Here is a 115343-nt window from a genome sequence, read left to right on the forward strand (position 1 = left end):
TGTGCCGGGTCGCGGTGATGGTGTGGGCGTCCTCGCCGGTCAGGCCGACGGCGAGCGGTCCGTGCTGGTTGAGCAGGCCGACCAGCTCGCGCTGCACCTGGCCCGCGAGCACCATCCGTACGACGTCCATGGCGTCCTCGGTGGTGACGCGCAGGCCCGCCTTGAACTCGCTGACGATGCCGTGCCGGTCGAGGGCGGCGCTGATCTGGGGGCCGCCGCCGTGCACGACGACGGGCCTGAGGCCGGCGTGGTGCAGGAAGACGACGTCCTGGGCGAACGCGGCCTTCAGCTCCTCGTCGACCATGGCGTTGCCGCCGAACTTGATGACGACGGTCTTGCCGTGGTGCCGGGTGAGCCAGGGCAGCGCTTCGATGAGGATCTGGGCCTTGGGCAGGGCGGTGTGTTTCCGCGTCGTGGTCATGAGGAGTAGGCGCTGTTCTCGTGGACGTAGTCGGCGGTCAGGTCGTTGGTCCAGATCGTCGCGGTCTCGGAGCCGGCGGCGAGGTCGGCGGTGATGCACACCTCGCGGTAGCGCATGTCGACCAGGTCGCGGTCCTCGCCGACGGAGCCGTTCTTGCACACCCAGACGCCGTTGATGGCGACGTTGAGCCGGTCCGGCTCGAAGACGGCGCCGGTGGTGCCGATCGCGGAGAGCACCCGGCCCCAGTTGGGGTCCTCGCCGTGGATCGCGCACTTGAGGAGGTTGTTGCGGGCGATGGAGCGGCCGACCTCGACGGCGTCCGCCTCGCTGGCCGCGTTGATCACCTCGACCTTGATGTCCTTGCTGGCGCCCTCGGCGTCGCCGATCAGCTGCCGGCCGAGGTCGTCGCAGACCTGCCGGACGGCCTCGGCGAACGCGTCGTACTCCGGGGTGATGCCGCAGGCACCGGAGGCGAGCAGCAGCACGGTGTCGTTGGTGGACATGCAGCCGTCGGAGTCGACGCGGTCGAAGGTGACCTTGGTGGCGGCGCGCAGGGCGCGGTCCAGGGTCGCGCTGTCGAGGTCGGCGTCGGTGGTGAGGACGACGAGCATGGTGGCGAGGCCGGGCGCGAGCATGCCGGCGCCCTTGGCCATGCCGCCGACGGTCCAGCCGTCCCGGGTCACCACGGAGGTCTTGTGGACGGTGTCGGTCGTCTTGATCGCGATGGCGGCCTTCTCACCGCCGTGCGGGCTGAGCTGGGCGACGGCCTTGTCCACGCCGGGCAGCAGCTTGTCCATCGGCAGCAGCACGCCGATCAGGCCGGTGGAGCAGACGGCGACCTGGCCGGGGGCGTGGCCGCCGGTGCGGTCGTGGCCCGCGGCGTTGAGCGCCTCGGCGACCTTCTCGGCGGTGGCGTGGGTGTCCTGGAAGCCCTGGGGGCCCGTACAGGCGTTGGCACCGCCGGAGTTGAGGACGACCGCGGTCAGCTCGCCGCCCTTGAGGACCTGCTCGGACCACAGCACCGGCGCGGCCTTCACGCGGTTGGAGGTGAAGACGCCGGCGGCGGCGCGGCGGGGCCCGTCGTTGACCACGAGGGCCAGGTCGGGATTGCCGTTCTCCTTGATCCCGGCGGCGATGCCCGCCGCCGTGAATCCCTTGGCTGCCGTCACACTCACGGCGCGACTCCGATCGTCGTAAGGCCGGTGGTCTCGTCGAGACCCAGGGCGATGTTCATGCTCTGGACGGCACCGCCCGCGGTGCCCTTGGTGAGGTTGTCGATGGCGCTGATCGCGATGATGCGGTCCACGGCCTCGTCGTACGCGACCTGCACCTGAACGGCGTTGGAACCGTGGACGGACGCCGTCGCCGGCCACTGGCCCTCGGGCAGCAGCCGGACGAACGTCTCGTCGGCGTAGGCCTTCTCGTAGGCGGCCCGCAGGGACTCGGCCGTGACGCCGGGCTTCGCCGAGGCGCTGCACGTGGCGAGGATGCCGCGGGGCATCGGGGCGAGGGTCGGGGTGAAGGAGACCGCGATCCGCTCCCCCGCGACGCCGCTGAGGTTCTGGATCATCTCGGGGGTGTGCCGGTGGCCGCCGCCGACGCCGTACGGCGACATCGAGCCCATGACCTCGCTGCCGAGCAGGTGCGGCTTGGGGGCCTTGCCCGCGCCGGAGGTGCCGGACGCGGCGACGATCACGGCCTCGGGCTCGGCGAGTCCGGCCGCGTACGCCGGGAACAGGGCGAGGGTGACGGCGGTGGGGTAGCAACCGGGCACCGCGATGCGCTTGGACCCCTCCAGCGCGGCGCGGGCACCCGGAAGTTCGGGGAGGCCGTAGGGCCAGGTGCCGGCGTGCGGGGAACCGTAGAACCGCTCCCAGTCGGCGGGGTCCCGCAGCCGGAAGTCGGCGCCCATGTCGACCACGAGGACGTCGGGGCCGAGCCGCTCGGCGACGGCGGCGGACTGTCCGTGCGGCAGCGCCAGGAAGACCACGTCGTGCCCGGCGAGCGTCTCGGGCGTGGTCTCGGTCAGGACCCGGTCGGCCAACGGCGGCAGATGCGGCTGCAGCGCGCCGAGCCGCTGGCCGGCGTTGGAGTTTCCGGTCAGGGCACCGATCTCGACCTCGGGGTGCGCGAGGAGCAGGCGCAGCACTTCTCCGCCCGCGTACCCGCTCGCTCCGGCCACCGCCGCACGTACCGCCATGTCCATCCTCCTCGTGATGGCATGACTATACGTATCGTTGCAGTTTTATGCAATCACTCCGGTGAAGGCCCTCGCCCCGGCCGGCCTTCCGGGCGGTTTCCCGCGCCCGTGGATCGTCCCCACGCGGGTCGCCGGTGAACCGCCGACCCACCCCCCTGCGCCGCGCGGTGAACTCCCTGGCGCCCTTCCTCGCCTCGCCCGCCGGCCGGTATCGGCGAGGGCCTCGCCCACTTCCCGAAGGAGGCGGCCGCTCGCGGGCTGGTCACCGACCCGGGCGAGCTTCTACGTCTACAACACCCCGGCCGAGATGGACGCGCCGGCGGACGGGGCCAGGGCGGCCCAGCGGTACTTCGGTCGCTGAGCCGCACCCGCTTGACCTTGAGTGCGCTCCAACTCCTAGCGTTGCGGCCATGAGCAACGCACAGAGCACCACCCGCGACGAGCGCTTCGCCCACGGCCTCGAGGTCCTGAAGAAGGTCGACGGGGAGGCCGGGCAGCGGGTCGTCGACTCCCTCGCCGACATCAGCCCCGAGCTGGGCCACCAGGTCGTCGCCTGGGCCTTCGGCGAGATCTACGACCGCCCCGGACTCGCCCCGCGCGACCGCCAGTTGGTCACCTTGGGCATGCTGACCGCACTCGGCGGCTGCGAGGCCCAGCTGGACGTGCATGTGAACGCGGCCCTGAACGTGGGCCTCACGCCGGAGGAGATCACGGAGGCGCTGGTGCACTCCGCCGTCTACTGCGGCCTGCCGAAGGCGCTGAACGCCACCTTCGCCGCGAAGAAGGTCTTCGCCGAGCGCGGGCTGCTGCCGCTCGGGCAGCAGCCCGCGCGGGAGGCTGCTTCCGCCTGATCCGGAGGAACGTGACGGAGTTCGCCGGGAAGGTGGGGGTGAACCTGTCGGCGACCCCGGTGAAGGTGGACGTGACCGGCGCGACGGCCGTCGCCGTCTCGCTGTCGACCCCGTCCGGGGCGGCGGCCGGCGTGGTCACCCCGGCCCTGGACGACACCTTGGCGCCGCCGAGGCCGATGGTCGTACGGGCCGCCGAGGACTGGTCGTTGACGACCTTGACGATCAGCTCGCCGGTCCTCGCGTCCCGGGTGACGACCTGGCGGAACGGCTCGGCCGGTCTCGACGGAGCCGGGCCCGGAGATCAGCGTGGACTTGCCGCCGTCCACGGCCATGGTGTTCTGGGCGGTGGTGTCGGTCTGGACGTACTGGCCGTCCTGGACGCTCCAGCTGCCGGTGCCGGTGCGGGTCCACTTCGAGGCGTCACCGGAGAAGTCGTCGCCGGAGAAGTCGTCGCCGGAGAAGTCGTCGCCGAGCAGGGTCGAGCCGTCGGCGGCGGCGACCTTCACGTCGCCGTAGGCGGCGCTGGTGTTCCAGGTGGACAGGCCGACGGCGCCGGTGATGGGGCCGCCGGCGTTCGGCGTGGTGGTGGCCGCGCTCGGCACCACCCGGTCGCCGACGTCGTTCATGAACAGCTGGGCTCGCGCTTGTAGGTGTCGCGGGGGAGGAGGGAGACCACGTCGAGGGCAGCGGCGGCGCTGGAGCCGACGGTGAGCCGGCCGGTGCTGCCGGTACGGGTCGCGGTGAAGCCGGCGCGGTATCGCGCCCAGCCGTCCTTCCGCCCCTTGATCCGCCGGCCGGCGGCGAGGGTGCCGCCCGCGTCCTGGAGGCTGACGGTGAGCGTGGTGCCGGCGTCGGGGCGGGCCCAGACCGAGAAGTCGTCCTGCCGGCCGTCCTGGACGGCGATGCCGGTGTTGTAGCCGGAGCTGGTGACCGACGAACCGGCGCCCAGCGAGAGATCGGCGCGGTTGCGGTCGTCGAGACGGCCGGAGTCGTCGCGGACCCGGGTGCTGCCCGAGACCGTCCAGGCGGTCAGCGGGGTGTACGACGCGTTGTCGGCGGTGGAGTACTCGAAGGACCGGTTCTGCACCGGCTCGGCGTACAGACCGCCGTCGGCGGCGCGGTTGACGTCCTCGAAGGCACTGTTGTGAGCACGTCAAAGCAGCGGACGGGGTGAGCCGTAAGCTCGACACATGCACGCACCGCCGCCGTACTGGCCGATCGCCGACGTCCTGGCCCATCTGGCCGGGCGCTGGCACGTCGAGCGGAGCGTGCGGGACCTGACGAGCGGGGAGGAAGGGCAATTCCGCGGGGCGACCCTCTTCAGCCCGCTGGACGGCGGCGGGCTGCTGCACGAGGAGTCCGGCGACTTCACCTGGCGGGGCGTGACCCGGCCCGCGACCCGGACCCTGCGCTTCCTGCCGGGCGCCGCCCCGGGCACGGCGGACGTGCGGTTCGCCGACGGGCGGCCCTTCCACCCGCTGGACCTCAGCACCGGGCGGTACGTCGCCGACCACCCGTGCGCGGCCGACCTCTACCGAGGCGAGTTCACCGTCCGGAACGCCGGCCACTGGCGCACGGTGTGGCGGGTCGGCGGCCCCGTGAAGGACCTGCTGCTGACCACCGACTACACGCGCGAGAGCTGAACACGACCCGCCCGGGGGGGACTTCGTCAGCCGAAGTAGTGGAGCATCCACCGCTCGGGACGGTCCAGCGGCTGGAAGCCCACCTTCTGGTACACCCCGTGCGCGTCCTCGGTGGCGAGCAGGATCCGGCGCACACCGTACGGCTCGATGTGCGCGCGGATGCGGCCGACGAACGCCGTGCCGATCCCCTTGCCGCGCGCCGACGGGTCGACGTACACGTCCGCGAGCCAAGCGAACAGCGCGTGATCGGTGACCACGCGCGCGTACGCCACCTGCGCCCCCGAGGCCCGCTCGTACACCCCGAAGTTCAGCGAACCCGCCATCGCCCGCTCATGCCGCTCGCGCGGCCGGTCGAGCGCCCAGTAGGTGTCGGTCGACAGCCAGCGGTGGACGCGGTCGACGTCGACGCGGGCGGTGTCGGCGGAGAACTCGTAGCCGTCGGGGAGTTCGGGTAGATCGCTCACAAGCCGATGTTCGCAGAACTGTCAGTGGCACCTGACATGATTTTCGCCATGGACGAGATCACCACGGCCGCCGACCACGGCTGGCTCAAGGAGCGGCACAAGGACCTCCTGGAGGCCTACTGCCTCACGCTGGTGCGGGACATGACGCCTGGTCAGCTGCTCCGGGAGCTCGGCGCGCAGCCGGACGGGCGGGTGACCGGCGTGGCCGGGCTCGCCGAGCCGTCGTACGACGCGTGGGACGAGTACGAGGACGAGAAACTGCTGGTCGGCGTCGCGGCGGTCGGGAACTGGACGGTGATGGTCGAGTACAACGGGTTCGTCGGCAGCACCGCGCCGGTCATGCTGCCGATATCCCGGGGGCGTACGGTCGTCTCCCACTTCCGCAACGTCAACGCGGTCGACCACTTCCACTGGTTCGAGGACGGCACCGAGCGCCTGCACTTCGAGCCGCTCTTCCCGGCCCAGCGGGACGGCAGCGACCCGGACGCCCTGCTCACCGAGATGCGCGAGGCCGGGTTCGATCTGCGCCCCGGCGACGAGCGGGACTTCGCCCTGCACACCGAGGCCGCCTTCGCGCTCGCCGAGCGCATCACCGGAGTGCGGCTGACACCCGAACTGTTCGCGTCGCTGGAACTGGACTGCGCGCTGGTGACGCTGCCCTAGAGCACCTCGTCACAGGCCGCCCGCAGCCGCCGTACGCCCTCCGCGATCTCGCCGGTGCCGGCGACCGCCGCGAAGCTCAGCCTCAGGTGGGCCGCGGGGGGTTCGGCGCTGAAGTAGGGGCGGCCCGGGGTGAGGGCGACGCCCGCGCGGAGGGCGGCCGCGGTGAGGGCGGACTCGTCGGTGCCGTCGGGCAGGCGCAGCCAGAGGTGGTAGCCGCCGGAAGGGATGTGCGGCAGGGCGAGTTCGGGCAGGCGCGAGGCCAGCGCCGCCGTCATCGCGTCCCTGCGCTCCTTCAACGCGGCCGAGATCGCCCTCAGATGGCGGGGCCAGGCCGGGGAGCCGACCAGTTCCAGGGCCGCCTCCTGCAGCGGCCGGGGGACGAAGAAGCTGTCCACGACCTGGATGGCGCGCAGCCGTTCCAGCACCGGCCCGTGCGCGGCCAGGGCGCTCACCCGGAAGCTGGGCGAAGTCGCCTTGGTCAGCGAGCCGACGTGCACGACGACGCCGTCCGGGTCGTCGGCGGCCAGTGGGCGGGGCAGGGGGCCGGCGTCGGCGTGCACCAGGCGCCGCACGAAGTCGTCCTCGACGACGAACGCGCCCGCCTCGCGGGCGATGCGCAGCACCTCGGCGCGCCGGCCGGGGGCCAGCACGGCGCCGGTGGGGTTCTGGAACAGCGGCTGGCACACGAACACCCGGGCGCCGCTGGCCCGGAAGGCGTCGGCGAGCAGCTGGGGGCGCACCCCGTCGGGGTCCACGGGCACCGGCACCGGGCGCAGTCCGGCCGCGCGGGCGAGGGCCAGCATGCCCGGGTAGGTCGGCGACTCCACGAGCACGGGGGCGCCGGGCGGGGCGAGCGCGCGCAGGGCGGTGGCCAGTGCGGACTGCCCGCCGGCCGCGATCAGCACCTCCGCCGCGGTGACGGCCCCGCCGATCCCGCGTGCGAACCACTCCCGCAGCTCCGCCAGCCCCTCCAGCGGCGGCCGCCCCCACGCGCCGGGCCGCCGTCCCGCCCGCGCCAGGGCCGCCGCCATGGCGCGCTCGGGCTGCAGGGACGGGTGCAGATAGCCGCCGTTGAACTCCAGCACGCCGGGCGGCGGCGCGGCCAGCGAGACGGTGACCCCGGAGGCGTCCACCGTGCGCGGTACGAGTTCGGCGGCGCCGTCGGCGCTCAGCGCGACCTCCTGCCAGGAGGTGTCCCCGGCCGGGGTCCCGGCCGTGCGGGGCCGCGCGCGGAAGGCACCGGCTCCGGGTCGGGTGACCACCAGTCCCTCGGCGGCCAGCTGGGCCAGGGCCCGCGAGACGGTGACCGGGCTCACCCGGAACCGCTCGACCAGGGCCCGGCTCGACGGGAGCTTTCCGCCCGGAGAGTAGCGCTCAAGGTCTCGCCGTAGCTGTTCTGCCAGTTCACTCACGCTGCTACGCTGGTGCATGAAGACACAGAGTAGCGCTACTGCACCGACCTCGATAGCGGTCACCGCTCCGCGCGAGCGGCGCGGCCTCGGTACCGCCCTGGCCTTCCTCGGCGTCGCCTCCTTCTCGCTCACCTTCCCGGCCACCGCCTGGGGCCTTCAGGGCTTCGGCCCGTGGTCGCTGGTGGCCGCGCGCTGTGTCCTCGCGGCGCTCGTCGCGGGCGGCTGTCTGCTCGTGCTGCGGGTACCGCTGCCGGAGCGACGGCACCTGCCCGGCCTCGCCGTCGTCGGCGCCGGGGTCGTGCTGGGCTTCCCGATGCTGACCACGCTCGCCCTTCAGACCTCCACCACCGCGCACGCCGCCGTCGTGGTCGGGCTGCTGCCGCTGACCACGGCCGTGTTCTCGGCGCTGCGCACGGGCAGCCGCCCCTCGCGCCGCTTCTGGCTCGCCGCGCTCGCGGGCGCCGCGGCCGTGGTCGCCTTCACCCTCGCCCAGAGCGGCGGCGCGCTCACGGCCGCCGACGGCTTCCTCTTCGGGGCGCTGCTGGTGTGCGCCGCCGGATACACGGAGGGCGGCCGGCTGGCCCGGGTGATGCCGGGCTGGCAGGTCATCGGCTGGGCGCTGGTGCTGTGCGCGCCGCTGGCCGTCCCGGGCGCCGCGGTGGCGCTGGCGTACGAGCCGGTGCACCTGACCTTCCACGGGATCGCCGGTCTGCTCTGGGTGGCTCTGGGCTCGCAGTTCCTCGGTCTGGTCGTCTGGTACCGGGGCATGGCGGCCATCGGCATCCCGCGGGCCAGCCAGTTGCAGTTGGCCCAGCCGCTGCTCACACTGGTGTGGTCGGCGCTGCTGCTGGGCGAGCACTTCACGACGGCCGCTCCCGTGACCGCCGTGGCCGTGCTCGTGTGCATCGCCGTCACTCAGCGGTCGTGAGCGTGAGGAGGGCCCGACATGCGCGCTTCCAAGGGCGACAAGCTGGTGCAGCACGGCAGGGTGGTCGGCCAGCACGACCAGGAGTCCGAAGTCGTCGAAGTGATGGGCGACAAGGGCGAACCGCCCTACCGGGTGCGGTTCCCGGACGGACATGAGGCGATCATGTCGCCGGGGCCGGACTGCCAGGTCAAGCACCAGGACAGGCAACAGCAGTGACTCACCGCGGTGGTTTCGCCGGTCGCCCGTAGTGATCGGCGACCACGCGCGCCATCGCACCGATCGGGTCCGCCGCCATGTCCTTGGCGGCGAAGAAGACGTGCCCGCGCACCTGCGGGCAGCGTGCGGCGAGCGTGAGGTGCCGGGACAGCTCGACGGGGTCCTGCCAGGCCGGGGGCTGTCCGGCGGCTCCGGCCTTGTACAGGGCCTCGCCGATGTACAGCCGTGTCGCCGTGCCCTGCGCGACCGACGCCCACCAGTCGACCAGCTTCGCGTAGTCGGCGGCGGCGAAGCCGATGTTCCAGTAGATCTGCGGGACGATGTAGTCGATCCAGTGCTCGCGCACCCAGCGGCGGGTGTCCGCGTAGAGATCGTCGTACGTCTGCACGCCCGCCCGGGTGTCGGAGCCCCGGGAGTCGGTCGAGGCGTTGCGCCACACCGCGAAGGGGCTGATCCCGAACCGGGTGCCGGGCCGGACGCGCCGGATGCCGGCCGCCGTCTCCCGCACCAGCTTGTCGATGTTGTCCCGCCGCCACGCGGCCCGGCTGCCGAATTCGCCGCCGTAGCGGTCGTAGGCCGCGTCGTCGTCGAAGGTCTGCCCGGCGACCGGGTACGGGTAGAAGTAGTCGTCGAAGTGGACGGCGTCGACCGGGTACTTCGCGACCGCGTCGAGCATGGCCCGCCGGACGAAGGCGCGGACCTCGGGCAGGCCGGGGTTGTAGTAGAGCTTCCCGCCGTAGGTCACCACCCAGTCGGGGTGCCGGCGGGCCGGGTGCGTGGGGGCGAGCCGGCCGCGGTCGGACTGGAGCGAGATCCGGTACGGGTTGAACCAGGCGTGCAGCTCCAGCCCCCGGCCGTGGGCCTCGGCGACGGCGGTGCCGAGCGGGTCCCAGCCCGGGTCCCGGCCCTGGGTCCCGGTGAGGTACTCCGACCAGGGCTCGTACGGGGACGGCCACAGCGCGTCGGCGGTCGGCCGCACCTGGAGCAGCACGGTGTTGAGCCGGTCCCGCACCGCCTTGTCGAGGTAGGCGACCAGCTCCCTGCGCTGCTCGTCGGCCGGCAGGCCGGGCCGGGAGGGCCAGTCCCCGTTGCTGACGGTCGCCAGCCACACACCCCGCATCTCGGCCCTCCCCCGCGGCCGGCCCCCCGGCTGCTCCCCGGCGCGCGGCAGGGCCGCCGCACCGGGCGCCCCGGCCAGGGTCGACAGCGCCGCCAGCGCGAAGGCCCGCCGCGACAACCGCCCCATCCCAGACCCCCATACACTCCGGATCCGTCCCGTCACGGATCGTCCCGCGCTCCAGGATGTCTCTACCCGGGCGATCGATCATCGATACTTGGCGGTAACGTGCACGATCGGAGCAGGCGCCGAAACCCGGTGGTCCTGCCAGTGCCGTAGATCAGCGAAGGGGTCGATGTGACGGGCATCCCAGCGGGAGACATCGCACGCGTCGGAGTCGTGGGCTGCGGCCAGATGGGCGCGGGCATCGCCGAGGTGTGCGCCCGCGCCGGACTGGACGTGAAGGTCGCCGAGACCACCGGCGAGGCTCTGGAGATCGGCCGCACCCGGCTGCACAACTCCCTGGCCAAGGCCGCCGAGCGCGGCAAGATCAGCGAGGCGGAGCTGGACGCCACGCAGGCGCGGCTGAGCTTCACCACGGATCTCGGCGAGTTCGCCGACCGCGACCTCGTCATCGAGGCCGTGGTGGAGAGCGAGCCGGTGAAGACGGAGATCTTCCAGGTGCTCGACCAGGTGGTGACCCGCCCGGACGCCATCCTGGCCTCCAACACCTCCTCGATCCCGCTGGTGAAGCTGGCGGTCGCCACCTCCCGCCCGGACCATGTGGTCGGCATCCACTTCTTCAACCCGGCCCCGGTGCAGAAGCTGGTCGAGCTGATCCCCGCGCTGACCACCTCCGAGGGCACCCTCAGCCGCGCCCAGCTCTTCGCCGAGAAGGTGCTCGGCAAGCACGCCATCCGTGCCCAGGACCGCTCCGGCTTCGTGGTCAACGCGCTGCTCGTGCCGTACCTGCTCTCCGCGATCCGGATGTTCGAGTCGGGCATCGCCAGCCGCGAGGACATCGACAACGGCATGGAGATGGGCTGCGCCCACCCGATGGGCCCGCTGAAGCTGTCCGACCTGATCGGCCTGGACACGATCGTGTCCATCGCCAACTCGATGTACGCCGAGTACAAGGAGCCCCTGTACGCCGCTCCCCCGCTGCTGCAGCGCATGGTCGAGGCGGGACGGCTGGGCCGGAAGACCGGCTCGGGGTTCTACACGTACTAGCGAGTGCGGCGACGCCGCCAAGTGGCGCTGTTCCAGGGCGAGTTCACCCGGACCAGCACCCACGGCGGCGCTGCCGCGGGGTGACTCTCTCGGCGCCCGCCAGGTCCTTATCCGCGCATCCTCGCCCAGCTCATGTGGACTGCACGGGGACACGGCCTGGTGAGCGGCATCGGCCGACATCAAACCGGCCCTGACCTGGGACTTTGTGTCTTTCCAAGCTGTCAGGGCCTTTCCCGCTTACTCAGCGGAAAATCCCTGGAAAGTCCCTGGGACAGAGCTGAAAGTCCCTGAAAAGTCCCTGGTTCAGAGCGGGCCGTCCAGCGCTTGCGAGTCCCCGCACGGGTGTCGCGGGTAGCCGGGTTCGAACCCGGGACCTGGGCATTACGAGGGCCTGCAAGATCGTGACGTGTACTGCCGGGCGATCACGCAAGGTCCTGTTTCGCATGGTCAAAACCTTTGAACCTCGCGGCATGACGCCAGATCCAACGGGTGCTGCCCTGCCCCCTCACGCATCGCTCACGCGGCATCCACCTCCACCGCTGTCCGCCGAGGGCCGCCCTTCACGCTCGAGGCCGGCTACGAGCAGCGTGGCCTCGCAGGTGCACGTGGTGCCGCACAACGCCTCCCTTCGATCGTCACAGCCCGCCGGCATGGTGCTGCATGTCGCAGGCCGACCCATATGCCAGCCTCTGCGAGGACCGAGCGACGACGATCTGCCCCCCAGGGGCCTCGCAACCCAGATCGGTGCCGACTTCTGATGACGCAACGGGCCCATATGCGTAGGGTGGGCAGTGAGTTCGGACATGACGCTCCTGGGGGTAGCTATGGCTGTCGAGATCGTGGACCTCATCGAGCAGACAGGCCCGTATCTGTCGGCCGCCATGGCTGCGTACGGAGGTGCTGTGCTCTCGCGCGTAGAAAATGCTGCAGCAGATGCGACGGCTTCGACGGGGCGACGAATTCTCCGGGCTGTGTGGCATCGCGGGGACGAGCGAGAGCAATCAGCCTTGGAAGCTGCGATTCAAGACGTAGCCTCGGCACCACATGACAGCGATGCCTCAGCAGCGCTACGACAGCAGATCAAACGAGCCTTGCGTAGTGATGCTGAATTGATGCAACAGATCGCAGAACTAGTCTCAGAGGCGGGGGTTCCCCGCGTGACGGTAACTGCCAGCGGTGAGCGTTCTATCGCCGCACAACACCTGAATGGTGTTGCGATAACCGGCGATGTCCAGAAGTGAAGGTCTGAACGCACCTTGAGTGTCACAGATGATGACTCATTGGAGTCGAGTAGGACGGTCGCACGCGGGAATCGTTCGGTCGCTGCTCAGTACATATTCGGAACTGTAATCACAGGCGACGGTGCACAAGTCACAGTGTTGCCTACTGGCGCAATCCCCTCTCCTCGCGAGTACCCTCCGCCCCGCAGCCTATCAAACCTGCCGGGCCCCACGACCCACCTGTTCGGCCGAGAGCCAGAGTTGCGAGAGTTACATCAAGCGCTGGTTACCGACGCTGCTGCAGCACCCATCAAGGCTCACGTTATCCACGGGATGGGCGGTGTAGGAAAGACCACGTTGGCCCTGCACTACGCACACCGACACTTGCAATCTGGATACTATTCGGCGACATGGTGGATTTCCGCCGAGAAACCCGAGCGAATTGATGAATCCCTTGCAAATCTAGCTGTAGCCATTCACCCCCATTTGACAAACATTTCATTTGAATCTCAGGTGTCATGGGCTGTGGCCTGGCTTCAATGCCATGATGGATGGCTGCTGGTCTTCGATAACGCAGAAAACGCCGCCGACTTGCGACCATATCTGGGCAAGCTCACCGGCGGCCACCATTTGATCACTAGTCGACGAGCCTCAGGTTGGTACAAGGTTTCACCCCACTCCTCCCTAGATACCCTTGATTCACAGGCTGCGGTTGAACTGCTTCACGCCCTGGTCATCCCAGGGCGGAAACCCACTGCGGAACAACAGCAAGCAGCGGCCGTCCTGGCTTCAGAATTGGGATACCTCCCCCTGGCATTGGAGCAAGCCGGCGCATACATAAGTCAGACGAGCACGAACTACGTCGACTACCACGCCGCTTTGCCAGTACTGCTCGATCACGCTGCGGAAGGAATAGACCCGCAACGCACGATTGCCCGCATCTGGACTCTTGCGGTTGACACCATCACGGCCCGCAATTCGCTGGCCATCAACGTCCTGAGTATCCTCGCCTGGTACTCACCCAACATCTTCCCACGACGCAGGCTATCCAAAGCACTACAACCGCTCACTAAGAATCCTGAGGAGATTAACCACGCACTCGGATTGCTGAGCTCCTACAATTTGATCACCCTGACAGAGTTTAGCATTTCCGCCCACCAGCTCTTACTCGCCGTACTGCGGATTGATGATGAAAAACAATCCCGCAGCTACCCCGAGGAAAAGGGCGACACAATCCCAATCGGGAAGCAGCTTGCAGAATCCATCATGCTCAGATGCCTCCCGTCGCAGGGAGCAGAAAATGAAGAGCGTCAACATTGGGATGGCCTACTGCCCCACATCTATGCACTGGCGAGCTCTACACCTCCACAGCTCATCTCGGAGACCCTCCGCGACGTTTGCATTTTGACTGTAAGGCAGCTTGAAAGCCGCGGAATCTGGGCGGGTCAGGTTCCCCTACGCGAACTAATCCTTACTCACCGTCAAGAAACTCTGGGACACCATCACCCTGACACCCTTGCCAGTCACGCACGACTAGCTGACGCGTGCAAGAATTCGGGTGACTACGAGCGCTCCATCTCACTTTACGAGGAGCTATTAATTGCCCGCAAACAGCACTTCAGCGAGGACGAGATTGCCACCCTTTACGATCGTCACAATCTGGCATTAGCCCATGCGGCAGCGGGCGATACGTTTGACGCCATCAAACTGCTAATGGAAACACTTAAGCAAGCCCAGCATATACTTGGACATGAACACTCAGACACCCTTACCATCCGCAGAAACCTTGTTTCCATATACGTTGAGACAGGCGACTTTGAGCTTTCAATCCCTCTTCTAAAGAAGGAATGCGAGCGAGCCCTAGTCGTAAATGGATTGGAGCACAGCGATACGCTTTCACTCCTGAATCAACTCGCTCGCACCTATTCAGTGACAGGCGACTTCCTGCAAGCGATTGACATGCACCGTGCGATCCTTGGCGTCCGCAAGCAAATGCTCGGCGAGGATCACGTGGACACCCTTAACAGTCGTTACAATCTAGCCGACACCTATCTCTCAGCGGGCGATTGGGAGGCTGCACTTCCGCTATTTGAGGACACCTTCGGTAAATCGCATGCCATCCTCGGAGCCACCCATCCACAAACTGCTATCATCAGAGAGAAGCTAAATGTCGTTCGTCGGCGGATGGGTGAGTCATAACCTTTCTACACCTCCAGTTCACCAATCAACTGGTTGACCTCGCTCAATTGCGCATCAAGTCAGTGCCCGACCACGTTGCCCGGAGTACATGCTTCCCGAGGCGAATTTCAAACTCGTTCACGCTGCCCCCTTGGGTGTTTGATTCGCGATGACCAGAGTGCACAAGGTCGCCTAAAATGATCCGGTCGCCGCCTGCTTCCAGCCGTCCAACGAGACCTGAGGCCCGTTGGTGAGATACCGCCGAAGTGCGCTCTGGCCATGGTGTCCACGAACTCCTCCGGGATGGATCCTAAGGCTCCCCTCCTACTGTGGAGACCTTGACCGGAGGGATAGTTGGAGTCATGGCATCCAAGAAGCGCCTCTACGATGCGGAGTTCCGCGAGGGGGCGGTACGGATCGTGACGGAGACCGGGAAGCCGATCCCGGAGGTGGCCGCGGATCTGGGTATCCACCCCGGGACCTTGCACAGTTGGGTGTCGCGGGCGAGGCGTAACGGGTCGCCGTCGTCGGACCGGCCGGTGGCCGAGCCGCCGGGTGGCCGTCTGCGGGAGAGTGAAGGCGCCGAGCTGGAGCGGCTACGGGCCGAGGCGAGGGACAAGGACAAGCGCATCCGCAAACTGGAGATGGAGCTTCCCAATCAGGATGTCAAGCCGCGGTGGTGACACCCTCGCCGAGGGACTGCCCGCATAGATCGTCTCCACGCTGCGAGGGGATGGACAGGACGCATCCGGCGCGGAGGGGTCATTACTTCGACTACGGTAAGGGCGCGTAGGTGACGGAGTCAGGCAAGGAGTGCTGAGCGGTGGACGCGTTCAAGGTGCACAGGCGGCTCATAGATGACTACCGCTCGTTCACCACCAGCGCCGTCGACATCCGTGACCCGAAGATCGCCGAACACGTCCAACGGGAACAGGCCAAGGGTCGGCAGTGGCCGGATCCGTGGTTGTCCCTGACTCCCATGTTCGCGCCTGGCGACACGGTCGAGGAGCTGGCGGATCCCTCCTCCGCGGTCTTGCATCCGGACGCAGCGACGATCTTCCGTCGGCGTACACCGGAGAATGCCGAGGGCACCTCGCTGCTCCTTCATCGGCACCAGCGGGACGCTATCGATCTCGCCCAGCAGGGCAAGAGCTACGTCCTGACGACCGGCACCGGATCTGGCAAGAGCATGGGCTACATCATGCCCATCGTGAATCATGTGCTGCGGAATCCCGAGCCGCAACAGACCACTGCGATCATCGTCTACCCGATGAACGCGCTGGCCAACAGCCAGGTCGAGGAGCTGAAGCGCTACCTGGATGCCGGAGCTGCGGCTGGCGCCCGCCAGGTGACTCATGCTCTGTACACCGGGCAGGAGTCGCAAGAGCGCCGGGACGAGATCCTTCAGCGCATCAAGCCGGACATCCTGCTGACCAACTTCGTCATGCTGGAACTGATGCTCACTCGTCCCGAGGAGCGCAGGCGGCTGCTGGCACTGCTCGGCGGCTTGAAGTTCCTCGTTCTCGACGAACTGCATACCTATCGGGGCCGGCAGGGCGCCGATGTGGCCCTCTTGGTGCGCCGGCTCAAGCAGGCAGCCGGCGCCTCGGACCTCCAGTTGATTGGGACCTCTGCCACGATGGCCAGTGGCACCCTACGCAACCAGCAGAAAGAGGTCGCGGCGCTCGCCACCCGGATCTTCGGCACCCCGCTGGGACCCGATCAAGTCATCGTCGAGACGCTGACTCGGGCCACTCCCGAACGAGATCTCGACAAGGCGGATCTGACCAGCGTCGTCGACGGTGAGACACCGCCCGAGTCCTACGCAGACTTCCTTGCGCACCCATTCGCCGCCTGGCTCGAGGAAACGTTCGGACTCACCAGGGACGAAAGCGACCCCGACCGGCTGGTCCGCCGGAAGCCGACCACGGTGCGCGCTGCCGCCCAGCGGCTCGCAGTAGCTACCGAAAGGCCTCGCGCGCTCTGCGAGGAAGCCATCCAGCGGTGGTTGCAGTCCGGTACTGCTCTCGGAGACCTTGCTACCGGTCGCAAGGCCCTGGCCTTCCGGCTGCACCAGTTCCTCTCCAAGGGGGACACGGTGTACGCCAGTCTGGAGGGCCCCGACGAGAGATTCTTGACCACCAATTACCAGGTAATGGTGCCGGGGGATCAGCACAAGGTGCTGGTTCCGCTGTCGTTCTGTCGGGAATGCGGCCAGGACTACGCCGTGGTCGCACGCTGGTCCAAGGACGGGGATACCCGCTACACCGGTCGTCGCGAGAGCGAGGTGGACGGCGGCCAGGCCGAGGAGGGCTATCTGCTCTTCGCCCGCTGGAACGACGACGTGGCCTGGCCGACCGAGGCGAAGGCACAACGGGAGCGTCTTCCGGATTCCTGGCTGGAGGAGGACGATCGCCACGGTACTCGGGTGCGATCCAGTCGTCGCAAGTCACTCCCACAGCCGGTGTATGTAGCGCCGGACGGACTGCAGGTTCAGCAGGGGGACTCCGACGGGCGACGGGCGACTTTCCTACCGGGGCGCTTCCGGTTCTGCCTGCGCTGTGGTGTCAGTCACGAGTCGGCCCGTCAGAACGATTTCGGCAAGCTCGCCTCTCTTGACGCTGAAGGCCGCTCCAGTGCGGCCACGATCATGGCGACCAGCATCCTGCGGAGCCTTCGGTCTGCCGAGGTAGACCTCACCGAGCCTGAGCGCAAGCTGCTCACCTTCGTGGACAACCGGCAGGACGCCAGCTTGCAAGCCGGCCACTTCACCGACTTCGTCATGGTGTCACTGACCCGCGCCGCGTTGTACCAGGCGATGGAGGACGCGGACAAGGAAGGCACCGAGATCACCCATGAGAACCTCGCCGCCAAGGTCGCCCAGGCGCTGGGGTTGCAGTTCCATGACTATGCGCGCGGTACCCGGCCGCAGATGCGCCAGCGCAGGGATGCGGAGCGGGCGCTACGGCACGTGATGGAATACCGGGTCTTCCAAGACCTGATGTGGGGCTGGCGGGTGACCATGCCCAACCTAGAGCAGACCGGTCTGCTGCGGCTGGAGTACATGTCGCTGGACGAGCTCGCCGCAGATGACGAGTGCTGGACGTCGGCGACCGAGGTGTCGGCCGGGATGCCCACCGACCGGTGGGCGGCGGCCTCAGCAGAGCTCGCCGGGCTCACGGCACAAGATCGTTCGGTCATCGCCGAGACACTGCTGAATCTGATGCGCCGGTACCTCGCAGTACAGGCGGCGTGCCTGACCGATGAGGGCCACGAGCAGACGATGACGCTCTGTGCCAACCGGCTCAAGGAGCCGTGGGCTCTTCCTGTGAACGACCAGCGGCCCAATCCGGGTATTGCCTGGGCGGGTCGGCAGAGCGGTCGTTACCGGGGAAGGCTGGACTGGTTCGTCTCGGCCCGCGGCGGGTACGGCCTGTGGCTGCGCAAGTTCTTCCCCCAGCTGGACACTGGGCAGCGGCAGGACGTCATCCGTCGCTTGTTCGTCGCGCTTGAGGAAGCTGAACTCGTCAAGTGTGTCGGCGAGGAGCAAGGGCTCCGCGGGTATCGAATCGATGCCGGCTCGTTGATCTGGCGCAAGGGAGAAGGAGAGGAGCCCGCTCCCGATCCAACTCGCCGGAATACCAAGGATGGTGGCCGGGTCAATCCGTACTTCCGCGATTTCTACCGCCAGACGGCCCGCGAGCTTGCAGGGCTCTATGCACGCGAACACACAGCGCAGGTTATTGCGGAAGATCGACGCAAGCGCGAGGAGGCGTTCCGCAAGGGTGAGTTGAAACTGATGTACTGCTCGCCGACGATGGAGCTCGGTGTGGACATCGCCGACCTGTCTACGGTGGCGATGCGTAACGTCCCACCGTCCCCGGCCAACTATGCGCAGCGCAGCGGCCGGGCGGGGCGGGCAGGGCAGGCGTCGCTGGCGGTCACCTACTGCGCCACCGGCAACAGTCATGACCAGTACTACTTTCGGCGCTCCTCGCAGATGGTGGCTGGCAAGGTGGAGCCGCCGCGATTGGACTTGGGCAACGAAGAACTGATCCGTGCCCACATCCACGCGGTGTGGCTGGGCGCGACCTCGGACTCCTTGGGACGCACGCTCACTTCGCTGGTGGACACCGACGATCCCACGCTGCCGATCAAGCCCGATATCTGGGAGCAGCTGTGCTCAGCGGAGGCGCGCGAGCGGGCGCTCGTCCTTGGCCAGCAGCTGATCGATTCAGTCGGGAATGAAGTCTACGAGGCGCTGTGGTACCGAAGCGATTGGGTGCAGCGGGTAGTGGACCGTGCCCCCGACGAGTTCGACGCGGCCCTGGGACGCTGGCGCGAGATGTACGCGACGGCGTTGCTGGACCAGACGGCGCAGCTGGCTGCGACCAACGACCCTAACGCCACTGCCCGCGCTCGCCGGGTCGCCAAGTCCAGGCTGGATGAGCTGATCCAGCAGCTGTCACTGCTGCGGAACGACGCCAGCGATCACTACCAGAGCGACTTTTATCCGTACCGCTACTTCGCCGCGCAAGGCTTCCTGCCCGGGTACGCATTCCCCAGGCTGCCGCTGGCCGCGTACATTCCCGGAGTCCGCGGGTCGGTGCGCAACCGCGACGACGGGGATTACGTGCACCGGCCCCGGTTCCTTGCGATCACGGAGTTCGGCCCGCGTGCCTTGATCTACCACGAGGGCTACCGGTACGAGGTGCATCGCATCCAGCTGCCCACCACATCCTCACCGGAGGCGCGGGTCCAGACCGAGGAAGCCCGTACCTGCGGCACCTGCGGATACCACCACGACCGGCGGCCCGATGGTGCTGAGATGTGCGAGTCCTGCGGTGCGCGTCTGCCCGCTGAGCCGGAGAAGAATCTGCTGCGCCTGTCGAGCGTCACCACGCGGCGCCGGGAACGGATCTCGTCGGACGAGGAGGAACGCCAGAAAGCCGGCTTCGAAGTACAGCTCAGCTACCGGTTCACAGGTCCACGTTTGGAGGCGGAGGCGGTCACCCCAGACGGAACCGCGGTTGCCGAACTCTGCTACGGGGACGCGGCGACGGTGCGCATCACAAACGTCGGCCACCGCCGTCGGCGTCCTGGCCAGCGGGGCTTCTTCCTTGATCCGCTCACCCGTACCTGGCTGCGAAACCAGGAAGCGGACGACGCCTCCGATATCGACGAGGCTGTCCCCGACACGGCGGATGAACAGCAGTCCAAGGCCAAGCAGCTCGTCGTCCCATATGTCCAGGACACCCGTAACGTGCTGGTGGTCAAGCCGGAGCAGGAACTCAGCCGGCGGCAATTGATCACCCTGCAGTACGCCTTGGAACGTGGCATCGAGCGGCGCTTCCGGCTGGAAGACTCCGAGCTGGACAGTTATCTGCTTCCCGACACCGACCGCCCCAGCCGGATCCTGTTTGTAGAGTCCGCCGAGGGCGGAGCGGGATCACTCAAGCAGCTCGTGCAGCAGCCCCATCTGATCGGTGAGGTTGCCCAGGAGGCTCTGTCCATCGCTCACTTCACCTCGACAGGTCAGGACCTTCACCGGGCTCCGCTCTCTGACGACCAGCAGGAGCTGCTGGACAGCGGGGAGGAGGACCAGGAGGGTCCGGACCCCTGCGAATGGGCCTGCTACGACTGCCTGTTGTCCTTCAGTAATCAGCACTGGCATCACGAAATCAATCGTCATGAGACGGTCGACCTGTTGGTGGACCTCGGCGCGGCCCAGGTAGCGGGCATGGACGCAAGTGAGGAACAGGAGCACGCGCGGCTACTCCTGCAAGCCGCGGACACTCCGAGTGAGAAGCGGTTTATTCAGTGGCTGTACGACAACGGCTACCGACTGCCACACACCGCGCAGGCATATCTCAACGACGCCCGGGTACGTCCGGACTTTGTCTACCAGCCGACTACGGCGGTCTTCCTCGACGGACCCGTGCACGAGCGCCCCTCGGTTCAGGAACGGGACCTCGCCGCCGAAGACCGTCTCGACGACATCGGGTGGGCGGTGATCCGCGTCTCGGCCGAGGAAAGCACCTGGGCTGAGGCCGTGGCGCGCGCCCCCGAGATCTTCGGACCTGCTGGCGAGCGCCCACGGCCACCGCTGAACGACACGCCCGGTGAGGGCATGGACACCCCTGGAGAGCCTCGCTGATGCCCGCCGTCACCGATTTCCAGCCCGGCACGCTGGTACGCACCCGCGGGCGCACCTGGGTCGTCCTGCCCAGCAGCGACGACGTGTTGTTGCAGCTACGGCCGTTGGGCGGCAGCCAGGACGAGACCGCAGGCGTACTGCGTCGGGTGGAGAAGGTACGACTCGACAGCTTCGCCCCGCCGACCCTGGAAGACCTGGGGGACTCGGTCAGCGCCGGACTGCTGCGCAGTGCCCTGCGGATCGGTTTCCGCTCGGGTGCCGGCCCTTTCCGCAGCTTGGCCTCGCTGGCTGTGGAGCCGCGCCCGTATCAGTTGGTGCCGCTGTTGATGGCGCTGCGTATGGAGACGGTGCGGTTGCTGATCGCCGATGACGTCGGCGTCGGCAAGACCATCGAGGCCGGGCTGATCGCCGCCGAGTTGCTCGCTCAGGGCGACGCCAAGCGGCTGGCGGTGCTCTGCAGTCCGCACCTGGCTGATCAGTGGCAGGAAGAGCTGCGCAGCAAGTTCCATATCGACGCCGAGGTGGTCCTCGCCTCCACGTGGGGCAGGCTGGAACGCAACCTGCCGTGGGGCCGTCGGCTCTTCCAGCACTACCGTCATGTGATCGTCTCCACAGAGCTGGTCAAGAACCCGGAGCGTCGCAAGGCATTCCTGCGAGACTGTCCTGACCTGGTGATAGTGGACGAGGCTCACAGCTGCGTCGCCGACCCGGACAGTCGCAGAGCGACCGTCCACCAGCGGTATGAGCTGCTCAAGGGGGTTGCGGCCGACCCCACCCGCCATCTCATTCTGGCCACCGCCACCCCTCACTCCGGCAAGCCCGGAGCCTTCCAGAATCTTCTCGGGCTCCTCGACGAGGCGCTGCCGGGGCTCGTCGACAGCAAGAGGGAAGCCGACGCGCGCCGGGTTGCCCGCCACATGATCCAGCGGCGTCGCGCCCATATCCGCTCATACCTGGAAGAGGACACGCCGTTTCCCGAGCGGCTCCCTGCCCAGGAGTACACATACCGACTGACGCCGGCCTACGCGGAATTGCTGCGCGCCATGCTCCGGTACGCCCAGGGCCTCTCCAGCCTCAGCGAGGAGGCCGGGGAGGGCGATGGCGGGCCGACAGTGGAACATCGGGTGCTGTGGTGGTCGCTGCTGAGCATGCTCCAGGCCATGGCGTCCTCGCCGCCGGCAGCGGCGGCCACTCTGCGGGCGCGAGCGGCCACCGCCGACGCCGACACTGTTGAAGAGGCCGACGAGCTGGGCCGCCGTCTGCTGCTCGACCTCGACGCCGAAGCCACCGTCGAAGCTGACGACACCGTGCCTGGGTCCGTTCCCGACGACACCGCCGATGACGCAGGTGCCCAGGAACATGCCCCCGGTTCACGCGGCGCGCAGCTCAGAGGACTCGCCCGCCTCGCGGACCGGATCAGCCCTGCCAACGACGCCAAGCTGCAGCTCCTGATCAAGGAGGTGGCACGGCTTGTCGATGAAGGCCACGACCCCATCGTCTTCTGCCGCTACATCCCCACGGCCGACTACGTCGCCAAGGAACTGGCCAAAGCCTTGGGACGGCGCAAGACGAAGGTGACGGTGGCGTCCGTCACTGGCGTCCTGCCACCGGCTGTACGCGAAACAGAGATCGCCAAGCTCGCAGACGCCGACGCCGAGCGGCGGGTCCTGGTCGCCACCGACTGTCTTTCTGAAGGCATCAACCTCCAAGAGCACTTCGACGCTGTCATCCACTACGACCTCGCCTGGAACCCCACCCGCCATGAGCAGCGGGAGGGCCGCGTCGACCGCTTCGGGCAACGTCGGCCCACCATCCACATCGGGGTGATCTACGGCAGCGACAACCGCATCGACGCCCTCGTCCTCGATGTACTGCTGCGCAAACACGAGGCCATTCGGCGGTCCACCGGCGTCTCCGTGCCTGTGCCCGGCGACGGTGGCACCCTGCTTGGCGTCATCGCGGAGCGCCTCCTCATGTCGGCGCCGGCGTCCGGGCAGGACACGGAACAGCTCACTCTCGAATTCGCGCCCGAGGACGAGGCGGCCTTGCGTAGCCAGACCGACGACCTGCATGGCCGCTGGGACGATCTGGCCGCTCAGGAAGTGGCTACCCGCAGCCGCCTCGCACACCTGACCATCGACTCCCGGCACGTTGCCGAGGAACTCGCCGAAGTGCGAGCGGCGTTGGGCCCTCCGGAGGAAGTCGCCGCCTTCACCCGCTCTACGCTGGCCGCCCTCGATAGCGGCATTTCAACGACCGACGGCGGCTTCACCGCGACCACCGACATGCTGCCCGCCCCGATCCGCGACGCCCTGCCGCCTCGCCACTCCAACCCGCTACCCTTCCGCAGCGGCGTGCCGGTTCCTCGCGGAGAAGCCGGCCTGGTGCGGACGGATCCTGTCGTGGCAGCCATCGCCCAGTACGTCTTGGACGGCGCCTTGGACACGGCCCTGCCCGGACACCGTCGCCCAGCGAGCCGCTGCGGTGTCATCAAAACCGATGCCGTCACGCGCCGCACCGTCCTGCTCCTGGTTCGGTTCCGATTCACCCTCGCTCTTCCCAGCCGCAGTGGCCCCCGGCCTGTGATCTCCGAGGACGTGCAACTCCTGGCCTACCGCAGCGCCGACGAGGGCCCCGAATGGCTGCCGCAGGACGAGGTACCAGCCCTCCTCAGTGCCGCCCCTACGGCCAACCCCACAAGCGAACAGGTTCACCGGACTCTTAAGCGTGCACTCGCCGATCTCGAGACGCTCACCCCTGTCCTGAACGAGCGGGCCCAGCAGTACGCGAACCAACTCCTGGCATCGCACCGTAAGATCCGGCAGAGCGTGGAGGCCCGAGTCCGGGGCCTTGATGTCACTCCGCTGCTTCCGCCCGACGTGCTCGGCGTCTACGTCTATCTCCCCGCCGCTACGGGAGGCATCCAGTGAGCCCGCGAGGCACCGTCGGGGATCTGACCGCTGTCCGCGCGGTCGGCTCCCTGCTCCCGCCCGACCTGCTGCTTACCCTCCACCTGGGAAAAGCCCCCGGCAGCAGTCCCATCCCCGGTCTCAACCCGAGTGCCTACCACCTGCTGGACGGCGAAACGCTCCAGGGAGCGACTGAGCACGCGTGGAGCCGCCTCGCCGGAGCCTGGCGTGCCTTCCGCGAGGCCCTGGACAAACAGCCCGAAGGCGACCCGGCGGTCTCCCTCACCCGTAACAAGTGGCTGCTTCCGCTCTTCTCCGAACTCGGCTACGGACGCCTCCCCACCACTCCCGCCATCCGTATCGGCCAGGACTCTTTCCCCATCAGCCACGGCTGGGGCGAGACGCCCCTGCACCTCCTCGGCGCCGGAGTCGACCTCGATCTGCGCACCCCCGGCGTGGCCGGCGCGGTCACCGCCACCCCACGCGCCCTGGTGCAGCAGCTCCTCAACACCCGTGCCCATCCCAGCTGGGGCATCGTCAGCAACGGCCGTAAGCTGCGGCTGCTGCGCAACTCCACGAGCATCGCCACCGCCTCCTACGTCGAGTTCGACTTGGAAGCCATCTTCACTGACGGGCTCTTCAGCGAGTTCTCGGTCCTGTGGCTGCTGCTGCACCAATCCCGCCTGGAACCGCTGAGCACCTCGGGCGGTGAGCAACGCACTGGAGACTGCTGGCTCGAACGCTGGCGCGAGTACGCCATCAAAGAGGGCGCCCAGGCGCTCGACAAGATGCGCGACGGCGTCGAGAAGGCCCTCGCCACATTGGGCACCGGGTTCCTCAGCCACCCGCGCAACGAAGCACTCCGAAAGAAGACCGACCCTGCCCAAGACGGCGGGATCAACGCACGCGCGCTCAATCGGCTCCTGCTGCGTCTGGTCTACCGGCTGCTCTTCCTCTTGGTCGCCGAGGCCCGCGAAGCCCTCCATCCGCCGATGTCCGACCCTCCGACTCAAGAAGAGCTCGCCGCCCGCGAGCGGTACAAACAGTTCTTCTCCGTGACTCGGCTGCGCGACCGCGCCGAGCAGAGGCGAGGGAGCTCCCACGGAGACCTGTGGCAGTCCCTGCTTGTCGTGTTCTCCGCTCTTGGCGACGAGGAAGGACTTCCTGAACTGGCCCTGCCTGGCCTCGGCGGCATCTTCGATCCGGGCAGCCTCGACATCCTGGAGCACAGCGAGATCTCCAACGAGGTACTGCTGGACGCTACACGGGCGCTGACCTTCTTCCGGCAGCGCCCAGGCGCCCCTCTTCAGCGAGTGGACTACCGCCACCTCGGGGCTGAAGAACTCGGCAGCATCTACGAGTCGCTGCTGGAGCTCGAGCCGCAATTCGACCAGCTCGGGCGCACCTACACGCTGGAAGTGCTCCCCGGCAACGAGCGGAAGTCAACCGGCTCCTACTACACACCCAGTTCCCTCACGGACTTGCTGCTGCGCACCACACTGGATCCGCTTCTGGATGAGGCCGACAACTCCGACGACCCCGAAGAGGCTCTCCTCGCTCTTACCGTCTGCGATCCCGCCTGCGGTTCTGGACACTTCCTGGTCGCCGCTGCCCGCCGTATTGCCACTCGTTTGGCCGCGCACCGCGAGCACGAGGCCATTCCCTCGGACGAGGGAGTACGCCACGCCCTGCATGAGGTGATCGATAAGTGTATGTATGGCGTGGACCGCAATCCGCTCGCTGTCGAACTGGCGAAAGTGAGCCTGTGGCTGGAAGCGATGGAGCCAGGCAAGCCGCTCGCGTTCCTCGATCCTCAAATTCGTCTCGGCAATGCACTCCTCGGTGCTACGCCAGCGCTTCTCGACGCTGGCGTCCCGGACACGGCGTTCACCATTTTGGAAGGTGACATCAGCCGAATCGCCACGCGGTACCAGCGGCTTAACGAGTCCGAACGGGAGAAAGCATCCACCAAGGATGGCGACGAGCACCTCATGCTCTTCGACACCACCGAAGAGGTGCGTGATCCGGCCCATGGGCTTCATGCCCTAGCGAGCCGACTAGGTACGGACTCGGGTGGCACACTCACTGAGGTCCGGCGTGCTCGCGAGCGCTGGGAGACGTTGGAGACTTCCCCTGCGCGAAAGCATGCTCGTCTCCTTGCAGACGCCTGGTGCGCGGCCTTCGTCTGGCCCAAGACAGGTACACGCGATGCCACTCCTGTCACCCATCACGTCTTCAAACTCTTGCTGGACGACCCCAGCCAAGTCCCAGCGTCGACTCGCACACAGATCACCAGCCTCGCAGACCAATACCAGTTCTTCCACTGGCATCTTGAATTCCCCGGGATCTTCGAAGTCCCCAATGAGACAACCAGCCAAGAGGACGTCAATCAGACCACGGGCTGGCGTGGGGGCTTCTCATGCGTGGCAGGAAATCCACCGTGGGACGTAGTCGAGTTCGAGCACACCAAATTCTTTTCCGTATCGGCTCCTGAAATTGCACAGGCATCGCCTGCCGCCGAACGTAATAAGCTGATCAGTAAACTCGCCACGGAAAACCCTGTACTCCACTCGCGCTACGTCCGCAGGAAGCGCGAGGTGGACGGAGAGCGCAACCTCCTCGCTTCGTCTGGTCGGTACCCCGGAACAGCGTCAGGGAAAGTAAACGTAGCCTTCACCTTTACCGAGTTGGGAATCTCGATCATTCACGCACGAGGACGCTGCGGAGTGATCGTTCCCACGCAAATCTCAACAGGCGCAACAACCGCTGGCTTCTTTGACAATCTCGTGAAGAGCGAGCGCCTCGCAGCCCTTCACGATTTCGAAAACGAAGAGAAGCTATTCCCTGGAGTTCGCAATCATGTGCGATTCTGCTGCCTGACAATCAACGGGATGGAGCGCCCTGTCGACGAGACGGAGTTCAGCTTCTTTTCTCGACATCCACTCCAAGTTTCCGAAAAGATCTACAGGATCAAGCCTGACGAGATCACACTCCTAAACCCCAACACGGGCAACTGCCCTGCCTTCCGGACCAGGCAAGACGCCGAAATCACGTTGAGCATCTACAGGAAACATCCGGTATTGGTTCGGGACACAGGACCTGCCGGAGGCCCATGGAAGGTCCGCTTTCGACAGGGACTCCTTAACATGTCTTCCGACTCCGATGCTTTTCGGAAAGCCGCTGACCTCGAAGAGCGCGACGGCCACTATGACGGATTTCGGTGGTCGGCCCGGGAGGCCAAAGATGGCACCATTTCGACGGACGCCAAAGAACACTTCTTCCTACCGCTGTACCAAGGAAAGTTTTCGCACTTCTTTGATCACCGCTACACAACCTACGAGGGGGCCACGCAGGCGAACCTGAATTCAGGCCGACTGCCTAAAGTTCCCACGGCAAGCAAGCAGGACCCTCAGGCAGAGGTACTGCCACAGTACTGGGTTCGAGCCGACCGCGTAGCCTCAGAGCTGGCCAGTTGGACCACGCGAAAATGGCTTCTGGGTTGGCGAGATGTCGCGAAGTCGGTCGATAGTCGCACTTTCATCACGAGTGTCATTCCACGCAGTGCCGTGGGCCACAAGTTTCCATTGCTCGACATCGGGAGTGGTCCAGTAGCCGCATTCATCGCGATGATTTCCAGCTACGCTTTCGACTATGTTTCCCGACAAAAAGTCACCTCTGCGGGAATGGCATTCTTTACGGTCAAGCAGCTACCCGTCCCAGAGCCAGAGGAATTGGACGGCTTCCGCAGTTGGTCCAACGGTCGCACGCTAGCCGAGTGGATGAGGCCACGAGTGTTGGAGCTCATTTACACGTCATGGTCGATGCAACCCTTTGCTTGGGACCTCCAAGATACGGAGCCGCCTTTCGTCTGGGACGACGAGCGTCGAACCGTATTGCGCGCCGAACTGGATGCTGCCGCATTCCACGTGTACGGGCTAGAAAGGGACGAGGTGGAGCACGTCATGGACAGCTTTTTCGTCGTCCGCAAGGACGAGGAGAAAGCGTACGGCGAGTTCCGCTCCAAACGGCTGATCCTAGAGCGTTACGACACGATGGCTGCTGCCGAACACGGCGAAGCGTACGTGTGCCCGCTCACCCCAGCGCCAGGAGAAGGGCAGCGGCACAGCGAGGATTCTCGCCCCCCGTGGGCGGAAGTTGGCTGATCTGGTAGGCCAGCTCGCGAAGCGTCACGGAAGCTGCTGCAGCATGGTCCGGATGCCGATGTCGTGCCAGTCGGCCATCCGGTTCGCCGCCGACGCAGCTACGCCGTACTTGTCGGTCAATGCCTCGGCTACCAGGGCGTGTCCGGTCTCATCGAGTCCATACATGCCCTGGCGCCGGAGCCGGTGCAGCACGCCGAGACCGCGGACAGCCGGCGGTACGAGGATGAGCGTCTCCAGTCCGTCTTTGGTCGTGGTCTGCCACTTCTTGAAGTCCTTCTGGGGAAAGAAGGTGTCGAGCGCCTTCAGACCGTGCTCGGTGGCAAGTCGACTTAGTCCGACTTCGTGGCCGAGCATCTCCAGCTCCTCATCCCGGCGCTTCTCAATCAAGAACCCACCCCAGGCGGTCAGGTAGGTCTGCCACAGGAGCGGCCAGCGAGCAGACTCCGGAAGGTCCGCAAGGCTCAGCACCCTCTCGCGCCAGTGCTGCCGTAGCCCCACCTGACTCATGACCGTTGCGCTCCGCTGGGTGGCGTCAGGCAGGTGTGCGATCTCTACGACACTGGCCATCTGGGACAGGCGCGCCACATGCTGCAGCAGGAGTGCCGCCTGGACGAGCTTGACCTCCCCGGACTCCATCATCTTCTTGGGCAAGTGCCTTTGGCCCGCCGGAAGGTGCCCAAGCTCGTGGGCCACCCGCAGCGCCAACAACCGACCGAAGTTCTGGAAGCTGCCTTCCTGGCGCACCAGTCGTTCAGTAGGCCGTGCGATCAACGGCATGCTCTCCACTACCTGCTCGTTCCACTGCCGAGCAGCCACGAGCGCGGCCGGCACCGAGGGCTGGCCGGCATACCCGGCTGTCCACCTCACCGACCGCAGAACAAGCCGCTGCATCGTGTAGCTGAGGAGCAGCGTCTCGTAGAGCACGCTGTCGAAGGACCGTGGCGGAATCGCCAAACTGCCATAGAACGGCGCCATCATCATCTGGGCAGTGGGCAAGTCCTTGTCCACCGTCTTGACCATGCGCAGGCCGACTTCTCTCAGTCTGTCGGTGATCCTGTGGTCCCAGTCATTCCGCTGCGGGGTACCCCGATAGGCGAAGATCGAGCCGTCGGCGTCGACGTACCGTGCACGGCCGAGAAGCTGCACGACGTCCTTGCCGCCCCAGCCGTTGCCGCTCTTGCTCTCCAGAACCAGCAACCGGTCCCCAGCCGAGCCGAACGGTTTCCGAAGCACTGCCTCACATTCGAACAGCGGCTGATGGAGCAGATCACGCTCAATGACGTTCGGCTCGACGAACCATCCCCCGCAGTGAAGTGCCGCGTAGGTGTAGTCCTCGTACGCATGGTCCTTGGCCAGCGGAGGGTCGACCTGCTGGGCCGCTCCCGATGCGCGTGTGGAGAGCGTCCAAGGGATCACGTACTGCCCCGATCGTAGTCAGCGTTCAAACGGACATGCCATAGTCATGATGTCCGATCGTGATCGCTGTGTGTACTTGAATTCGGCCAGTCCTGATCCATCGCCTGGACTGCCTACCAGCAGGATGACTTGACCACCAGGCATCGCGACGGCGATGAGCGACACGGCAAGGTCTCGTTGAGCAGCCCCGCCTGCCAGCTGCGGGACGCTGCCGGAATAAATGCTTCCAGACCTCGATTGTCCGTTCTCAGTGACCAAGACGGAGTCAGGAAGGCGCATGAGCAACCTGAAGGTCTTCAGGGTGAGAGGCGGACGAGCGGTGGAGGTGCCGGGGGCGGCTGTGGGGGTGGAGGTCGAGCTGCAGCGGCTGATAGAGGCCAACATGGAGGCGATGCTCGGCATCCGCTTCCTGGCAACCGAGTACCGCACCGGCCATCACGGAGGCCGGATCGACTCCCTCGGCCTGGACGAGAACGGCACGCCGGTCATCGTCGAGTACAAGCGCAACCGCGACCAGAACGTCATCAGTCAGGGACTTTCGTACCTGTGGTGGCTCCACGACCACCACCACGAGTTCGAGAGCCTGACCCGGGAGAAACTCGGCGACCAGGCTGCCAGGGACATCGACTGGAACGCTCCTCGGATCGTCTGCGTTGCCGGGGCCTTCACGCACCACGACAAAGTTGCGGTGGCGATGATCGGCCACCGGATCGACCTCGTGACGTACCGGGTCTTCGAGGACGTACTCACGCTGCAGCTCATCACAGTGGCTGGCGGTACCCGCACCTCCGCGCGGGGCGGAACGTCGGGAACGATCCGCGCTGGGTCTGCTGCGCCGAAGTCGGTCCAGCAGTACCTCGACGAATCGCCCGAGGAGGTGAAGGAGCTGTACGCGGACCTCGACGAGCTGCTGCTGTCGCACCCGGGCGTCCGCAAGGAGTCCCAGCTCCACTACATCGCCTACAGGCGGATCAACAACGTCGCCACGGTGCGCCTGCAGCCTCGGAACCGGCTGCTCGCGGTCAACCTGAAGCTGGATCCGGACACCGTGGAGCTGCACGACGGGTTCTCCCGTGACATGCGCGGCGTGGGGGTCCTGGGAATCCGTGGCGGCGTCGAGGTCCGGATCGGCTCGCGCGAGGACCTAGTACGGGCTACCGATCTCGTCCAGCGGAGCATCGAGGCTGGGTAACTGCCCGTTCATGAGGAGGGCGGTTGTTCCACCACAGTGGTGGAACAACCGCCCTCCTCCGCATTCTGCGCCCGCTGTCCGAGCTTTGCGCTCTCACTCCTCGGGCCCAGCGAGTTCGAAGTCATCCTGGGTCAGCGCGCCTCGCAGCCGCTGTTCAACTGGTGCAGTGGGGTTTTTGAGTATGGGGAGTATTCCTTGGGCTAGGTTCTGTCCGGCGGGTCACGTGACGCGTCACGTTGAGCCATTGTTCGGGTGGTGGGGCGGGGCGATCTGACGCATGACGAGTGGGCGTGACTTGCGCCGCGTCTGCCGAAGTCCGGGCGCCGGAGCGCAGGTCGTGATCAGGCAGATAAAGCGGTGGTCGTCCGCCCGGCTTCCCTGCCACGATCTGGGTGTGACCACGTTGTTCCTGATGGTCGGCCTGCCTGGGGCCGGAAAGACCACGAGGGCTCGGCAGCTCGCCGAGGAGCACGGCGCGCTGCGCCTGACGCCCGACGACTGGATGGTTCCCCTGTTCGGCGCGGCGGAGGCAGACGGGAAGCGCGACGTGCTGGAGGGGCGCATGCTCTGGCTCGCCTTGGAGGCAGTCAAGCTGGGCACCAACGTTGTGGTGGACTACGGCTGTTGGTCCCGCGACGAACGGTCCGCGATCCGTTGGTTGGTGGAGGCCGAGGACGCGTGCTTCCGCATGGTCTACCTGCCGGTAGACGACGAGACCCAACGCGCCCGGATCGCTCATCGCTGGGCGACCGCCCCCGAGGAGACGTTCCCGATGACCGAGGCCGACATCCTGAATGGGCGGGCGCACTTCGAGGAGCCCGACGCGGCGGAGTTGGGAGGCTGCGGGGCCGCCGGCCCGCCCCCCGGCTGGGCGGGCTGGCGGGAGTGGGCCGCCAACCGGTGGCCGTCGTTCGCGTGACGGTTTCGGCCCAACATGGTGTCCTGACCCTGGGGGCAGGGCCCTTGGTGCATGTCCCGTGACGCTCCAAACCAATGTGGTTCAGGGGATGACGCGACCGATGTCGTTGTCTCGCTGATGGATCTCTTCAATTTCCCCCCAGGGTGGCGGACCACCCAAACGCCAGGGGACTTGCTTCGTGTCTGACGCGTGGATCGATCGCCTGGCGGCGTTGACGAACTCCCGTTGTGCAGCGTCGAGTTTCGTGTGAATCTGACGAAGCATCGCCATGTCCTTTGGCTCCCCGAACGGGAAGGCACTGAACTCTCCGATGACTGCGCCGAGTTGCTCCGCAGCCACCCCCACATCGGTATCGGCTACCAGGCTGATCGAAACCAAGGCCGCGTTCCACTGCTCCCAGTCGATCCCCTCCGGCTCGCGCTGCTCCCAGTACGCGTGTCGCATGCCGATCTCGACCGCGCCGAAGCTCTGAAGAAGACGCTCGTACGCGGCGATCTTCCGATCGCGTATCCACTGCCTGGATTCATTGCGGCGCCCGGCCAGGGTGCCCACGAGGATGCCCAGGATTGTCGCGGCCGCTCCACTGGCGGTGGATATGAGGGTTCCCCAAGGGAGATTCACGAGATTCCTGCCTTTCAGTCGGACGTCCAGCCAAGGATCAGTCGAGGCTTCTGTCAGGTCGGGTGTAGAAGGACTCGACGCCCCGCCAGGGCGAGGGGCCGCCCAGTGATCGGTCCAGGTGCTTTTGGGACGGGGCGAGGGAGCACCGGGCCGCATTGACGAAGCTCAGGTGAGCCTCGCCCAGCGCGGTATGAATCGGCCGCAGTTCCTCAAGGTCGGTCGGCTGACGACCGTGGAACAGGATGGTGAAGTCCTCCAGAATCTCGCAGACCCGCTCGGCTGCTGCGCTGGTCGCCGGGTCGGCGACGAGGCTGACCGAGTGCTGGGCGGCCACAAAAGGCGCCCAGTCGACGGCGGGCCTGCGCTCGTCGAGGAATGCCTCACGCAGTTCCGCCTCCACGGCCCCGAATGCCTGCAGGAACTTCTCGTAGGCGGCGGTCTGCGTCGCCTGCAGCCATTGCTGGTGCTGGCCGCGGCGCCCGACGACAGCGCCGGCGATGACGCCGACGACCGTTGCGGTGACACCACCTGCGGTGGATATCAGCAGATCCCATGAGACAGCCAAGCCAGGTCTCCTCACGATGGTGTGAGCAGGGCTCCCTCCGGGCAGCCCCACGCTGATCGAGTCAACGGAATGAACGTCAGTTCTCGCCAAGTGGCGATGAGATACACGCTCGCAGTCTTCTACTCGACCTTCCGGAGACGCCACCCGGTTGTGGTGCAGGACGTTCATGGCCGAGTTGGTTGCGTGGCAGCAGTGAGGTCGGTGGCCCTCGCGGTGAGGTAGGTGCTCCAGTCGCGTTGCGCGTGACGGGCCCACTTCAGTGCAGTGTGGATGTGAATGTCGAGGAGGTCGGCCAGTACCGGTGCGGGTAGTTCGGTGGCGAGGGCGATGAGGGCTGCGGTGCGAGCGGGTCTGGTGTGGATGCCCTGGCGGGCGAGCCGGTCGTTGAACGCCTTGCGGCTGAGCGGGTGGCCAGGAACGACGCCGGGGAACAGCCAGGGCGTCTGGTCCGTGACGTTTCGGGTCATAGCGGAGCGCTGGTGAGGGGCGTTGGCGAGTTGGTGGAGGATTTCGGCCAGGCGTGGTGGGATCCAGAGTTTGGTCTCGCCAAGTTGGAGAAATGTCTTGTCCGTGGTGGCGCCGTGGATCTGCTTCGTGGTCAGGTGTCGGAGTCGTTCGCCGGGGATGCCGTAGAGGAGGACAAGGGATCCGGCGACGCGTACTTCGAGCGGCAGGTTGGTGTCGGTCAGGCACCGGTGGAGCTGCTGCCAGCGCTCGTCCTCGGTGATGACCGGGGCGGCGGTGGCGGCCGGCGGTGTGGCGATGATGTGTGGGGCGGTAAGGCCGCGTTGGGCGGCCCAGTCGAGGAACGGCTTGATCTCGTAGCGGGAGCGGTTCGCGATTAGCCAGTTGTCCAGCCGGTCTTGGTCGAGGCGGGCCAGATCCAGGTGGTGGGCGTCGAGCCAGTCCAGGAGTCTCAGGGCCTGACGGACGCGACGGCGGATCTGCTGGGCCGCAGAGGCGGTGTGCAAGCGGTCGGCGGCTTGGCGGCGGGCCCTGCGGAGCAACACCCAGGTGGTGAACGGGCGGAGGAGTTGGCCGTGGTGCGGGGGGCGTTCGGCGAGCTGGGTGTCGAGCCAGACGGGGATGCGTTCGAGGTCATCGTTGCGGGGCGGCAGGACGCCGGTGGCGATCAGGGTGTGGCGAAGGTAGCGCTCGGCGTGTCCGGGTGGCAGTTCGTCCAGCAGGTCGTGGCTGATCGGTCGGTGGTCGGCGGTGAGGCGGGTCAGAAGCCGGGCGGAGGGGCTGTGGGAGAGCCAGCGCAGGGTGTTGGCGGGCTCGGTGGTGTCGGACAGGGCCTTGAGAAGAGGGGCGAGTTGCGGTTGCTGGGTCCCGTCGGGGCGGGCAAGGCGGTCGCGGAGTCGGTGGTGCAGGACGCAGCGCAGGCACTGGCCGTCGGCGTAGGCGCCCTCTTCGTTGCCACAGTTGTTGCAGCGGTGGTTGGTGTCGGCTCCAGCGCACGGTCCGCAGATCGCCGTCTCGCCGGTGTCCTGGAGGTGTGCGGCGCAGATGAGGGGGCGGCGGTTCCCGCACTGCGGGCAGGGCTCGGGGCGGGTGCGGATGCGCTGGTAGCAGGGGGTGCAGACCGGGCCCATGGGCCAGTTGGCGGCCACTGGCCGTGAGCGGCGGCAGCGGGTGCAGGTCTGCTTGGGCAGGGGTCGGCAGGCCCAGCACGTCGGCGCGCCGCCGCGCTGCCGGTAGCAGGGCCGTTGCCGGCCGCAGACCGCGCAGGGTGCCTCGATGGTGGGGCGGCGATAGCAGCGGTAGCAGATTCCTCCTTTCTCTCCGGCGGGGTGGTTGCTGCGGCGGCTGACCGGGGCAAGGTCGCCGCAGCTGGCGCAGATGTAGCGGGGCTGGCGGGTGCGCTGGTAGCAGGGCTGGCACAATGGTCCGTCAGGACCGTTCGCCTTGGTCGGGGCCGGCGTACCGCAGGCGGTGCAGGTGCGCACGGGCCGTCCCCAGCAGCGTTCGCAGACCGGGTGGCCCTGTGCGTCGCGGCCCGCGGGCGGGCGCGGCCTGCTGCAGCGCGCGCAGGGGACCCGCACCGCCGGGTCGTTGAGGTAGCACCGGTTGCAGATCCCTCCTTCGGCCCTGCGGGCCATGATCAGTGCGGTCCGGCCGCATCGAGCACAGGGCTTCGGCTCGCGCTTGGGCGCGCACCGCGGACAGACCCGGCCCTTCGGGCTGGGCCTCAAGCTGGTCGTGACCGCCCCGCAGCATGCGCAGGCCGGGAGTACGACCGGGTAGCCCGCCGTGTACAAACGGTGCGCGAGGCGGACCCAGGCCAAAGGAAAGTCCCCGACCGGCCTGGTGACGGCATCTGGGAGGCGGTGCAGGAAGACGTCAAGTTCCTTGACCGAACGGACTTCGAGCGCCTTCGCCTCGGCCAGCAACCGGACTGCTTCCTGCTCCTCCAGCCCCGGCACCGTCTCGACCAGGTCGAGCACGACCCGGGCTCGCATTTGCTCCAGCGGGCCAGCCGCCACGGGTCAAAGTCCCTCCGGACGGCGAATGGTCGAGCGGCGGACCGGCGGTGGCGGGGCAACCGTGCCAGCCCCGGTGCTCTTGCGCACCTCGGTTGCCGCCGCGGTGATCTCGATCAGGTCGTTAGGCGTGCAGCCGAGGATGTCGCACAGCGCGGCCAGGGTGTCCATGGACAGCCGCTGCGGAGGCTGGGTGACCAGCCGGTAGACCTGCTCGCGGGACAGGTGGACGCCTCGCTCAGCGAGCAGCGGCCCGAGCTCGGAGGTCTGGAACATCCCGGCGTCCGCCATCAGCTTCCGAAGGTGCCACTGGTATCCCATCTTCTTGATCACGCCGGTGCCATCCCCAACTCGTCGCCGTGTGCTTCCAAGGCCCGTACCAGCAGGCGGGTCCGGAACTCGTCCGAGACCCCCGTATACAGTGCCGTCGTCGACGCGTGCGCGTGCCCGACCTGGTCCTGCACGAACCGCTCGGGATAGCCGAACTCCACCAGGTGCGTGATGTAGGAGTGGCGCAGGCAGTGCAGGTCGAGCTCGGTCGGCAGTCCGGCCGCGGCGCGGGCGTGAGCAAACGCCTCGTTCGCGCAGTGGCGCGACAGGCGGCCCCGTCGCTCGGTCACCCACAGCGCCGGATGCTGCCCCGGAGCGAACAACGGGCGAACCTCGTCCACCCACTGCTCCAGGACCGGCACGATCCAGTCCATCTCCGGCACGGTCAACACCGTGCGCCGCTTCGGAGCCCCACCCCGCGATGCCTTGCCGTATCGCACGAACACCGCGCCGAACCGGCCGAAGAGCGCAGCCTTCGGGTTGTGCCGCAGGTCGGCCAGATCCAGGTGGCAAGCCTCCTGGCGCCGCAGGCCGTAGGCGTAGACCGCTTTCAGCAGCGCGGCATCGCGCATCGCCGCCAGCGCTCCCTTGCGCCGCTTGGTCCGGATCTCCTCCACCCGGCCGTCCGCCGCGTCGAACAACGACTGGACTTCGTCATAGGTCAGCGGACGCCTGCGCGGATCGCCCTCGTACTCGCTGACGTGCGCGATACTGTTCCACTCGTGGAAGATCTGCTGGGGTGCCTGCCCGAACCGGCGCAGGCACTCGGCCGCCCAGCCGTACCGGGTATCGATGACGAACTCGCAGAAGAGTCGCAGCACCACCTCGTACCCGCGGGCGGTCGACACCGCGATCGGCCGCCCGGCCTCCGAGCGCAGGTGGCTGATGAACGCCTCGGCCTCGGCCGGCTGCCACTCCCACGGGTACTGCCCCGAGAACGCGGCGAACCGACGTACCAACGCGATCCGCGGAGCGATCGTCTGGGACTCCTGCAGGAATCGAGCCCGCTGCTGGCGGGTCCACCCCGACAGCATCGCCTCGAACACCGCCGACGCGGGGTCCAACAAAGCGACACCATCGACCAGTTCCAGACGGGCAGACCCGGCCAACTCACCTGACTTCGACACGCCAACCTCCGTTGCATCGAATGCAACATTGTTGAGTCTGGCGTACCTCGAGGGCAATACCCGAGGTAGAAGTTTCGGGCGTTGCCCTGACGACCAATCAGCCGTCCTCGGGACCGGCGAGAACGAAGTCCTCCTGAGTGCGATTCTGTTGCATCGTCTGCAACAGTCGCTGTTCTGCCACGTCGGCGTAGTGCGAGGATAGCTCGACGCCGACGAACTGCCGGCCCTCGCGCAGGGCAGCGACGCCCGCGGAGCCGCTGCCAGTGAACGGGTCGAGGACGGTGCCGCCTTCGGGGCAGATCTGCACGAGCTGCCGCATGATCTCGACCGGCTTCTGGGTGATGTGGACGCGGTCCTTGCGGGGCTGGGAGGCGATGAAGTGACCTGGCAGGTAGAGGTCCCGGTTCCTGTCAAGGCTGCCCTTGACGCCCCAGATGATGAACTCGGCCGACTGCTTGAACCCGCCCTTGCGGGGCCGGCTGGCGGGTTTGATCCAGGGGATCGTGCCGCTCCAGGTCCAGCCCGCCATCTGCAGGGCGTCGCTGGTGGTCGGCTCCTGGCGCCAGTCGGAGAAGACCATGGCGACGGAGTGCTCGGTCGCGGCCCGGTACGCCTCGGTGAGTAGCGCGGTCAGCCAGCTTCGATAGCTCCGCTGGTCGCGGTTCTCGCCGGGGAAGTTCTGCAGGTCGTGCGCCGATCCGGCCGTGACGTACTTGGCGCGGGCGGTGCGGCCGGTGCGGTCCGAGCTGGTGCGTCCGCCGGAGTTGTACGGGGGGTCGGTGATGACGGCGTTGACGCTCTCGTCCGGGAGGGTCTTCAGCACGGTGAGGGCGTCGCCTCGGTGCAGCGTGTAGCTCATGTGCGGGGCCTCTTTCAGGGCACAACGGGACTCGGGCCAGCTCCGGGCGGCGGTCAACAGCGGCCGTTCGGAGTGGGGTTGCGCCGGAGGTTAGCCGCGATTTCCGGCCGCACCTAACGAATCTGTGCCGTGCTTCGGGCCTGGGTTCGGCGGTCGTTTGGTGCGGCCGGAATCCCGGTCTACTGTCTCGCCGTGTCACCGGGGCAGACCCAGCTCCGCCCGCACTGACCTGTGCTGATCCGTGTTGCCGTGTCCAAAAACGTGGCCCGGAAGGCGTGTTGTCCCCCGTTCCCAAGGCCGTGAGGAGACCCGGTGCACTGCCTGAGATTACGAGCGCGGCTGGCTGCCGCGCATGACTCGAGACCGGCGTCCGGGAGCTATCAACTCCCCTGATCCGGGCCCGCCCTGAGAGGCGGATTCACATCGGCGCGGTGCTGACGGCTTTGCACGAGAAGTCGGCACCGCGCCTCCTACGAACCGCGAGGAGCCGCTGCGATGCAGCACGCCCTGATACGCCCACATCCTGAGCCAACACCGTTGCCTGGCCGGGGTGTCCGCCTCGGCGAACGGCGGCGGCGGCGATGAAGAAGACCACCGGAGCAGTCGTCGGTCTCTTCGCCTCTGGTCCGCTTCTGCTGGCCGTTCCGATCCTCGCCATCGGGGCCGGGACTGCTTCGGCCTCCTGCTCGACCGGCGGTTCACGGGCTGTGGATACCTCAGCCGTTGCCGCTCAGGTGAAGGCGATCCTGGACGGTGGAGGCAAGGGCACGGTCTCCGTACCGGGCCTGGACGACCCGGCCGAGCAGATCCCCAACGCCAAGACCATTCAGGCCACCGGTGTCGCGATGAACATCCCAGCCCGGGGTCAGATCGTGGCCCTGGCGACCGCCCTGCAGGAGAGCGGCCTGCGGAATCTGACTTACGGCGACCGCGATTCACTGGGCTTGTTCCAGCAGCGGCCGTCGCAGGGATGGGGCACCGCGAGCGAGATCCTCGACCCGGTGCACGCCTCGACGATGTTCTACGAGGCTCTGGAGAAGGTCTCGGGCTGGCAGTCGCTGTCCGTCGCCCAGGCCGCCCAGGCGGTGCAGAAGTCTGGCTTCCCCGAGGCGTACGCGAAGTGGGAGCCCCTGGCCACCGCCTTGCAGCAGGCGATCGAGCCATTGCTGTCCAAGGCCGGCGGCACGTCGCCGAGCCCCTCGCCGTCCGGCTCGGACAGCACGGCCAGTCCTCCGCCGAGTACCGCGGGCGGCTGTACGGCGGACGGCACCGACTTCGGAACCATCCCGCCCGGCGCGGTGCCGGCCGGATACAAGATTCCGGCTGACGCTCCGCCCAAGGTTCAGACGGCGATCCGATGGGCGCTCGGCCAGCTCGACACCCCGTACCAGTGGGGCGGGAGTTGCACCGATTCCCACGGGCCCGACCCCATGGGTCGCTGCGACTGCTCCTCCCTGATGCAGCAGTCGTACAAGGCCGCCGGGGTCTCCCTCTCCCGGACGACGTACACGCAGGTCAAGGAGGGCAAGCCGGTATCGGTCGACGCTCTCCAGCCCGGTGACCTCGTCTTCACCGAGGGGACAGCCGAAGTCCCGGAACACGTCGGGATGGTCGTCGGCCAGGGCTTGATCGTGAACGCCCCGCACACCGGCGACGTGGTCCGCCTCGCGACCCTCGCGTCCTGGAAGCCGCGGATTCTCGCGGCCCGCCGAGTCGTCTGACCGGCGCTTCTCTCCCTCCCCCTCCCTGCGCTTGGCCCCCCTCGGGCTTTGGCGTGCACCAAATCGAACTGGAGTTCAAAATCATGTACCTCGCCGACAAGGTCGTCCAGCTCGCCTACGACCCCGGGATCAAGCCGAACGGGGGCGGGCTGCCGGGCCTGGCGGTCCTCAAGCAGGTGATGGGCTCGATCAACCTCTTCGGGATCATCGCCGTGGTCGGCGCACTCGCCGTCAGCGCGGGTGTGTGGGCCTGGGGCCACCATTCCGGCGGCCACCAGGCTGAGGCCAACGGCAAGAAGGGCGTGCTGGTCAGCGCCGGCGCGGCCCTCCTGCTGGGTGCCGCGAACGGTGTGGTGGCGTTCTTCAGCACGCTGGGGACGCAGGTCCACTGATGTCTCCCCGCTCTACGAACCCCGACGGTGCATCTCGCGTGCGCCGCCGGGCGCTGCTCGGCACCGCTGTCCTAGTGGTGCTCGTCGCCCTCGCCGGCCTGGCCGCCTACCTCACCCGCGACGGCAGGACCTCCTCCAAGGCTCCTGCACCACAGGTGAGTTCGGCTTCCCCCTCCTCCCCGACCGCTTCTGCCTCCGCCTCGTCACCACCGCACGGGAGCCGCAGCGCCCTGCCCGTTCCCCCGTCCACGCACGACCCGATCACCTTCGGTAAGGCGGCGGCCGCGGCGCTGTGGTCCTACGACACCCGCGCCTACTCCCAGCATGAGCTGCTGGCCGCCCTGCACAAGTGGCTGACCAGCGAGCCCAAGTACGCCGACACCGCCTCGGTGGACGCACTCGTCCCTTCGCGCGTGCTGTGGAAGGAGATGGCCGCCAACGGCCAGTTCGCCACCGCCACCGTGAACGAGGCGCACTTCCCTGACTCGTTCACCCAGGCCCTGCAGGCGGACCCCGGGGCGATCACCACCGCGTACGTCTACGCCGTGACGGTTTCCGGCAAACAGTCGATCGCCTGGAACGGGTCGCCGCACGGCGGCGCCGAGAACCGCGTCACCACCCTCGCGGTCCAGTGCCGCCCCTCCCAGCCCTGCGCCCTGGCCGGTGTCCTGTCGGCCGTCGCGCCCTGACCCCCGCCCCAGAAAGGAGGTATCGCCATGGGAGTCTGCGACTTTCCGCTGATGGACAAGGTCTGCGGCGCCATCGACTTCGCCACGAACCCCGCTGGGTCCGTCACCGACGGCATCGGGGCGTGGATCGCGAAGTCTGCGGGTGAGCTGGCCGCCAGCGCAGCAGATCTCGCCGCCAAGGCCGTCAACGAAACCACCGCCATCGATCTCAACGCCGGTTGGTTCCGGGACAACTACGAGCTGCTGTTGCCCATCGGCCTCGCCCTGACCGTCGGCACGTTCTGCATCCAGTTGATGTTCGCGGCCTGGCGACGGGACGAACGCGCCCTCGCTCAAGCCGCCATCGGCACGATGACCGGCGTCCTCTTCTCCTTCTGCGCCGTCGCCTTCACGTCCGTAGCCATCACGGTGGTCGACGCTCTGTCCGACGGCCTGTTCCAAGCAGCCAACAGCTCAGTGGACGACGCGATCCGCCGCGTCATCAAGGTCAACGAGTTGGGGCCGATGTACGGCCTCGGCTGGGGCGTCCCAGCCCTGGTCGCCCTAGGCTGCGCGATCGGCGCGTTCATGTACTGGGGCGTGATGGTCGCCCGCAAGGTCGGCGTCCTGATCATGGTCGCCCTCGCGGTCTTCGCCGGTTCCGGCGGCGGCTGGGAGGTCGCCAAACGCTGGCGGAGGGGTTGGACCGAGGCCACCGCCACCCTCGTCGTGTCGAAACTGCTGATGACCGTGGTCTTCCTGATCGGCGTCTCGGCGATGGGCAAGTCCGACGCCAAGGACGGAATGGCCGCCCTGTCCGACGCGATGGCCGGCATCGTCGTGATGGTCCTGGTCCTCCTCTGCCCCTACGCCACCTACAAGTTCGTCCACTGGGCGAGTGACGGCGGCGGACACGACGACCTGCACCGTACCGGCGTCGCCGGCATGGCGGTCGCCGCAGGGGCCGCGAAGACCGCGGGCAGCCTCGCGCTGCAGGCCAGCACCGGCACTCCTGCTCCGCAGGGGCCGAGCCGGGTCCCCGGCGCGGGCAGCGACGGTGTCGCCACCGGCATCAACCCCACCGGCGGCAACCTGAGTAAGGAGGGCATCGACGCCGGCCCCCCGAAGCCGCGGACCACTTTCCGGTACGGCGAGGACCCGAACGCCTCCGGCGACAAGGGCCGCGCGCTGATCCAGCGCCCCGGCATCCCTGCGCTGATCACGCGGCCTGCCGACACCGAAGCAGGAGGCTCTGAGGGGGGCGCTCCCTCCGCTGCCCAGCCCGCTGGTGCGTCGATTCCGGGCAGCAGCTTGATCCGCGCAGGTGCCGTGTCGCCCAGCGGTCCTGCCGCACCGCCGCCGCTCTCCACCGGTCCGTCGGCGACCGGCTCCCCGACTCCGACGAGCTGGGTCTACCCCAACCAGCCGCCATCCGGGTCCTGACCCACTCACCCAGGGGGCGGGCTGCGTCCCTCCAGCCCGCCCCCTCCCCCCGACCACCCGAGACGGAGTCCTGCCATGACCTGCAGAAGAGCGCCGCGCCTTCCGCCCCTTCCCGCCCGCTCCCACTGTCTGGAACCGCCATGTCTGACAACCCCCAAGCCGAAGCGACCACAGCCACGGTGAAGTTCCCGCACCGCAGCAGGCGCGGCGTCCTGCTTGGCCTGACCGCGCCGCAGCTGATCGTCGTGAGCCTCACCGGCCTGCTCCTGCTCGCCGTGATCCTCGCCCGTGGCGTGGTCGGCGCTCTCGAACTCATCCCGCTGTGGGCTGCCATCGCCCTGCTCATCTTCGTCCGATACCGAGGCCGGGCCCTGGCCGACTGGGCTCCGATCATTACCCGGTACGCGCTCCGCCGGATGCGGGGCCAGCTGATCTGGCTCGCCCGGCCCTCCCGCCGCCCGGTCCGCGAAGGACTCCTCCACCTGCCCGGTACCGCAGCCAGCCTGCACGTGGTCACCGCGCCCGACCGCCGGTACGGGGCGGTCCACAACCCCCACACCGGCACGTTGACCGCCGTCGTCAAGGTGTCCTCCCGGGCCTACGCGCTGCTCGACCCGGGCACCCAGAACGCCAACGTCAACGGCTGGGGCCGTGCCCTCGCCGCGCTGGCACGCACCGGCCACGTCGCCCGGATCCAGGTGATCGAGCGCACCGTGCCGGACTCCGGCGATGCCCTTCGCCGGTACTGGGAGGAGCACGGTCGGCCCGATGCCCCGGTGGCCGGCCAGGTCTACAGCGAGCTAATCCAGAGCGCGGGCCCGGCGGCGGCTCCGCACGAGGCGTACGTCGCGGTCTCGCTGGACGCCAAGGCCGCCAGGCGGCTGATCAACCAGGCCGGAGGCGGTCTGACCGGATCCTTCAGCGTCCTGGCGCAGTTGACCTCGACCTTCGACCAGGCCGCGCGCACCGCCGGGCTCAACCCCACCGGCTGGCTCACCGCCCACGAGATCGCGGCAGTCGTGCGAACGGCATACGACCCCAAGACCCTTGCTGCGCTGGATCGTTGGTCCTCCTCCGGGCGTCCCGAGGCTGACCCCGCCGCCGCCGGCCCGGTCGTGGTCGTCGAGAAGTCGGACCACATCGCGACCGACTCGGCCGTCCACGCCACGTACTGGGTGGAGAACTGGCCCCGGATCGAGACCTCAGCGGGCTTTCTGCACCAGCTCCTGTTCACCGCCGGGGTCCGGCGCACGCTGTCGCTGTCGTACGAGCCGAAGGGCCTGGACGCCGCCCTGCGCGACGTCCAGCGCAAGAAGGCCAGCGTGATCGCCGACGCCGCCGAGCGAGCGCGGCGCGGCCAGGTCGACTCCGAAGCGGACTCGATCGAGTACCAGGACATCAAGTCCCGTGAGCGCCAGCTCATCGCGGGCCACGCGGATGTCGCCCTGACCGGCCTGCTGGCCGTCTCGGCCGACTCCGAGGAGGAACTCCGTTCCGCCTGCGCGGTCGTGGAGACCGCGGCCGTCGGCGCCCAGCTCGACCTTAGGCCGCTCACCTGGCAGCAGGCCGAAGCGTTCACCGCCGCCGCCATGCCGCTCGCCCTCGCCGCCTGATGCCGGCCTTCCTTCCCCCCGAAAGAGCACCTCCATGTCCCGCACCGCCAGCCCGACCGCGCAGGACTTCGTGCCCTTCGCCACCGCCGCGCTCGACTTCCACCGCGCGCTCAACGTGCCAGGCGGTCCTCTCGTCACCACCCGCGCCGAGTTGGACGCCCTGCACGCCCATCTCGTCTCGCTGCACGGCCTGCTCGATGCCCACGCCGCCCGCACAGGTCGGCTCGTCCCGATCGAGGGCGACCAGCTCAGCGCCGCCCGCACCCGGATCTGGCAGGCCGCCGACTACGTCCACGCCGCCTACCACGCGGCCCCCCGGCCCGGTTCCGGCGAGGTCCCCGACCGCGAAGCGTGCCAGGCCAGCCTGCCAGAAGGGGCACCGGAGCTGACCATCTGCCAGCGCCACCAGCGCACCGCGCACCTGGTCCGACGCCGCACCACCCCGGCCGACCTCCACGCTCCGTTCACCGGCCTGATCCGCCACTGACCCTGCCTTCCGTCTGGAGAATCGTTCATGTCCCGCACCCGCGCCAGCGCCTCCCACCTGTTCGTCCCCTGCAAGGCATCGCGCGCCGAGCAGCGCGCCGCCCGCGCCGGTTTCGCCGAGGCCCGGCGCCAGGCCCGCCTCGCTGGAGCCCCGCCCAAGCGCCGCGACGAGGAGACCCTCGACCCGGAGCTGCGGCCGACCTATCCGCCGTCCGGCCGCCCCGGTTCCTCCTCGGCACGCGGCGGCAAGCTCAGCCTGCCCGCCCACCGGATGACCACCGCCACCGTGTCCGGGGCCTATCCCTTCCTAGCCGAGGGCGGCCTGGGCGCGGAGGGCATCTTCATCGGCCGCGACGTCCACGCGGAGGCCGCGTTCTGCTACGACCCGTTCTCGCTGTACAGCAGCGGCCGGATCGAGGGCTTCACCAACCCCAACGCGGTCCTGGCCGGGATCATCGGCATGGGCAAGTCCGCGCTGGCCAAGTCCATAGCCACCCGGGCGATTGCCCACGGCTACCGGGTCTACGTGCCCTGCGACCCCAAGGGCGAGTGGACGGTCGTCGCGCAGGCTCTCGGCGGCTACAGCATCGCGCTGGGCCCGGGGCTCCCGGGCAGGCTGAACCCCTTGGACGCTCCGGCCCGGCCCGCCTCGGTGAGCGAGGACGACTGGTCGACCGAGGTCCGCAAGCGCCGTCTCCTGCTCCTGGCCGGCCTCGCGCGCACCGTGCTGAAGCGCGATCTGCTGCCGATGGAGCACACGGCCCTCGATCTCGCGCTGGACCTGGTCGTCGCGGAAGCCGAGGCTGGCGGCACCGTGCCTCTGCTCGGCGAGATCGCGCACACCCTCGGCTCGCCCGAGCGCCTCGACCGGGCCCTCGGCGACCAGGCGGGGCGCATGGGAGCCGCCGCGCAGGACCTCGCGCATGCCCTGCGCCGTCTGGTCCACGGCGACTTGAGCGGCATGTTCGACGCTCCCTCGACCGTGGCCTTCGACCCGACCACCCCGATGCTGTCGATCGACCTCTCCCGCCTGGGCGGCTCGGGCGACGACACCGCGCTGGTCCTCGCGATGACCTGCGCGAGCGCCTGGATGGAGTCCGCGCTCGCCGACCCGGACGGCGGTCGGCGCTGGGTGATCTACGACGAGGCATGGCGCGTGATGAGGCACGTCGGCCTGCTGGAGCGCATGCAGAGCCAGTGGAAGCTCAGCCGCGGTCTCGGCATCGCCAACCTGATGGTCATCCACCGTCTCAGCGATCTGCTGAGCGCGGGCGACGCCGGCTCGCGCGGCCGGGTGCTGGCCGAGGGCCTCCTCGCCGACTGCAGCACCCGCATCATCTACCGCCAGGAGCCCGACCAACTCGCCGCCGCCGCGTCGCTGCTCGGCCTGACCGGTGTCGAAACCCAGGCCGTGTCCGCCCTGACCAAGGGCCGGGGCCTGTGGAAAGTCGCAGGTCGGAGCTTCATCACCCAGCACATCCTGCATCCGGCCGAGCGCGAGCTGTTCGACACGGACGCCCGGATGCATGCAGACCCCCGCGAGTTCACTGCAACTGACGGCTTCTCAATTCCTATGCAGCGCAGGGAGGTACGGCAGTGAGTCTACGTGGGGTCGTGGGTTCCCGGTCCGGGCTCGTTCCCGGTCTCTGGTTCGGTGTGGTCGAGAACACGGCCCTACACCAGCGTCACCCAACGACCGGCCCGGCCGCGAGTCCGGACAGCGGCGCACCGGCCACTGACTGGAACGACTGCCTCGCCACAGCCCGAACCGAGGTGTTCATCGACCTGTTCCACGAGGCCGTTACGGAGGACTTCGGCGCGGTGGCCCGCCTGCATCAGATGCTTGAAACCGCCTCCGAGTGGTGTCGCATCCACGGTGCCCGAAGCAGCGCGTCCGAGTTGGACGCCATCGCCTCCCAGCTGACCGACCTCGGCGAGGAGTTGCATCTCGTCGCGGAGAACGTCGACCACGAGATCCGCTCCCGGTCGCACCAAGCGGCAGCAGCGGCCCGCCTCTCGCCAGCGGCATCGACCCGGGGAACTTCCCCCTGCCAGCAGAGCGACGCTCCTGCTCCGGTCCCACCATCCGTCACGCGCTCGCTGCCGCGTTCCCAGTGAGGCACCCGTACAGAAACGAGGACGACCATGCCCACCTCCCCCGACTCCTCCGCCACCCCTGACTGCCAGCCGCAAGATGCCGGCGAGCGGGCGACATGGCGGGCGCGCGTCCAGGCCCTGGCCTCCGCCGCCTATGGCATCACGCAGGCTTCGGACCAGTGGGACGCGGTCTCCGACTCGTACTGCGACGAGCACGGCTGGCCCGTCGATGAAACCGGCTACGTCGACGGCAAGGTGGCCCGGGACGCCGCCGCCTGGGAGCATGTCGAGACCTTCCTGACCCACGGCCCCGAAGTCCTCGCTGGTGTACGGGCCGCCGCGCAACCGGCCGACTACCTTGACGGCCCGATCAGCGCCGACCTGCTGCGCCTGCGGGGGATCGACTCCGTACTGGAGCGAGTAGGCGAGATCCGCCGCGAGTGGGATCAGGTCATCGCGCTCATGGAGGGGTCCATGCCCGGGTCGCGGGAGCTCTACGAGGAACGAGCCCGCGAGATCCGCAACTCCGAAAGCTGGCACTACGCCGACGAACTCAGCTACAGCGGAGCGGCGTTGGCCAGGGCTGCCGATCACCTGACCGACCGGATCGGCGTCGACCAGTCTGCGCACACCGGGTGTGTCCAGGCGGCCCTGGCCCGGTCCGCCTCCGGCCAGCGCGGCACCTCTCCCACTTCGCCGCCCGCCTCGGCGGCGTCCGACCCCCCTGCCGTGCGCCGCTCGCGCTGACGCCTCTAGCACCGAGCTCCGGCGAGGCCAAACCGTCCGATCGCCGGATCCTCAACGAACGCCACTACCCCTACAGTCCCCGCCCGGCTGCGGCCTCCCGCCATCGTCGACCGCTGGGGACGGCCGGCCACGGAGAAGCCCAGATGCGCCCCGATCAGACCCTGGTCACCCTCCAACGCGAGGGCACACGCATCACGGCGCGCACCAGCGAACCCTTCATCCAGGAAGCCGCCGCTGGCACGTCGGAGCGTGAGCACCAGTACAGCCACTTGACCACGCCGCTTCGGCAGCGCGAGTACGGCCTCAGTGACTACATCGTCCACGCCGAACTTCCCGACGGCAGCTCGCTGATCATCTCTCCGCCTCAGGAACCGCCCACCGACCACCCGCCGGGGTATCCGGAGAGCTGGTTGGTGACGCGCGGGCATCCTGACGACTCCACGCTCCACGAAGTGATCTACGACTCGGAGCGCGACGGTCCTTACGCCTGGCATGGCGGCAGCATCCCCCGCCTGCTCGCTGCCATCGACACGCGCCTGGATCAGTTCGGCGTGCCGCCCCGACCGGAACTGTGGCGACCTGCCCAGGAGAGCGCTGCCGACGCGGTTCTCCACCGTGCGGGCTTCGTCCCCGTCGTGCTGTTCCGCGAGCGCTTCCACCGACTGCCCTCCGCCATGACCGACCTGGGCGAGCAGCGGCAGATGGTGACTCGGGCCTTCGACATGCTTCAGGCCGAGGGCTTCGACGTCTCGTGCGATCCCGACCTGCTCGACCCAAGCCTGCAGCCTCCTGGCGATCACGGACTCAGCCTCGGCGACCGGATCGGCCACCTGACCCAATCCATCCGGTCGGCGGCACATACAAGCGAGGCCGTCGCCGCACTGAGCGAGCTGACCGCTCCCGGTGACGGTGTTCTCCAGCGCGTCGTGGAGTCCCTCAACACAACGGCCGACTGGTGGGAGGGCCTGGGCGAACCCGCCGATCCCCACTACACGAACCGGCTGCGTTACATCGCCAAGAAGCTCGACTCCTACGCGCTGGAGATTCGGTCCATGCATGGCGACCTGGCCGACCGGCACACCGGCCACCCCGACAAGGTCCAGGCCCGAGTGGACCGGGTCGCCCCGGAGGAACCGGCGGCGCCCCGAGTCGCCGCCGCTCTCGCGGTCTCGCCGACCGCGCGGCGCACGACCCCAGCCGAACTGCCGTCAGCTTCAGCGATACATCCCTCCCTGCCTTCCGCCCGACCCTCGTCCGCACCCGGTCGCTGACCGCTGCCCAGCTTGGAGCCCGCCGTGTCCCGCACCAGCAGAGCCATCCCCGCCCTCGACCGCCCCTCTTCCCCTGCGCGCACCGGATGGATCCGCCATGCCCACCCCCGAGCACGACCTGCTTCCCGACGTCGCGGTCGGCCGCCACCCCGACTTCGGCATCGTCGCCTCCAACCCGAAGCATCTGGCCGCAAGTGCCTGGATGTTGAAGGGATTCGACTTCCACCCCGTCCCCGACCACCCCGACCTGTACGCGCTGGCCAACCAGCAGCGTGATGGGCAAGGCCGCGCCACCCGGGCCGTCGCGCTGCTGCGCAAGGCCGGCTACCGGGTTGACGTGGACGCCGCGTTCGACCCCTCGCTGGCCTCCGGACCAGCGCCCGCCCGCGACCGGCGCCCGCGCGTTGAGCCGGACGTCGCGTTCGCCGAGCATCCGCAGCTCGGCGTGGTCGCCGCCACCGCCGACGGTTCCTCCGCTCTCGGCGGCCCGCTCATCCTGGAAGAGCACGGCTGGCGGCATAACCCGAGCCTGGACATCTACACGCTGCCCATCACCACCGACCGCAGCGAGGCACTCGGCAAGGTCGCCACCGCCACGCTGGCAATGCAACGGTCCGACCTCAAGGTGGCCGTGCAGCCCCTCCTCGCCCAAGACGTAGCCGCGCGCCGCTCACCCGCGCTTACGACGGCAGCGCGCCACCAGCGCAGCCAGGGCTTCACCACTCACAAGTTCCCACCAACGCCGCCGCGCTCCGGCTCTGCTGGTGGACCATCTGCGGTGGCTGCGCATGGCCGGTCTTAAAGTCGGTGGAACAGGCCAGATCCTGGAGATGATCGGGGAACGCGATCATCTTACCTCACCGTGCAGACCCGGACGGAGCGGAGGAGGGTGCAGTCACCCGATCGGGCGATCGTCGCCGCCGTGCTTCACACAGCCGCTGCCGGGCATGGCAGATTCCCTCCCGCACGTCGGTGGTTCATCACCGGCGTCCGCCTCATGCCGCCGACGGCGGAGCAGGAACTGGTTGCGAAATGTCCAAGCGCCACACGGGGCGCTGTTCGGGCTGATCCTTCCTCGGACGTTGACAGTTGGACTGTACGGGGCGGAACAGCCAGGCATCCTGCAGTGGTGTCGGTCTGCATTCCGCTGGCGCGAGGCTTGATCCTCGGGCGCGTGTGACGCTCCCGAGGTACGGGGGCGTGTGATTCGCCCGGCAGCGCCGGGCGGAAGGAAGACACCCGTGGTCACCAAACGACCTGATGGCATTTTCCCGTACATCAGCAACGACGCCTACGCCCAGCGTCTGGCCGACGCCGTCGAGAACACCTGTGAGGACCAAGGAGTCGTGCCTCCCCCTCGCGTGGCCGTCATCGAGGGTCTCGCCACTGCCCTGGGCGACACCGAGATCAAGGCTCTCGTAGCCACCCAGCGCGGGAGGAAGGTACTCAAGCCCACCGCTTACCGGCTCGTACAGGCCGGCACCGACAAGGTGCTCTTGCTGATGTGCGACGTACACGGTGCTGCTGTCGTCCCCTGGGACCTCAACGACCGTACTGTCAGCACCTGGACCCCGCCCAGCCCGGAGGCGACCGAGCGTGTTGAGGCGCTCGTCGCCACGGAAGCAGCGCTACTGGAGGCGGACAAGGCGCTGAAGACTGCCGAGAAGGAGCGTGAGGCCCGCCGTCGCGCGCCGGGCGACGAGACGTTCACCGCCCAGGCACTCGCCGCGGCCGAGGAGAAAGTCACGCAGGCCGCGCGGCGTGTGAAGGAGATCGGGCGTAAGCGCGCCGCCCTGCTCTCGGCGCTCGGCGGGCGACGGCCGCGCCCCGTGGTGCGCGCGGTGGAAGAGGACGGTGAAGCAAAGTCGGCGCTCACGCTCACCGAGCAGCCGTACGACGTGGCCGTTCACCTCCAGCGATACGCCGCCGACAGCCTGGAGCGCGCCGGCAAGAGGCGCGGTTACGACCTGACAGAGTCCCTCGTCGACGCCGGCCAGCTGACGAAGGGAATGAACGTCCTTCAACAGTGGCAGATCTGCAATCCCGACGGCAGTGTGAACCGGCTGTGGCGTATGGCTGCCGTGACCGGCAACAACCGCGCCCGCTCCCGGCTTGAGGTTTTCGGCGTCCGCGCCGAGTACCTGGTGACCGGAATGCCGCAGTCGCTCGTCCCGGTTCGCAAGGAGAAGAGCGATCCCACGCTGCTCCTGCTCAGCCAGCGAGAGGTCCTAAACCGCATCTCGTGGCGGTTCAACGAGGAGAGCGCCAAGCCGGAGACGGTTCCGGAAGATCCGTCGGTCCGGGCCGGCAAGATCGCCACGGTCGCGTCGGAGATCGTCATCGGATGCAGCAGGCCGGCGGCGCTGGAACACGTTCTGCGGGCCCTGAACGTCAACGACCATCTGCGCGGTATCCAGCCCTACGAGGACGACGCACGGCTGATCGCCCTGTTCGCCACCCTCGTCGACTCATATGCCCGGGAGAACCGCCTCCAGGCGGTGCTCACCAGCGCCTTTCCCAGCGCTCGAGGGGCGGACCTGCTCGATCTGAACGGCGTACGCGACGCCCTTACCGCCAACGGACCGCTCGACCCGCTGGAGCCGCTGCTCCCTACAGGCGAGGACGTCTCTCCCGTCACTCTGCGAGACATCGCCGTCCGGGCCATCACCGCGCTCGTGTTCCCGGAACTCCCACCCGCTCCCCCGCAGACGGGCAAACGCACAGTGCGCGACACCGGGCCGTACTGGCCGATCGTGAAGGGGACGCTGCAGGAGCCGGCATGGAGCCAGATCCGGGCCAAGACTGCCGAGGACCGCACCCGGCTGTGGTCGGCTGCCGTCGCCCAGTTGTACCTGCACCGCGGCAACATCCTCTCCGCGCTGGGGATGTTCGGTGTCCCGGAGGCCAGGGACGGCTCCGGGCAGGACCCGAGGCCCCTCAAGGAACTGCTCCTGGGCGCGGAAGGCGGCGATGCCACCGCGTGGGCCGCTCTAGTCCGGCGGATGGCGCCGACACTGATCCACGCACCCGAACCCTTCATCACACCGGGCCAGGGCAGCGAAGCGGGCGACGGCCGCAAGGGCGTGCGCCGGACCCCGAAGAGCGCCCTCGCCGCCCTGACGCTGGCGTACAGCGAGAAGACCCCGAACCTCAGCAGGGAACTTCTTCTCGCCTTCGCAAAAGCCGTGCTGGAGCACCCGGACGCAACCCAGCCGCCCGAGAGGCCCGATGGCCGGCGCCCCATCTGCTACGGCGAGCGGGACTGGGGCGAAGACGAACAGACCGCGATCGTGGCCGGTATGGTGCTCGCCCCGGACACAGAAGGCCGTCCGACTTCGTACGTCGCCGACAAAGCATGGTTCGACGAGATCTTCCCGGTCGAGCTCAGCCGTGCTCTGCTCACCAGCACCACCGGTGACGCCACGGGCGACTCGTCAGCCAGCGGCGACAGCTCGGGCGCCGACCGGGACACCTTCCACGGAGAGGTGCCGCCCGACCCCAGGGACACGTTGGCCTCCCTGCGCCGAGAGCTTCCCGCCCGCGTGGAGCTCGCCGAAGGCAGCTACCAGCGAGCAGTCGACTCAGCACACGCCCTGCTGGCGGACTTTGAGGAAGCACGTCGCCTGCGTACCCAGCTGAACGCGGACACACTGCCCGCGGACCAGCGGATCGAATGGATGGAGAAACTCGCGAAAGTACGCGACGCCGCTCAGGACAGTGTCACGACGCTCAGCCAGGTGGAAGCCCTGATCTTGCAGATCTGACAGACCCGGCTGCATCAGGCCGGCCAGCCCATATGCGGCGGATCCCCCACGTGTTTCACAGGGGATCCGCCATCTTGACTGCCTGAGCCGCTTGACGCCGGTGCCGGACGCCGACACCTCCCGAGGGACCAACCTGCCCGCTGACCTGGGCATCGACCAGCGTGAATCTGCGAAGCGGCGCCCACTCATCGACAGCTGGCTCCAGCAGAATCAGCCTGGCCGCGGGCCTGCTCGGCATAGAGAAGGGCCCTGGAGCAGTTCCACGACACCTCCTCCGAAAAGCACCCGCGGCGTCCCCGCCCGGCAGATGCCCTGTGAGGAACGGTGACGCCGCACCCCATCCGACTGCCTCGGAGACCGGGAAGCAGCACGCCCGGGTTCGACCAGCCGTCACGATCAGCGTGGAGAAGTAGCCTGCGAACAGACGCTTCGATCATTGATGCAGCCGTGCTGGAAGAACCGGACCCGACGCACCCTACGCAGCCCCCGAAGATCCCGGAGGGCCAAGCACAAAGCTAAATGTCAGTGGGGGCGCGTAATCTCGGCGAGACGCACAGACAGTCACCGCAGGTGCGGTCACCCAAGTATAGGGAAACGAACAATGCGCCTTTCTGATGCTGACCGCACAACAATGCTACAGAAGTGGATATTGCCGCCCAGTCCGGCCGAAACGGAACGCCTTGAGCGTGCCGAGCGGATGGTGCGTACCGCCATCTCCAGGCACCCGGCATTCGCCGGTCTGGACGTCTCTGTTGGAGCCAAGGGCTCCTACGCCAACAACACCAACGTCCGCTACGACAGCGATGTCGACATCAAGGTGCAGCTCAACGACCCCTATGTTCACGCCTATGGCCCGGCATGGAACTTCTGGGCCTGGCGACTGCGGAACGACTACTGCGGACCCTGGACGCCCGGCCATCTCCGGGACGAGCTCGCCCTGGCACTCAAAGCCGCGTTCGGCGACATCGACGCGAGCCGCAACGTGGCCTTCTACGTCCCCGAGGTCGCCGGCAGCCGCCCGAGCATCGACGTGGTGCCTTGCTTCGCCTTCCGGCAGTACCGAAACGCGGACTGTACCCAGTGGGACGAGGGAAGCATCGTCTACACCCGCGACGGCGGGAAGATTGTCAACTGGCCCGCGCAGCAACTGGACAACGGCCGAGACAAGAACCGTCGAACCAACCGCCGCTACAAGTTCGCCGTCCGCGCTTTGAAAGCCGTCGAGAACGACCTCACCCGACTCGGGCACCTCGACGCGCTGCCGTCGTACTTCATGGAGTGCCTCATCTACAACGTTCCCGACCAGGTCCTGGTGAGCGACTCTCTGGACGCCGCTTTCCGCAGTTCCCTCGCCCATCTACGCAAGGACGTGCACGCGTTCTGGGGCAATTGGCGCGCCATGTGGGAGCCCAACGAGATGAAGAAGGTCTTCCAGGACGGCCAAAAGTGGAAGATTCAAGACGCTCGCGACCTGCTCGAAGCCGCACGGCACTACCTCAACTACGGAATCGCATGATGTCCACGGCACAGTCAATACGCTGGGGCGCCACCGCCGCGTCCACCGTCTATGGAGTCCTCCTCTATTTGCTGGGCCTGCACCCCGACAAGGAACTGAAATACGCCCTGGCCTACGTCCCCTCGCTCCTGGGCTACCTGGTGGTCATCTTCGACAAGTGGGCGTGGCGCTGGCCTGGCATTCACCGCCTCACCGGCCACCCCAAGCTGGGAGGCACCTGGCGCACCACACTCAGCCCCAGCTCTGCAAGCCACATCCCAGCTGGGGGAAACAGCGGTCCGATCCGCGCCTACCTGACCATCGAGCAGTCCTATTGGACCCTGCACGCCACGCTGCGCACCGCGGAGAGCAGCTCCCGCTCCACCAACGCCGCGATCGAGAAGACTGACGGCTCTGGCATCGCGGAGCTGAGGTTCCTGTACGAGAACACCCCACAAGCCGCCTATCAGCAGCGCAGCCCCCGCCACACCGGCGCCTGCCGGCTCAGTGTCAGCGGCTCCGCCCCGCAGGCGATGACTGGCCGCTACTACACCGACCGCTTCACCGCCGGAGACATGGACCTCGTCCTTGTCAGTGAAGCCACCGACCACGCGACGTACGAGCAGGCCAGGACCGCCGACACAGCGCCCTGACCAACAGGGGACAAGCGACCTACGCGCACAAGCAGCTTCCAGAACGGCAACCAGGTGGGAAACAGCGACTTCATATCCCAGTTCATGTGGGCTTACCAGCGTTCCTTTGCGATCCTCGTCGAACTGGAGGCCAAGCGGCTTCTGGAACGGACCGGGTTCGCAGGCCACCCCAGGGTCATACTCATCGGCTTCGAGACATCCGGGCAGCACGCCTACCCCGTGTGCATCGAGCCAGAAGACGGCCCATACGCACCGTCCGATCTCGACGGCGTGCTCGACCGCGCCGCAGACCTATACGGTCAGCACCCTGACCGCGACATGTATTACAGCGCGCCGCACTTCAGACAAGAGAAACAAGACAAGCTACGCAACCGTTTGCGCGCCCAAGCCATTGAGGATCGGCTCGGCGCCCATGCCGCATCCGCCGGCAGGGCCTTCTTCGCCTCACCGTCCGCACGCAGGGACGACTACGAGGTACACGTCGTTCTCAGTATCGACACCAATGCCCTCAAGCAGGTGCCGCGGCTGGAGGAGATGAACGAATGGCACGGTCCAGCCTCACCGTCCATTGTGGATGCAATCATCCTCGAACTGCTTGACCAAGCACACCGCGAGCTCTACCTGCCCGGAGCCGGCCACATACCCGGCGGAATCGGCTACGGCCTCCCAGAGATCTGGCAGCGGGCCCTGCAGCGTATGCTCCGCACAGCGATCGACCTGGCAGGTCACGCGGGCGGCGCGGAAACGGCCGAACAGCTTGGGAACATCGCCTCGCTGCTATACGAAGGCAGGCCCCCCAGTGCCGGGCGGCTGGTCATCTCCCCACAGGGTTCCCCCGCCGTCGATGTCGTCCTGCGCCTGCATACCCCCGTTCACCTGGCGAAGGCTCGGCACATGCGCAAGCTGCTGGAATCCAGTGGCTCAGACCTCGCACTGCTGATGGACGACCACCAGGTCTACGGCTTTGGCACAGTGACGGACAGCGATGAACACGCCCGCCGGAGCATCTTCGAGATCGACATCGACAAGGGCGGGCGCTGGCGTCTGTCCCGAGCCGGGACCACCCTGTTCTCGGCGCAGGACGGCGTGCCGCGGCTGCCCGTGCCCACCCTCGACACCGCCTACTTGCACGACGTCATCACCCGGCTCCTGCCCGACGCAAACACCGGCACCCTCGACGGCCTCGCCATGGCGGCCAGCAAGCATACCCATGGTGCGATGCTGATCATCTCCAGCGACGCCGCGGGCGAAGCGGCAAGGCTTGCCCCGCAGGCCGCGCGCACCGAGCCGATCCGCCTCACACCACAACTCCTCTCCCAGTTGACCAACATGGACGGCGGAGTCCTCGTCGATACCCAGGGTTGCTGCCATGCGATCGGTGTGATCCTTGACGGCACCGCGAACGGCAATGGAGACGCCTCACGTGGGAGCCGGTTCAACAACGCCATCCGGTATCTCGACAGCGATGCACCAGCAGCAGTCGTCGTCTGCTACAGCTCAGACGGTGACATCACCATCCTGCCCTCGCTCATGCCCCGCCGAGATCGCAAGGAGATCACCCAACTGGTTGAGCGGTACTTGGCGGTGAGCACGGCATTGCCCCTTCGCCTCGAGGACGCCGCCGAACTGAACGATGAGATCAAGGCCAACGCCTTCTACCTGTCCGCTGACCAGTGCGAGCAGGTGAAGCAAGCACGTGCCAAGATCAATGAGTGGCGAACCGAGAATGGCCGCGTCACCGTGATCGAGCCGGATCTGCTCCCCGATCCCTTGATGAATGAGAGCTACTGGTTGCACGAGCACGAAAGCTGAAGCACCGTACCAGTCAGAGGGCCACCCGGGGAGTAGCACCAGGACAAGGACAGCACGGTCCGTAGCTCTGCCAGCCACGGTCTCTTGCCCCGGGCCTTCACATCGCCGAAGAGCGCGGCCGCCTCCTTCGGCTCATTGACACCATGGTGTGTCACAGCCTCGCGCAACCGTGCGCGCTGGATTCAACGTACGCGAGCAGTACGAGCACAGCGGCGCTGTCCGCGACGTCTGATGACAGCCAACTGGTTCGAGCTGACGTGTAAGGTCCTCGACGCCACGGGCATCGAGCCGGACGGATCCGGCCGCCTGCCGGTGAGCGGCCCTGCGCAATACGACGGACGGACTCGACATCGTCGCCACCGTCATCGGCCAGAACGGCCGCTAGGCCCGGCTACACAACGACGCCCACTTCGCCCGCCCCGCCCGCGCGAACTTCTCCTACGACCACGGCGTCGACGCGCCGGGGTGACCGCAGCCGCCTACCACCCATCTTCGGCCCGGCCAAATCGCGGATTCTGCCGATCCTCTCTCTGACAGTTCGATCACCCGGGCGCCCGTTAGCCACTCCCCTTCGAGGTAGACGCCGTGATTACCCACCTGCAGCGCGCCAGCCACGCCGCCATCCAGCGGATCACGCCCTCCGCTGGCGCGACATCCGAACCACCTGCCAGCGCACCACCGCCCCGGCCGACGCGCACCCGATGACCTCGGCCTGACCCCCACCCACGCCCCCTTCCCCGAACAGGAGCTGCCCCGATGACCAGCAGAAGAGCGCCGCGCGCCCCGCCTCGCTTCGTCTCGTCCGCTCTGCCTCCCTGGATCCGCCATGCCCGCCCCGCGTACCAGCGCGCCCTCGACCACCACCGGCTCCGACGCGCTTCTCTACCTCCTGTTCGGCGTCCTCGGCGCCGCCATCACCTTCGGCTCCCTCGCCTGGCTGACCGGCAACCTCACCAACGCTCTCGTCGGCACCGGCCCCTGGGCGCCGTTCAAGGCCACCGACGCGCTGCTGCACCCCGACGTCTTGTGGCCGCACCTGAGCTCCACCGCCCTGATGGTCAGCGCGCGACTCGTCCCGGCACTGCTCTCCGCCTGCCTCACCGTCACCGGCCTGGTCCTGTGGCTGCGGCTGCGCGGCGGCGCGAAGAACGGCCTCGCCCGCAAGCAGGATCTCGCCCCGCTGATGGACAAGGAGATCACCGCAAAGGCGAAGAGCCTGCGGCCGAGCCTGTCCGGTCTCAAACAGAAAGAGGTCACTCCCGCCGACCGCGGGATCCTCCTCGGCACGCACTCCCCGGGCCGGGCCGAGGTCCGCGCCTCCTGGGAGGACGTGATCGTCGCAATCATGGCCCCGCGCTCAGGCAAGACGTCCGGGCTGGCGATCCCCGCGATCCTCGCCGCTCCCGGCCCGGTGCTGCTGACCTCGAACAAGGCGGCGAACGACGCCTTCACCGCGACAGTGGACGCCCGCGCCAAGGTCGGCACGGTCTGGACGCTCGACCCGCAGCAGATCGCCCACCACCCGCGCGAGATGTGGTGGGACATCCTGGCCGACGCCCGCGACCTGGCCGGGGCGAAACGTTTGGCCGGGCACTTCGTCGCCGCCAGCGTCGACGAATCCAGCGGCTCCGACTTCTGGTCCACCGCCGCGAGCAACACGCTGGGCGCGCTGTTCCTGGCCGCCGCCAGCCATCGGCGCCCGATCACCGATGTCCTGGCCTGGCTCGCCTCCCCTGCTGACCGCACTCCGGTGGACCTGCTCACCGATGCCGGCCACGAGGCGGTCGCCGCCCAGCTCCAGGGCACGGTCAGCGGGGCCACGGAAACGCGGGACGGCATCTATGAGACCGCGCGGCAGTACGCGAGCTGCCTGCTCGACCCGGACGTCGCCGCCTGGGTCACCCCCAGCAAGCGCCTTCCCGAGTTCAAGCCCTCCGCGTTCGCCACCTCCCGCGACACGTTGTACCTGCTCAGCAAGGACGGCGGCGGCTCGGCATCGGCGATCATCGCCGCGGCGGCCGACGCGGTGATGGGCGCGGCCGTGGTCGTCGCCGAGCGCTCCGGCGGGCGGCTCGACCCGCCTGCCCTGTGCGTCCTCGACGAGGCCGCCAACGTGTGCAAGATCTCCGATCTCCCGGACCTGTACAGCCACTTGGGCTCACGGGGCGTGATCCCGATGACGATCCTGCAGTCCTACCGGCAGGGCCAGCGGTGCTGGGGTGAGGCGGGCATGGATGCACTCTGGTCCGCCGCCACGATCAAGATCATCGGGAGTGGCATCGACGACGCCGACTTCGCCGACCGTCTCAGCAGGCAGGTCGGTGACCACGACGTGCAGACCACGTCCGTGTCGACCAGCGACGGCGGCAAGTCCACCTCGGTGAGCATGCGCACCGAGCGGATCCTGCCCCCCGACACAATCCGCGCGCTCCCGAAGGGGAATGCGCTGCTGCTCGCCACTGGTATCCGGGTGGCGATGCTCGACCTGCGGCCCTGGTACAAGGAGCCCGCCGCCAAGGTGGTCGGTCCGGCCTCGGCCCGGGCGACGAAGGCCATCACGGAGCGGGCCATCGCCAAGTCACTGGGCCGCGACGATTTCGGGCTGTCGGCATGAGCACCGCGACACTCAAGTTGCTCTCGCTCGGCGCCGGGCTCGTGTCCTCGCGCACTCCATCCTCCCCTCTGGCGCGGTCCGAACGCCTCGCCCGGTCACCGGTCGTCCGGCGCGGCGGCCAGTGGTGGCTGGTCACCGGTTCAGGCTCGATCCTCGCCACCGATCCGACGTTCACCGGCGAGTTGGACCGCTTCGCCGCCGCGATGGCCGCCGCCGACCAGGCCATCGCCGATCTCCGATCGCAGCAGGACGATCCGCCGGCTCCCCGCCCCGGGCGGCGGCGATGAACCCGCTGCTGAGTGCCGAGCAGGCGGTGCTCGGCTCGGTGCTGCTCGACCCCGGCCAGCTATCGCACCTCGACTGGCTCGCGCCGGATCATTTCTACCGGCCGGTCCACCAGGCGCTGTTCGCCGCCTTGCGCAAGCTCAGGATCGAGGGCCACCCCGCCGTGGCGACCAAGGAACCGGTGCCGCTGTCCTGGGTGACCGACTCGGTCGACGAGGCCAGCCACCACGTCCGAGGGCTGACCGCGGCATACGCCCACACCCTGATCTCGGCCTGTCCGCGCCCCGAGCACGCCCCGGTGTACGGCCGGATGGTGCTGGAGGGAGCGATCCACCGCACCGTGACCGAGCACGCGATCCGCCTCCACCAGGCAGCCCGCGCTGACGCCCTCCAGGGCGAGGTGGAGGGAGCGCTGCGCTATGCGGACGTCCTGGCCGGGGTGCTCGGTGACCTCGCGCGTCGCTGGGGGGCCGAACCGCGCCCGGTCGCCCCGGCCCCGCCGCCCTCCACGGCTCCCGTCGCGCCGCCGCCGGTACGGGCAGACCAGGTCGCCGAGGACGAGCAGTTCCTGCTGGCGGTCCTGGTCGAGCGGCCGAAGGCGATGGACGAGGTCGTCGGCTGGCTGCGACCGAGCGACTTCGACGACCCCGCCCATGTCCAGCTCTACCGCTGCCTGGGCGCACTGCACCACCGCGGCGAGCCCATCGACCGGATCACCGTGCTGTGGGAAGCCCAGCGGCGCGGTCGGCTCGCCGACGGCACGCTGACCACCGAACAGCTCACCGCCATCTGCGACGGCGTCGGCCCCGGCAGCGCTGAGTGGCTCGGCGAACAGGTCATGCGCTCCTCCGTTACCCGCACGGCCGCTGCCTCCGCCCGCGCCATCCGCGCGCTGGCCGAGAACGAGTCCTTGGCCCCGGGTCGGCTCATCAGCCATGCGCTGCACGCGCTTGGCCCGCTCGATGACGTGCTTACTCGCTGGCAAGCCGCGAATGGCCATCCCTCGCCGACGCCGCTCGCGCCGCCGACCGAGGAAGCGCCGACGGCGCGAGTCCGTGCCGCCCTCGCCCGCAGCACTCCGCGACCGGCCGCACGGCCGCCGGAACGCCCAGGCGCTGCCGCCAAGCCGTCAGCAGCACGATCCCCCTCGCGCACCCACGGCTGACTCGCCCTCACCACAGCCCCAGACCAACCGTCCGAACTCACCTCTGGAACGCCCCGTGGACAACACCCCCATCTCTGACGCCCTGGCCCTGCACGCCACGGCCTCCGCCTTCGGCGCCCAGCGCAGCAAACTGCCGGTGCCCGCAGACCCCCACCGCTCACCCGATGTCGTCGCTGTCGCACGCCAGATCCCCGAACTCGGACAGCTGATCACCGACTTGGGCGACGAGGTCCTCTTCCGTGCCACCGACCAGGACGAGGCGCCCCATACCACCCGGGTGATCACCAGCCTCGCCGCCACCGTCAAGCCCGCGAACGAAGCCGCCTCCGCCCTGGGAGCGGTGGCCGGCCAACTCGCCTTCCGGAACCAGACCGAGAGTCTGCGCGACCAGCCCGACGCCAGGGATGCCCGGGAGGCCGCCGCACGGGTGATGGAGGAAGCACTCGCCACCGCCGACGCAGCCCTGCACGACGGGGCCAACTCCCTGCGCTCCGCATCGGCAACGGTCTCTCCCCCGTCCGATCGGCTCCCGGCTGCCCGCAGCCGGTTTGCGATCACCGCGCCCGCTCCGGGGGCGCCATCGCCCGGCGTAAGCACGGCGGTCGCGGCCCCCTCGGACCGAATCACACGTGGCCGGTGACATGGAAACCACCACCGCGCGAATGCCGTTGATCGGCTCGCTCTGCTCGGGTTACGGCGGTCTGGACCTCGGGGTCCAGACCGCGCTCGGCGGCACCCTGGCCTGGCACGCCGAGATCAACCCCGACGCCGCGCGCATCCTGGCCCGGCACTGGCCCGGCGTGCCCAATCTGCAGGACATCACCGCCGTCAACTGGGCCGATGTGCCCCGGGTGTGCGTCCTGACGGCCGGCTTCCCTTGTCAAAGACGTCTCCGTCGCCGGCCGTCGGGCCGGGCTCAACCCCCACACCCGCTCGGGGCTGTGGCTGCACGTCGCCCGTGCGGTCGAAGCCCTCCGCCCCTGCTTGGTGGTGATCGAGAATGTCCGCGGACTCCTCACCTCGCCCGCCGGTTCCCCTGGCGACGTGGAATTCTGCCCGTGGTGTCTGGGAGACGACCCAACCCAGCCTCCTGTGCGGGCACTTGGTGCCGTACTCGGCTCCCTGGCCGATCTCCGGTACGACGCAAGGTGGCTCGTGCTTCGTGCCTCCGACGTCGGAGCCCCCCCATCGTCGCGAGCGGACCTTCCTCACCGCTTGGCCCGCCGAGCACCCTGTTCAAGACCCCGACGAGCAACATCGGCAAGAACGGCGGCTCCCAGCACCCGTCGAAGAGGAAGAGCGGCGGCCACGGCCCGAACTTGGCCGACGAGGTGGAGTGGCTACTGCCCACGCCGAAGGCGTCGGACGGGATCAAGGGCTCGCCGAACCAGCGGCACGGCAACGGGGACATGACGCTGCCGAGCGCGGCAGCGTCGCTGCTGCCCACCCCGAGGGCGAGCGACACCGGAACTCCTGGCCGCCGTCCGGGCAAGGGCTGGCGACCGCCCCTGTCGGCGGTGGTCCTGCCGCTGTGGGCGGAGGCGGCCCCGGGAGCGGAGGAACCGACGGGCGATGGGGAGCGTACGCCTCCGCCATCGCCCGATGGGAGAACCTCACCCGCCCCGCGCCGCCGCCCACCGACGCTGCCGGGCGCCTGCGCGCCGAGTTCGTGGAGTGGATGCAGGGCCTGGCTCCTGGCTGGGTGACCGCCATTCCGGGTCTCGGCCGACCGGCTCAGCTCACCGCGCTCGGCAATGGCGTGGTCCCCCAACAGGCCACCCAAGCCTTGCAGTTGCTGGCACCACCCTTCCCGCGCTGCCCCCGCTGTACCGCGCCGTAGCGCCCCTATCCGGTTTTCCCGGCCGCACCAAATCGCGGAATCTCCGCACCCTCTTGCCCATGCCGACCTGCGAAGGGAGCACCGCCGTGACCTCCAGAAGAGCGCGCCGCACTTCGCCCCCGCCCTGCTCGCTCACTCCCTTGGATCCGCTATGTCCGACCCCAGCAAGGCCACCCCCGAGCCCGAGCCGTTCCGCATTCCTGACGGCGATCTCGACGATCTCGCCAGCACCCTCGCCAAGACCATGGCGGAGGTACGCCAGCATGGCGTCATCCTCGACCGCCTCGGCTCCGAGCCCGTCTCCACCCCTCAGCCCACCGCGGACAACTCCACCGCAGACACGGCCGGTGCCGACAAGGCCGACGTCCCGGCCTCGGTGTTCATCCAGGCCTTGGGCGGCGAGGCATACGTCGTCGAACTGGCCGCGCTCAGCGACTGGGTGAACTACCTGTTCCTGCCCGTCTACGGACGGGAGATCAGCACTACCCGGCCGTGGTGCGACCGGTGGCACGAGCACCCGGAGGCCGTTGCCCGGCTGCACGCGCTCTGGCTCGCCTGGCAGCAGCTCACTGACGCCGAAGCAGGCCTTTCCGGTCCCTCGACGTGGCACCGCGACCACCTTGACCAGGCCCTGGTTCATCTCCGTGCCCCTGACGGCCCCTTCGCCGCATGCACGACGAGTCCGACCCGGCGCAACCACCGTGTGCTGGCCACCCCGGCGCCCGAGTTGGCGGGAGCCACCCAGTGACCGCCGAACTCGACTTCCGCCTTGACGATTTCGCGCCTGCCGACGCCGCCTCCGAACTCGCCGAGAGCAGTCTCTGGGCCGGAGACCTGACCTTGCTGGCCGAGCACCACACCACCCCGGAGGGGGCGCACAGCTATTTCGTCGCCCACTACGGGTCGATGACCTGGGGCGTCCCCGGTGAACCACAGCTCGTTGCCATCAAGATCACGCGGGATCTGCGCGAGCGCACGTTCACCTTCGAGACCGCGAACCACGCCGGTCTGGCCTTCGCCCAGAACTGGCTGATCGAGCGTGGCTGCCCGCCCGAGCGAATCGCCCAGGCCGGCGGGGACTCCATGAAGCCCGCCGACGATCTCACCCTCTGGATCGAGCAGCAGATTCGGGAGTCAGGCTCTCGCTACGAGGTCCTCGACAGCTGGACCTCGGACTTCGCCCCGTGCGAGACGTGGACGTTGACCCGTGACTCCAGCGCCGCTCAGGCACCGATTCGTGTCTTCCTCGAAGAGGCGAACCACGACGCCCACACGTACACGATGCGCGAGGGCGCCTTCGCCGATGAGGCCGCCGCCCGGCACTGGCTGGAAGACCGCAGCAGTCCGATGCCGCAGCCGCCGGATTACCGCGGTGAGGCCGCCGCCCGGCTGACGCGCGCCGCCCTCACCCGGTCAGCGGGTATCTCCGCGATCCCGAAAGCCGGCCTCGACACGGGCAACGCGCCGTCAACAGGAACGGCCAAGCGCCCGAACCCTCGGAGGCCGAGGTGAGCCGCGCCCGCTTCGCCTTCGCCGCCCACCCGGATGCCATCGCGGACCTGCGCCAACTCCCCAACGAAATCCGCGACCTGGCACTGCTGGAACTGCAGAACCTGGTCCACGGCAGCGACGACTGCCTGCCGCTGACCGGCCGCCTCGCGGGCTTCCACAAGGTCTACGTCGACCCGGCCGTCTCCTACCGGATGGTCATCCAGTTCCGCCCGGCCCCGCCCACCTCGACCCACAAACGCGAGATCTACCTCGTCGCGGCCGGTGCCCGGGAGGACTACGCGGTCTACCGCACAGCCCAGCTCCGCACCAACCGCACCGGCCTCAACCGGCCCGCCGACACCGACACGGCGGCCGAGGCCCGAGTCCAGGCAGCCCGGTCCCGATCCCCCCACGCGCTCGACCCGACCGCGCCCCTCCCGGCCACCGCACCGGCGGCCGCCGGCCCCACCGCGCCCGCCGTCTCCCGAAAGGCCCCCATGCGATGACCGCCGACCGTACTCCCCTGGCCCGCACCGAACTGGCCGGGCTGCTCACTGACGCCGCGCAGAGCGTCTCCGGGGTCCTGACGACCGAGTACCCCACCTCCGCCAGCCGCTCCTACCTTCATCCCGTTCTCGGCGCGCTGTCCGCCGGCCCCCAGGTGGTCTGCGAGCTGAACGACCGGCTCGAAGGGTTCGTCGTCGAGGAGCCGCTTCCTTCCACCCCCGCCGGTCTGTTCACCCTGGCGTCGTACGCTTCCGCGCTCGGCTGGCTCACCGAGTCTCTTGCCGAGCTGACCACCTCCGTGGACCAGATCTGCACGCGTGTCGGCATCCCCGCCGAGCCGCCGGACCCGGCCTTCGTCGCCCCCTCGCCGACGGAGCAGGACGATGAGGTCGACTTCGCGTTCAGCGCGCTGGAGCTGGCCGCCATCCGCACAGCCGCTGAGGCTGCCGGCCTCAGCCCCGGCGACTACGTCGAGGTGCTCTCGCGGTCCCTGCTCGCCGCCTCCCGAATCACCGACGCCTGCATGGAGATCTCCAGCGGCCTGCTCGAAGACGCCGCGTACGTCCTCGGCGAGGCAACCGATCACGTCTGGATCGGCGAGGGCCCCGACAGCCTGCCCACGCTGGTGCGCTCCCTTCTCGCCCGGATGGAGACGGCCGAATGAACCCCATGACATGGCGAAGCGGCCCGGCGCGCACTTGGTCGCCGAGGAGTTCGGCGTCGAGAACCCCTGGGCGCTGAGCGACGGCGCGACGGTGGCCGTGACCGGGCCCCCGACGGTAACCGGTCAGTCCGCGTCTTCGTTGCGATGGGTCTCCCCGAACCGGGAGCCCATCGCACGGGCCAGCTCCGCCAACGTCAGCTCGACGCGCCGCCCGTCCGCGATCCGGCGCTCCACCACGGCTTCCCCGTCACGCTGTCTCTCGGCCTGGGTGCCCACGGCCCACTGGCTGTCGGCCACCATCGCGATATCGCCTACCGTGCACGGCCGCCCCGCGCCACGGATCTTGCGCTCCAGCCCGGCACCGCCCCAGTGTCTACTCGACTCCCCCACGCCTGCTGCCCCTTCGGCTCTGTGCGGCCTTGCGCCGCAACCGAGTGACGACAACCGGCCGGGCCGATCCATTCCCCGGCCCGCCGGTCTCTCACCCTCTGCGGCCAGTTCGCCCTCGGCAGACAGCACCTTCCCGGAAACGACTACGTACTTCGGCACACCGCATGTCAACGTACGGACGTCGGGAAAATCGCAGGTCAACGAAGGGAACGTCCACTCGTGAACGCCTCCAGCACCCTCCTGCCCGCTGTCGTCCGCCCCGCCGCGGAGGAACGCGCCTGGCTCTCCAGCAACCACTGCGCGGGCCCGGTGCTGGAACTGCTCGGCGCACTCGGCTGGGCAATCGTTGACACCCCGGAGGCCAACGTGCACTGCACCAGCCCGGACGGCCGCGTCTACGTCGGCTGGCTCCCCGAGGACACCGCCGCCTGGAAGCGCGGCACCGTCTGGCAGGTCCGGGTCATCCCCGCCGACGCCGAGCCCTGGGTCCAAGAGTTCGGCCCCTACACCCCCTCCGAGACGGTGGCCGGTTTCCTCGCCGCGCTCATAGCCAACCCCAGCCGCTGAACCGCGCGGCAGCCGCTCTCCCTCCGGACCGCCGCACGCACCGCCCCGCCGCCGGTCGGCTCGCACGCCGGGCTGACCGGCACCGACCAAAGCGAGAGGAACACTCCTTGACCCACCGCGCGCCGCTGACCAGCCACCACGCCGACGGCACCGACTGCCCGGCCGAGCACAAGCACACCACCTCCGGCAAGCCGCTCCACCCCGACTGCCCCGGCCGCGCCTACACCCAGGCCATCTGCTCGTGCGGCGACTGACAGATGAAGAATCCCGGCAAGGGCTACGTCAACGAGTCCCGCAGGCGGCCGCTCGCCAGCCACCCCACGCCGGACCCGACCGGCCCGAAGGTCTTGCGCGACCTGCTCCACCTCGACGCCCGCTGACGCTCCACCACCAACACCGCTTCACCCGTCCATCCCGCTCTCGGAGGTTCCCGTGCCCCACTACCTGACCGTCGGCCACCTGCTCCGCCAACTTCAGAACCTCGACCCCGACCTGCCGATCCGCCTGGCCGTCAACCCCGACTGGCCCTTCGCGCACTACCTCGGCACCGACGTCGTCGTGGGCGACGGCATGGCGTTCATCGCCGAGGACGGCCAGGAGGGCTACCTCTCGGCAGCTGTCCGCGAAGCCCTCGCCTGGGCCTGACCCAGTCCCGCCGCCCCGCACCGGAGGCCCCCATCTCACCGCGCCCCTTTCCTGTCCCCCTCCTTCCGCTGCAGGCCCTCGCTCTCCGGCCCATACCGAGCGGCGTACGCGGCGCGCTGGTCCAGCGCGTCTCCGCCCAGCCCGACGGGCCGCTCGACGTCGCGTGGCACGCCACCGACACCCCGAGACTCCCTTTCGGCCGCGTCAGCCTGCACTGGGAGCCAGCCTCCCTCGCAGGCTGGGACGTCACGGCCCGCCTGGGTCTGGCCACCAGCGAGGTACATCTCGCCTCCTGGGCCGCCGTCCCCGACGACTGGCCGCGCCTGGTCCGCCCGACCATCCACGAGGTACTCGGCCTGTGCGCCGCCCTCGCGGTCGCGACCGCCGCCATCGACCTGTCGAACGGTCACGCCCAGCTCTGACCGATACCGCAGAAGGCCGCCCGTGCCGATCAGGCAGGGGCGGCCTTGCCGTTCGCCCAGCCGCGCGTTGCGTACGCTCATCCCCGACGAGCTGGGGAGGGGCCATGGCGCGCTGGGAAGTTGAAGACGATAACTGGGACGACGTCCGCGAGCAGTTGAGAGCCGAGCTGGTCAAAGTTGCTCGCAACCAATCCTTGATCTCCTACGGGAGTCTCGTGCGCATCACGCCCGAGCTGGACGGCCCGCAGTCGCACGCCTTCCACGAGATGCTGGGCGAGATCGGAGATGCTTGTCACGCCGAGGGCTTGCCTCTGCTCAGCGCGCTCGTGACCTACGACGAACCGGCGAACGGTCCAGGTCCCGGCTTCTACGCGTCCGCTACGCGCCTGGGGTTGTCTGTCGGACCCAACCGCACGGCGCAGATGGACTTCTGGGCGCACCAGGTCGGGAAGTGTCACGACGAGTGGAGCGGTAGGCGACCCTAGGGATCTACCGAGCGGCGCCTCTGCACGTGAAGGCGCGAAGTTAGTCCAGGTAGGTGCCGGCGAATGCGCCGTCGAAGCCGAGTGCGATCAGGCCCTGCTCGACGCTGGGGTAGGTCGTCCCATCCGGGATGGCGATCATGGCGTCGAAGTCGGCGCGGCTGATCTCGGGCTCGAGCCACTGGTTGCTGCAGCGGCATCGGACCCAGACGTTGCGGCCGTGGTTGATGAGCAGCCAGTCGCGCCGGGCCCGGCAGGCCGAGCACATCACAGGGATCCCGCGCAGGGACAGCTCCGGCGGGTGGCTGAGGCAGCGCATTGCGCCGGGTCCGCTGGGCGGCTGCGTCTCGTACTGGTGTTGCGGCAGCGGATCGCTTCCGGCGGGGGCGGCAGGCAGGACCGGGGGCGGCTCTACGTGGTGGTCGGTCGTTCTGAGCACGAGCGTCATCTCCCGGTCGAGGGCCTTCTCTTCATCCGTAACAGCCGGTGGAGCCAGTTGTCCAGGTGTTTCGCGCAGTCCGGCAGGCCGGTGGTGGGCCTGCCGGACTGCTGGTCAGCGGTGCGGCGGGCGGCTGCGCGGGTTCGGTGCAGCGGGCCTCGGCGAGGCAGGGGGTGCGGTCCGGACGCCGGTCCGGTTGGCGGGAGGCGTGGCGCGGCCGGTGCCGGCCTGCGGGCGTCGAGTGGCTTCGCCCGGGTGGGCGGGGAGCTGGGCGAGGCGGCGCAATCGCCAGACCAGGACGTCGTTCACGTCCTCGGCCGTCTCGAGTTCGCGCATGGCGATGGCCTTCTGCAGGAGGGCCTTGGGGTCGTGGCCTGCCTGCTCGGCCTGGGCCAATGTGGCGGCCAGGGCGTCGTTCTTCGTGTTCGTGCCGGGTCGGGTGTGGTTCTCGGGCAGGGCGGCGCGGATGATGGTCTCGTAGGCGCGGCGCTGAGCTTCGGGCAAGGCTCGGCCCTGGTCGTGCAGGGCCTGCATGGGTGCGGCGGCGGCCTGGCGGTAGGCGGCGCGAAGGTGCTCGGCGGTCTGACGGGAGGCTTCGGCCTGCTGGGCGTGACCGCGTGCGGAGTGCCAGCGTGCTGCGGCCAGCGCCACCAGGACCAGGGTGGAGACGAGCATGGCGGTGGTGCCGCCGTCTTCTCCTCGGCCGCGCGCGCTCCCGGCCTGGATGATGCCCCGGGCCGCCGAGCGGATCGCCCGAATGTCGGCGCGTTCGGCTCGGACGTGGCTGCGGGTGGCGCGTTCGAAGGAGCGAGCGGCGGCACCAAGTTCGGCACGGGTGGCGGCCGGAGAGGTCTGGGCGACCGCATCCAGGAGCTCGCCGACTCCGATGAGTTGGGCTGAGGCATCGTCGTCGTCGCTGTCCAGGAGGACTGCGATGCGCTCGGCGATCCCGGTCGCGGTGCGTCGTCCCCGCGCGGGCGGCGACCAGTCCGACCGGCCGCTGTCGGCTTCCGGCGTTGTAACCGCGTCGGAGGTTCCGTCGGCAAGGCGGCGCTGGATCTTCGGATAGGAAAGGTCGGGGGCCAGGGTCGAGCCCGCGAACCAGACTGGCTCGCGGTCGCGGTTGCGGTCGCCGGGCAGCGCGACCGTGTATCCGAGGACGTCGCCGGAGGGGGCGTGCCGGAGCTTGACGCGCAGGCCTGCCTCGCGAAGGCGGGTGAAGAACTCGGCTTCGCTGGCGGCTCCGGCGACGGCCTGGCGGACGGCTTCGCGCAGCGTCTCGCGCGGTGTCTCGGGTCGGCCGGTCCGCTCGGCTTTGAAGCGCTCGGCGCTGGTGGGCGTCTTGGCTCCGGTGCCGTCGCCGGGCTTGAGCCGGCGCAGGCCCATCTCCCGTTCGATGCGGCGGCATTCGGCCTGGGCCTTCTTGAAGTCGTAGTTCATCCTCGGGCGTCGCAGATCGCCTCGGACCATGGTGGCCAGGATGTGGATGTGGTCGTCGGCGTGGCGCACCGCGACCCACCGGCAGCCGTCCGGATCGCCCTCGGGGGCGAGGTTGACGGCGTGGACCAGGCGGCGAGCGACAGTGTTCCACTCGTCATCGGTCAAGGTCCGGTCGCCGGGGTCGGTACGCACCGAGCAGTGCCAGACATGCTCGGCGGGGGCCTTGTCGCCTGCCTGCTTTACCCGCAGGTCCAGGGCGGCAGCGAGCCGGGCAAGGGTGACCTTGGGGTCGGCATCGGGGCTGGTGTCACGGCCGGGGTCTGGGGCGAAGCCGTCCCAACTGCCAACGAGGTGGGGGGCGGTGTGCTCGTCACGCTTGCCGGGACCGTACAGGTAGACGAGCAGGCCATGGGTGCGCGAGCCGCGTCGGATCTTGGGGACCATCAGAGGCGCTTCTTCACCAGCGTGTCGGCCGCGTCGTCGATGCGGGCCAGGACGCGGGTCAAGGTCATCAACGCGTGGTCGAGTTCGCCGGGGCGAGGCTGTCCTCCGGCGTTGTAGACGAAGGCGATCTGGTTGATGTTGTTGCCGACACGGGAGATGGCGGTGCGCAGGGCGGCCAGTTCGTCGATGGCGGTGTCGAGTTGTTCGTTGGTGTGCACAGTGGTCGAACCGCGGGCGACGGCAAGGCCGGCGGCGGCAAGGAATCGGGCGACGGTGACGGCGCGCTGCTTGGCGGCGGCGGTGATCTCGGTCTTCTCGGTGTCGGACAGGCGCGTGGTCGTCTTGTGGGTGCGCTGACTCGGGTTGCGGGTGCGTCGGCGCGGCTTGCGGTCGGGGAACGCAGGTTGGCTCGGGCTCGGCTGCTCGCGCGGGGCGCGGTCGTCTGCTTCTCCTCCCACGACCGGCGCCCCCTGGTGCCGGGAGTCTGGCTGGTCCCCGAGCGCCCTCGCTCGGGGACCAGCCAGACTTCCCCCGCGCCCCTGGGCGGGGGCAAGGGCATACGACGGGCCGTAGGACCGTCGTATGCGACAACTTGCTCCGCCAGGAGCCGTGTTGGGGTCACGCTGCGGTCCGGAGTTGGTGGCCGCCGGGTCGTTGGCGGTCACCGGCCCGTCTCCGCGTCCTGCTGGCGGATGTCGCGGACGATGTCCTCGATCCAGTCCATGGCCAGGACCGGGTGGTGCAGGGTCCAGGGGCGGCTGTCTGGCCATCGTTGCACGGTCCAGGTGTTGTCGGGACCGGATTCGACGCGGTGGAGGTGGCCGCGCTGGTGCAGGACGGTCAGCCAGGTGTCCACCTCGGCGGGTGTGGCGGGGTTTGTGCGCATGGCGGTGCTCTCCGGTTTACGGGAGGACGTCGTGGGGTGGGGGTCCGGGGCGGGTGAGCGGCCGAGGTGTCCGGCTCGGTCACCCGCCCCATGGGGTGTGCGGTCAGTTCCGGGGGGTGGTGACCGACTGTCCGTGCTGCTTGCGGAGCTGGACCATCAGGGCGGTCAGCGTGTCGCTGGACAGCGGGATCTGCTGACCGCGGATCGCCTGGGCGACCACCTTGCGGGTCAGTTTGTCCTCGGCCCTGACCGCTGACCGGGCGATCTCCAGCAGTTCCTCGGTGTCCGGGTCAGGTCGCCGGTCACCGGTTGTCCGGGGGGCGCGGTCAGTGACCGGTGGCGGAGTGACCGGCCGGTCGGTGACCGGCGTGAGGTTGTCCGGGTGACCGGTGACCGGCTCGGCGACGGCCTGTCGGTCACTGACCGCCGGGGTGGTGTCCGGCTGCCCGCCCAGGTCAGCGGCCTTGGACTCCCGATCATGGTGACCGGTGTCCGGGCTGCTGCTGTCCGCGGGGGCGCTGTCCCCGGTCAGTGTCCGGGCATCCGGGGTCTGCTTGTCCAGGGACAGGCGGGGCCAGTCGGTCAGGGCGGTGACCGGCTGTCCGGCGCTGACCTGACCGGGCTGCGGCTGCTGCTGACCGGCCCGGTCAGTCCGAGTGACCGCGATGCGCTCGGGCTGCCCGGCGTGACCGGTCTGACCGAGGTCATCGCGGTCACTTCGGTCACTGTCCTTGACCGGCCCCCGGGCGATGAGGATGTACAGGTGCACCGCTCCGGCCAGGGCCAGCGGGGCGATGGTGGACAGCACCGCGACCACCGTGTCTCCGAGCCGCAGCCCCGTGGCCGAGGTGTTCTCTTCGTTGAGCCTGACTGCGTGCAGCGCGTTGGCCCAGATGCTGGCTGCGGTGGCCGTGCCGAAGAGCGTCCAGACGTAGAACCGAGCGCGCAGCGGTGCGTCGCGCAGGACCAGCAGGGCCCGGATGCCGTACGCGATGAACCCGTCGATCACCAAGGGGAAGAGGAAGGTCAGCAGAGCCCGGACGTGAATGGCGACGGCCATCTGCTGCAGGGCGTCGTACGACAGGGCGCATCCGGCACCGCCGAGGGCGATGACGACCGCGCGGTCCCACCTGGTGACGTGCGCCGTGCTCGGCGCGCTCGCGATGTTCACGCCGCCGTCCCGAAGTCGTCGCGGCCCAGGCGCTCGCCGTCGGTCTCGGGGGGTGAGGTGGTCTTCGTGGTCTGCCCCAGGTCTCGGTTGCGCAGGGCTCGGCGGGTTTCCCGGTAGAGCTTCTGGGCGTGCTCCTCGCTGATCTTCAGAAGCCAGGCCAGGCGCTGTTCCGTGAGGCCGTGACGGTAGGCGGCGCGGACGACCGCGCGACGCTCGGCCTTGGTGAGGTGGACGTCACGCCCGGCGACGGTGGCGTTGACCCTGCTGTAGTCGAGGCGGTTGGCGAGCTTCGCGTGCAGCGGCTCGCGTTCCTCCCCGGTCATCCCGCCCCGGATGCCGTGGGTGTCGCCGCCTTCCAGGGCGGCGTCCAGGCAGGTGCGGCGGACCGGGCACTGGCCGCACAGCGACTTGGCGGCGCTGATCTTGGTGGTCTCGTCGGGCTCGGGGAAGAAGATTTCGGGGTCCACCGGGTTGTACTCGGTGCTCTGGCAGACGGCCTGGTCCTGCCAGGTGTGGTCACCGAGCGAGCGGTGGCGGGCAGGGCTGATCGTCGTGGTGGTCATGCGGATTGCTCCGATCGCTCTCCGCGCGCAGGGGCGTCGGCGGAGGAGTGCGCTGGGTGGGGAGGTGCATGGGGCGGCGCGCTGGAGGCGCGGCCCGGCGGTGAGTCAGGCGGCGGGACGGTTGCGTCTGCGGTCGACCGACTCGAACTCGACCCGCGTGGTCATCTGCGCGAGCCGGGAGGTGACACGGTCGCCGAGGTAGGCCCGGAGGTCCTTGATCGCCAGGTTGGTGGTGATCAGCGTCGGGAGCATGTGGTTGTACCGGCGGTTGATCAGCCGGTATGTCACTTCCTCGACCCACTCGGATGCCTTGGCCGCGCCGAGGTCGTCGATGATCAGCAGGGGGCACCTGCTGACGGCCGCCAGTTCCCGTTCACTGTCCGTCCCGGGCCGAGGGCGAAGGTCGGCGTACAGGTCAGCGGCGGTAGTCGCGCGCCACCGCACGCCGACGCCGCTCTGCACCAGCCGTCGGACCGCGCCGTACGCCTGGTGGGTCTTGCCCGCGCCGACCACTCCGGCCATCAGTAGGCTCGGGCCGGTGGTCACTTGCCGTCGGGCTCCCAGATTGGGGGCGACGGCCTGCTGTGCGACGTCCCTGGCCCAGGCCAGGACCTTCGGGTGGTCGGCGACCGCGCCCCGATAACGCGGGGGCATTCCGGCGGACAAGGCGTCCAGCGGGGAGAAGGGTTCCCGCTCGTCGGCCAGCGCGGCGACGGCGGCCGGGTCGATGTTGCGGGCGGCCAGGATGCGCGCCATCCGGTCCAGGGTGCCCTCGCTGCCGAGGGTCTGCGGGTCGCGGTTACGGGTGCGCATCACAGCTCCTCGGCGTAGGCGGCGGCAGCATTGACCGGGTTGGTCCACGCCTGGTGAGCGGGCACGTTAGGCCCGAATCCCGGCCGCACCAAACCAGCGGACCGTGCGTTCATGGCGTCGTTGACCAGGCTCGGCAGGCGGCTGGGGTGGCCGTGGATCTCCGCGAATCGCCGCAGTCCGGTGCGGACGTGCTCCGGGGCGATCCCCTCGCCGAGGAGCTTCTTGGCGATGCGGCCGAGGTGTCCGATCACGTCGCTGGGCGGGCGCTCGTCGCACGAGGCGACGTACTCGCCGATCAGGTCGTTGGCCGAGACGGTGGCGGCGGGCGCTGTGCGCCCCGTAGGGAAAGAAGATCCAGGATCCAAGATCCTAGATCCAGGCGCCGAGTCCTCTCCGAGGTTTCGGGGAGGCTTCGGGGATTCCTCGGAGAATGCCGCATGAGCTGCGGTTTTCTTGCTGCTCTTGTCAGAGGCGTCGGCGATACCGACGGGTGCCTCCTGCTGAGCGGTCGGGGCCTCGCTTCGTTGTGCGGGAGGCGTCGACGCGGGCGGCGCGGGCAGATCGAGGGCTCGGGGAGTGCTCGGGGAAGCCTCGGCGAACACTCGGGTAGGGGTGGGCGACTCCTCGGTTCGCTTGGTGCAGGTGCCCTCGCATGGCCCGCATCGGTGGTCGGGGTGGTGGCCGGTGCAGACCGGCATCCGGGACTGGCCCCGCTTGTCGATCTTCTGGTGCTCGAACCAGCCGACGATGTGCAGGTACCGCCTGCCGTCGCATCCGGTGTACCGGCAGATCAGCCCAGCGATGGCGAGCTGGGTGAGGTCGTCCTCGACATGTACGGCGGTGTGCTCGGCACGCATGGGCCAGATGACTCCGCCGATGATGGCCGCGTTGTCCCGGTGCCGACCGTGGTCGTCGGCCTGGGGAAGCAGACCGATGTAGGTCAGTACCGCGGTGACCGAGACCTCGTTGCACCGGTCGTTGATGAACAGTTCCGGCTTGATCGTGCGGATCCGTGCCATGTCAGCGGCCCCGACGGGCGGCGGCGAGGTCGCTGACGGTGAAGGTCGCGTCGGCGAGGTCGAAGGTGTGCGGCCGGGTCCAGTCCGCGTGCGGCCAGACTCGCAGGATCCAGCGGGCTGCGACCCTGGTGGTCGTCCGATCCAACTGCATCGTCTCCCCGGCCTCGTCCTTGACTATGGCGTGCGGGTGGGGCCACGCCTGCTTCGGGTCGGTGAGACTGACGCGGATGGTGGCCGCGCCGGGGATCATGTCGGCGAGCTGAGCGGCGAGGCGGTGCCGGCGGCCGGTGTCCGGGCAGGCCAGGGTTCCGCTGGGCATGGCGAGCATGCGATACTCCGTTGTTCGTAGGAGCGCGGTACGGCGGTTCTCGTGCAAAAGCCCCGCCGCCCGCGAGATGTGAATCGGTGCCCCTCGGGGTGCTGGCCCGGCGTCCAGGAGTTGGTAGCTCCAGGGCGCCGGTCTCATTTCCACCCCGGTTCGGCGATCACGGCGGTTGGTACGTCATCGGTCCCCCCTTCGCTGGTTGGCTCCCGCCCTCTGCGGGAGCAGCACCATATGAGCACGCTGCGGCATCAGTCCAGCGATGTTCCACCCGGTCCCACCAGCCATTTCTCTCCGAGCTGGACCTGTCTTCCAACAGTCGGCCCCGGCTGCTGGGGCCCCCTTGCAGTCCGATGGGGACGCACTGATGCCGGGGCCCCCTCAGCCTCGCGAGCACCGACCACATCCACTGACGTGAAGGACCTCACCGCCACCACTTCCTACCTCAGTGGAAATCATGCGGGGGAGCGTAGCAGGATCTCCACTGTGGTGAATGCGGCACCTGGCAGCGTTTTCACTCAGGTAGAGTGATCGGGTCCATCGATCAGAAAGGAGGACACGTGAGCGAGCAGGAGAGGCGCACCCTGGCGGAGAAGATCAACCATCTCTTCGACACCATCAGGTCGCCCAGCGGGCAGGAGTACAGCAACGAGCATGTAGCCGCCGAGATCGGGAAGAGCGGTGCCACCACCATCTCCCAGAGCTATATCTGGCAGCTACGCAAGGGCAAAAAGGACAACCCGACCATCAGTCACCTGCAGGCGCTGGCTGACTTCTTCGGCGTTCCCGTTGCCTACTTCGTCGACGACGGGGTGGCCAGCAAAGTCGAGGGGAAGCTGGAGGCGCTGCAGGCGCAGCAGGTCCGCGTGAGCGAGGCCATCGGCACTGGTGATGTGAAGCTGATGGCGATGCGCGCCGGCGAGCTGTCGCCGGAACGTCGCAGACAGGTGATGGATCTCCTGGACGTGGTCTATCAGCTGGAGCAGGCGGAGCGCCGCCATCCCATGAACGACTGATCAGTACCGAAATTTATCCGTCAGGCAGGAAGGGGGAGGATCGTGCCGTATCTGTGCAGGAGAGATCTTCGTGAAGGAGCGAGAGCTTCGACGCCGCTGTAAGCGGGAACTGCGGGCCTTGGACGTGCGGCCCCCATTGCGAGTGGAGGTGCTCTGCCAGCAGCTTGGCGAGCGTCGAGGACGCCCCATCCGACTGGTAGCCCATCCGCTTCCGATGCCTGGGCCCTTCGGGGTATGGATCGCAACGGATTCAGCCGACTACATCCTGTACCAACAGGAGACCAGCAAGACCCACCAGGACCACATAATCCTGCACGAGGTCGGCCACATCATGGCTGATCACCAGGGTGTCGACACCGACGACTCATTCCTGCAGACAACCATGCCCGAGCTTTCGCCGGGCATGGTCACCCGCGCACTGCGGCGCACGTCGTACGACGAGGCGCACGAGCGCCAGGCAGAGCTGGTGGCCACGATCATCCTGGAATGGGCTTCCGTTCTGGACCGCGTGACTCCTCGTCAGGCAAGCGATCCGTCAATGCAGCGCGTCCAGACCGCCCTCGGCGACCGGCGGGGGTGGCTGTGAACTCCGCGATGTACCTGACGGCCGCGCTCCTCCTTCTCGCTGTGCTCTGGAAGGTCTACCAACTCTTCCAGGCCCCACAGGACCGTGCGCTGCGCGCGGTCACCTTCTGTCTGCTCTGCACGGCTGGTTCGTTCTCCACCGGGTTGCATGCTGAGAACCACGAACTCAACGCCCTAGCGGGCACCGGCGCAGCCAGCCTGGCATCGAACGTGCTGCTCCTCGGCGCCGTCTACTGGCTGCTCTCCTTCTACCTTCACTCCGCGACCGATCGTCAACGAGCAAGCCGGCGTGCCCGCCTTGAAGCGGTACCGCTGGCGATGGCGGTGATCGTCATCACGCTGGCCACCATCGCCACACCAGCCGGAGTACGGGGTCGTCCCTATGGCACTGCCGATCTACACACTCCGCAGGTCGCGGTGTTCTTCATCGCGGCCCAGCTCTACCTCGTCTACGCGCTTGCGACCACAGCCTGGTGGACCGGCCGCTATGCCCGGATGTCGCAGAAGCCCGTAACCATCGGCTTGTGGATGACCGCGAGTTCGCTGGTCAGCATGGCGGCGGCGAACACCCTCCGCATCGCGATGGACCTGATCGCCTGGCACGGCAGCGCCGTCCCAGCAGGGCTGAACCACAGCGTGGCAATGCTGTTCGCGCTCGCCGTGCCGGCCTTTGTCGTCGGCCTGAGCTATCCCGGTGTCATGCTGCGTCTGGCGGGATTCCGGATCTGGCGCCAGCATCGCCGGACCTACCGGCGCCTTCGCCCGCTGTGGCAGCTACTGCACGAAGCGTTCCCGGAGGACGCTCTACACCGTGAGCCCGCCGGCGCGTGGCGCGAAAACCTGACGGTACGCGGAGTGCACCGCCGCTACTACCGGCGAGTCATCGAATGCCGGGACGGCTTGGTCAGGGCCAGCCCCTACATGGCCCACCAGGATGTGCAGACCGGAGCACCCGAGGCCCTGGCCGGCCACCTGCGGTCGGCACTGCGATCCCAAGCAGCAGGCGAGCCTGCGCCAACCCAGGCCATTGCCGTAGCTCTACCAGGCGAGGACAGCCTCGACGCCGACGCACGCCAGTTGGTGGCCCTCTCCGACGCACTCGCGACACGTGGATAGGAATGACTTCATGACGGACCTGCTGATCACGGCCGGTCGGGTGCTCACCGGACCTGGCGGCGAATACATCGAGGACGGTGCCGTGCTCGTACGCGCGAGCACCATCGCCGCTGTCGGCCCGCGCGAGACGCTCGCGGGGCTGGCAATCGAAGGGCTTTCGACGAAGTCCTTCCCGGACGCCACGGTGATGCCAGGGCTCATCGACTCCCACGTCCACCTTGCCTTCGACGCGAGTTCGGACCCGGTGGCTGCTTTGCAAGGCAGCGATGACGAGACGCTTATGGCCGGCATGGCCGACCGGGCACGCCAGTTGCTTGGCAGTGGAGTGACCACGGTGCGTGACCTGGGCGACCGGAACGGACTTGCCGTACGCCTTCGTGACGTGATCGCCGATGGAGTCCTGCCTGGGCCGCGGGTCCTCTCCGCCACCACACCGCTGACCTCAACTGGGGGCCACTGCTGGTTCTTCGGCGGTGAGGTCGAGGGCGCAGACGCCATCCGTGCCATGGTGCGACGTAACGTGCGGGCTGGAGCGGACGTCATCAAGGTGATGGCCACCGGCGGCGGACTCACCCGTGGCGGGCCTGCGATCTGGCAGTCCCAGTTCAGCGAGGACGACCTCCGCATCGTGGTCGAGGAAGCCCAGAACGCCGGTCTGCCCGTTGCTGTCCACGCGCATGGCACCGAGGGTATCGAGGCGGCCGTGGCCGCAGGCGTGAACACGATCGAGCACTGCACCTGGATGGCCGAGGACGGCGGATTCGACCTCCGTGAGGATCTCGCTGCCAAGATCAAGGCCGCCGGGATCCACGTCTGCACGGCCACCAGCCCCAACTGGCGAGCGTTTGCCGAACGGGTCGGTCACGACCGAGCAGAGGAACTGTTCACGTCGATGCGGTGGATGGCGCACTTGGATGTCCCGATGATCGCCGGTACAGACGCCGGCGTGACGCGGGCGGTCTTCGACAAGATCGTCAACAGCATGGAGTTCTACCAATACCTGGGGATCCCCCTCCCGAAGATCATCGACATGGCCACCGTCAACGCGGCCCATGCGCTGGGCATCGGGTCCGACACCGGACGACTGGCTGAGGGGTACCGCGCCGACATCCTCGTAGTGGACGGCAACCCCCTCGTCGAGCTTGACGCCCTCAGGCGCGTACGCCTTGTCCTAGCCGCCGGGCGACCCTTCCACGGCTGAACATGAAGGGCTCGCCCAGTCGGCACATCCGATGCCGTCCCGGCGGTCAGGGATCGAGTGGTCACCACTTCGCTGGAATCGAGAGCGGCTGAGACTGGTCAGCCCAGGCCGGGCAGTCTCCGCAGTTCGGAGACGCGGAGCAGGCGGGCCAGCAGCACGAACAGCACCAGCATCGTGACACCGCCGGCAGCCAGCGCCAGCACAGAGCCGACGACCGGAGCAGGGACGGCACCGGAGCAGATGCGGGCCACCGCCCAGCCGACGGCGCCGGCGGCCCCCGCTGCAGCCGTGAGTTTCCCGTACGTAGGCACGAGCCGTTTGCCGTCCAGGCGGCCTTCCAAACGGCGGCGCAGCTTGAGCCCGGTGACGAGCAGGCCGCCGGCGTAGGACGCTGCGTAGGCGGCTGCCATGCCGGTGACGGCCCAGCGCGGGGGCAGGAAGAGGTGGCAGCCAGTGGCCAGGATGATGTCGAGGCCGGAGATCCAGACCGCCATCCAGAAGGGGGTGCGGGTGTCCTCGAACGCGTAGAAGCCGCGCAGCAGCAGGTACTGGGCGGAGAAGGGGACCAGGCCGAGCGCGAAGGCCTGCAGCATCTGGCCGAGTGGCTGTGCCGAGTCCGCTCCGCTGCTGCTGTAGGAGAACATCACCGTGGCGATCTGCGGGCCGAAGGCCAGGAAGAAGAAGGCGGCCGGGACGATCGCCACACCCGTCACCCGCAGGCCCCGTGACAGGTCCTCGCGGACGTCTCCCAGGCGATGCTCAGCCACCGCCCTGCTCATACGCGGCAGCATCGCGGTGACCAGAGAGACCGTGATGATGCCTTGCGGGAGCATCCAGATGTTCTGCGCGAAGAAGTAGGCACTGTTGCCGGCACCGGCCCCCTGCGCGACCGCGTCCGCCGCGTTGGCGTAGCGCGTCACCACGGTCAGGGCGACCTGGTTGACCCCCACGAACAGCAGGGTCCAGCGCGCCGCAGCCACGCTCTTGCCCAGGCCCGTACCGCGCCAGTCGAAGCGCGGGCGCCACCTGAACCCTGTTTCGGCGAGATAAGGGATCAAGCAGACCGCCTGCAGAGCAATCCCGATCGTGGTGCCGATCCCCAGCAGCCGCACCTCGGCCGGTGTCACGGACCCGGCGTCACCGGGAGCCGGCACGAGCCACCGGTACAGGCCGAACATGGTGATCAGCACGATGTTGTTCAGGACCGGCGTCCACATCATCGCCCCGAACCTGCCGCGGGCATTGAGGACCTGGCCCAGCATGAAGAAGAGCCCGTAGAAGAAGATCTGCGGCAGCAGGAACCGGGCGAAGGCCACCGTCAACTCGAACAGTTGGTGATTGCCCGGCGTGTCCGGCATGTAGAGGCTCACGATCTCCGGAGCGAGGACCACGCCGACGACGGTCCCGACCGCAAGCACGCTCAGCACCAAGGTGACCAACCGCTGCTCGTGGGCCTGACCGCCATCAGCATGCTCGGTACGCGCCCGGACAAGCTGCGGCACGAGCACCGAGTTCAGCGCACCACCGATCAACAGCGTGTAGAGACTGGTTGGCAGAGTGTTCGCAGTGTTGTACGCGCCCCCGACCGCCGCCGTCCCCAGCGCGGCAGCCTGCAGCATCAACCGGAACATCCCCGTTCCGCGCGACACCACGCTGCCCGCCGCCATCAATGCGGACGAGCGCATCAGGCCCCCGGACGCGGCCCCCGAACGACGCCTCGCATGGCGGCGCCGCCCAGAATGATCCGTCTCCGCCGCCGTGCCCCCTTGATCAACCATGGCCTCAACTCTAGAACCGCGAAGATCACTTCGGAGGTTGGTGTCGGAAAGCGACGCCCACACTCGACCCGTGATCACGAACCCGCAGGTGGGCAGTGTCGGCAACTCGCGTCGCCCACAGCAGACGGTGGGTATGGGGAGGCGGACAGGGCGATGCCCCCGTCGCAGCAGCCGAACCCGTAGTCGTTGCCAGCGCGATGAACATTTCGCCCGCCCGGCCGGAAGTCAAGCAATGTCATGATCATGTTGAAAGATCTACCAAGTCGACCTGCCGGGAGAAGCCGAAACTCACCTTGCGGCGTCCAGCCATCAGATTCACGGAACCTCTGAAATTACGGCTTTTCACTTCATTACCCTATGAAAACAAGCCCGTCGAGGAAGTATTGGCCATTACCCGTCCGAAAGGTGGGTGGAAATTTGGTCGCCGACCGGCTGTAAAGAAACCTTGTGGAGTCTGTGTGCGCCGTGTCTAATGATCAGGCGCTCCGCTAAATGGACTAGACCAGTTGCCAGGTGGCGGCGTGAACGCGCGCAAAGGCGGGGGAACGCTTTGGCACAGGTACCGAGTTGCCTCCGCACTCCATGCATTGACATGAGGGGGGCTCATGCGTCTGAGAGAGTGGGATCTCTCCTCCGCAGGCGGCAGCGGTGGCGGTGGCGGTGGCGGTGGCGGTGGCGGACACATCGTAACCACCCTGAACGGGAGAAAGAGCACACACGTCCTCACGCGGCTGGACGCCGAGGTGCAGCAGGCTGTGGACACGACGGCCGCCAAGTATCCAGGCGCATCCATGGTCGTCGTCCGCCCCCGCACCGGCGACGTACAGGCTGCCCGTACCACCGGCACAGGAGCCGACCCCACGCTGGAGGGCGTACAGGCCCCAGGGCAGATCTTCGAACTCCTCATCACTGCAGGCCTCCTGGACCTCGGCGCGGTCACCTCCAGCACCCCGGTCGGCTGCCCCGCCAGCGCCTCCTACGACGGTCAGACCTTCACTAATCCCGACAACTGGAGCGCTCCGGACGCCCCGTTCACCGACGTGTTCACCCACGCCTGCGACACCGGCTTTATCCAGGTGGCCGACACACTCACCGGCAAGGACCTCGCCTCCGAAGCACGTGACGTATTCGGCCTGGGACTTGACTGGCAGACCGGTTTCACCACGGCCGACGGCGCCGTACCCGAACTCGTCGACGCCGACAAGGCCGCCGCTGCCATCGGCCGGGGCGAGGTCCGCCTCAACACGCTGAACCTCGCCTCCGTCACCGCCACCACCCAGAGCGGCCTTTTCCGACAACCCCTGTTCGTCTCCCCGAAGATCAGCGGTAAGGCACCGGCCCGCACCCACCGCTCCCTGCCGAGCGGTGTCGTGGACGAACTGCGGGCAGTGCGTACGCCAATGCCTCCGGGGCCGAAGGTGCCGCGTTCGGAGGTGTCGCCGACCAGTTCGCCGACAGTGACCAACCCATCAGGGGCTGGTTCACCGCCTACCACGGCGACCTGGCCGTAGCGGCCACCGTGGCCAAGAACTCACACCGGCCGGAGACCGCCGAGGCCGTCGTACGCACCGTCCTCGCCTCCACCACCGGCTGACTCGCCCCGAACTCGCGCCCGCCCTCTCGCAAGGCTCTCCGACGACGGCACCTCGGTCTTCTCGCGCCTGCCGAGTAGCCGGGTCCGCCCCGGCCTGCCGACGTTTCTTTCCCCGTGGCTCCGTGACCACTCCCCTACCCGGGCGCCCTTCCGCTCCGAGCCGTTCATGGCACAGGACAGCGGAAGTCCGCGCCCTTCCTAGCACACACCGACCGGAAGGAGATCTCCGCGCATGCGGATACCACTCAGACGCACCTGCGCCGCGCTCGCCGCAGCGGCCGTGCCGGTGCTGGGGCTCACCGCCCCCGCCCATGCCGCAGCTCCGCCTGCCGCTGCCTCGTTATCGCAGCACTCAGCTGTCCAGTCCGGCACTCCTGCGCCCCACACCCCGACCAGTGTTCCCGACCCCGACCATGCCCTGGGCCAGGGCTGGAAGAACAGCAGCGACCGGGCCGTGACCACCGCCGCCGATACGGCGGGCCTGCGTGTCCTTCTCGCCGATTCGAAGGACGCCTACCGGTGGCGAACGGCTGCGGTGCTGGCCGAGCCCGGCTTCACCGACGCGTGGATCGGCCAGGACTGCCTGATGGACCGCTCGCACGCGGCAGTGGTGTACGCCCCGCGCTCGTTCACCAACCGCGAGCAGCTGATGGAGAGGGGCGCGTTCGCCGCCGTCGTGAACCTGGATACCGGACGGGTCGTCAAGCTGCCTTTCACCGCGACGCTGGCGTACTTCGATCCCGGCTGCAACACCACCGAGCACACGGCGGCTTTCAGTGCCATCGGCACTTCGGCCACGCGGATCACCACCGTCGACACCGGCGGGAACATCGTGGGCCGGGCCACCGCGCCCGGCGAGGTGACCTCTGCTGTGCCCAGCGGCGGCCACGGTCAGGTGGTGGCGGCCGAGAGCGGTCGCATCGTACGCATCGACGCGGCCGGGCACACCACAGTCTCGGCACGTACCACCGGCACGGCCTACGACCTGACTCCGGGCGACCGGGACGCCATCGCCTACCTCGACCAGCACAGGGGCGTTGCCACCGCGCACGTCCTGCACTCGGGGAAGTCCGCCGTCATCGCCGGCGGACCGCTGACCTCTCTGGCGCTGCACGCCGGAACCGACGGGCGGGTCTTCGCCACCGGCAGCACCTCTGGGCACGGCGGCTGGGGGGTGCGCCTCCTGCCGCACGCCGACGCCCATGACAGCGTGTCCACCGAGGGGCGCCTCGCTGTGCAGCCGGTGCTCACCCCGTCCGTGCGCACCGCAACGGAGAACATCGCGCGGGCCGGCCGGGACCTGTCCCACTCCGGCGGCAGCACCGAGCCCGCTCCGTCCTCACACGCGACGCCGCCGCGCCCGGACCAGGCGCAGCTCATCACCGTGACCGCGACCGCTACTGGCACCGGAAAGCAGGTCGCCGAGCAGGTCGCGCCGCTCACTTCCGCTGCCGCCGCTCCGCAGGGCAAGGCGGAGTCCCCGGCTCTCTCCGATGGCGGAAGCCGAGCCCGGACGGGGGCCAGGGTGCGCCCCGCGACCGCCACGTCGAACTCCACCATCGACACCGACCGCTGGTGCGCTGTTCCGCGCAATGACCCGAACACGCTCGCGCTCCAGCCCACTCCGAACCAGGTCGAGTGGGCGGTGGACATGGCGGTCCGGGGTGACCTCAGCTCCCAATGGCTCGCTCAGGGTGGGTGGCGCAGCCAGGAGGGCGGGGGCACCGTGGACCCGCAGAGCCTCTTCCTCCTCCCCTCGTTGACGGGCGGCGGGCGCATCCCCGCCCAGGTGCTGCTCGGCATCCTGGCGCAGGAGTCCAACCTGTGGCAGGCCGAGCCCGGCGCCGTGCCGGGTCAGATGAGCAGCCCGCTCGCCGCGTTCAACGGGTTCTACGGCCGCGCCTCGGCTCCCGGGAACAGCGGCGCAGACTACTGGGCGATCGACTGGTCCAAGTCCGACTGCGGTTACGGGGTCGGGCAGATCACCGACGGCATGCGCCTGCCCTCCCACCCCAAGCCGGGCGAGACGGAGTTGCCCGCCAACCTGCAGCGCGCGGTGGCGGTCGACTACACGGTCAACGTGGCCGCCGCCGCCGGCATCCTCGCCACCAAGTGGAACGAAATCCACCAGCCCGGCCAGACCATCACCGTCAACGACGACAACCCGGCCCACCTGGAGGACTGGTTCGCGGCCGTGTGGGACTACAACTCGGGCCTGAACCCGGCGTCGCAGGCTTCCGCCAACGGCAACTGGGGACTCGGCTGGTACAGCAACCCCGCCAACCCGCTCTATGACCCCGCACGCGGTCCGTTCCTCGACGGCAACATCACCTGCACGCTGCCCGGGAACATCAAGGAGTCCGGGTGGGTCATGTGCGCGCAGTCGGGGGCCACGAACGTCACCGACAAGCCCTCGTTCGTCGACGCCGCGCACCCGGCGAACTGGCCGTACGAGGAGAAGGTGATGGGCTGGGCCACCGAGTCCATTGATACCGGCTACTCCTACGACACCGACGGGAATCAGGACCGCCCGGGCGCCTCCGGCTACTCCACGGCGGGCTTCCGCCCCGCGTGGTGGGACACCGAGAAGGACCGGATCATGGTCAAGCCGCCGCTGGAAGCGTTCTGTTCCACCGGCGCCAACGCCTGCGACACCGCCTCCCCGCCGCAGTGCGAGCCGCAGCACCTGGGCTCCTCCTGCGACGTCCCGCACTGGTGGCACCAGCAGAACGCGACCTGGAAATCGGACTGCTCCACCAGCTGCGGCCACGAGAGCCTGAAGTACGACGCCCTGCGCGCCGAACCCGGTCGCGGCTACAACCTCCTCTACGGCCAACCACAATGCTCGGGCGGACTGCCCTCCGGCGCACAGATCGTCACCACTGTCCCCAACGGCACCCCCACCTACTCCGACTGCGGGAGCGTCAGCGGTGACGCCGGCGCCTTCTCCTTCTCCTTCCAGCCGGACGCCGACAGCCACTACGAGGCCCGCATGGACCTTCAGCAGATCGGCGGCGGCTGGGGCGGGCACTTCTGGTACGCCCACACCCGGGCCGACAGCGCCGGGGTCTCCGGCGTGGGCCTGTCCTCCGCCGTCGACGGTGCCACCGGACCGATGTCCATCGTCGGCTCCTGGAAACTGTCCAACCAGCTCAACGCCTGGACACGCGTCATGGTGCACATCCCTGACACCGGGGCGCAGACCCAGCAAGCGATCTACACGGTGCACACCGGCGCCGGCGCCGACGAGAACAGGGTCATCAATACGCACCTTGACGCCAACACCTGGGTGAGCCTCGGGGTGTTCAACTTCGTCCCGACGGCCAATGGCGACTTCCAGGGCGTCAGCCTCTCGAACTACACCCCCGATGGGACCGCCGACGACGACATCGCCTGGGACTCCGTCGCTTTCCAGCCTCTCTCCGCGAAGCCGAAGGACTTCGTCGTCCAGATGGGCGACTCGTACTCCTCCGGAGAAGGGGCCGAGCCCTATCTGCCGGGTACCGATGTCGGTCCGTACGCCGACCAGTCCACCCAGACCTCTCCCGGACGGTCGTGGAACACCTGCCGCAGGAGTAAGAACTCCTGGATTCGGCAGACCGTTCTGCCAGGCCGGACAAGCACGATCGGGACGCTGGCGGACTCCAGCGACGCAAGCCTCGATTACCATTCGGTGGCGTGTTCCGGTGCGTACTCCTGGGAAATGGATCCCGCGGTGGGACAGGCGAAGAACTGGGGCACCATCGGCGAGTACCACGAGATTCAGCAGCTCAGCTCCGGATTCCTGGACAACAACACCACGTTGGTGACGCTCACGATCGGCGGCAACGACGCAGGGTTCAGCGATGTCGTGAAATCGTGCACCCTGGTGCCTCCGCTCGGGGGTGGCTGCCCTTCGGACTCGACGGTCAAGGGCCAGATCGACACGACGGTCTCCGCGGTAAGCCAGGTGATATCGGACATCCACAACCTGGCGCCGCACGCGAAGATCGTCCTGCTTGGCTATCCGCACCTGTTCGACACCAGCACGGCGTGCACGTCCGTCGTGGGCGTCACCGCGATGATCCAGCTCAACAGCTGGGGTGACTACTTCACCCAGAAGGACGCGAGCACGGTGGCCACGCTCCAGGGCCAGAAGATCCCCGTGGTCTTCCAGGACGCGGAACCGCAATTCAAGGGCTATGAGGACTGCGGATCATCAACACCGGGGATCAACGACTTCGTTGCCGCTCCCACTGGTCCCGGGGACTTCTCCTGCCCCGTCAAGGCAGACCCGACCACCTGGGTCTGCGTCAGCATGGAGAGCTTCCACCCCAACAACACGGGTACCACACGGTACGCTCTCGCCCTGGAGGCTGCACTGAGCAAGTAGCAACGTCCAGACAGGCTTAAGAGAGCTAGAGACCGAAGCGTTGCCCGCCCGACGTGAGCCAGTCCGCGGGCGGGCAACACCGGACGGGGACAATTCCATGATTCGCTTCCGGCGTTTTCTTGGTATCACAGGCGCAGTGATATGCCTGATCGCGTTCGCGGTATTTGCCGCTTTCGCGTGGGGGCAGCAGGACAACCGCCAGCAGGCGGACCGCAACCGCGTAAAGGCGCTCCAGGAGGCTGCCGACACCGCACACAATTTCGCGACACGCCTGGACAAGGCATCCGGTTCTTCCCTGCCCGACAAGGACCGGATTCAGCAGCTGGCAGCCTCGCTCCAGCTGGGCACACCCGGAGTCGTCAGCACGAGCTCGGGCACTTCCATCACCTTCCGGGTGGACATCCCGTACGCCTCACCCGGATCATTTTCCGGTACGGCCGTCTCGGAATGCTATGAGGTGGCGCTCGCAACGCCGCCGAGGAAGAAGGTGACACTCACCTCCCTCCCGTGCGGCAAGCTCAACCAGCACTCGGGTACTTGAAGGTGATGTTCTCATCGCCTCTGGAGGCGGAGATAGACCTGCACTACATCGGCACCGTCAACGCTCCTTCCCAGCAGCTACCGACACGCTGTCGGCGTCTTCGGTTCGTGTGGTGGCTCAGAAGGCCGGAGGCCGTCCAGCGCGGGTGAGGCGGGCGACCGTGTTCCAGCTCATGGGCTCGCGTGTCCCGCATGTGTCGCGGAGGCCTTCCATGAAGCCGGCGAGTGAAGCGCGCAGTGCGGGCAGCCCGCGTGTTCGCCAGAGGGTGACGGTGGCCCAGACGGCGAGGTTGACGGGGATGAGGAGGCGGGGCAGGCGCCGGCGGGCGAGCCAGACCCGGTTGCGGGCGTTGAGCCGGTAGAAGGCTGCGTGGCGGGAGGGGTGGGTGGCGGGGTGGTGCACGATCACGTCGGGCATGTAGTAGCCGTGGTAGCCGTGGTCCCACAGCCGCCAGGCCAGGTCGACGCCCTCGTGGTAGAGGAAGAAGGAGCCGGGCCAGCCGTCGACCTGGTCGAAGGCGGAGCGGCGGATCATCACGACGCCTTCGGCCATGACGGTCACGATGCCGGGGCGGGTCGGGTCGGATGCGCGCAGGCGCGGGACCCAGCGGCGCAGGGTGATGCCGCTGTCGGGGTCGGCGATGCGGGGCTGTGTGTAGGCGAGGCCGTGATCGGCTTCCAGGCGGGCGACGAGCTGGGCCAGGACGTGGGGGGTGGGCAGCAGGGCGTCGTTGTCGAAGAAGAAGAGGTAGTCGCCCGTCACCCGGTCGGCGCCAGTGTTGCGGCCTTCGGGGATGCCGACGTTCTCGGCCAGTGTGACCGTGCGCACACCATCGGGGACCTGCTGGGGGGTGCACCCGTTGCCCACGACGACGACGTCCAGATCGACGCCTTCCTGAGCCAGGAGGGACGACATGGCCTTCGGGAACTCGTCCGGCCGGTCGTTCATGGTCAGGACCACGGCCCCCACGGTGGGTCGCGTTGCGCCGTTGTTCACGCCGATGTTCCCCTTCGTTGTGCTGCGGGCGGTCAGCCTACGGCATGGGCGCCCGCGCGCTGTGGCCGTCAGCAGCGAGGAGGCGCGGCCCGGAGCGCGCCGTCTTCACGCTCCGGGCGGGTGATAGGAGGACCAGAGCCTGCACATGGCGGTGATCACGCGGTCCACGTCACGGTCGGTCATGGCCGGGTAGCACGGCAGGGACAGCTGCTGGGCGGCGGCTGTCTCGGTGACGGGCAGGGCGCCGGTGTCCAGGTTCTGATAGGGGGCGAGAGTGTGCACGGGTTTGAAGTGCGCGCTGGTGCCGATCTGGTGCACATCGCGCAGCACCTGTGCGGCCTGGTTGCGATCCAGTGGCGCCGTGGCGGGGTCGATGAGGACCGAGTACAAGAACCAGCCGTGCTCGACGCCAGGCAGGACGGCGGGAATGGTCAGGCCGGGCAGAGTGGCGAGAGCTTCGGTGTAGGCGGCAGCGATCTCGCTGCGGCGGGCGGTGAAGGCCGGGAGCCTGGTGAACTGCCGCAGGCCGATCGAGGCGGTGATGTCTGGCATAACGTACTTCAGGCCCGGCACGCTCACGTTGTAGTCGGCGGTGTTGCGCTGTCCGTGCCGGCGCCAGGCGGAGGAGTCGATGCCGTGGCGGCCCAGCGGCCGGGCCTTGTGGATGAGGTCGGAGCGGCCGACGAGCATGCCGCCTTCGCCGGTGGTCATGACCTTGTTCGCGTAGAAGCTGAAGACGGCGAGGTCGCCCGCCGCGCCGGCGCGGCGTCCGTCGCGGCTGGCGTGCAGGGCGTGGGCGGCGTCCTCGATCAGGATGAGCCCGTGGTCGTCGGCCAGCTTGCGGAAGGCGGTGAGGTCGCAGGGGTGGCCGCCGTAGTGCATGACGACGATGGCCTTCGTCCGGCCGGTGATCGCTGCCTCGGCCGCCTGGGGGTCGATGTTGAGCGTGGCGGGCTCGATGTCCGCGAAGACGGGCTGGGCGCCGACCTGGAGCAGCGCGTTCGGGGCGGCGCAGAAGGTGAGGCTCGGGGTGATCACCTCGTCGCCGGGGCCGAGCCCGAGGGTGAGGAACGCGAGGTGGAGGGCTGCGGTGCAGGAGGACACGGCGAATGCGTCCTGGACGCCGAGGGCCTCGCGTACGGCGTCCTCGAAGCGGGCGGCTTTCGGGCCGTAGGTCAGCCAGCCGGAGCGGAGGGTGTCGGTGACCTCGGCGATCTCCTCCTCACCGATGGACGGCTGGTTCCACGGCAGGAACGGCGCGCCGGCAGGGGCGGTGGGGGTCATCGGGTCCTCCAGCCGCTGGCGGTGTACTCGGCGTGCAGGCGCTCGCACTCGGGGGTGCGCCGGGCGGTGAGGTGCGCGGCGTCGCGGGCGAGGATGAGGCCCTTGAGGTTGTCGTACTCGGGACGGTCCGGGTCGCCCAGTTTGCGGGTCTCCATGGCCTCGGCGATCTCGCGGATGCCGTCGTGGAGCCAGTGCCGGCATGCTCCGGGGAAGGCGTCGGCGAGGCGGGCGAAGGATGTGCGGTAGTCGCGGGCGTCGGTCTCGTCGCGCTCCGGGCCGCGGTCGATCTTGGTGCCGGGTAGCGTGCGCTGCACGGTTTCTGCGATGTCGGCGATGGTGAAGTTTGCCCGGTCCGATCCCACGTTGAACACCCGGTGGCCTTGGGGGGTGTTCAGGACTGCGGCGAGGGTTTCGGCGACGTCGGCGACGTGGACCAGAGGGCGGCGCTGGGATCCCCCGTTGAGCGGGATCCGGCCGGTTACGACGGCATGGGCGGTCATGCGGTTGGCGACCGAGTCCAGGCGTTGGCGCGGTGAGCGGCCGTGCACGGTGGCGAGCCGCAGCACTGTCAACGCGGTGTCGTCGAGCGTGGCGGCCAGGCGGCGTTCGGCCAGAACCTTGGTGGTGGCGTAGATGCCCAGTGGATTGGGGGCGGTGGATTCGTCCACGGTCCCGGCGTGCTGGCCGTAGACGCTGCACGAGGAGAAGAACACGTAGTGCCCGACCCCGGCCTCGTGGGCGGCCTCGGCGGCGAGGATCGGGGAGGCGTAGTTGAGTTCGACGGCCAGGCGCTCGTCGACGGCGCAGGCGGGTTCCCCGACGAGGCCGCCCAGGTGCACGACCGCGTCCGCGCCCTGGACGGCACGCCGGAGCGCAACTGTGTCCCTCAGGTCGGCGTGGACGAAGTCGGTGGCGGTCGGCACGAGCCGTGCCGGGTCGTCGCCGCGGTGGTAGATCAGCCCGTCCACGACGGTCACGTGGTGGCCCAGGGCGGTCAGGAGGCGGGTGGCGACGGTGCCGATGTAGCCGGCGCCGCCGAGCAGGACGATGCGCACGCTGGGTGCTCCTTTTCGATTCAGTGTGCTGCGGGCTCGGGGGTGGTGGGGAAGGCGGCCTTGCCCAGGGCGGTGGCCCGCAGGTCGGTCAGGCGCGGGATGAAGGTCACGTCGAGCTGGTCGACCGGGTGGAGGAAGCCGCGTTCGCAGACCTCGGCCGTCCACACCGCGTAGGAGCCGTGCGGGTAGGCGAGGTTGACGCCGATCTCCCCTTTGGGCAGGAAGCCGTTGAACGGGGTCGGGATGCCCTCGCGGTTCCAGTACGCGTACGCCTGAAGTGCCTTGGCCTGTTCGAACACCGGGAAGAGCCGCGGGTATCGGGGCTCGGTGCGCATCTCGCGGAAGACCATCTGCCCCAGCAGGTAGGGCGCGATACGGGCGAGGGTGAGGAAGTCGGCGTCCTTGAAGGAGACGGCTGCCGCGTCCTGCGAGGCTTCCAGGGCCGTGCAGGCGAACAGGTGCGGCAGGCGACGGTGAACGTAGTAGGCCACGCCCGGTGCGAGCGCGGGTTCGATCTCGCCGATCAGGCCCGTGAGCCGGTCGTGGCCCGGTGCGAACAGGGCAAGGTCGAACAGACGGTGCATGCTCTGGACCGCCGAGAAGGCGAGCTGCTTGTAGAGCCGGTTGTTCATCTCCCCGGCTTCGGCGTGCGCCCTGGTCTGCGGGGAGGTGGAGTGGAGCATCAGGTACTCGGACAGCACTTCGAAGTACAGGTAGCCCAGGAACGGAACCAGCGGCACAGCGGCGGCGAGCCGGTCGATGAACACCGTGTCCGGGCGGGGGGCGCTGCCGCATGCGGCAGCCAGGAGGGTGTCCAGGAACCCGGATGCTGCCCGTACGCGTTCCACGGCTGCCTGCCGAATCCGGGCGTCCTCGGCGCCGGTCAGGCAGTCACGGTGCTCCTCGTAGGTGCGCAGGTGGATGCGGCCGAGGCGTAGATAGTCGATGCCCTTGACCGGCACCGCCGCGCCGGGGCTGATCTCGATGACCAGGACGTCGCGGTTCTGCTTCGTCTCCAGCAGATAGGCGCCCATGTTGTGCGGCCTCAGCCCCGCCGGCTCGGGGCTGAGGGGAGCGCAGTACAGACTGCCGACCAGGCAGCCGGCCGCGGCATACAGCTGCCCGCTCGCACGGATCGCGTCCAAGGCCGCGGTCGTGTGCATCAGGTGGATCGGGCGCCCGCTGGCCAGGGTCTTCAGCATGGTGTTGCCGCGCAGCAGCCACCCGTTCGGGGTGCCGTGCTCCAGCTGCTCGCGCCACTGGGTGGGGGTCTCACTGAGGGAGGCGGGGCCGGGTGGCCGGGCGGGGGCGGCGTAGTCGGTGTGGGCGTCGTCCCATTCGGCGCGCACGTTGAGGTCTCCTACCGGTAGAGGATCTGACGGGCGTGGGTGAGGGCTTCGGCCGGGGCGGCCCCGTCCAGGCGCCTCTGCTCGCTGGAGGTGACCAGGTCGAAGGCCAGCGGGTGAAGCCACTGCGGTACGCGGATGCGTAGCCGGCGGGTGTCGGGCCACCAGCGGTCCAGCGGCAGCCGGTACCGGTCGAGGCAGTCCGCGGCCTTCAGCAGGTCCGTGAACTGCCGGGCCTGCCCGTAGGCGCGTACCTGGTCGGCCGAGAACGCGCCGTAGGGGACGTCGTGCAGGGCCATGGCGGTGGCAGCCGACGCGATCAGTGCAGGCGGGAGCTGGTGTCCGAAGGCGCGGCTGACCGTCTGGGGGTGCCGTGCGAACCAGCGGGCCGCTCTTCGGCCGTGGCCGACGTCGTCGCGGTCGTGACGGCGGCGGCAGTCGTGCACCGCCGCCGCGACGCACAACGTGGCCGCCTCCTCGCGGTTCAGGCCGTACTCGCCCGCGAGGAGCGAGGCGAGCGCACTGACGCGGGCGCCGTGCAGGACGCCATGAATGGAATCCGCGAGCCGTACGTCGGCGAACCACTCCGTGCGCGGGATCAGCAACAGGGGAGGATGCAGCACACCTGACGGCTGGTCGGGGAAGGAGGAGGGCCGGTGGGAGGTGATCCAGTCCAGCGTGGGCCGGTCCATCACCTGGTGATCACCGAGCAGCCGCCTCTCGGCGAGATCTCTGAGCGAAGGCATCAGGGCGTCCGCCTACGCCGCGGTGGGCTCGCGCAGCCACGGCGGGATCACGTCCGGACGCTCACGCAGCCACGCGGCATACCGGGCCACCCCCTCCCCCACGCTGATGCCCGGCCGCCAGCCCAGGAGATCTTCCATCCTGCGGGTGCAGGCGAACCCGCCCTCCGGATCACCCGGAGGCATCGGCCTCTCCACAAGCTTGGCGCCGGGGTAGTGCGAGCAGACCAGCTCGGCCAGGCCACGGATCGTCGTGGCCGTGCCGGTGCCGATGTTCACCGTCGCCCGGTGCGCCCGCTCGGCGGTCAGGGCGTGCAGAGTCCCAGTGGCGATGTTGTCGACGTGGACAAAGTCGCGGACCTGGTGTCCACCGCCGTTGAGGTGCAGCGGCAGTCCCAGTGCGGCGCGCATCGCGAACCAGGCGACGACCCAGGAGTGGCTGTGCTCTTTGATGACCTGCGGTTCTCCGTACACCGAGAAGTAGCGGACGATCGCGTAGGAGATGCCGGAACCGCCGAGCAGCGCGGCGGTCTCGTGTTCACCCCAGACCTTGCTGGCTCCGTACACCGAGACCGGGCGCATCGGCGCGTCCTCCCTGAACCGTGCCCCCGCCTGCCGGTGCTCGCCGTTGCCGTAGACGCTGGCGGAGGAGACGAACACCATCCGGCGTACGGTCTGCGAGCTGGCCACGGCGTCGAGGACCCGTTGGGTGCCGACCACGTTGCTGTCGATCGCGTCCAGGGGCTGGCGGGTGCAGGCCGCCACGTCGGCCAGGGCAGCGGCGTGGATGACGTAGTCGCAGCCCGGGATGAGCCTCTTGATCAGGCGGGGTTCGGCGATGTCACCAACGATGAAGTCCGGGTCGTCGGAGCGGATGCCGAAGTAGTTGCGATAGGTGCGCTCCGGGTAGGCGTCCATCTTGCACACCGACACCGTGCGCGCGCCGAGCCGGCGGAGTTGTGCGGTGAGGCGGCTGCCGATCAACCCGCCCGCGCCTGTGACGAGCACTGTGCATCCGGCGAGTTCGCTTAAGGACATGACCATGCTCCTTTGATGAAAGGGAAGTTGAGGACTGCGTGGTGCAGAGGGGGCTGCGTGGTTGGGACCGGTGGCCGGGAGGACCGTCATGCACTCCCGGCCACTGGAGCTGTGCGGTGTGCGGTTACGGCCGTCGTCAGCCCACGCGTCCCGGGTCGTTGGGGAACTGCTCGACGGACCTCATGCGGCGCTTCCTACGAGCGCGGGCGCCCGGTCGTCGTCGCGAGACTGCTCGCTCTCCGGCTCGCGGCGGTGGCGCTGCCGCAGGGCTTCGCAGGCGGCAGCGTGCGGCGGCAGGCCGACGCTGGCACGGCGGGCGTCGAGGTGATCCGGGTCCTGCGTCGGCAGCATCTGTATGCCGGCGGGGCTGCGGCAGTGCTGGGTACCGAAGACCTGCGGCTGTCTTCTCTGAACTACGAAGTGATCCCCGTTGTATGTCGAGGTCGGTCAGATCACGTTGATCGCCGCGGATGCTCGCTCCGCACGGGTCAACGCTCTGAGCAGCGCGGCTTGGCCGTGCCGTCCAGCGGCGAGTCGAGCCAGTAGCACGAGCACGGGATCGAAGGCGGCCTCCGGAAGATCTTGCGTGGTGACTCCCACGCTGACAGCGAGATCGTCCATGTGCACGGCGAGCTCCAACATCCGCGTGACCAGAAAGTCGTCGAGACACAGCGCCCATCCCGTCTGCGGCATGAACACGGCCTGGTCGCCTGAACGCCCAGCAAGATTGGTCTGCTGCTCAACGAGCGCGGTGCGGGCGCGCTCGGCCAACGACAGCACTCCTTCGGATGCGATGCCCTCGCTCTTCGCCCGGATGCCGGTGTTGACCTCTCCGTCGAGTGGTGCGTCGATCCAGGCAGCGCGCGCGTAATGTTCCAGCAACGGGATCGGCGCCTGTTGCGACTCGGGCTCTTCCAGGGCCGAGCTGACACTGAAGATCTGGTAGGCGAGGTGGCCGGCCAGACCGCCGACCGTCATCTTGGCCAGCGCGCTGGGCCGCTCCCATGCCGCGTCGACTTCTGGAATCTCCAGCAGTGATGCTGTTTGACTCGCGACGGCGAGGTAGGCGTCTATGACGCTCATGAAGTCCTCCATGATTCGAGATCTCCGACACTATGGGCCTTGGGCGGTGCGTGGGTGGCAGCTTGCGGACCGGTGGTGACGTGGCGTCCGACGATGTCGGAAAAGCCAGGCATTCCCATGTTCACGGTCGCGTTGCGGCGAGCGATGAGGTCGTCGAGCTGGGTGAGTTTCTCCTCAGCGCCGGCGAGGCTGACCTTGAGTCCTTCAACTTCGCCGAGCCAACCTTCGCGCTCGGCTTCGGCGATGCGGGCAAGCAGGTTGTCGCGGATGTCGACAAGCCGTGCCCGTTGCGTCGGATCGGGTCGAAGCAGGGCGCATCTGACACAAGCGTGCTCATGGATACAAGGTGTTCCGAAGGCGCGTGCGCAGGTTCCGACGGACACCTTCCGTTTCTCGAAGTGGCCGAGAAACTCGTCCCATTCCTCCGGTGTGGGGGTGCGGTATTCAGCGCCGGGTCTGGTTGACCGTCGCCGGGCTAGGAACCCGCGGAAGTTGTTGATAGCTTCCTGGGGATAGACGGCCTTGTAGCCCATGGTCGTATTGATGTCCTGGTGACCACAAATAACCTGGGCGATGTGGGGTGGGAGACCATTCATTACCAGGTCAGTGACGAACAGCCTTCGGAAATCATGCGGGGTGAAGGTAACTGGCTTTCCGCCAGCTGTGGCGGTGAATCCGGCTTCCCTTGCAACCTTCTTGATCAGGTCGCGGGCGCATGCGGGGCTGATCACCCGGCGTTCGGAGGCGTACTGCCGTTGGAAGAGGAAGGGCATAGGCGGGGTCCAGGTTTTTTCATGGATGTCTCTTGCGCTGACCATTGGGACTACCGCCTGGCCGGAGCGGATGCGGCGAATGACGGTGGCCAGCACTTCTCCCAGCTCTGGTGAGACCAGGACGAGTCGTTCGGTGTCTGTCTTTGATGGCACGATCTGCAGCAGTGGCACGATCTCGCCGGTGGTCGGCAGCTTGTATTGCACGAAGGCGTGGTGGGTGAGTTCGAGTGCTTCCTCGATCCTGGCCCCGCTGTGCCGCAGGACTTCGACCAGCGCCCAGGCCCAGAAGGCGCGGTCTTCCCGCATGCTCAGGTCATGACGCTGACCCGTGCTGTCGGTGGCGTAGATCTTGGGGCTGTGGTTGTAAGGCATGTGCGGACGGGTCCAGGTCTCGCTGCGGCAGGTAAATTGCTGGCCAGGCTCAGTCCCCTGGGCGGCCTGCAGGAGTTGGTCGGAGTGTTGGCGATACCGGTTCAGCGCATTTACCAGCGAGGGCAAGGTGGGAAGTTGCTCTCGAGTGCGCTGGTCCATACGCGATTTGCGGTGCAACTTCGTTTTATGGATCGCACATTCGTGGGCCTTAATGGGGCACGGAGCCACCCACTGGGCCCACCGCTCGGGTTCCTCGGCTGCCCATTGGGCGATGTCGAGGTAGAAGGCTCGAATCTGTAACAGCATCCCGGGGTAGTTCTTCCGCTCGCCCTTCGGAGTTCCATCCCTGTCACGCAGGAACTTCAGACGTTGTTTCCAGGCCGTAGCGACTTCGGGCGACAAGCGGAGGGAGTCGATACCGGGATTGTGGAGTTCCAGGTCTTTCCAGAACAGCTTTGCAAGGTCGTGGCTGGTCCTGTCCAAGGTGGCATAGTCGACTGAGGGCTGCCGCTCCTTGAGGTAGGCGACCAGAAGGTCTCGGACCGGCCGGCAGGCGACGTCGTAGCGGTCGACCATTGCCTCGACGCTGATCTGTCCGCGTCCGATCAGCGGCCGGATGTTCGGCGGGAGCCCGTCAGGCAAGACTCCGGCACCCAACAACAGCTGGTAGGCGAGGTTAAGGTTCCTTGCCCGCAGTCGGCTCCGGGCCCTGACAGCTTCGTTCAGCTCTAGGAGGTCGCCCAGGGTGACATCAGAGACGTTGCCCCCTTTGTGGATCAGGATCCAGGCGACGCGGTTCAGCGCCTGCTGCAGGCCCTTGTCATGGATGCCTTCAAGCCCTGCGGCCACCTCGTGCAGACGGTTGAAGCCGTCGGCGTCCATGACGGCCTTGGCGCGCTTGAGTAACTTCGCGGATCCGCGCTGGCCCAGCAGCCAGCGGTAGGTGGGCCGTACCACCTCGCTGTAGACCAGAGCGTTCACGCCGCTCAGGAGCGCGAAATGTTCCTGCTCGGACACTTCCGCGTCCGGCTGTAACCATTGCTCGGCGAGCTTGACCCACTCCCATCCGGCTGCATCGGCCCCGCTGACCAGCCACCGGCTCTGCCACGTCTCGCCCGGGTGGGTCTCCAGCCAGCTCAAGACCCACTTGATGCCGCGGCGGCGGTAGGACTCACTCTCACAGTTCGCTCCGCGATACCGAGTCTGAAACATCCACTCCAGCACTTGCTCGCGTGAGTAGTACGTCTGCGGCCAGGACTCAACAGGTGGCCGTGGCGGGTAGCGCCGCAGGAGATCGTCCACCGGATGCTCGGTGATGACCGTGGCTGTTGCAGCCGACGGGTGCGTGAGCACACGCCGCACGGGAGTATCCAGCTTCGAGCTCACAGTGGCCTCCCAAACAGCACCTCAAGGTCGTCTTGCCGGTAGCCGGAAGCCACAGAGGGAGCCTGCACCTGTTCACGACGCTCTGCCTGGCGTGCATGATGTGCGAGAACACTGCTGATCACCTCGTCCCGGTGCGGGGAAAGATAGATCTGAGTAGTCGTCAGATGTGCGTGTCCAAGGACCCACTGCACATCGGTAAGCGGCATCTCGGGGTCACGAGCCATCCGGTAGGCCGCCGTGTGCCGCAGATCGTGGAGGGTCCAGTTCGACCCAAGCCCGGCATTCGCCCGCTCGAACATCCGATGTGCGGCGTGATAGGTCAACGGCCGCAGAGGGTGCCGAAGTGTCCACCACAACGGCCGACGCTGCCCAGCCGGGACCTTGCCTTGCAACTGCTGCTGGTAGAGCCGCAGCCAGACGAACGCGTCGGGAGAGGCAGGCAGTTGCTGGACCGCCCCGGTGCCCTTGCGCACGACGGAAATCACCTGCTGGCCGGGGTCGGCGTCGCCGCGGCGAGCGCCGAGAAGCTCCGAAGCCCGCGCGCCGGTCGACACCCAAAACGCCACAAGCGCACGGTCCCGGTCGCTGGGCAGGTCCGCAAACAGCCGGTTGAAGAACTCATCCGGCACGCTGCGAGGCAGACGCTTCGCGACACGGGGGCGATAGAGCCCGGACCGCTCGTTGCGGCGCGGCTGCATCGGACTCTGGTGAGCATGGGCCCGCTGGTGGAGACGCTCCCTCACCAGAGGGAAGGGGTTCAAGACAGGCCCACTGCCAGCGTCGCGGTGAAAATCGTAGAAGCTCCTCAGAACAGTTTCACTGTGCGCGCGCACGGACTGCGCGTACTTCGTTCCCGGTTTCGGCTTGCCCGTGACCTGGTTGGGAACGCCGGCCGATCGACGCTGCCCGAGCCCGGCCATCGCCGTGGTGGCCTCGCCAGTGGAACGGTTACGCCAGTGAACTCGGACGGGCTTGTCGGCGATCTGCATCCATCGGCTGAAGTCACGGGCCTCGATCCTGGTCGCCCGGTCCCAGCGCACGCCGACCGCCGCGAGAAACCGGTACCAGCGCAGCAGATCCATGCCATATGAACGCAATGTCGAGGGCCGGCGTCCTGCCGCCTGCATGTCCGCCAGGAAGAGTGTGACTCCTGGCTCGGCGAGCCCATGCTCATTCACCACTTGGTACGGCTCCCATTCGTTGCCGGTGGCCTTCAACGCACCGACCAACGGCACGGACAAGGCGGCAAGATCTCTCGGAGGCGTGCTGAGTTCGTCCACGAACGACCTAACTGACGGGACGAAGAAAGGTCACCTGACCTGCGAAGACTCCCTTCTTAGTTCAGTCAACAGGACCGGCATTAACGCTGCACCGGTCGCGCAGGTGCGCCCACTGCTGGATCGTCGCCTCACCTTCTTCGACGGCGGCGGCCAGGAGGCCGAGAGCCAGCTGTTGAAGGGCCGGGTCGTGGTCGGCGTGCAGGGCGAGGTGCCAAGCGGCTTCGGCGCCTTCCTCTCCGACGAGGCTCGTGCCGGGCCAGCCGTGGTCCGTGAGGATCCGCCGCAGCACCTGGGCGTCGGCGCGATCGACGTGCCGTTCCATGTCGATCGCGGTGGGGCTCAGCAGCCCGCGGACGAGGAGAGCGCGGTGTGCCCGCGCTCTTTCGTCACGGTCGATGAGGGTTCGGGCGAGGTCGGGCCGCTGCGGTTGTGTGGTCATGGTCAGGCTCCGAACTGGAGGGCGTTGACGAGGCGGCGTGCGGTTTTGACGGGGATGGAGCCGAGGCTGATGGCCGCGTCCGTGTCGCAGCGAAGGCAGTCCGGGTGGAAGTAAAGGTCGATGAATCCGCCGCGGGTGGCGGTCTTGAAGGCGCAGCTGAGGCGGTCCATGACCTTGTGCGCTTCGGTCCACTCGTTCAGGTCCAGACGGGATTCCGGCTGGGGCGGCGCACCGAGCAGGCAGGCCAGGCGGTCAGCCGTCTCGACGGAGACGTCACCGAGATCGATCTTGCCGTCCTGCACGGACAGGTCCGGGATCGCAAGCCCGTGCGCCTGGCAGACAGCCTGTAGGCCGTCGACGGTCCTGTAGGCCCGCCTCATTCCGCTGCGAATCAGCCGGGCCAGCTCGGCGGCCGTCTCCGGAGTGACCTTGCCCAGGTCGACGTACTCCCTGGGCCGGTCCATGTCGGGCATCGGCGAGACGCTGAGACCTGCGGCCCGAGCGGCGCGGTTCAGCTCATTCGACGCTTCTGCGGTCGTGGGGCGGGCAGGCCTCACCGGGGCATCAACAGTGATCGTCATGACTGGTTCTCCGAGCAGATGGTGCGCTGACAAAGCCGTGAGCACAGATGTGTCCGTCACGGGGGCCCGCCGATGGCACCGACCGGGGCTAAGTGCCGCATACGAGCAGCCGGGACGGAGCAGCGTTCCACCACAGGGAGCAAGGAGACGGGGTACGCCGTCCATGTCCAGCGGCCGGCCGGGCTTGGCACCGTGAAGGTGTACGGCTTGCCCCTGCGCAGTTCAACGACGGCCGCGTGGACAGCGCCGTGGTCACCGAGCCAGCCCCACACCGCGTGGAAGGTCTCGCGCTCCAGCGTGGAACTGATATCGCGAACGGCCTCACGCACCCACACGACTGCCAATCCGGGGGCATTGGTGGTGATGTCGGCCGGGCCCCAGTTCTGAAGCTGCCGGCCGTCGTGGTCGACGTGGCACCAATACGCTCGCGGCAGCAACTCGCTCACGCCGACCACCAACCACGGAATGGGGGGCGGGCGTTGAAGGTCGGGAGCGGACCGTCGTCATTCTCGGCCACCCGGTCGAGCAGGTCCGAAACGAGCATGGCGAGACGGCGTACGTAGGCGTCATCGGGATGGAAACCCTCCGCTGCCCCCTCGACGTCGAGGCACACCGCAAAGCCGATCCGCTTGATCAGATCCTGGTCCGGACGCCCCTTGACGCGATTCATGGCCTGGGTCACGAGCCCCCACAGGCAGCCCTGCAAGCAGGACACGATCTTCGGAATCTCGTCCGGCTGCAACGGTGCGGCACCCCAGCCGAGGACCAACTCCAGGTAGTCGTCGAGGAGCGCGCCACCAAGCGCCCCCAGCAGGTCGAACAGGGTTCGTGGGGCAGCGGGCGGGGCGGACCCGACCTTCATACTGCGGGCTGCGGCTGCATTGCACAGGGCCAACGACGGGTGCGCAGCGCTCACTTGGTCTCACCGGCGTCCGAGCGGGAGAGCGGAGTCCACGAGTAGCGCACTTGTACCCCGCGCTTCATGAGCCAACGGATCTCACGGTGGCGCAACTCGTGTGAGCCGTCAGGGGCGATGGCCGCCGGCCAGCGGACGATCACGACGCCGACCGAACCGGCTTCCGCCAGCTCCCGCACGCGCATCCAGCCCTCGCGGCGGCGAGGATCGGGTTCACCGTACGGGTCACGGATCGTCTCCGTAACCCGCAGGCCCCGCTCCGCCGCAAAGGATCGGCCCTCGCCTTCCGCGCGCTGGGTGGCCTGGCTCGGCGCCAACTTGCTGCGCTCAACGCAGACATATAAGACGGCGGCTACCGAGTCGCGGCTGGCGGCGATGGCGATCCCCTCCTGCATGGCGGTTGCTTTGGTCATTGGATGCCTCCCAGCTCCGCGTAGATCTCGAACCATTCGGTGGTCCAGTCGGAAACGTCGCCGTGTTCGTCGGCGTAGGTGCGGGCAGCGGGCGACACCGGCCCCGTACGGGCGTGCTCCGTCGCGGGGGTGCTGGGGTGGTGGTGCTCTTGGGGTGCGTGTGGCGTCATTGCCGCCTCGGCTCGCTCGCAGAAAGTCATGTGGGGGGCGGCGGACGGACCCCAAGGGGTGGGGTCCGGCCGCGCTGCCGGGCGGGTAGCTCGGCCGCCGCCTGGGCAAGGCCGCATGGGCGCACGAAATCACTGGTCGTGCGGAGAGCGGTACCTACCGTGAGCGACATCGGTAGAATCTCGCACAGAGCCAAAACTGACAAGTGGCTCGGTGACACGTTTTCACTTTTGACGAGTATCCGAACTGGCCTGCAACGCATGGAAACAGACACACTGACAGGCGCGATCCAGTACTGACGTGGAGGTCACATGGCCTACAAAGGCGTTCCCACCGTCCGAAAGAGGCTTCTCGGCGGGCAGCTCCGCCGCCTGCGCGAAGAGCGTGGCATCTCCATCGAGGACGTGGCGCAGAAGCTTGGCGTCGGCCACAGCACCGTGCGCCGCCAGGAGTCGGGCCACACCGCTGTCAGCGTCGCCGACGCCATCGCGTACGCGAGTATCTACGGCCTTGGAGACGACGATGTGAAGCAGCGACTCGTCGCGCTCGCCAAGCACGGCAGGGCGCGTGGCTGGTGGACGGCCTACGGCTCCAAGGTCGGCCCGACCGCCGTGGACGTCGCGGACGCGGAAGACCTCGCGACCGAGGTACGTACCTTCCAGCCACTCGCTGTGCCGGGCATCTTCCAGACAACCGACTACTCGGCAGCGATCATCGAGGCCCAAAGGTCCATCCGACCGGCCGACTCCCCATTGCCGGTTGACGACGCACTCACCCTGCGTGAGCGTCGCAAGGAAGTGCTGGTGCGGAAGAACCCGCCGCAGGTATGGGCGGTCATCGGAGAGGCCGTCATCCGTACCGAAGTCGGCAGCCCGCAGGTAATGCAGGAGCAGATCGCACACCTTGTGGACCTGGGGAAACGGAGCAATATCACGCTTCAGCTCCTCCCCTTCTCCGCCGGCGCGCACGTTGGCATGAACGGGGCGTTCATGCTGCTCAGCTTCGGAGACACCCTGGACGGGAGCATCACGTACGTGGAGTCGGGTGGACCGAACGCCTTCAACGACGAGCCGAACGAGGTTCGCGTGAGCGCGAACCGATTCACGCGGCTCCAATCCCAAGCACTGTCCACGAAGGAGACGGCGACATACTTGCGTCGTGCCATCTCGACCACGTGAGTTGGCTGACACAGCGCGGAAGGAACAACATGGCAGATAGCCTCGACCAGGGCGCACGCAGCTGGCACAAGTCCAGCCGCAGTGCCACGGAGAATGAGTGCGTGGAGTGCGGCGAGTACCCCGCAGGTGCGGCCGCTGACGTTGCAGTCCGCGACACCAAGAGGCAGAAGCGCGGCCCGGTTCTCGGCTTCACCGGCCAGGCGTGGGGCAGCTTCATCGCCGACATCAAGCGAAACGACCGGCTGAGCGGCCGTGCCTTGTAGGGAAGGTCTGGGCAGCATCTGACCTTCCGCCGACAAACACGCGAGGCCCGTCCCCAGGTGAGATGGGGGCGAGCCTCGCTAGTTCGTTCTCTTCGGACACTACCCACTGGCCCCGGCAGTCGCCCGGCGACGCACCGTGCAATCCCGTTTCACGCCGGCCAGCCGCCTCGCCGCCCAGCTCACATCTGGGCCCCGGAGGCAGCGGCTCCGGCACCACCGCAGGTCGGTCGCATGCCGCTGCCTACCGGTAGCAGCGGGTCGGCGTCAGCTACGTCGCCGCCAGCGCCGGCTCTCCTTCGTCCTCGTCGCGAGGGGCATCCGGCGCGGACGCCTCCGGCGACCACACGGCCATGAGCGGGGTGGGTTCCACAAGGAACTGGCGACAGTTGAATAGGCAAGCCCGCCAGTACCAAGGCCGATGAAGCCAGACCGCCGCGCTCCGACTCGAACTGCACGTGCCCAATGGTCACCCTCACCGAACGGACCGTGACTAGGGCCTGCGGGCCCCGGCTTCTTGGGGAGTCGCGCGTGAACTTCGCCTGCTGCTCCACCAGCGTCGCTTGCGTTTTGTCTGCCAACTTTGGAGAAGCTTAGCCATCGAGACTGTGCGAGCGTGCTCGGCTCCCAGCATCCTCTGCCAGCTAGAGACGGCACGCTCGAGCAGGAGAATCGCTTCCGCCGTCTTGCCCGCTTCCCAGTAGATGATGGCGAGATTGCCTCTGCATTCGACGGTCACTGGGTCGTCGGGGCCCAGGACTCGTTCGCGCACGGCAAGGGTGTCCTCCAGCAGCACAATGGCATCAACATGCCTGCGACGACTCTGCGAAGTTGCCAGCCGCTCGGGGGCCAATCTTCGGTCCTGGTGTGGAAAATCCGCCTGAAGTACCGCGAACGCATCCTTGGGGCGGTCGGCAAGGAAGTAGGTCCATGCGAGATCGCGTCTAGCGAGGAGCGTCTTGGGATGGGTGCGGCCCAGCAGCCGCTCGCTATTGGCCGTCAGCCGTTGCCAGTAGGGGAGCGCAGCCGAGCTAAGGGTCAGGGTGCGCCCAGCCCAGCGCAGGAGATGGTGCCCCTCGACCTCCCACAACAAGTCGCCCGTGCATCCGTCGAGGGTGTCGATGTTGGTCCGCAACACGGCCAGCCGTTCGCGGTCGAACGGGGAGAAGGCCTCCCACACCTCAGTCAGTCCGTCGACAGCTGCCTTCACAATGCCCGGCCAGGCGTCATCAGGTGTGTGTTCTCGCACGGCGCGTGCTGTGAGAGCGTGCAGCCGTACAGCACGTGAACCGGCCTGCGCAGTGTCGGTGAGCAAGCCGTACCGGTGTAGGAGCCGTAGTGCTGCGCGCGCCTGGTCGGGGGCGACCTTGGCGGGACCGTCGGCCGGTGATGTGCGGTGCCTGCTGAGGTAGTTGCTTACAGCGTCGCTCACCCACAGCGAATGGGGATGCCCGGCGGGGTCCAGGACAGCGGCCAGGCGCAAAGTGGGGATTGCCAACCCGACGGGCTCGCACGCTTGAGCCACACTCAAGGACAGGAGGAGGGCGGTAGCGACCTGCCGGCCGTATCCCTCGGTGTCTGCCTGGCGTGGGAACAGGTCATCCAGGGTGGCGGCGCTGTGGTTGAAGCGGTTGACGTACTCGGCGCAGGACACGTCCTCGTTGATCATGTACGCAGCGGCGTGCGATAGCGCCAGCGGCAAATAGCCCAGAGACTTGACCAGTGCCTCGACTTGGTCATCCAACAAATGCGTGGCGCGGGCCGAGCTGAGGCGCTCGTGCAGATAGATGCCGGCTTCTTCCGCGCTGTAGGTGTCGATGTTGACCATGGCTCGGCCGCCACCGGACAGCAGAGCGTCATGGCGCCGGGTGGTTGCCAACACTCGGCCGCGACCGTTCACAGATTGCGGGGGCCACCATGGCTGCATGGTCTCGGGGTCCGTGATGTCGTCCAGGACTACGAGCCACGAGCGAGATGTGGTGGCCAACCAGTCGAGAAAGACCTGAGCCAAGTCCTCTGGGCCCTGGGGCAGTTCGGCCTGTGGGGCTTCCACACAGCGCGCAGCATCGGCAAAACGGCCTACGACCTGTTCGGTCTCGCTGGCGTCGACCCACACGACCAACTCGACACCTTCGGTCAGAGCCTGGTGAGCGTAGGCGGCGGCCAGTTGGGTCTTGCCCACGCCACCGCCACCAGAAAGGACCTGGGTCAGAACCACCGTGCCATGCCCTGCGCGTGCCTGGTCGATCCGAGCACGTACCGCGCTCCGGTCCTGAAACGCGGATGCAAGACCTGGCACTGAACCCAACCGGAGCGGCCATCGGAGCGGGTGCCTCGGAGGCGGCGGGGAGACCGTCAGGTGGCTGACGTGGCCGCTGATGGCGACCGCATGCGCGGCTGATGCAGTGGCACTCCCCGACCTTTCGACCAGCACTGCGGCCTCGGCGCCTGCGGCGGAGCCGCCACCACCTCGGTAGCTGTCGACGGCCTGGTCCGATCCCCCCTTGCTGGCCCGGGAGCGGGACGATCTGCCTGCCCGACGCCACCTCATTGCCGATCTCGCCTTCCAGTCAACGCCACGGGCAGTTCTAGCCGGTGTAGTCGATTCCAGTGCCAGCAGTGCTGCCCCGGCCATGGGCGATGGCCTCGCCGGTCCGTTGCGCCCGTGCTGCTCGGTTATCCCCAGTGTCACGACGGCGAATGCCCGTATGCGCCTGACCACCACCAGTCGCCTCGGCCCGGCCAGTTTGGACGACTGCGTCCTGCAGCGCGGCTGTTGGTGGTGCGGCTGGCTGAAGCCACGCCCAAATCAATGCGCCCACCCCCGTGGCCGCCTGAACTGTCGCTCCCACCAGTTGGCCGGTATTTGGCCCCTCAAGCAGCCAGAAGAGCGGGGTCGAGACGGTTCCCGCCACGGCGGCCACTATCACCGTCATCCTCCACCTCGGCGACATGGTCCGTCCCTTCTCTCTCGCCCCGTCCCAACGGTCAGACGATCGGCAGGTATGTAGCAACATGCAGGACGGCCCCTGTGGGAACCGCAGTTCCATGTTCCGGTAAGACAGTCGCCGGGAGGGCGATATCGGTCAGATCGGGGTGTGACCTTCACCCCTCATCGGTGGTGAGCGGGAGTGCCACGACGGCCAACAGTTCCTCCGGATGACCAGCGGCAGTCACTCAGCGGACGGCACCGCACCCGCGCCGAAGACGGCAACGTCTCCGGGACCATGTCCCTCCCGGATCCGTACGGGTCTCACCGGGTGCGGCCAGGCTCTGTGATCCTGCGCTACGTCAACGTCATCTCCGCGACCAGGTCCGGCTCGACGAGGACGACGTCCAGCGGCGCGCGAGTGCTCGAGCCAGACCGCGAACGCATCGACGGTGCCGCCCAGTCAGTGCGTCCACGCGGCCGACGTCGACGGGCTTCGACAGGTCCAAGCAGGTTTACCAAGTCAAATCACAGGTACGGTCAAGGGTCCATCAAGACCATCCCGCCGGAACAAGCGCGACCGACCCCTGACACCTCCAGGCTCTCCATGCATAAAACCTGTTGATACAAAGGCAGTTGGAGGTTGTTCTGGTCATCGGCGACCGACGAGTAGGGTAAAGTTTCGGTCAGCCAGTTGGCCGTGAAGAAACCTTGTGGAGTCTGTGTGCGCCGTGTCTAATGATCAGGCGCTCCGCGAGGTGGACTAGACCAGTCTCGGCGTGAGGGCGCGCAAAAGCGGGGGGAACGCTTCAGCACAGGTACCGCGTCGCCTCCGCCTGCCATGCATCGACATGAGGGGGGCTCATGCGTCTGAGAAAGTTGGGTGTCGCCGCTGCTGCTCTGGCGACCGTTGGATCGGCTCTTCTGTACGGGGCCGGTCCGGCTTCCGCGGACATCATCGGCACGAAATACGTCAGCGACAACTGCGTCTTCGACGGCTGTTCCCAGGGTGACCTGTACATCTACTACCACTCGGTCGCCAACTCCGGGCAAGGCAACCCCTCGGGCAGCTTCGCCCAGTTCTACGGGAACATCTACGATCACGCCTACGCCGACGTGCCGGCCCGAGGCACCAACGTCTTCTGGCGGTACGTGTTCGTGTACTACTCGGGGTACGGCGACGGGTCCGGGCAGCAGGTGAAGAACAACGCGGCCGCGGCCAACAACTGCTCGTCCACGGACGGGTATCGCATCTACTACAACTCCGGTTTCACCGGGCACTCGCAGTCCATTCCGCACTACTTCGGCTGCGGTTCCAGCACCAACCTCGACTCCACGCTGAAGAACAACAATGCATCGTCTCACTTCGCGTAGCAGTGGGCGGGCGCGGCGGCTCGCGGCCCTGGCCGCGGCCGTCGCGGCGGCCTCCGTGTTGACGTCCTGTTCCTCGTCGCCGTCCGCCCCCACGTCCCCGAGCGCAGCGCCCGGAGGATCGTCAGCGATCGGCGCCGACACCTCGAAGTGGCCGAAGGCGGTCACGGACACCGGACTTGTCAAGGGCATGACGCTCCCGCTGCAGCAGTACATGCAGACGTATCAGGACTCCGTGGTGATCGAGCGCGCCGGCCGGAGCCTGGAGACGCAGTGCATGGCCCGGTACGGGTTCACGATGACGTTTCCCCCGGCGGGAGTGAATCCTCCGCCGAACGCGGACGACTCGAACATGCCTCGCCGCTACGGCATCAGCGACCCTGCGGCCGCCGCCAGGTATGGGTATGAGCTGCCGCCGGATTCAGCGGAGCATCCCAAGCCTCCGAAACTGACTCCTGCGGCGACCGCTGTGCTGACCGGACGCAAGGCGCTGGATCCGCGGGCAGAGGAGGCCCCATCCACCTACCAGGGCAAGAAGGTCCCTGAGGGGGGTTGTGAGCAGGAGTCGTTCGACAAGCTGGGGGCGCGTATCGACTTCACTCTGTCGTCTCATCTGGACCACGACAGCCTTGTGAAGTCGCAGGAGGACCCCCGGGTGCAGAAGGCCTTGGCAGCGTGGTCGGCATGCATGAAATCGAAGGGATACACGGTGGCCGACCCGTACGCAGCGGTGAATCTGGCTCCCAGGAGCGGCAGTGGAACCGCCTCGCAAGAGGAGATCACTCTCGCGCTGGCGGACATCGCCTGCAAGACGAAGACGGACCTGGTGCGCATCTGGCACGGCGTCGACGCGGCGATCCAACAACGGCAAGTGGAGCAGAACCAACTCGCGTTGCAGCAGCTCAAGGAGAGGAACACCAAGGCGGTCAAGGCAGCTGAGGCGGCGCTGCGTGACTGAGGAGGCGGACACCACGCCGGAAGCAGGTGACCGGGCGTTTTCGGCCGGTCAGGGGCTGGTCAGGCGTCGCCGGGTGTTGGGTGTGGCGGTGGTGTCGGCCATCGTCGTGTCGGCACTGGGACTGGGGGCATCGCAGGTCATCAAGTCGCCCGCCCAGGCAGCTGCGGACACGGCGGCCCCGCCGCCGAGCCTGCTGACCGCCCCTGTGGAACGGCGCGTGCTGCGGGACTCGGTGATCGTTCGCGGAACGGTGGCCGCATCGCAGACCGTTCAGATCGCACCGTCGGGATCCGGACGAGAGAGCGGCGGAACCCCGGTGATCACCAAGGTCGACGTACGGGCGGGAGATACGTTCCGTCCCGGGCGCCCGTTGCTTGAGGTCTCCGGTCGTCCCGTCATCGCTCTGAAGGGAACGCTGCCGGTCTACCGGGACCTCAAGCCGGGCACCGAGGGCGACGACGTGGCTCAGCTCCAGCAGGCCCTGGCCGGGACTGGTCATCCCGTGGCGGGTGACCGGACCGGCTTCTTCGGGCCGGGCACCAAGGCCGCCCTGAACTCCCTTTACCGTGCCATCGGTTATGACCCGCTGCCCGCCGTCCCGGACAGCGAGAACACGGTGACGAGCGCACAGGACGGCGTGACCGACGCCCGCCGCCACCTGCAGGATGCCCAGTCCGGCAGCAGCCACAGCACCGCCGCTCCGGGACCAGACGGCAAGACCCCGTCGGAAGGCTCAAGCGGCGACCCTTCCGTGGAAGTCAGCCGCGCGCGTGAGGACCTGGACAGGGCCGAGAAGAAACTCGCCGACGCCAAGGCCGTGAGCGGTCCTATGCTCCCTGCTTCTGAAGTGGTGTATGTGAAGGGCTTTCCGGCCCGGGTGGATGAGGTGGAGGGCAGTGTCGGCAGCCAGGTGTCCGGGACCGTGATGACGGTCTCGGCCGGCCGGCTCGTCGTGCGGGGGTTCCTATCCCGCGAGCAGCACACCCTGGTACGGCCCGGGCAGCAGGTGCAGATCCTTTCCGAACTGGACGGCACCACGGCCACGGCCACGGTGCGGTCCGTCGCGGACACGGTGACCCGCTCCCAGGTCGACGGTCAGGGCCAGGACGGGCATTCCGCCCCGGCCGGCGACAGTCCGCAGGGTTTTGCCGTGACGGTGTCACCCGACAAGGCTCTTCCGGTGTCGCTGGACGGACAGGACGTACGGCTGACCATCGAGACTGCCGCCACCAGCGGCGAGGTCCTGGTCGTTCCCGTGACCGCGATATCCGCGGGCGCGGACGGCTCCACCTCGGTAACCGTTGCTGCAGGTGGTGATCGCCGTCGCCGCGTGCCCGTGGTGACGGGGGCGTCCGGCGACGGATACGTGGAGGTACGCCCTGTACAGGGGGCGCGGCTGGGCGTGGGCGAGAAGGTCATCACCGGCATCGGTGGTGCACAGTGACAGCACCGGTGATTGAGCTGCGCGGGACGGCGCTCACCTATCCCGGCCCGCCGCCTGTGTCCGCGCTCCTGCCCTGTGACCTGACAGTGCAGCACGGGGACTTCGTCACGGTCGTCGGCCCGTCAGGGTCGGGGAAGTCGACGTTCCTGAACATCGTGGGCCTGCTGGACTCGCCGACTGAGGGCTGTTACCTCCTCGACGGGATCGACACCGGCCGCCTCGATGACCCCAGCCGTTCGGCGCTGCGCGGGCGACGGGTGGGATTCGTCTTCCAGGCCTTCCATCTGCTGCCCCACCGCAGCGCGCTGGAGAACGTGCAACTCGCCTTCGTCTACCAGCGGGTCCCCCGCCGTGAACGAGCGGAGCGAGCCCGCGAGGCGCTTGAGCGGGTCGGGCTCGGCCACCGCATCCACGCACTTCCCACCACCCTGTCGGGAGGCGAGCGGCAGCGCGTCGCCATCGCCCGCGCCCTGGTGGCACGGCCCGCCCTGCTGCTGTGCGATGAGCCGACCGGCAATCTGGACACCGCCACCGCGGCCCAGGTCCTCGACCTGCTGGAGGAACTGAACGCCGGCGGAGTCACCGTCGTCGTCATCACCCACGACCCCGTGGTCGCCCAGCGTGGCGCCCGCGTTCTGCACATCCGTGACGGAATTCTGCATGACACGGCGCAGGTGCCGTCGTGAAGCCCGGCCCCTTTCGTCCCCTGCGACGCCGGCCCGGACGCCCGGCTGCGGGCACAGTGGAGAAGTCCCGCTTCCACTGGCGGGATGCTGTATCGGAGTCGACCGCGGGTGTCCTGCAGCGACCGGCCCGGGCCGCGTTGACTGCTCTGGGTACCGTGCTGGGGGTCGGGGCGTTCGTCGCCGTCCTCGGCCTGACCGCTACGGCGACCTCGCAGATCGACGGCCGCTTCAGTCGGCTGAGCGCCACCGAGATCACCGTCCACGACGTTGCGCGCAGTCACACCGACTTCGAACCGCTCGCCTTCCCCGAGGATGCCGACCAGCGCGTGGAACGCCTCAACGGGGTCGAGCACGCCGGCGTGCTGTGGCCGGTGCAGCTCGGCAACAGTCAGCAGGTGCGCTCCGCGCCCATCGCCGGCACCGGCGTCAGCAGCCAGATCCAGGTCGTGGCTGCCTCCTCGGGAGCAGTCAGAGCCGCCGAGCCGGCACTGCGCCAGGGACGGCTCTTCGACCGCTGGCACGACCGCACCCGACAGCACGTCGCCCTGCTCGGCGCGGGCATGGCGAACAAACTCGGCATCACCACCCTGGACACCCAGCCCGCGGTCTTCATCGGCGACCAGGCGTTCACCGTCATCGGGATCCTCGGCGACGTACAGCGCAGAGCCGACCTGCTGCTCTCGGTCATCGTCCCCCGCACCACGGCCCAGTCGCTGTGGGGGCCGCCCAAAGACGGGGCTGACATGCTCGTCGCCACCCGGGTGGGAGCCGCCCAGCAGGTGGCCCGCGAGGCACCCGTCGCGCTGCGCCCCGACCATCCCGAATACTTCGAGGCCGTGCCGCCACCCGACCCCAGGAGCCTGCGCAGCGGCGTGAACCACGACCTCGGCCAGCTGTTCCTGCTCCTGGCCTGCGTGTGCCTGGTCATCGGCGCGGTCGGGATCGCCAACACCACGCTGGTGGCCGTCATGGAACGTACCGGCGAGATCGGACTGCGCCGCGCTCTCGGGGCACGTGCCCGGCACGTCCTCACCCAGTTCCTCACCGAATCCGCGGTGCTGGGCACGCTCGGCGGGCTCATCGGCACCTCGCTCGGCGTCCTGGTGGTGGTCGGCGTCTCCACCGTCCGGGACTGGACCCCTGTGGTACAGCCGGACACGGTGATCGCCGCCCCGTTGATCGGACTGGCCACCGGAGTGCTTGCCGGGCTGTACCCGGCATGGCGGGCCGCCCGTATCCAGCCGGTAGAAGCCCTCCGCCGCTAATTCGCCATCCCCCACTCGAGGAAGCCGATGCGCAACAACCGTCGCCCCACCACCGCGCTGGTACTCGCGGCCACCCTCATGGCCGGCGCGGCCGCCTGCGACACGCCCACGCACGCGCCCGCGTCGGACGAGGTCACCGGCACCGCTCACGCATTCCTTTCCGCGTGGCAGAGCGGTGACTTGGACAAAGCCGCCCGGCTGACCACGAACCCCCGCCAGGCCCGGACCGAATTGGCCGCGTACCGGGACGATACCGGTGTCGCCTCCTTGTCACTGACTCCCGAGAGCACCAGCCGTGACACCGTGCCCTTCAATGCGACAGCACGCCTGTCGTACGCCGGCAGCAACGCAACCTGGAAATACAGCTCCAAGCTGACCGTGGTGAGCGACGACACCACGGGCCACCCCCTGGTCTCCTGGCACAGTTACGTGATCAACCCCGCCCTGCCCGACGGCGGCGGCTACCTCTTGCAACCGTTCGCCCGGTCAGATACCCCCGTCACCACGGACCGCAACGGCAAGCTGCTGACCGCCCACGACCACCCAGGCCTGACGCAGATTCTGACGCAACTTCAACACCGCTACGCCGGTACAGGCCAACAAGCTCTGGGTATACGGCTCTCCTCCACTGGCGACAGCGGTGGCGGACGCGTTGTCGCCACCTTGCACGGGGGAAAGAGTGCGCAGGTCCCCACTCGGCTGGACGCTAAGGTGCAGCAGGCCGTGGATACAGCGGCCGCCAAGTATCCCGGTGCATCCGTGGTCGTCATCCGCCCCAGCACCGGTGACGTACTAGCCGCCCGCACCACCGGCACAGACTCCGACCCTACGTTGGAAGGCGTACAAGCCCCAGGACAGGTCTTCGAACTGGTCACCACCGCAGGCCTCCTGGACCACGGCGTGGTCACCTCCAGCACCCCGGCCGGTTGCCCCGCAAGTACCTCCTACGGCGGTCAGACCTTTACCAATCCCGACAACCGGAGCGCCCAGGAGGGCCGGTTCACCGACGTGTTCACTCACGCCTGCGACACCGGTTTCGTCCGGCTGGCCGGCGGACTCACCGGCCAGGATCTCGCCTCCGAGGCACGTGATGTATTCGGCTTGGGACTTGACTGGCAGACCGGTCTGACCACGGCCGACGGCGCCGTACCCGAACTCGACGGTGCCGACAAAGCCGCCGCGGCCATCGGTCGGGGCGAGGTCCGCCTCAACACGCTCAACCTCGCCTCCCTCACCGCCACCATCCAGAGCGGCTCCTTCAAACAGCCCCTCTTCGTCGATCCGAAAACCAGCGGGAAGACACCGGCCCGCGCCCACCGACCCCTGCCCAGCCCGGTCGCGAACGGGCTACGGGCGCTGATGCGCGCGTACGCCGATGCCTCCGGGATCAAAGGTTCCGCGTTCGGAGGAGTCGCCGACCAGTTCGCCGACAGTGACCAGCCCGTCATGGGCTGGTTCACCGCCTACCGCGGCGACCTGGCCGTAGCGGCCACCGTCGCCGAGCAGTCACACCGGCCGGAGACCGCCCAGGCCGTCGTCCGCGCGGTCCTCGACGCCACCGGCTGATCCCCCCGAGGGAAACTCCCGCCCGGCCGTCACCTTTCTTCGTGTCGGCCGTGGGCGGGCCGAGCCGTGCCCAAAAGAGGCACGGGAACCTCAACGAGAAGCGGGATGAACCTCTCTTGAGACCCAGAAGACGAATACACGCGCGCTGGGCCACCCTGGTGACCTGCGCCGCGCTGACCAGCAGCCTCATACAATCCACCACAGCCCTCGCGGCTCCGCACACCCCGCCCGCACAAGGCCACGGCAGACCGGCAGAGTCCGGAGGGGTGGTGGATCCGGACAAGAAGCTGGGCAGGGGCTGGGAAACCAGTACGGACCGCGCCGTGACAGCGGCCGCGGACAGCGACGGGCTGAGGATCCTCGTCGCCGACAGCGCCAAGGCGTATGCGTGGAAGGCGGTCACGAGTCTGAGTGAGCCGGGTCTGCCGGCGGACTCGTGGATCGGCAACCAGTGCGTCATCGACCACGACCACGCCGCTGTCGTCTACGCACCGCGCACCTTCACGAACAAGCCGGACCTGATGCAGGGCGGTGCGTTCGCGGCGATCGTGGACCTTAACTCCGGCACGGTGACGAAGCTGCCATTCACCGCATCACTGGCGTACTTCGACCCCTCCTGCAACCCACAGACGCACACGGCCGCGTTCACCGCGTTCCGTGACATGAACGACCCAGCCGCGACCCGCACCCGCGTCGTGACCGTGAACACCGCCGGCAAGACGCTGAGTGCGTCGGCCACCAAGGGCGAGGTCACCAGCGCCGTGCCCGTCAAGGACGGGGCGGTCGGTGCCCTGGGCCGGCATCTGGTCCACCTCGGCCACAAGGGCAAGGTCCAGGACCTGCTCACGGCCGGAGGCATACCGTTCGACATCCACCCGGTCGACGGCGGGAAGGTGGCCTTCGTCGAGCGCGACGGCAGCAAGCGCGCGCGTGCCCGGGTATGGAGCGCGCAGGGCAAGGCCGCTGTCGTGGCCGACGGCAGGCTCGGTGACCTCGACCTGGTCCGGGGCGGTTCCTCCGACGTGTTCCTCGTCGGGCACCCGTCCGGTGCCGCACACACACTGAGCAGCGGCATCACTCGGATCAACGCCGCCGTGGGCACGGACATCTCCAGCCTGGGCCGACTCGCCGTCAACCCGGTCCTCACCTCAGGGCTGCGCGCGGGCGTCGACCGGATCAAGAACGCCGGAAAGGGCTTCACTGAAACCGAGCCCGAATCGCCGCAGGCAGCGCAGGCACCGGGCATGCTGAAAGCCGCCCCGCCCCTGACGGTGACCTCCACCGCCACGGGCACCGGCACGAGGCTCAGCCAGCAGGTCTCGCCCACGTTGCCAGCCGCCGCGGGAAACGTGCTGTCTCCCGCCCTCGCCTCGGTCCACAAGGCGTCCGCCGCAGCCGGCGCAGGCTCGGGCAAGCATCCGCAGCTGGCACGGACCGCAACGGCGATCGTGTCGCACGACCCGACCGATCCCGACCGCTGGTGCTCCGTCTCCCGCAACGACGTCAACGCGCAGGCGCTGCAGCCGACGCCGAACCAGGTCGAGTGGGCCGTCGACATGGCCGTACGCGGTGACCTGCATGCTAGCTACCTCAACCAGGGTGGATACCGCAACCAGACCGGGATGAGCAGCATCGACCCGCAGGGTCTGTTCCCGCCGCCCACCCTGACCGGAGGCGGCAAGATCCCGGCCAACGTGATGCTCGGCATCATGGCCCAGGAGTCCAACCTGTGGCAGGCCGAATCCGGCTCCATCCCAGGCCAAATGGGCAACCCGCTCGCTGCGGTCGACGGCTACTACGGGCACAAGATCGACCCCGGTAATCCGGACTCGTACTGGAACATCAACTGGGACAAGTCCGACTGCGGCTATGGCGTCGGGCAGGTCACCGACGGCATGCGCCTGGCCGGGCATGAAAAGCCCGGGGAGACGAGCCTGTCGCCGGCCCTGCAGAAGGCCGTCGCCATCGACTACGCGACCAACATCGCCGCGTCGATGAAGATCCTGGCCGACAAGTGGAACGAGGTCCACAAGGACGGACAGAAGATCACCGTCAACAACGACGACCCGTCCTACGTGGAGAACTGGTTCACCGCGGCCTGGAACTACAACCTCGGGTTCAACCCGCCGTCCGACGCCTCGCAGCATGGCGGACACTGGGGCCTCGGCTGGTACAACAACCCCGCCAACCCCATCTACAAGAAGAGTTGGGGCCACCCGTTCATGGACACCTCCGTGGACGGCACCGAGGCCAACCACGACGCGGCACACCCGCAGGACTGGCCGTACGAGGAGAAGGTGATGGGCTGGGCAGCCTGGTCCATCGACACCGGCTACTCCTACGCCACCAACGGCCGCCAGGACTGGCCCGGCGAGTCCGGGTTCTCCTCGGCAGGATTCCGGCCGGCCTGGTGGAACAGCGACGCCGTACGCAGCCAGGTCTCGCCACCGCTGAGCATTTTCTGCAACAGCGACAACAACTGCGACCCGAACACACCGCCGAACTGCGGCACGCAGGAGTGCTACGCACAGTTCTGGTTCAACAAGCCCAACGCCACGTGGAAGACGAACTGCGCCACCGAGTGCGGGCACGAGCTGATCAAATACCAGTCGCTGATCCCGGAGCCGGGGCGCGGCTACCGGCTCAAGAACGGCACTCCGGTCTGCTCCGGGGCGCCCAGCGGAGCGCAGGTGGTGGCCTCGGTACCCAACGGCACGGAGACGTACAGCGACTGCGGGCAGACCACCTCCTCCGGCAGCTTCCAGTTCACGTTTTACGCCGACACCATGGGCACGCACTTCAACGCAAAGGCCGACCTGCACCAGGTCGGGGGCGGCTACGGCGGCCACTTCTGGTACACCCACGCCCGCGACGGCGACCACCTCGGCGGCGACAGCGGAAGCATGACGATCCTCGGTGACTGGAAGCTGAACTCGGCAATCTCCGGCGGCGGAGCCATGGTCTACGCGCACATCCCAGACACGGGTGCGCAGGTGTCCAACGCCTCCTACACGATCGTCACCCCGTTCGGCACGGTCACCAAGACCATCGACCAGGGTGCCAACGCATCCAACAAATGGGTATCGCTGGGCGCCTACAACTTCAAAGACCAGCCGCCGGAGGTGCAGTTGTCCAACGCCACGGCGGACGGCACCGCCGACAAGGACCTGGCCTGGGGGGCAGTCGCCTTCGTACCCGGCGACTTCAGCGGTATACCCAAGGTCAACTTCCCAGCGGAGAACCCTGCCGCTCCGGACGTCGACGACATCGCCGCTCAGAAACCTGACGTCGCCCCGGCACCCACACCCGTAGGCCTAGCCGCCTCACCCAAGAACACCCGACAGGCCATCACAGGCGCTAACACCAACGCGTGCTCCGCGAACAGCGACGGGACCAAGCTGTGCACGGGCCCCTACAAGCCATGGAGCGAACTGCCGAAGAGCCCGGCCAAGAAAGCCCCACCGAAATCCACTCACAGCCTCACTGCAAGCTCCGAGCCGGTTCCCTGGTGCAAGACCGCACCCGGATCCAACTTCCAGTACACACGCACCCAGGGATGCCTGCGCGGCGGCTACGCTCTGTACGTCAGGGACAGCAGTGGTGACGTCATCGGCGGCGGAAACGTCAAGATCGTCCAGGAGATCAAGCTCGAACCCACATCAGGGCAGTTCATCACCTGGACAGAGTTCTCCCTGCCGGACCTGACAGGCGTGCCCTCCGCGACGCTTGACCACTACTTCGAAAACTGCTTTGCCATGACCGACTGCACCGCGTCCCCGCCAAGTGCCTGGAGCGGCAGCACCACCTGGACACAAGGGGACCAGCACACAGCCTCCCGGACCGACACCTACAGCTGGAACAAAGTCGCCGGAGGCCAGGCGACGCTCAACCTGGACTGGAACACCAGCTGGAGTTCCCCCGGAACCTCCGCCACGGCCAACAACGAGTGGAAGGACGACGCTTTCGCCATCCGCTGCGACAATCAGGTCGGCGGAAACACCGGGTGCGTCTTCCCCAAGGTCTCCCCGACCATGTTCCTCAACTCGGCCAAGTAC

At 68.1% G+C, this 115343-nt stretch carries 100 protein-coding genes and 3 pseudogenes (2 of these 103 only partly in view); 60 read left to right on the plus strand and 43 right to left on the minus strand.

All coding sequences use genetic code 11. The features are described 5' to 3' along the window. The 3 genes in view from argB to argC are tightly spaced (each overlapping or abutting the next) and all read right to left on the minus strand, a layout consistent with a single transcriptional unit that may run on beyond the window. A protein-coding gene (argB, locus tag ACZ60X_RS23900) for an acetylglutamate kinase (RefSeq protein ID WP_469601879.1) crosses the window boundary here: on the minus strand, positions 1-421 show its 5' end (the start). It extends 488 nt beyond the left edge of the window; the window shows 421 of its 909 coding nt (coding positions 1-421); its start codon is at positions 419-421; the stop codon falls past the left edge of the window. Beyond that, a complete protein-coding gene (argJ, locus tag ACZ60X_RS23905; protein WP_469601881.1) occupies positions 418-1596 on the minus strand; it encodes a bifunctional glutamate N-acetyltransferase/amino-acid acetyltransferase ArgJ in 1179 nt (392 codons plus the stop codon). Before argJ ends, argB begins: the two co-directional genes overlap by 4 nt. Next, entirely contained in the window at positions 1593-2621 is a 1029-nt protein-coding gene (gene argC, locus ACZ60X_RS23910; protein ID WP_469601884.1) for an N-acetyl-gamma-glutamyl-phosphate reductase, read from the minus strand. Before argC ends, argJ begins: the two co-directional genes overlap by 4 nt. Positions 2622-3031: 410 nt before the next feature. Between argC and ACZ60X_RS23915 the strand changes: the two genes are divergently transcribed. After that, positions 3032-3472: a carboxymuconolactone decarboxylase family protein gene (locus ACZ60X_RS23915; protein ID WP_469601886.1), complete on the plus strand. Its 441-nt coding sequence runs from the start codon at positions 3032-3034 to the stop codon at positions 3470-3472. Here the strand turns inward: ACZ60X_RS23915 and ACZ60X_RS23920 are convergent. Both ACZ60X_RS23920 and ACZ60X_RS23925 read right to left on the minus strand, forming a co-directional pair. After that, positions 3358-4098, minus strand: coding sequence for a hypothetical protein (locus ACZ60X_RS23920; RefSeq protein WP_469601888.1), 741 nt, complete (start codon positions 4096-4098; stop codon positions 3358-3360). The genes ACZ60X_RS23915 and ACZ60X_RS23920 overlap by 115 nt on opposite strands. A 5-nt stretch (positions 4099-4103) precedes the next feature. Then, positions 4104-4607 (minus strand): annotated as a pseudogene (locus tag ACZ60X_RS23925) (carbohydrate binding domain-containing protein); the annotation flags it as partial. Positions 4608-4662: 55 nt separating this feature from the next. On the opposite strand from ACZ60X_RS23925, the gene ACZ60X_RS23930 reads away from it, so the two are divergent. Then, the gene (locus tag ACZ60X_RS23930; protein ID WP_469601891.1) at positions 4663-5115 is read left to right on the plus strand and encodes a DUF6314 family protein; all 453 of its coding nucleotides are present in this window, start codon (positions 4663-4665) and stop codon (positions 5113-5115) included. A 26-nt stretch (positions 5116-5141) separates the two neighbouring features. Here the strand turns inward: ACZ60X_RS23930 and ACZ60X_RS23935 are convergent, their stop codons facing one another. Next, positions 5142-5579, minus strand: a complete 438-nt coding sequence (locus tag ACZ60X_RS23935) for a GNAT family N-acetyltransferase (protein ID WP_469601893.1) — start codon at positions 5577-5579, stop codon at positions 5142-5144. Between the two features lie 48 nt (positions 5580-5627). On the opposite strand from ACZ60X_RS23935, the gene ACZ60X_RS23940 reads away from it, so the two are divergent. Next, complete coding sequence (locus tag ACZ60X_RS23940) at positions 5628-6242, plus strand: DUF6461 domain-containing protein (RefSeq protein WP_469601896.1); 615 nt, start codon at positions 5628-5630, stop codon at positions 6240-6242. Here the strand turns inward: ACZ60X_RS23940 and ACZ60X_RS23945 are convergent. Then, a complete protein-coding gene (locus tag ACZ60X_RS23945) occupies positions 6239-7672 on the minus strand; it encodes an aminotransferase-like domain-containing protein (protein WP_469601899.1) in 1434 nt (477 codons plus the stop codon). The genes ACZ60X_RS23940 and ACZ60X_RS23945 overlap by 4 nt on opposite strands. Between ACZ60X_RS23945 and ACZ60X_RS23950 the strand changes: the two genes are divergently transcribed. After that, positions 7671-8582: a DMT family transporter gene (locus ACZ60X_RS23950; RefSeq protein WP_469601902.1), complete on the plus strand. Its 912-nt coding sequence runs from the start codon at positions 7671-7673 to the stop codon at positions 8580-8582. The two genes, ACZ60X_RS23945 and ACZ60X_RS23950, sit on opposite strands and share 2 nt — an antisense overlap. An 18-nt stretch (positions 8583-8600) precedes the next feature. After that, entirely contained in the window at positions 8601-8798 is a 198-nt protein-coding gene (locus ACZ60X_RS23955; protein WP_469601905.1) for a DUF1918 domain-containing protein, read from the plus strand. A gap of 1 nt (position 8799) precedes the next feature. Here the strand turns inward: ACZ60X_RS23955 and ACZ60X_RS23960 are convergent, their stop codons facing one another. Further along, positions 8800-10044, minus strand: a complete 1245-nt coding sequence (locus tag ACZ60X_RS23960; RefSeq protein ID WP_469601908.1) for a glycoside hydrolase family 10-like protein — start codon at positions 10042-10044, stop codon at positions 8800-8802. Between the two features lie 168 nt (positions 10045-10212). Here ACZ60X_RS23960 and ACZ60X_RS23965 point away from each other — a divergent pair, with 168 nt between their 5' ends. The 7 genes from ACZ60X_RS23965 (at position 10213) to ACZ60X_RS23995 (ending at position 27712) form a co-directional block, all read left to right on the plus strand. Continuing rightward, positions 10213-11085 carry a 3-hydroxybutyryl-CoA dehydrogenase gene (locus ACZ60X_RS23965; RefSeq protein ID WP_469601911.1) on the plus strand — a complete coding sequence of 291 codons (873 nt, stop codon included), beginning with the start codon at positions 10213-10215 and terminating at the stop codon, positions 11083-11085. 824 nt (positions 11086-11909) lie between these two features. Further along, on the plus strand, positions 11910-12326 hold the full coding sequence (locus tag ACZ60X_RS23970) for a hypothetical protein (protein ID WP_469601914.1): 417 nt from the start codon (positions 11910-11912) through the stop codon (positions 12324-12326). A gap of 135 nt (positions 12327-12461) precedes the next feature. Continuing rightward, on the plus strand, positions 12462-14504 hold the full coding sequence (gene fxsT / locus ACZ60X_RS23975; RefSeq protein ID WP_469601917.1) for an FxSxx-COOH system tetratricopeptide repeat protein: 2043 nt from the start codon (positions 12462-12464) through the stop codon (positions 14502-14504). 341 nt (positions 14505-14845) lie between these two features. Next, positions 14846-15166 (plus strand): transposase, encoded by a 321-nt coding sequence (locus ACZ60X_RS23980; protein WP_469601920.1) that lies wholly within the window; start codon positions 14846-14848, stop codon positions 15164-15166. Between the two features lie 140 nt (positions 15167-15306). After that, on the plus strand, positions 15307-20640 hold the full coding sequence (locus ACZ60X_RS23985; RefSeq protein WP_469601923.1) for a DEAD/DEAH box helicase: 5334 nt from the start codon (positions 15307-15309) through the stop codon (positions 20638-20640). Further along, on the plus strand, positions 20640-23570 hold the full coding sequence (locus ACZ60X_RS23990) for a helicase-related protein (RefSeq protein ID WP_469601925.1): 2931 nt from the start codon (positions 20640-20642) through the stop codon (positions 23568-23570). Before ACZ60X_RS23985 ends, ACZ60X_RS23990 begins: the two co-directional genes overlap by 1 nt. After that, positions 23567-27712, plus strand: a complete 4146-nt coding sequence (locus tag ACZ60X_RS23995) for an Eco57I restriction-modification methylase domain-containing protein (protein WP_469601928.1) — start codon at positions 23567-23569, stop codon at positions 27710-27712. The genes ACZ60X_RS23990 and ACZ60X_RS23995 overlap by 4 nt, the downstream gene beginning before the upstream one ends. Before the next feature lie 24 nt (positions 27713-27736). On the opposite strand, the gene ACZ60X_RS24000 is transcribed toward ACZ60X_RS23995, so the two are convergent. Further along, complete coding sequence (locus ACZ60X_RS24000; RefSeq protein ID WP_469601930.1) at positions 27737-29128, minus strand: hypothetical protein; 1392 nt, start codon at positions 29126-29128, stop codon at positions 27737-27739. A 277-nt stretch (positions 29129-29405) separates the two neighbouring features. On the opposite strand from ACZ60X_RS24000, the gene ACZ60X_RS24005 reads away from it, so the two are divergent. After that, positions 29406-30320: a DUF5655 domain-containing protein gene (locus tag ACZ60X_RS24005; RefSeq protein ID WP_469601933.1), complete on the plus strand. Its 915-nt coding sequence runs from the start codon at positions 29406-29408 to the stop codon at positions 30318-30320. Positions 30321-30714: 394 nt separating this feature from the next. Continuing rightward, a complete protein-coding gene (locus ACZ60X_RS24010) occupies positions 30715-31239 on the plus strand; it encodes a P-loop nucleotide/nucleoside kinase family protein (protein WP_469601936.1) in 525 nt (174 codons plus the stop codon). Positions 31240-31320: 81 nt separating this feature from the next. Here ACZ60X_RS24010 and ACZ60X_RS24015 read toward each other — a convergent pair whose 3' ends face one another. The 6 genes from ACZ60X_RS24015 to ACZ60X_RS24040 all read right to left on the minus strand — a co-directional run bounded on the left by ACZ60X_RS24015 (position 31321) and on the right by ACZ60X_RS24040 (position 37224). Continuing rightward, positions 31321-31791, minus strand: a complete 471-nt coding sequence (locus ACZ60X_RS24015) for a hypothetical protein (RefSeq protein ID WP_469601939.1) — start codon at positions 31789-31791, stop codon at positions 31321-31323. Between the two features lie 106 nt (positions 31792-31897). Further along, entirely contained in the window at positions 31898-32425 is a 528-nt protein-coding gene (locus ACZ60X_RS24020) for a hypothetical protein (protein WP_469601942.1), read from the minus strand. Between the two features lie 164 nt (positions 32426-32589). Then, positions 32590-34374, minus strand: a complete 1785-nt coding sequence (locus ACZ60X_RS24025; RefSeq protein WP_469601945.1) for a hypothetical protein — start codon at positions 34372-34374, stop codon at positions 32590-32592. 540 nt (positions 34375-34914) lie between these two features. Further along, a complete protein-coding gene (locus ACZ60X_RS24030) occupies positions 34915-35241 on the minus strand; it encodes a helix-turn-helix domain-containing protein (RefSeq protein WP_469601947.1) in 327 nt (108 codons plus the stop codon). Further along, on the minus strand, positions 35238-36365 hold the full coding sequence (locus ACZ60X_RS24035; protein ID WP_469601949.1) for a tyrosine-type recombinase/integrase: 1128 nt from the start codon (positions 36363-36365) through the stop codon (positions 35238-35240). The genes ACZ60X_RS24030 and ACZ60X_RS24035 overlap by 4 nt, the downstream gene beginning before the upstream one ends. 97 nt (positions 36366-36462) lie before the next feature. Continuing rightward, a complete protein-coding gene (locus tag ACZ60X_RS24040; RefSeq protein WP_469601952.1) occupies positions 36463-37224 on the minus strand; it encodes a DNA-methyltransferase in 762 nt (253 codons plus the stop codon). Between the two features lie 581 nt (positions 37225-37805). Here ACZ60X_RS24040 and ACZ60X_RS24045 point away from each other — a divergent pair. From ACZ60X_RS24045 to ACZ60X_RS24165, 25 genes and pseudogenes are all read left to right on the plus strand, one after another. Beyond that, positions 37806-38945: a C40 family peptidase gene (locus ACZ60X_RS24045; protein ID WP_469601955.1), complete on the plus strand. Its 1140-nt coding sequence runs from the start codon at positions 37806-37808 to the stop codon at positions 38943-38945. Positions 38946-39028: 83 nt separating this feature from the next. After that, complete coding sequence (locus ACZ60X_RS24050) at positions 39029-39337, plus strand: DUF6112 family protein (RefSeq protein WP_115909714.1); 309 nt, start codon at positions 39029-39031, stop codon at positions 39335-39337. Further along, entirely contained in the window at positions 39337-40026 is a 690-nt protein-coding gene (locus ACZ60X_RS24055) for a hypothetical protein (protein ID WP_469601958.1), read from the plus strand. Before ACZ60X_RS24050 ends, ACZ60X_RS24055 begins: the two co-directional genes overlap by 1 nt. A gap of 27 nt (positions 40027-40053) precedes the next feature. Further along, positions 40054-41448, plus strand: a complete 1395-nt coding sequence (locus ACZ60X_RS24060; protein WP_469601960.1) for an SCO6881 family protein — start codon at positions 40054-40056, stop codon at positions 41446-41448. Positions 41449-41588: 140 nt separating this feature from the next. After that, complete coding sequence (locus ACZ60X_RS24065; RefSeq protein WP_469601963.1) at positions 41589-43061, plus strand: SCO6880 family protein; 1473 nt, start codon at positions 41589-41591, stop codon at positions 43059-43061. A gap of 34 nt (positions 43062-43095) precedes the next feature. Beyond that, positions 43096-43548: a DUF6238 family protein gene (locus ACZ60X_RS24070; protein WP_469601966.1), complete on the plus strand. Its 453-nt coding sequence runs from the start codon at positions 43096-43098 to the stop codon at positions 43546-43548. A gap of 27 nt (positions 43549-43575) precedes the next feature. Further along, the gene (locus tag ACZ60X_RS24075; RefSeq protein WP_469601968.1) at positions 43576-45147 is read left to right on the plus strand and encodes an ATP-binding protein; all 1572 of its coding nucleotides are present in this window, start codon (positions 43576-43578) and stop codon (positions 45145-45147) included. Positions 45148-45320: 173 nt separating this feature from the next. Continuing rightward, entirely contained in the window at positions 45321-45665 is a 345-nt protein-coding gene (locus ACZ60X_RS24080) for a hypothetical protein (protein ID WP_469601971.1), read from the plus strand. A gap of 27 nt (positions 45666-45692) precedes the next feature. Further along, positions 45693-46391: a hypothetical protein gene (locus ACZ60X_RS24085; RefSeq protein WP_469601974.1), complete on the plus strand. Its 699-nt coding sequence runs from the start codon at positions 45693-45695 to the stop codon at positions 46389-46391. Between the two features lie 143 nt (positions 46392-46534). Further along, positions 46535-47662, plus strand: a complete 1128-nt coding sequence (locus ACZ60X_RS24090) for a hypothetical protein (protein ID WP_469601977.1) — start codon at positions 46535-46537, stop codon at positions 47660-47662. Between the two features lie 97 nt (positions 47663-47759). After that, positions 47760-48464: a hypothetical protein gene (locus tag ACZ60X_RS24095; protein ID WP_469601980.1), complete on the plus strand. Its 705-nt coding sequence runs from the start codon at positions 47760-47762 to the stop codon at positions 48462-48464. Positions 48465-48903: 439 nt separating this feature from the next. Then, positions 48904-51426: a hypothetical protein gene (locus tag ACZ60X_RS24100; RefSeq protein ID WP_469601983.1), complete on the plus strand. Its 2523-nt coding sequence runs from the start codon at positions 48904-48906 to the stop codon at positions 51424-51426. Between the two features lie 601 nt (positions 51427-52027). Beyond that, positions 52028-52942: a nucleotidyltransferase domain-containing protein gene (locus ACZ60X_RS24105; protein ID WP_469601986.1), complete on the plus strand. Its 915-nt coding sequence runs from the start codon at positions 52028-52030 to the stop codon at positions 52940-52942. Next, positions 52939-53574: a Cap15 family cyclic dinucleotide receptor domain-containing protein gene (locus ACZ60X_RS24110; protein WP_469601989.1), complete on the plus strand. Its 636-nt coding sequence runs from the start codon at positions 52939-52941 to the stop codon at positions 53572-53574. The genes ACZ60X_RS24105 and ACZ60X_RS24110 overlap by 4 nt, the downstream gene beginning before the upstream one ends. Before the next feature lie 54 nt (positions 53575-53628). Then, a complete protein-coding gene (locus tag ACZ60X_RS24115; RefSeq protein ID WP_469601992.1) occupies positions 53629-55386 on the plus strand; it encodes a hypothetical protein in 1758 nt (585 codons plus the stop codon). Positions 55387-56212: 826 nt separating this feature from the next. Continuing rightward, positions 56213-58000 carry a type IV secretory system conjugative DNA transfer family protein gene (locus tag ACZ60X_RS24120; protein ID WP_469601995.1) on the plus strand — a complete coding sequence of 596 codons (1788 nt, stop codon included), beginning with the start codon at positions 56213-56215 and terminating at the stop codon, positions 57998-58000. Beyond that, positions 57997-58287 (plus strand): hypothetical protein, encoded by a 291-nt coding sequence (locus ACZ60X_RS24125; RefSeq protein ID WP_469601998.1) that lies wholly within the window; start codon positions 57997-57999, stop codon positions 58285-58287. Before ACZ60X_RS24120 ends, ACZ60X_RS24125 begins: the two co-directional genes overlap by 4 nt. Further along, on the plus strand, positions 58284-59450 hold the full coding sequence (locus tag ACZ60X_RS24130) for a DnaB-like helicase N-terminal domain-containing protein (protein WP_469602000.1): 1167 nt from the start codon (positions 58284-58286) through the stop codon (positions 59448-59450). The genes ACZ60X_RS24125 and ACZ60X_RS24130 overlap by 4 nt, the downstream gene beginning before the upstream one ends. 55 nt (positions 59451-59505) lie before the next feature. Next, positions 59506-60090 carry a hypothetical protein gene (locus ACZ60X_RS24135; protein WP_469602003.1) on the plus strand — a complete coding sequence of 195 codons (585 nt, stop codon included), beginning with the start codon at positions 59506-59508 and terminating at the stop codon, positions 60088-60090. Positions 60091-60112: 22 nt separating this feature from the next. Beyond that, a pseudogene (locus ACZ60X_RS24140) lies at positions 60113-60274 on the plus strand (DNA cytosine methyltransferase); the annotation flags it as partial. A 121-nt stretch (positions 60275-60395) separates the two neighbouring features. Then, entirely contained in the window at positions 60396-60863 is a 468-nt protein-coding gene (locus ACZ60X_RS24145) for a hypothetical protein (protein ID WP_469602392.1), read from the plus strand. 578 nt (positions 60864-61441) lie between these two features. Then, positions 61442-62038 (plus strand): DUF4913 domain-containing protein, encoded by a 597-nt coding sequence (locus ACZ60X_RS24150; RefSeq protein WP_469602006.1) that lies wholly within the window; start codon positions 61442-61444, stop codon positions 62036-62038. Next, complete coding sequence (locus ACZ60X_RS24155) at positions 62035-62802, plus strand: glycosyl hydrolase (RefSeq protein WP_469602009.1); 768 nt, start codon at positions 62035-62037, stop codon at positions 62800-62802. The genes ACZ60X_RS24150 and ACZ60X_RS24155 overlap by 4 nt, the downstream gene beginning before the upstream one ends. Continuing rightward, positions 62799-63287 carry a hypothetical protein gene (locus ACZ60X_RS24160; RefSeq protein WP_469602012.1) on the plus strand — a complete coding sequence of 163 codons (489 nt, stop codon included), beginning with the start codon at positions 62799-62801 and terminating at the stop codon, positions 63285-63287. The genes ACZ60X_RS24155 and ACZ60X_RS24160 overlap by 4 nt, the downstream gene beginning before the upstream one ends. Then, the gene (locus ACZ60X_RS24165; protein WP_469602016.1) at positions 63284-63952 is read left to right on the plus strand and encodes a hypothetical protein; all 669 of its coding nucleotides are present in this window, start codon (positions 63284-63286) and stop codon (positions 63950-63952) included. The genes ACZ60X_RS24160 and ACZ60X_RS24165 overlap by 4 nt, the downstream gene beginning before the upstream one ends. Before the next feature lie 123 nt (positions 63953-64075). Here the strand turns inward: ACZ60X_RS24165 and ACZ60X_RS24170 are convergent, their stop codons facing one another. Then, the gene (locus ACZ60X_RS24170; RefSeq protein ID WP_469602019.1) at positions 64076-64252 is read right to left on the minus strand and encodes a hypothetical protein; all 177 of its coding nucleotides are present in this window, start codon (positions 64250-64252) and stop codon (positions 64076-64078) included. A gap of 309 nt (positions 64253-64561) precedes the next feature. Between ACZ60X_RS24170 and ACZ60X_RS24175 the strand changes: the two genes are divergently transcribed. The 5 genes from ACZ60X_RS24175 (at position 64562) to ACZ60X_RS24195 (ending at position 66461) form a co-directional block, all read left to right on the plus strand. Further along, entirely contained in the window at positions 64562-64909 is a 348-nt protein-coding gene (locus ACZ60X_RS24175) for an SPDY domain-containing protein (protein ID WP_469602021.1), read from the plus strand. 107 nt (positions 64910-65016) lie between these two features. Continuing rightward, on the plus strand, positions 65017-65163 hold the full coding sequence (locus ACZ60X_RS24180) for a hypothetical protein (protein ID WP_469602024.1): 147 nt from the start codon (positions 65017-65019) through the stop codon (positions 65161-65163). Positions 65164-65166: 3 nt separating this feature from the next. Next, positions 65167-65289 (plus strand): hypothetical protein, encoded by a 123-nt coding sequence (locus tag ACZ60X_RS24185; protein ID WP_469602027.1) that lies wholly within the window; start codon positions 65167-65169, stop codon positions 65287-65289. Positions 65290-65341: 52 nt separating this feature from the next. Beyond that, on the plus strand, positions 65342-65554 hold the full coding sequence (locus tag ACZ60X_RS24190; protein ID WP_469602030.1) for a hypothetical protein: 213 nt from the start codon (positions 65342-65344) through the stop codon (positions 65552-65554). Between the two features lie 526 nt (positions 65555-66080). Then, positions 66081-66461, plus strand: coding sequence for a hypothetical protein (locus ACZ60X_RS24195; RefSeq protein WP_469602032.1), 381 nt, complete (start codon positions 66081-66083; stop codon positions 66459-66461). A 40-nt stretch (positions 66462-66501) separates the two neighbouring features. Here ACZ60X_RS24195 and ACZ60X_RS24200 read toward each other — a convergent pair whose 3' ends face one another. From ACZ60X_RS24200 to ACZ60X_RS24240, 9 genes are all read right to left on the minus strand, one after another. After that, positions 66502-66906: a hypothetical protein gene (locus ACZ60X_RS24200; protein ID WP_469602034.1), complete on the minus strand. Its 405-nt coding sequence runs from the start codon at positions 66904-66906 to the stop codon at positions 66502-66504. Between the two features lie 105 nt (positions 66907-67011). Next, positions 67012-68781, minus strand: coding sequence for a relaxase/mobilization nuclease domain-containing protein (locus ACZ60X_RS24205; RefSeq protein ID WP_469602037.1), 1770 nt, complete (start codon positions 68779-68781; stop codon positions 67012-67014). Further along, positions 68781-69239: a plasmid mobilization protein gene (locus ACZ60X_RS24210; protein ID WP_469602040.1), complete on the minus strand. Its 459-nt coding sequence runs from the start codon at positions 69237-69239 to the stop codon at positions 68781-68783. The genes ACZ60X_RS24205 and ACZ60X_RS24210 overlap by 1 nt, the downstream gene beginning before the upstream one ends. Positions 69240-69442: 203 nt before the next feature. After that, entirely contained in the window at positions 69443-69667 is a 225-nt protein-coding gene (locus ACZ60X_RS24215; protein ID WP_469602043.1) for a hypothetical protein, read from the minus strand. 103 nt (positions 69668-69770) lie between these two features. After that, positions 69771-70838: a DUF2637 domain-containing protein gene (locus ACZ60X_RS24220; RefSeq protein ID WP_469602045.1), complete on the minus strand. Its 1068-nt coding sequence runs from the start codon at positions 70836-70838 to the stop codon at positions 69771-69773. After that, positions 70835-71401: a WhiB family transcriptional regulator gene (locus ACZ60X_RS24225; RefSeq protein ID WP_469602048.1), complete on the minus strand. Its 567-nt coding sequence runs from the start codon at positions 71399-71401 to the stop codon at positions 70835-70837. Before ACZ60X_RS24225 ends, ACZ60X_RS24220 begins: the two co-directional genes overlap by 4 nt. 105 nt (positions 71402-71506) lie before the next feature. Then, complete coding sequence (locus tag ACZ60X_RS24230) at positions 71507-72214, minus strand: ATP-binding protein (RefSeq protein ID WP_469602050.1); 708 nt, start codon at positions 72212-72214, stop codon at positions 71507-71509. Continuing rightward, the gene (locus ACZ60X_RS24235) at positions 72214-73233 is read right to left on the minus strand and encodes a hypothetical protein (protein WP_469602052.1); all 1020 of its coding nucleotides are present in this window, start codon (positions 73231-73233) and stop codon (positions 72214-72216) included. Before ACZ60X_RS24235 ends, ACZ60X_RS24230 begins: the two co-directional genes overlap by 1 nt. Before the next feature lies 1 nt (position 73234). After that, positions 73235-73561, minus strand: a complete 327-nt coding sequence (locus ACZ60X_RS24240) for a transcriptional regulator (protein ID WP_469602055.1) — start codon at positions 73559-73561, stop codon at positions 73235-73237. A gap of 554 nt (positions 73562-74115) precedes the next feature. Between ACZ60X_RS24240 and ACZ60X_RS24245 the strand changes: the two genes are divergently transcribed. The 4 genes from ACZ60X_RS24245 (at position 74116) to ACZ60X_RS24260 (ending at position 77473) form a co-directional block, all read left to right on the plus strand. Then, positions 74116-74571: a helix-turn-helix domain-containing protein gene (locus tag ACZ60X_RS24245; RefSeq protein WP_469602058.1), complete on the plus strand. Its 456-nt coding sequence runs from the start codon at positions 74116-74118 to the stop codon at positions 74569-74571. Between the two features lie 70 nt (positions 74572-74641). Continuing rightward, positions 74642-75157 (plus strand): hypothetical protein, encoded by a 516-nt coding sequence (locus tag ACZ60X_RS24250; RefSeq protein ID WP_469602061.1) that lies wholly within the window; start codon positions 74642-74644, stop codon positions 75155-75157. After that, on the plus strand, positions 75154-76272 hold the full coding sequence (locus ACZ60X_RS24255) for an MAB_1171c family putative transporter (protein ID WP_469602063.1): 1119 nt from the start codon (positions 75154-75156) through the stop codon (positions 76270-76272). The genes ACZ60X_RS24250 and ACZ60X_RS24255 overlap by 4 nt, the downstream gene beginning before the upstream one ends. Before the next feature lie 10 nt (positions 76273-76282). Next, a complete protein-coding gene (locus tag ACZ60X_RS24260) occupies positions 76283-77473 on the plus strand; it encodes an amidohydrolase family protein (RefSeq protein ID WP_469602066.1) in 1191 nt (396 codons plus the stop codon). A gap of 98 nt (positions 77474-77571) precedes the next feature. Here the strand turns inward: ACZ60X_RS24260 and murJ are convergent, their stop codons facing one another. Further along, the gene (murJ, locus tag ACZ60X_RS24265) at positions 77572-79251 is read right to left on the minus strand and encodes a murein biosynthesis integral membrane protein MurJ (RefSeq protein ID WP_469602394.1); all 1680 of its coding nucleotides are present in this window, start codon (positions 79249-79251) and stop codon (positions 77572-77574) included. A gap of 755 nt (positions 79252-80006) precedes the next feature. Here murJ and ACZ60X_RS24270 point away from each other — a divergent pair. The 3 genes from ACZ60X_RS24270 (at position 80007) to ACZ60X_RS24280 (ending at position 85758) form a co-directional block, all read left to right on the plus strand. Beyond that, a complete protein-coding gene (locus ACZ60X_RS24270) occupies positions 80007-80762 on the plus strand; it encodes a penicillin-binding transpeptidase domain-containing protein (RefSeq protein WP_469602069.1) in 756 nt (251 codons plus the stop codon). A 315-nt stretch (positions 80763-81077) separates the two neighbouring features. Then, positions 81078-85217 carry an SGNH/GDSL hydrolase family protein gene (locus tag ACZ60X_RS24275; protein WP_469602071.1) on the plus strand — a complete coding sequence of 1380 codons (4140 nt, stop codon included), beginning with the start codon at positions 81078-81080 and terminating at the stop codon, positions 85215-85217. 97 nt (positions 85218-85314) lie between these two features. After that, the gene (locus ACZ60X_RS24280; RefSeq protein ID WP_469602074.1) at positions 85315-85758 is read left to right on the plus strand and encodes a hypothetical protein; all 444 of its coding nucleotides are present in this window, start codon (positions 85315-85317) and stop codon (positions 85756-85758) included. A gap of 117 nt (positions 85759-85875) precedes the next feature. On the opposite strand, the gene ACZ60X_RS24285 is transcribed toward ACZ60X_RS24280, so the two are convergent. The 16 genes and pseudogenes from ACZ60X_RS24285 to ACZ60X_RS24360 all read right to left on the minus strand — a co-directional run bounded on the left by ACZ60X_RS24285 (position 85876) and on the right by ACZ60X_RS24360 (position 99633). Beyond that, on the minus strand, positions 85876-86754 hold the full coding sequence (locus tag ACZ60X_RS24285) for a glycosyltransferase family 2 protein (protein ID WP_469602076.1): 879 nt from the start codon (positions 86752-86754) through the stop codon (positions 85876-85878). 105 nt (positions 86755-86859) lie between these two features. Further along, complete coding sequence (locus ACZ60X_RS24290) at positions 86860-88038, minus strand: DegT/DnrJ/EryC1/StrS family aminotransferase (protein ID WP_469602078.1); 1179 nt, start codon at positions 88036-88038, stop codon at positions 86860-86862. Continuing rightward, positions 88035-89093 carry an NAD-dependent epimerase/dehydratase family protein gene (locus tag ACZ60X_RS24295; RefSeq protein WP_469602081.1) on the minus strand — a complete coding sequence of 353 codons (1059 nt, stop codon included), beginning with the start codon at positions 89091-89093 and terminating at the stop codon, positions 88035-88037. The genes ACZ60X_RS24290 and ACZ60X_RS24295 overlap by 4 nt, the downstream gene beginning before the upstream one ends. A gap of 20 nt (positions 89094-89113) precedes the next feature. Continuing rightward, positions 89114-90442, minus strand: coding sequence for a hypothetical protein (locus ACZ60X_RS24300; RefSeq protein WP_469602084.1), 1329 nt, complete (start codon positions 90440-90442; stop codon positions 89114-89116). Positions 90443-90453: 11 nt separating this feature from the next. Continuing rightward, the gene (locus ACZ60X_RS24305; protein ID WP_469602087.1) at positions 90454-91185 is read right to left on the minus strand and encodes a hypothetical protein; all 732 of its coding nucleotides are present in this window, start codon (positions 91183-91185) and stop codon (positions 90454-90456) included. Between the two features lie 12 nt (positions 91186-91197). After that, positions 91198-92220: an NAD-dependent epimerase/dehydratase family protein gene (locus tag ACZ60X_RS24310; RefSeq protein WP_469602089.1), complete on the minus strand. Its 1023-nt coding sequence runs from the start codon at positions 92218-92220 to the stop codon at positions 91198-91200. A gap of 180 nt (positions 92221-92400) precedes the next feature. After that, positions 92401-92634, minus strand: a pseudogene (locus ACZ60X_RS24315) (DUF6624 domain-containing protein); the annotation flags it as partial. A gap of 33 nt (positions 92635-92667) precedes the next feature. Beyond that, complete coding sequence (locus ACZ60X_RS24320) at positions 92668-93303, minus strand: maleylpyruvate isomerase N-terminal domain-containing protein (protein WP_469602092.1); 636 nt, start codon at positions 93301-93303, stop codon at positions 92668-92670. Beyond that, positions 93300-95834, minus strand: a complete 2535-nt coding sequence (locus ACZ60X_RS24325) for a tyrosine-type recombinase/integrase (protein WP_469602094.1) — start codon at positions 95832-95834, stop codon at positions 93300-93302. Before ACZ60X_RS24325 ends, ACZ60X_RS24320 begins: the two co-directional genes overlap by 4 nt. Then, positions 95831-97114, minus strand: a complete 1284-nt coding sequence (locus tag ACZ60X_RS24330; protein ID WP_469602096.1) for a tyrosine-type recombinase/integrase — start codon at positions 97112-97114, stop codon at positions 95831-95833. The genes ACZ60X_RS24325 and ACZ60X_RS24330 overlap by 4 nt, the downstream gene beginning before the upstream one ends. A gap of 61 nt (positions 97115-97175) precedes the next feature. Further along, on the minus strand, positions 97176-97553 hold the full coding sequence (locus ACZ60X_RS24335; RefSeq protein ID WP_469602099.1) for a hypothetical protein: 378 nt from the start codon (positions 97551-97553) through the stop codon (positions 97176-97178). Positions 97554-97555: 2 nt separating this feature from the next. After that, positions 97556-98179, minus strand: a complete 624-nt coding sequence (locus tag ACZ60X_RS24340) for a hypothetical protein (protein ID WP_469602102.1) — start codon at positions 98177-98179, stop codon at positions 97556-97558. Between the two features lie 11 nt (positions 98180-98190). Further along, complete coding sequence (locus ACZ60X_RS24345; protein ID WP_469602106.1) at positions 98191-98580, minus strand: hypothetical protein; 390 nt, start codon at positions 98578-98580, stop codon at positions 98191-98193. Then, positions 98577-98996: a DUF6415 family natural product biosynthesis protein gene (locus ACZ60X_RS24350; protein ID WP_469602109.1), complete on the minus strand. Its 420-nt coding sequence runs from the start codon at positions 98994-98996 to the stop codon at positions 98577-98579. The genes ACZ60X_RS24345 and ACZ60X_RS24350 overlap by 4 nt, the downstream gene beginning before the upstream one ends. Before the next feature lie 50 nt (positions 98997-99046). Continuing rightward, positions 99047-99463: a hypothetical protein gene (locus tag ACZ60X_RS24355; RefSeq protein WP_469602112.1), complete on the minus strand. Its 417-nt coding sequence runs from the start codon at positions 99461-99463 to the stop codon at positions 99047-99049. Next, positions 99460-99633: a hypothetical protein gene (locus ACZ60X_RS24360; RefSeq protein WP_451238245.1), complete on the minus strand. Its 174-nt coding sequence runs from the start codon at positions 99631-99633 to the stop codon at positions 99460-99462. The genes ACZ60X_RS24355 and ACZ60X_RS24360 overlap by 4 nt, the downstream gene beginning before the upstream one ends. A 309-nt stretch (positions 99634-99942) precedes the next feature. On the opposite strand from ACZ60X_RS24360, the gene ACZ60X_RS24365 reads away from it, so the two are divergent. Further along, the gene (locus ACZ60X_RS24365) at positions 99943-100809 is read left to right on the plus strand and encodes a helix-turn-helix domain-containing protein (protein ID WP_469602115.1); all 867 of its coding nucleotides are present in this window, start codon (positions 99943-99945) and stop codon (positions 100807-100809) included. A gap of 29 nt (positions 100810-100838) precedes the next feature. Continuing rightward, positions 100839-101072 (plus strand): DUF397 domain-containing protein, encoded by a 234-nt coding sequence (locus tag ACZ60X_RS24370; RefSeq protein ID WP_469602118.1) that lies wholly within the window; start codon positions 100839-100841, stop codon positions 101070-101072. A 490-nt stretch (positions 101073-101562) separates the two neighbouring features. On the opposite strand, the gene ACZ60X_RS24375 is transcribed toward ACZ60X_RS24370, so the two are convergent. After that, positions 101563-103251 carry a tetratricopeptide repeat protein gene (locus ACZ60X_RS24375; RefSeq protein ID WP_469602120.1) on the minus strand — a complete coding sequence of 563 codons (1689 nt, stop codon included), beginning with the start codon at positions 103249-103251 and terminating at the stop codon, positions 101563-101565. Between the two features lie 1611 nt (positions 103252-104862). On the opposite strand from ACZ60X_RS24375, the gene ACZ60X_RS24380 reads away from it, so the two are divergent. The 7 genes from ACZ60X_RS24380 to ACZ60X_RS24410 all read left to right on the plus strand — a co-directional run. Then, positions 104863-105372 carry a hypothetical protein gene (locus ACZ60X_RS24380; protein WP_469602124.1) on the plus strand — a complete coding sequence of 170 codons (510 nt, stop codon included), beginning with the start codon at positions 104863-104865 and terminating at the stop codon, positions 105370-105372. Between the two features lie 187 nt (positions 105373-105559). Then, complete coding sequence (locus ACZ60X_RS24385) at positions 105560-106327, plus strand: hypothetical protein (protein ID WP_469602127.1); 768 nt, start codon at positions 105560-105562, stop codon at positions 106325-106327. Further along, a complete protein-coding gene (locus tag ACZ60X_RS24390) occupies positions 106320-107771 on the plus strand; it encodes an efflux RND transporter periplasmic adaptor subunit (RefSeq protein WP_469602130.1) in 1452 nt (483 codons plus the stop codon). The genes ACZ60X_RS24385 and ACZ60X_RS24390 overlap by 8 nt, the downstream gene beginning before the upstream one ends. Then, positions 107768-108457: an ABC transporter ATP-binding protein gene (locus tag ACZ60X_RS24395; RefSeq protein ID WP_469602134.1), complete on the plus strand. Its 690-nt coding sequence runs from the start codon at positions 107768-107770 to the stop codon at positions 108455-108457. Before ACZ60X_RS24390 ends, ACZ60X_RS24395 begins: the two co-directional genes overlap by 4 nt. After that, positions 108454-109722 (plus strand): ABC transporter permease, encoded by a 1269-nt coding sequence (locus ACZ60X_RS24400; protein WP_469602137.1) that lies wholly within the window; start codon positions 108454-108456, stop codon positions 109720-109722. Before ACZ60X_RS24395 ends, ACZ60X_RS24400 begins: the two co-directional genes overlap by 4 nt. Positions 109723-109800: 78 nt before the next feature. After that, on the plus strand, positions 109801-111288 hold the full coding sequence (locus ACZ60X_RS24405) for a penicillin-binding transpeptidase domain-containing protein (protein WP_469602140.1): 1488 nt from the start codon (positions 109801-109803) through the stop codon (positions 111286-111288). Between the two features lie 269 nt (positions 111289-111557). Next, positions 111558-115343, plus strand: partial view of a golvesin C-terminal-like domain-containing protein gene (locus ACZ60X_RS24410; protein ID WP_469602145.1) — the 5' portion only. It continues 495 nt past the right edge of the window; the window shows 3786 of its 4281 coding nt (coding positions 1-3786); the start codon lies at positions 111558-111560; the stop codon falls past the right edge of the window.

Source organism: Streptomyces sp. NPDC104106 (assembly GCF_055584345.1).

Bases quoted from the DNA above. Each gene is read 5' to 3' on its own strand.
- ACZ60X_RS24170 (WP_469602019.1), bottom strand. From the start codon at position 64,252: ATGGTGGCCGACAGCCAGTGGGCCGTGGGCACCCAGGCCGAGAGACAG.
- ACZ60X_RS23915 (WP_469601886.1), top strand. From the start codon at position 3,032: ATGAGCAACGCACAGAGCACCACCCGCGACGAGCGCTTCGCCCACGGC.
- ACZ60X_RS23960 (WP_469601908.1), bottom strand. From the start codon at position 10,044: ATGGGGCGGTTGTCGCGGCGGGCCTTCGCGCTGGCGGCGCTGTCGACC.
- ACZ60X_RS24095 (WP_469601980.1), top strand. From the start codon at position 47,760: ATGCCCACCCCCGAGCACGACCTGCTTCCCGACGTCGCGGTCGGCCGC.
- ACZ60X_RS24230 (WP_469602050.1), bottom strand. From the start codon at position 72,214: ATGCGCACCCGTAACCGCGACCCGCAGACCCTCGGCAGCGAGGGCACC.
- ACZ60X_RS24215 (WP_469602043.1), bottom strand. From the start codon at position 69,667: ATGCGCACAAACCCCGCCACACCCGCCGAGGTGGACACCTGGCTGACC.
- ACZ60X_RS24365 (WP_469602115.1), top strand. From the start codon at position 99,943: ATGGCCTACAAAGGCGTTCCCACCGTCCGAAAGAGGCTTCTCGGCGGG.
- ACZ60X_RS24275 (WP_469602071.1), top strand. From the start codon at position 81,078: ATGCGGATACCACTCAGACGCACCTGCGCCGCGCTCGCCGCAGCGGCC.
- ACZ60X_RS24165 (WP_469602016.1), top strand. From the start codon at position 63,284: ATGACCGCCGACCGTACTCCCCTGGCCCGCACCGAACTGGCCGGGCTG.
- ACZ60X_RS23955 (WP_469601905.1), top strand. From the start codon at position 8,601: ATGCGCGCTTCCAAGGGCGACAAGCTGGTGCAGCACGGCAGGGTGGTC.
- ACZ60X_RS23930 (WP_469601891.1), top strand. From the start codon at position 4,663: ATGCACGCACCGCCGCCGTACTGGCCGATCGCCGACGTCCTGGCCCAT.
- ACZ60X_RS24040 (WP_469601952.1), bottom strand. From the start codon at position 37,224: ATGAGCTACACGCTGCACCGAGGCGACGCCCTCACCGTGCTGAAGACC.
- ACZ60X_RS24050 (WP_115909714.1), top strand. From the start codon at position 39,029: ATGTACCTCGCCGACAAGGTCGTCCAGCTCGCCTACGACCCCGGGATC.
- ACZ60X_RS24320 (WP_469602092.1), bottom strand. From the start codon at position 93,303: ATGAGCGTCATAGACGCCTACCTCGCCGTCGCGAGTCAAACAGCATCA.
- ACZ60X_RS24125 (WP_469601998.1), top strand. From the start codon at position 57,997: ATGAGCACCGCGACACTCAAGTTGCTCTCGCTCGGCGCCGGGCTCGTG.
- ACZ60X_RS24385 (WP_469602127.1), top strand. From the start codon at position 105,560: ATGACGCTCCCGCTGCAGCAGTACATGCAGACGTATCAGGACTCCGTG.
- ACZ60X_RS24120 (WP_469601995.1), top strand. From the start codon at position 56,213: ATGCCCGCCCCGCGTACCAGCGCGCCCTCGACCACCACCGGCTCCGAC.
- ACZ60X_RS24305 (WP_469602087.1), bottom strand. From the start codon at position 91,185: ATGCCTTCGCTCAGAGATCTCGCCGAGAGGCGGCTGCTCGGTGATCAC.
- ACZ60X_RS24205 (WP_469602037.1), bottom strand. From the start codon at position 68,781: ATGGTCCCCAAGATCCGACGCGGCTCGCGCACCCATGGCCTGCTCGTC.
- ACZ60X_RS24335 (WP_469602099.1), bottom strand. From the start codon at position 97,553: ATGACCACACAACCGCAGCGGCCCGACCTCGCCCGAACCCTCATCGAC.
- ACZ60X_RS24240 (WP_469602055.1), bottom strand. From the start codon at position 73,561: ATGCTCGCCATGCCCAGCGGAACCCTGGCCTGCCCGGACACCGGCCGC.
- ACZ60X_RS23920 (WP_469601888.1), bottom strand. From the start codon at position 4,098: ATGAACGACGTCGGCGACCGGGTGGTGCCGAGCGCGGCCACCACCACG.
- ACZ60X_RS24310 (WP_469602089.1), bottom strand. From the start codon at position 92,220: ATGTCCTTAAGCGAACTCGCCGGATGCACAGTGCTCGTCACAGGCGCG.
- ACZ60X_RS23970 (WP_469601914.1), top strand. From the start codon at position 11,910: ATGGCTGTCGAGATCGTGGACCTCATCGAGCAGACAGGCCCGTATCTG.
- ACZ60X_RS24065 (WP_469601963.1), top strand. From the start codon at position 41,589: ATGTCTGACAACCCCCAAGCCGAAGCGACCACAGCCACGGTGAAGTTC.
- ACZ60X_RS24280 (WP_469602074.1), top strand. From the start codon at position 85,315: ATGATTCGCTTCCGGCGTTTTCTTGGTATCACAGGCGCAGTGATATGC.
- ACZ60X_RS24235 (WP_469602052.1), bottom strand. From the start codon at position 73,233: ATGGCACGGATCCGCACGATCAAGCCGGAACTGTTCATCAACGACCGG.
- ACZ60X_RS24405 (WP_469602140.1), top strand. From the start codon at position 109,801: ATGGCCGGCGCGGCCGCCTGCGACACGCCCACGCACGCGCCCGCGTCG.
- ACZ60X_RS24200 (WP_469602034.1), bottom strand. From the start codon at position 66,906: ATGACGCTCGTGCTCAGAACGACCGACCACCACGTAGAGCCGCCCCCG.
- ACZ60X_RS23980 (WP_469601920.1), top strand. From the start codon at position 14,846: ATGGCATCCAAGAAGCGCCTCTACGATGCGGAGTTCCGCGAGGGGGCG.
- ACZ60X_RS24225 (WP_469602048.1), bottom strand. From the start codon at position 71,401: ATGACCACCACGACGATCAGCCCTGCCCGCCACCGCTCGCTCGGTGAC.
- ACZ60X_RS23945 (WP_469601899.1), bottom strand. From the start codon at position 7,672: ATGCACCAGCGTAGCAGCGTGAGTGAACTGGCAGAACAGCTACGGCGA.
- argC (WP_469601884.1), bottom strand. From the start codon at position 2,621: ATGGCGGTACGTGCGGCGGTGGCCGGAGCGAGCGGGTACGCGGGCGGA.
- ACZ60X_RS24005 (WP_469601933.1), top strand. From the start codon at position 29,406: ATGAGCAACCTGAAGGTCTTCAGGGTGAGAGGCGGACGAGCGGTGGAG.
- ACZ60X_RS24370 (WP_469602118.1), top strand. From the start codon at position 100,839: ATGGCAGATAGCCTCGACCAGGGCGCACGCAGCTGGCACAAGTCCAGC.
- ACZ60X_RS24075 (WP_469601968.1), top strand. From the start codon at position 43,576: ATGTCCCGCACCCGCGCCAGCGCCTCCCACCTGTTCGTCCCCTGCAAG.
- ACZ60X_RS24070 (WP_469601966.1), top strand. From the start codon at position 43,096: ATGTCCCGCACCGCCAGCCCGACCGCGCAGGACTTCGTGCCCTTCGCC.
- ACZ60X_RS24150 (WP_469602006.1), top strand. From the start codon at position 61,442: ATGTCCGACCCCAGCAAGGCCACCCCCGAGCCCGAGCCGTTCCGCATT.
- ACZ60X_RS24350 (WP_469602109.1), bottom strand. From the start codon at position 98,996: ATGAAGGTCGGGTCCGCCCCGCCCGCTGCCCCACGAACCCTGTTCGAC.
- ACZ60X_RS24195 (WP_469602032.1), top strand. From the start codon at position 66,081: ATGGCGCGCTGGGAAGTTGAAGACGATAACTGGGACGACGTCCGCGAG.
- ACZ60X_RS23990 (WP_469601925.1), top strand. From the start codon at position 20,640: ATGCCCGCCGTCACCGATTTCCAGCCCGGCACGCTGGTACGCACCCGC.
- murJ (WP_469602394.1), bottom strand. From the start codon at position 79,251: ATGGTTGATCAAGGGGGCACGGCGGCGGAGACGGATCATTCTGGGCGG.
- ACZ60X_RS24130 (WP_469602000.1), top strand. From the start codon at position 58,284: ATGAACCCGCTGCTGAGTGCCGAGCAGGCGGTGCTCGGCTCGGTGCTG.
- ACZ60X_RS24290 (WP_469602078.1), bottom strand. From the start codon at position 88,038: ATGACCCCCACCGCCCCTGCCGGCGCGCCGTTCCTGCCGTGGAACCAG.
- ACZ60X_RS24060 (WP_469601960.1), top strand. From the start codon at position 40,054: ATGGGAGTCTGCGACTTTCCGCTGATGGACAAGGTCTGCGGCGCCATC.
- ACZ60X_RS24380 (WP_469602124.1), top strand. From the start codon at position 104,863: ATGCGTCTGAGAAAGTTGGGTGTCGCCGCTGCTGCTCTGGCGACCGTT.
- ACZ60X_RS24185 (WP_469602027.1), top strand. From the start codon at position 65,167: ATGAAGAATCCCGGCAAGGGCTACGTCAACGAGTCCCGCAGGCGGCCG.
- ACZ60X_RS24045 (WP_469601955.1), top strand. From the start codon at position 37,806: ATGAAGAAGACCACCGGAGCAGTCGTCGGTCTCTTCGCCTCTGGTCCG.
- ACZ60X_RS24260 (WP_469602066.1), top strand. From the start codon at position 76,283: ATGACGGACCTGCTGATCACGGCCGGTCGGGTGCTCACCGGACCTGGC.
- ACZ60X_RS23950 (WP_469601902.1), top strand. From the start codon at position 7,671: ATGAAGACACAGAGTAGCGCTACTGCACCGACCTCGATAGCGGTCACC.
- ACZ60X_RS24055 (WP_469601958.1), top strand. From the start codon at position 39,337: ATGTCTCCCCGCTCTACGAACCCCGACGGTGCATCTCGCGTGCGCCGC.
- ACZ60X_RS23940 (WP_469601896.1), top strand. From the start codon at position 5,628: ATGGACGAGATCACCACGGCCGCCGACCACGGCTGGCTCAAGGAGCGG.
- ACZ60X_RS24085 (WP_469601974.1), top strand. From the start codon at position 45,693: ATGCCCACCTCCCCCGACTCCTCCGCCACCCCTGACTGCCAGCCGCAA.
- ACZ60X_RS24105 (WP_469601986.1), top strand. From the start codon at position 52,028: ATGCGCCTTTCTGATGCTGACCGCACAACAATGCTACAGAAGTGGATA.
- ACZ60X_RS24090 (WP_469601977.1), top strand. From the start codon at position 46,535: ATGCGCCCCGATCAGACCCTGGTCACCCTCCAACGCGAGGGCACACGC.
- ACZ60X_RS24360 (WP_451238245.1), bottom strand. From the start codon at position 99,633: ATGACGCCACACGCACCCCAAGAGCACCACCACCCCAGCACCCCCGCG.
- ACZ60X_RS24355 (WP_469602112.1), bottom strand. From the start codon at position 99,463: ATGACCAAAGCAACCGCCATGCAGGAGGGGATCGCCATCGCCGCCAGC.
- ACZ60X_RS24110 (WP_469601989.1), top strand. From the start codon at position 52,939: ATGATGTCCACGGCACAGTCAATACGCTGGGGCGCCACCGCCGCGTCC.